The organism is Acinetobacter johnsonii, from assembly GCF_048551975.1.
In the GTDB taxonomy this organism is placed as follows: Bacteria; Pseudomonadota; Gammaproteobacteria; order Pseudomonadales; family Moraxellaceae; genus Acinetobacter; species Acinetobacter johnsonii_A.
On sequence record NZ_JBIMCF010000012.1, the window covers coordinates 1 to 85,592 of the forward strand.

73 protein-coding genes, 7 tRNA genes and 5 pseudogenes are annotated in these 85,592 nt (G+C 40.8%); 34 read left to right on the forward strand and 51 right to left on the reverse strand.

What is annotated here, in order from left to right:
- A pseudogene (locus ACG9ZB_RS10380) lies at positions 1-188 on the forward strand (IS1 family transposase); the annotation flags it as partial.
- Positions 189-425: 237 nt separating this feature from the next.
- On the opposite strand, the gene groL reads toward ACG9ZB_RS10380, so the two are convergent.
- The 4 genes from groL to ACG9ZB_RS10400 form a co-directional block, all read right to left on the reverse strand.
- The gene (groL, locus tag ACG9ZB_RS10385; protein WP_419325676.1) at positions 426-2,060 is read right to left on the reverse strand and encodes a chaperonin GroEL; all 1,635 of its coding nucleotides are present in this window, start codon (positions 2,058-2,060) and stop codon (positions 426-428) included.
- A gap of 67 nt (positions 2,061-2,127) precedes the next feature.
- Positions 2,128-2,418 carry a co-chaperone GroES gene (locus ACG9ZB_RS10390; protein ID WP_010326285.1) on the reverse strand — a complete coding sequence of 97 codons (291 nt, stop codon included), beginning with the start codon at positions 2,416-2,418 and terminating at the stop codon, positions 2,128-2,130.
- A 194-nt stretch (positions 2,419-2,612) separates the two neighbouring features.
- Positions 2,613-3,389: a metallophosphoesterase family protein gene (locus tag ACG9ZB_RS10395; protein WP_419325677.1), complete on the reverse strand. Its 777-nt coding sequence runs from the start codon at positions 3,387-3,389 to the stop codon at positions 2,613-2,615.
- Entirely contained in the window at positions 3,386-4,309 is a 924-nt protein-coding gene (locus ACG9ZB_RS10400) for a diacylglycerol/lipid kinase family protein (protein WP_419325678.1), read from the reverse strand. The genes ACG9ZB_RS10395 and ACG9ZB_RS10400 overlap by 4 nt, the downstream gene beginning before the upstream one ends.
- 415 nt (positions 4,310-4,724) lie before the next feature.
- Here ACG9ZB_RS10400 and ACG9ZB_RS10405 point away from each other — a divergent pair, with 415 nt between their 5' ends.
- Together ACG9ZB_RS10405 and ACG9ZB_RS10410 are read left to right on the forward strand one after the other, a co-directional pair.
- Positions 4,725-6,557, forward strand: a complete 1,833-nt coding sequence (locus ACG9ZB_RS10405) for a phosphoenolpyruvate carboxykinase (GTP) (RefSeq protein WP_419325679.1) — start codon at positions 4,725-4,727, stop codon at positions 6,555-6,557.
- 311 nt (positions 6,558-6,868) lie between these two features.
- Positions 6,869-7,057, forward strand: a complete 189-nt coding sequence (locus tag ACG9ZB_RS10410; RefSeq protein ID WP_419325680.1) for a hypothetical protein — start codon at positions 6,869-6,871, stop codon at positions 7,055-7,057.
- A 68-nt stretch (positions 7,058-7,125) separates the two neighbouring features.
- On the opposite strand, the gene glpD is transcribed toward ACG9ZB_RS10410, so the two are convergent.
- Positions 7,126-8,643, reverse strand: coding sequence for a glycerol-3-phosphate dehydrogenase (glpD, locus tag ACG9ZB_RS10415; protein ID WP_419325681.1), 1,518 nt, complete (start codon positions 8,641-8,643; stop codon positions 7,126-7,128).
- Between the two features lie 541 nt (positions 8,644-9,184).
- On the opposite strand from glpD, the gene ACG9ZB_RS10420 reads away from it, so the two are divergent.
- Both ACG9ZB_RS10420 and ACG9ZB_RS10425 read left to right on the forward strand, forming a co-directional pair.
- A complete protein-coding gene (locus tag ACG9ZB_RS10420) occupies positions 9,185-10,504 on the forward strand; it encodes an MFS transporter (RefSeq protein ID WP_062034098.1) in 1,320 nt (439 codons plus the stop codon).
- A 171-nt stretch (positions 10,505-10,675) separates the two neighbouring features.
- Positions 10,676-11,104 (forward strand): hypothetical protein, encoded by a 429-nt coding sequence (locus ACG9ZB_RS10425; protein ID WP_419325682.1) that lies wholly within the window; start codon positions 10,676-10,678, stop codon positions 11,102-11,104.
- 23 nt (positions 11,105-11,127) lie between these two features.
- Here ACG9ZB_RS10425 and ACG9ZB_RS10430 read toward each other — a convergent pair whose 3' ends face one another.
- A complete protein-coding gene (locus ACG9ZB_RS10430; RefSeq protein WP_419325683.1) occupies positions 11,128-11,814 on the reverse strand; it encodes a class I SAM-dependent methyltransferase in 687 nt (228 codons plus the stop codon).
- A 250-nt stretch (positions 11,815-12,064) separates the two neighbouring features.
- Complete coding sequence (gene folD / locus ACG9ZB_RS10435) at positions 12,065-12,913, reverse strand: bifunctional methylenetetrahydrofolate dehydrogenase/methenyltetrahydrofolate cyclohydrolase FolD (RefSeq protein ID WP_010326278.1); 849 nt, start codon at positions 12,911-12,913, stop codon at positions 12,065-12,067.
- Between the two features lie 152 nt (positions 12,914-13,065).
- Between folD and ACG9ZB_RS10440 the strand changes: the two genes are divergently transcribed.
- Positions 13,066-13,139: transfer RNA gene (locus ACG9ZB_RS10440), tRNA-Cys, on the forward strand.
- A 10-nt stretch (positions 13,140-13,149) separates the two neighbouring features.
- Positions 13,150-13,235 (forward strand) — tRNA-Leu (locus ACG9ZB_RS10445).
- Between the two features lie 137 nt (positions 13,236-13,372).
- Here ACG9ZB_RS10445 and ACG9ZB_RS10450 read toward each other — a convergent pair.
- The 6 genes from ACG9ZB_RS10450 to ACG9ZB_RS10475 all read right to left on the reverse strand — a co-directional run bounded on the left by ACG9ZB_RS10450 (position 13,373) and on the right by ACG9ZB_RS10475 (position 17,065).
- Positions 13,373-14,278: a helix-turn-helix transcriptional regulator gene (locus tag ACG9ZB_RS10450; RefSeq protein ID WP_419325684.1), complete on the reverse strand. Its 906-nt coding sequence runs from the start codon at positions 14,276-14,278 to the stop codon at positions 13,373-13,375.
- An 18-nt stretch (positions 14,279-14,296) separates the two neighbouring features.
- Positions 14,297-14,527: a hypothetical protein gene (locus ACG9ZB_RS10455; protein WP_419325686.1), complete on the reverse strand. Its 231-nt coding sequence runs from the start codon at positions 14,525-14,527 to the stop codon at positions 14,297-14,299.
- Between the two features lie 203 nt (positions 14,528-14,730).
- Positions 14,731-15,723: an NAD(P)H-quinone oxidoreductase gene (locus tag ACG9ZB_RS10460; RefSeq protein WP_419325687.1), complete on the reverse strand. Its 993-nt coding sequence runs from the start codon at positions 15,721-15,723 to the stop codon at positions 14,731-14,733.
- A gap of 219 nt (positions 15,724-15,942) precedes the next feature.
- Positions 15,943-16,203: a DUF2798 domain-containing protein gene (locus ACG9ZB_RS10465; RefSeq protein ID WP_419325688.1), complete on the reverse strand. Its 261-nt coding sequence runs from the start codon at positions 16,201-16,203 to the stop codon at positions 15,943-15,945.
- Between the two features lie 34 nt (positions 16,204-16,237).
- The gene (locus tag ACG9ZB_RS10470) at positions 16,238-16,534 is read right to left on the reverse strand and encodes a DUF3861 domain-containing protein (RefSeq protein ID WP_419325689.1); all 297 of its coding nucleotides are present in this window, start codon (positions 16,532-16,534) and stop codon (positions 16,238-16,240) included.
- A 9-nt stretch (positions 16,535-16,543) separates the two neighbouring features.
- Entirely contained in the window at positions 16,544-17,065 is a 522-nt protein-coding gene (locus tag ACG9ZB_RS10475) for a PadR family transcriptional regulator (protein WP_419325691.1), read from the reverse strand.
- A gap of 241 nt (positions 17,066-17,306) precedes the next feature.
- Between ACG9ZB_RS10475 and ACG9ZB_RS10480 the strand changes: the two genes are divergently transcribed.
- A complete protein-coding gene (locus ACG9ZB_RS10480; RefSeq protein ID WP_419325693.1) occupies positions 17,307-18,470 on the forward strand; it encodes a sterol desaturase family protein in 1,164 nt (387 codons plus the stop codon).
- A gap of 119 nt (positions 18,471-18,589) precedes the next feature.
- Here the strand turns inward: ACG9ZB_RS10480 and ACG9ZB_RS10485 are convergent, their stop codons facing one another.
- The 4 genes from ACG9ZB_RS10485 to lysS all read right to left on the reverse strand — a co-directional run bounded on the left by ACG9ZB_RS10485 (position 18,590) and on the right by lysS (position 23,703).
- Complete coding sequence (locus tag ACG9ZB_RS10485) at positions 18,590-18,862, reverse strand: hypothetical protein (protein ID WP_419325695.1); 273 nt, start codon at positions 18,860-18,862, stop codon at positions 18,590-18,592.
- 143 nt (positions 18,863-19,005) lie between these two features.
- Positions 19,006-20,622, reverse strand: a complete 1,617-nt coding sequence (gene cysN / locus ACG9ZB_RS10490; protein WP_419325696.1) for a sulfate adenylyltransferase subunit CysN — start codon at positions 20,620-20,622, stop codon at positions 19,006-19,008.
- Between the two features lie 151 nt (positions 20,623-20,773).
- The gene (cysD, locus tag ACG9ZB_RS10495; protein WP_004694369.1) at positions 20,774-21,688 is read right to left on the reverse strand and encodes a sulfate adenylyltransferase subunit CysD; all 915 of its coding nucleotides are present in this window, start codon (positions 21,686-21,688) and stop codon (positions 20,774-20,776) included.
- 488 nt (positions 21,689-22,176) lie between these two features.
- Positions 22,177-23,703 carry a lysine--tRNA ligase gene (gene lysS, locus ACG9ZB_RS10500; protein WP_062034107.1) on the reverse strand — a complete coding sequence of 509 codons (1,527 nt, stop codon included), beginning with the start codon at positions 23,701-23,703 and terminating at the stop codon, positions 22,177-22,179.
- A 278-nt stretch (positions 23,704-23,981) separates the two neighbouring features.
- On the opposite strand from lysS, the gene ACG9ZB_RS10505 reads away from it, so the two are divergent.
- A complete protein-coding gene (locus tag ACG9ZB_RS10505; RefSeq protein WP_183173999.1) occupies positions 23,982-24,488 on the forward strand; it encodes a YqiA/YcfP family alpha/beta fold hydrolase in 507 nt (168 codons plus the stop codon).
- Between the two features lie 36 nt (positions 24,489-24,524).
- On the opposite strand, the gene ACG9ZB_RS10510 is transcribed toward ACG9ZB_RS10505, so the two are convergent.
- Entirely contained in the window at positions 24,525-25,067 is a 543-nt protein-coding gene (locus ACG9ZB_RS10510; RefSeq protein ID WP_184118625.1) for an adenine phosphoribosyltransferase, read from the reverse strand.
- 514 nt (positions 25,068-25,581) lie between these two features.
- Between ACG9ZB_RS10510 and rubA the strand changes: the two genes are divergently transcribed.
- The 4 genes from rubA (at position 25,582) to oxyR (ending at position 28,905) form a co-directional block, all read left to right on the forward strand.
- Positions 25,582-25,746 (forward strand): rubredoxin RubA, encoded by a 165-nt coding sequence (gene rubA / locus ACG9ZB_RS10515; protein WP_004694381.1) that lies wholly within the window; start codon positions 25,582-25,584, stop codon positions 25,744-25,746.
- A 68-nt stretch (positions 25,747-25,814) separates the two neighbouring features.
- The gene (locus tag ACG9ZB_RS10520) at positions 25,815-26,993 is read left to right on the forward strand and encodes an NAD(P)/FAD-dependent oxidoreductase (protein WP_419325698.1); all 1,179 of its coding nucleotides are present in this window, start codon (positions 25,815-25,817) and stop codon (positions 26,991-26,993) included.
- Positions 26,994-27,050: 57 nt separating this feature from the next.
- The gene (locus ACG9ZB_RS10525; RefSeq protein ID WP_419325699.1) at positions 27,051-27,989 is read left to right on the forward strand and encodes an alpha/beta fold hydrolase; all 939 of its coding nucleotides are present in this window, start codon (positions 27,051-27,053) and stop codon (positions 27,987-27,989) included.
- 13 nt (positions 27,990-28,002) lie between these two features.
- Positions 28,003-28,905 (forward strand): LysR family transcriptional regulator OxyR, encoded by a 903-nt coding sequence (gene oxyR, locus ACG9ZB_RS10530; RefSeq protein ID WP_419325700.1) that lies wholly within the window; start codon positions 28,003-28,005, stop codon positions 28,903-28,905.
- An 85-nt stretch (positions 28,906-28,990) separates the two neighbouring features.
- Here the strand turns inward: oxyR and ppk1 are convergent, their stop codons facing one another.
- Together ppk1 and mtgA are read right to left on the reverse strand one after the other, a co-directional pair.
- Positions 28,991-31,075 carry a polyphosphate kinase 1 gene (gene ppk1 / locus ACG9ZB_RS10535; RefSeq protein WP_419325701.1) on the reverse strand — a complete coding sequence of 695 codons (2,085 nt, stop codon included), beginning with the start codon at positions 31,073-31,075 and terminating at the stop codon, positions 28,991-28,993.
- 110 nt (positions 31,076-31,185) lie between these two features.
- Entirely contained in the window at positions 31,186-31,860 is a 675-nt protein-coding gene (gene mtgA, locus ACG9ZB_RS10540; RefSeq protein WP_058952094.1) for a monofunctional biosynthetic peptidoglycan transglycosylase, read from the reverse strand.
- 77 nt (positions 31,861-31,937) lie between these two features.
- Between mtgA and ACG9ZB_RS10545 the strand changes: the two genes are divergently transcribed.
- Positions 31,938-32,753, forward strand: coding sequence for a rhomboid family intramembrane serine protease (locus ACG9ZB_RS10545; RefSeq protein ID WP_419325703.1), 816 nt, complete (start codon positions 31,938-31,940; stop codon positions 32,751-32,753).
- Between the two features lie 30 nt (positions 32,754-32,783).
- Here the strand turns inward: ACG9ZB_RS10545 and ACG9ZB_RS10550 are convergent, their stop codons facing one another.
- Together ACG9ZB_RS10550 and ACG9ZB_RS10555 are read right to left on the reverse strand one after the other, a co-directional pair.
- Positions 32,784-35,273 carry an ABC transporter permease gene (locus ACG9ZB_RS10550; RefSeq protein WP_419325705.1) on the reverse strand — a complete coding sequence of 830 codons (2,490 nt, stop codon included), beginning with the start codon at positions 35,271-35,273 and terminating at the stop codon, positions 32,784-32,786.
- A gap of 2 nt (positions 35,274-35,275) precedes the next feature.
- Positions 35,276-36,004, reverse strand: coding sequence for an ABC transporter ATP-binding protein (locus ACG9ZB_RS10555; RefSeq protein WP_419325706.1), 729 nt, complete (start codon positions 36,002-36,004; stop codon positions 35,276-35,278).
- 11 nt (positions 36,005-36,015) lie between these two features.
- Between ACG9ZB_RS10555 and ACG9ZB_RS10560 the strand changes: the two genes are divergently transcribed.
- The gene (locus tag ACG9ZB_RS10560) at positions 36,016-36,657 is read left to right on the forward strand and encodes an arylesterase (RefSeq protein WP_419325707.1); all 642 of its coding nucleotides are present in this window, start codon (positions 36,016-36,018) and stop codon (positions 36,655-36,657) included.
- 30 nt (positions 36,658-36,687) lie between these two features.
- On the opposite strand, the gene ACG9ZB_RS10565 is transcribed toward ACG9ZB_RS10560, so the two are convergent.
- Positions 36,688-37,302 (reverse strand): carbonic anhydrase, encoded by a 615-nt coding sequence (locus tag ACG9ZB_RS10565; RefSeq protein WP_086208466.1) that lies wholly within the window; start codon positions 37,300-37,302, stop codon positions 36,688-36,690.
- Between the two features lie 310 nt (positions 37,303-37,612).
- On the opposite strand from ACG9ZB_RS10565, the gene ACG9ZB_RS10570 reads away from it, so the two are divergent.
- Entirely contained in the window at positions 37,613-38,644 is a 1,032-nt protein-coding gene (locus ACG9ZB_RS10570) for an alpha/beta hydrolase (RefSeq protein ID WP_333655755.1), read from the forward strand.
- Between the two features lie 15 nt (positions 38,645-38,659).
- Positions 38,660-39,661: a hypothetical protein gene (locus ACG9ZB_RS10575; RefSeq protein WP_419325708.1), complete on the forward strand. Its 1,002-nt coding sequence runs from the start codon at positions 38,660-38,662 to the stop codon at positions 39,659-39,661.
- Positions 39,662-39,698: 37 nt separating this feature from the next.
- Here the strand turns inward: ACG9ZB_RS10575 and ACG9ZB_RS10580 are convergent, their stop codons facing one another.
- Both ACG9ZB_RS10580 and nfuA read right to left on the reverse strand, forming a co-directional pair.
- Positions 39,699-41,735, reverse strand: a complete 2,037-nt coding sequence (locus ACG9ZB_RS10580; protein ID WP_419325743.1) for a TonB-dependent receptor domain-containing protein — start codon at positions 41,733-41,735, stop codon at positions 39,699-39,701.
- A gap of 224 nt (positions 41,736-41,959) precedes the next feature.
- On the reverse strand, positions 41,960-42,598 hold the full coding sequence (gene nfuA, locus ACG9ZB_RS10585; RefSeq protein WP_419325710.1) for a Fe-S biogenesis protein NfuA: 639 nt from the start codon (positions 42,596-42,598) through the stop codon (positions 41,960-41,962).
- 160 nt (positions 42,599-42,758) lie between these two features.
- On the opposite strand from nfuA, the gene ACG9ZB_RS10590 reads away from it, so the two are divergent.
- The 3 genes and pseudogenes from ACG9ZB_RS10590 to ACG9ZB_RS10600 all read left to right on the forward strand — a co-directional run bounded on the left by ACG9ZB_RS10590 (position 42,759) and on the right by ACG9ZB_RS10600 (position 45,360).
- Entirely contained in the window at positions 42,759-43,376 is a 618-nt protein-coding gene (locus ACG9ZB_RS10590; protein ID WP_419325745.1) for a rhomboid family intramembrane serine protease, read from the forward strand.
- Positions 43,377-43,505: 129 nt separating this feature from the next.
- Positions 43,506-43,658, forward strand: a pseudogene (locus tag ACG9ZB_RS10595) (hypothetical protein); the annotation flags it as partial.
- Positions 43,659-43,812: 154 nt separating this feature from the next.
- The gene (locus tag ACG9ZB_RS10600) at positions 43,813-45,360 is read left to right on the forward strand and encodes a hypothetical protein (RefSeq protein ID WP_333655748.1); all 1,548 of its coding nucleotides are present in this window, start codon (positions 43,813-43,815) and stop codon (positions 45,358-45,360) included.
- Between the two features lie 89 nt (positions 45,361-45,449).
- Here the strand turns inward: ACG9ZB_RS10600 and ACG9ZB_RS10605 are convergent, their stop codons facing one another.
- Entirely contained in the window at positions 45,450-47,069 is a 1,620-nt protein-coding gene (locus ACG9ZB_RS10605) for an inorganic phosphate transporter (RefSeq protein WP_419325712.1), read from the reverse strand.
- A gap of 427 nt (positions 47,070-47,496) precedes the next feature.
- On the opposite strand from ACG9ZB_RS10605, the gene metH reads away from it, so the two are divergent.
- A complete protein-coding gene (gene metH, locus ACG9ZB_RS10610) occupies positions 47,497-51,183 on the forward strand; it encodes a methionine synthase (protein WP_419325713.1) in 3,687 nt (1,228 codons plus the stop codon).
- A gap of 68 nt (positions 51,184-51,251) precedes the next feature.
- On the opposite strand, the gene ACG9ZB_RS10615 is transcribed toward metH, so the two are convergent.
- Positions 51,252-52,862: a caspase family protein gene (locus ACG9ZB_RS10615; protein WP_419325715.1), complete on the reverse strand. Its 1,611-nt coding sequence runs from the start codon at positions 52,860-52,862 to the stop codon at positions 51,252-51,254.
- A gap of 85 nt (positions 52,863-52,947) precedes the next feature.
- A pseudogene (locus ACG9ZB_RS10620) lies at positions 52,948-53,181 on the reverse strand (endonuclease domain-containing protein); the annotation flags it as partial.
- Between the two features lie 79 nt (positions 53,182-53,260).
- On the opposite strand from ACG9ZB_RS10620, the gene ACG9ZB_RS10625 reads away from it, so the two are divergent.
- Positions 53,261-53,464: an amino acid transport protein gene (locus ACG9ZB_RS10625; RefSeq protein WP_419325717.1), complete on the forward strand. Its 204-nt coding sequence runs from the start codon at positions 53,261-53,263 to the stop codon at positions 53,462-53,464.
- Between the two features lie 2 nt (positions 53,465-53,466).
- Here the strand turns inward: ACG9ZB_RS10625 and ACG9ZB_RS10630 are convergent, their stop codons facing one another.
- Entirely contained in the window at positions 53,467-53,925 is a 459-nt protein-coding gene (locus ACG9ZB_RS10630; protein ID WP_419325718.1) for a hypothetical protein, read from the reverse strand.
- 136 nt (positions 53,926-54,061) lie between these two features.
- Positions 54,062-55,282 carry an MFS transporter gene (locus ACG9ZB_RS10635; RefSeq protein ID WP_419325720.1) on the reverse strand — a complete coding sequence of 407 codons (1,221 nt, stop codon included), beginning with the start codon at positions 55,280-55,282 and terminating at the stop codon, positions 54,062-54,064.
- 104 nt (positions 55,283-55,386) lie between these two features.
- Here ACG9ZB_RS10635 and ACG9ZB_RS10640 point away from each other — a divergent pair, with 104 nt between their 5' ends.
- Positions 55,387-56,169, forward strand: a complete 783-nt coding sequence (locus ACG9ZB_RS10640; protein ID WP_419325721.1) for an AraC family transcriptional regulator — start codon at positions 55,387-55,389, stop codon at positions 56,167-56,169.
- Positions 56,170-56,183: 14 nt separating this feature from the next.
- Here ACG9ZB_RS10640 and def read toward each other — a convergent pair whose 3' ends face one another.
- On the reverse strand, positions 56,184-56,669 hold the full coding sequence (gene def, locus ACG9ZB_RS10645; RefSeq protein WP_419325723.1) for a peptide deformylase: 486 nt from the start codon (positions 56,667-56,669) through the stop codon (positions 56,184-56,186).
- Positions 56,670-56,882: 213 nt separating this feature from the next.
- Between def and ACG9ZB_RS10650 the strand changes: the two genes are divergently transcribed.
- Positions 56,883-58,160, forward strand: a complete 1,278-nt coding sequence (locus tag ACG9ZB_RS10650; RefSeq protein WP_419325724.1) for an MFS transporter — start codon at positions 56,883-56,885, stop codon at positions 58,158-58,160.
- Between the two features lie 71 nt (positions 58,161-58,231).
- Here ACG9ZB_RS10650 and ACG9ZB_RS10655 read toward each other — a convergent pair whose 3' ends face one another.
- The 3 genes from ACG9ZB_RS10655 to pnuC all read right to left on the reverse strand — a co-directional run bounded on the left by ACG9ZB_RS10655 (position 58,232) and on the right by pnuC (position 59,729).
- Positions 58,232-58,741: a DUF2505 family protein gene (locus ACG9ZB_RS10655; RefSeq protein ID WP_058869189.1), complete on the reverse strand. Its 510-nt coding sequence runs from the start codon at positions 58,739-58,741 to the stop codon at positions 58,232-58,234.
- Positions 58,742-58,875: 134 nt separating this feature from the next.
- The gene (locus ACG9ZB_RS10660; protein WP_419325725.1) at positions 58,876-59,145 is read right to left on the reverse strand and encodes a hypothetical protein; all 270 of its coding nucleotides are present in this window, start codon (positions 59,143-59,145) and stop codon (positions 58,876-58,878) included.
- An 8-nt stretch (positions 59,146-59,153) separates the two neighbouring features.
- Positions 59,154-59,729 carry a nicotinamide riboside transporter PnuC gene (gene pnuC / locus ACG9ZB_RS10665; protein ID WP_419325726.1) on the reverse strand — a complete coding sequence of 192 codons (576 nt, stop codon included), beginning with the start codon at positions 59,727-59,729 and terminating at the stop codon, positions 59,154-59,156.
- A gap of 198 nt (positions 59,730-59,927) precedes the next feature.
- Here pnuC and ACG9ZB_RS10670 point away from each other — a divergent pair, with 198 nt between their 5' ends.
- Both ACG9ZB_RS10670 and ACG9ZB_RS10675 read left to right on the forward strand, forming a co-directional pair.
- Positions 59,928-60,725 (forward strand): crotonase/enoyl-CoA hydratase family protein, encoded by a 798-nt coding sequence (locus ACG9ZB_RS10670; protein WP_419325727.1) that lies wholly within the window; start codon positions 59,928-59,930, stop codon positions 60,723-60,725.
- 53 nt (positions 60,726-60,778) lie between these two features.
- Positions 60,779-61,588, forward strand: a pseudogene (locus tag ACG9ZB_RS10675) (alpha/beta fold hydrolase); the annotation flags it as partial.
- 88 nt (positions 61,589-61,676) lie between these two features.
- Here ACG9ZB_RS10675 and ACG9ZB_RS10680 read toward each other — a convergent pair.
- A complete protein-coding gene (locus ACG9ZB_RS10680) occupies positions 61,677-62,153 on the reverse strand; it encodes a hypothetical protein (RefSeq protein WP_419325728.1) in 477 nt (158 codons plus the stop codon).
- Between the two features lie 337 nt (positions 62,154-62,490).
- On the opposite strand from ACG9ZB_RS10680, the gene ACG9ZB_RS10685 reads away from it, so the two are divergent.
- Positions 62,491-62,937 (forward strand): GNAT family N-acetyltransferase, encoded by a 447-nt coding sequence (locus ACG9ZB_RS10685; RefSeq protein ID WP_058869183.1) that lies wholly within the window; start codon positions 62,491-62,493, stop codon positions 62,935-62,937.
- A gap of 32 nt (positions 62,938-62,969) precedes the next feature.
- Here ACG9ZB_RS10685 and ACG9ZB_RS10690 read toward each other — a convergent pair whose 3' ends face one another.
- The 4 genes from ACG9ZB_RS10690 to ACG9ZB_RS10705 all read right to left on the reverse strand — a co-directional run bounded on the left by ACG9ZB_RS10690 (position 62,970) and on the right by ACG9ZB_RS10705 (position 66,975).
- On the reverse strand, positions 62,970-64,853 hold the full coding sequence (locus tag ACG9ZB_RS10690; RefSeq protein WP_419325730.1) for a diguanylate cyclase domain-containing protein: 1,884 nt from the start codon (positions 64,851-64,853) through the stop codon (positions 62,970-62,972).
- A 131-nt stretch (positions 64,854-64,984) separates the two neighbouring features.
- Entirely contained in the window at positions 64,985-65,323 is a 339-nt protein-coding gene (locus ACG9ZB_RS10695) for an FKBP-type peptidyl-prolyl cis-trans isomerase (RefSeq protein ID WP_419325731.1), read from the reverse strand.
- 48 nt (positions 65,324-65,371) lie between these two features.
- A complete protein-coding gene (locus ACG9ZB_RS10700) occupies positions 65,372-65,902 on the reverse strand; it encodes a YaeQ family protein (RefSeq protein ID WP_004694442.1) in 531 nt (176 codons plus the stop codon).
- Between the two features lie 68 nt (positions 65,903-65,970).
- Positions 65,971-66,975, reverse strand: a complete 1,005-nt coding sequence (locus tag ACG9ZB_RS10705) for a CobW family GTP-binding protein (protein ID WP_419325732.1) — start codon at positions 66,973-66,975, stop codon at positions 65,971-65,973.
- Between the two features lie 475 nt (positions 66,976-67,450).
- On the opposite strand from ACG9ZB_RS10705, the gene ACG9ZB_RS10710 reads away from it, so the two are divergent.
- A complete protein-coding gene (locus ACG9ZB_RS10710; RefSeq protein WP_004694446.1) occupies positions 67,451-67,654 on the forward strand; it encodes a hypothetical protein in 204 nt (67 codons plus the stop codon).
- Positions 67,655-67,898: 244 nt separating this feature from the next.
- On the opposite strand, the gene ACG9ZB_RS10715 is transcribed toward ACG9ZB_RS10710, so the two are convergent.
- Together ACG9ZB_RS10715 and ACG9ZB_RS10720 are read right to left on the reverse strand one after the other, a co-directional pair.
- Positions 67,899-68,420 (reverse strand): acyl-CoA thioesterase, encoded by a 522-nt coding sequence (locus ACG9ZB_RS10715; RefSeq protein ID WP_058869179.1) that lies wholly within the window; start codon positions 68,418-68,420, stop codon positions 67,899-67,901.
- A gap of 308 nt (positions 68,421-68,728) precedes the next feature.
- On the reverse strand, positions 68,729-69,727 hold the full coding sequence (locus ACG9ZB_RS10720) for a patatin-like phospholipase family protein (RefSeq protein WP_419325734.1): 999 nt from the start codon (positions 69,725-69,727) through the stop codon (positions 68,729-68,731).
- 138 nt (positions 69,728-69,865) lie between these two features.
- Here ACG9ZB_RS10720 and chrA point away from each other — a divergent pair, with 138 nt between their 5' ends.
- Positions 69,866-71,053 carry a chromate efflux transporter gene (gene chrA / locus ACG9ZB_RS10725; RefSeq protein ID WP_419325736.1) on the forward strand — a complete coding sequence of 396 codons (1,188 nt, stop codon included), beginning with the start codon at positions 69,866-69,868 and terminating at the stop codon, positions 71,051-71,053.
- 53 nt (positions 71,054-71,106) lie between these two features.
- On the opposite strand, the gene ACG9ZB_RS10730 is transcribed toward chrA, so the two are convergent.
- The 3 genes from ACG9ZB_RS10730 to ACG9ZB_RS10740 all read right to left on the reverse strand — a co-directional run bounded on the left by ACG9ZB_RS10730 (position 71,107) and on the right by ACG9ZB_RS10740 (position 75,725).
- Positions 71,107-72,582: an alanine/glycine:cation symporter family protein gene (locus ACG9ZB_RS10730; protein ID WP_419325738.1), complete on the reverse strand. Its 1,476-nt coding sequence runs from the start codon at positions 72,580-72,582 to the stop codon at positions 71,107-71,109.
- A 75-nt stretch (positions 72,583-72,657) separates the two neighbouring features.
- A complete protein-coding gene (gene gltS, locus ACG9ZB_RS10735) occupies positions 72,658-73,899 on the reverse strand; it encodes a sodium/glutamate symporter (RefSeq protein WP_058869175.1) in 1,242 nt (413 codons plus the stop codon).
- A gap of 506 nt (positions 73,900-74,405) precedes the next feature.
- Positions 74,406-75,725, reverse strand: coding sequence for a DcaP family trimeric outer membrane transporter (locus tag ACG9ZB_RS10740; RefSeq protein WP_419325739.1), 1,320 nt, complete (start codon positions 75,723-75,725; stop codon positions 74,406-74,408).
- A 498-nt stretch (positions 75,726-76,223) separates the two neighbouring features.
- On the opposite strand from ACG9ZB_RS10740, the pseudogene ACG9ZB_RS10745 reads away from it, so the two are divergent.
- Positions 76,224-76,569: pseudogene (locus ACG9ZB_RS10745) on the forward strand (nitroreductase); the annotation flags it as partial.
- A gap of 51 nt (positions 76,570-76,620) precedes the next feature.
- Here the strand turns inward: ACG9ZB_RS10745 and ACG9ZB_RS10750 are convergent.
- On the reverse strand, positions 76,621-77,820 hold the full coding sequence (locus tag ACG9ZB_RS10750; RefSeq protein WP_419325746.1) for a multidrug effflux MFS transporter: 1,200 nt from the start codon (positions 77,818-77,820) through the stop codon (positions 76,621-76,623).
- A gap of 141 nt (positions 77,821-77,961) precedes the next feature.
- On the opposite strand from ACG9ZB_RS10750, the gene yccS reads away from it, so the two are divergent.
- The 4 genes from yccS (at position 77,962) to ACG9ZB_RS10770 (ending at position 84,417) form a co-directional block, all read left to right on the forward strand.
- Positions 77,962-80,136 (forward strand): YccS family putative transporter, encoded by a 2,175-nt coding sequence (gene yccS / locus ACG9ZB_RS10755; RefSeq protein WP_419325741.1) that lies wholly within the window; start codon positions 77,962-77,964, stop codon positions 80,134-80,136.
- Between the two features lie 85 nt (positions 80,137-80,221).
- Positions 80,222-80,782, forward strand: coding sequence for a YcxB family protein (locus ACG9ZB_RS10760; protein ID WP_004981126.1), 561 nt, complete (start codon positions 80,222-80,224; stop codon positions 80,780-80,782).
- Between the two features lie 171 nt (positions 80,783-80,953).
- A complete protein-coding gene (locus tag ACG9ZB_RS10765) occupies positions 80,954-83,542 on the forward strand; it encodes a PepSY domain-containing protein (RefSeq protein WP_419325742.1) in 2,589 nt (862 codons plus the stop codon).
- A gap of 95 nt (positions 83,543-83,637) precedes the next feature.
- Positions 83,638-84,417 (forward strand): YdcF family protein, encoded by a 780-nt coding sequence (locus ACG9ZB_RS10770; protein ID WP_419325747.1) that lies wholly within the window; start codon positions 83,638-83,640, stop codon positions 84,415-84,417.
- A 17-nt stretch (positions 84,418-84,434) separates the two neighbouring features.
- Here the strand turns inward: ACG9ZB_RS10770 and ACG9ZB_RS10775 are convergent, their stop codons facing one another.
- The 6 genes from ACG9ZB_RS10775 to ACG9ZB_RS10800 form a co-directional block, all read right to left on the reverse strand.
- Entirely contained in the window at positions 84,435-84,896 is a 462-nt protein-coding gene (locus ACG9ZB_RS10775; protein WP_004694470.1) for a DUF2750 domain-containing protein, read from the reverse strand.
- An 85-nt stretch (positions 84,897-84,981) separates the two neighbouring features.
- Positions 84,982-85,057: transfer RNA gene (locus ACG9ZB_RS10780), tRNA-Val, on the reverse strand.
- Positions 85,058-85,145: 88 nt separating this feature from the next.
- Positions 85,146-85,222: transfer RNA gene (locus ACG9ZB_RS10785), tRNA-Asp, on the reverse strand.
- 50 nt (positions 85,223-85,272) lie between these two features.
- Positions 85,273-85,348 (reverse strand) — tRNA-Val (locus ACG9ZB_RS10790).
- Between the two features lie 63 nt (positions 85,349-85,411).
- Positions 85,412-85,488, reverse strand: a tRNA-Asp gene (locus tag ACG9ZB_RS10795).
- Between the two features lie 11 nt (positions 85,489-85,499).
- Positions 85,500-85,575, reverse strand: a tRNA-Val gene (locus ACG9ZB_RS10800).
- Between the last annotated feature and the right edge of the window lie 17 nt (positions 85,576-85,592).

Here is an 85,592-nt window from a genome sequence, read left to right on the forward strand (position 1 = left end):
GGACAGTTTCATCACTGCTTTTAAAAACTGCAAGCAAAGTATTGGTAAGTTGTTTACTGTAGGAATTGAAGGTAATAATTGCAAAATAAGGCATCGATAGAAGAAGTTGCAATTTCTCCAAAAAGCTTGAAAACCATTTTAAAGCCTTCGACTTAACCTTCTTTTACATCAATAATGGCTTCATTTAATGTCAGCATACTTTTTAAAACACCACCAAAATTTTTGGCTGAATAGTTATGTACTCGCTTGCATCACAAGCTCAGGAACTTATCTTAAGCCCCTTTGAAAAAGCTAGAATAAAAAAGGTCGCTATAATAGCGACCTTTTTTACAACAAATTATTTTGTGAGTAATACTGTGAGTAACTTATAAAAATTTTATGAATAAATATATAAATTACAAAATATTAATCACAGAATAGGCAGATTACATCATTCCGCCCATACCACCCATGCCGCCCATATCAGGCATTGCAGGCTTGTCTTCTGGAACGTCAGTAATCATACACTCAGTTGTCAACATTAAACCTGCTACAGATGCAGCATGTTCAAGTGCAGAACGCGTTACTTTCGCAGGGTCAAGAATACCCATTTCTAGCATATCGCCATACTCAGAAGTTGCAGCGTTATAACCAAAGTTACCTTCGCCATTTTTCACAGCATTGATCACAACTGAAGGTTCATCACCCGCATTCGCAACGATTTGACGAAGTGGCGCTTCAATTGCACGACGTAAAATGTTAATACCTACATTTTGATCGTCATTCGCACCATTTACGCCATCAAGCGCAGCTGCAGCACGTACCAGTGCAACACCACCACCAGCAACCACACCTTCTTCAACAGCAGCACGTGTTGCATGAAGCGCATCGTCTACACGGTCTTTCTTCTCTTTCATTTCAACTTCAGTCGCTGCACCAATTTTGATGACTGCAACACCGCCAGCTAATTTAGCAACACGTTCTTGAAGTTTTTCTTTGTCGTATTCAGACGATGATTCTTCAATTTGCGCGCGGATTTGAGTCACACGTTCAGCAATTTGAGCTGCATCACCAGCACCGTCAACAATCACCGTGTTTTCTTTAGACACAGTAACTTTATGTGCAGTACCTAAGTCTTGAAGAGAAGCTTGCTCTAAAGTCATGCCTACTTCTTCAGAAATCACAGTCGCGCCCGTCAAGATTGCGATATCTTGAAGCATTGCTTTACGACGGTCACCAAAACCAGGTGCTTTAACCGCACATACTTTGATAATTCCGCGCATGTTGTTAACAACAAGTGTAGCTAACGCTTCACCTTCAACATCTTCAGCAATGATTAAAAGTGGTTTACCTGTTTTAGCTACAGCTTCTAACACAGTAATTAATTCACGGATGTTGCTGATTTTTTTGTCAACAAGCAAGATAAACGGATTTTCAAGTTCAGCCGTTAATGTATCTTGTTTGTTTGCAAAGTATGGGCTGATATAACCACGGTCAAACTGCATGCCTTCAACAACGTCTAAAGCATCTTCAAAGCCTGAACCTTCTTCAACGGTAATCACGCCTTCTTTACCTACGCGTTCCATTGCTTGTGCAATGAGTTTACCTACAGTTTCGTCAGAGTTTGCAGAGATTGAACCGACTTGTTCAATCGCTTTCGTATCAGAAGCAGGTTTTGCTGTTGCTTTAATTTCAGCAACTAAGGCTTTAACAGCAAGGTCAATACCGCGTTTCAAGTCCATTGGGTTCATGCCCGCAGTCACTGACTTGATGCCTTCGTTTAGAATTGCTTGAGCCAATACTGTTGCAGTTGTTGTACCGTCACCCGCGATGTCATTGGTTTTAGAAGATACTTCACGAACCAATTGAGCGCCCATGTTCTCAAATTTGTCTTTTAGAGAAATTTCTTTCGCAACCGTTACACCATCTTTAGTGATGTGCGGCGCACCGAAAGAACGGTCGATCACAACGTTACGGCCTTTAGGACCTAAAGTTACTTTTACAGCATCAGCAAGCACGTTTACGCCTGCAATCATTTTAGAACGAGCTGAATCACCAAATTTTACGTCTTTAGCTGACATACTAAACTCCAAATATTCTTAAATTTTAATCAATTGTATTGCTTAAACAGCAAATGAACGTTCTGAATTAACCTTCAAGAACCGCTAAAATATCAGACTCTTTCATCACAAGAAGTTCTTCGCCTTCAACTTTAACTTTAGTGCCTGCATATGCACCAAACAGTACATTGTCGCCCACTTTTACATCTAAAGCACGAACGCCATTGTCTGTAATTTTGCCATTACCTACTGCAATGATTTCACCTTGAGCTGGCTGTTCAGCAGCAGAAGTACTCAAAATTAAACCACCTGCAGTTTTAGTTTCCTTTTCTACGCGGCGAATCACAACGTTGTCATGTAAAGGACGAATTTTGCTCATTTCTTGCTCCATAGACATTTTCAATATGCCATTGTTTACGATGTGAAGATGACTTCTTATTCCTAGGTCATCAACAAAATTTTGATATGACACTTTTGTGGGGATGGAAAAAAGGGCTTCAAGGGCAAACACAAAATATTTTTATATTTTTGCGCTCTTTTTAAGCAAACCTCATCAAAGTTTAGACACTCAATTCAATCTGACGTATTTTGCTGCATCAGATCGAAGTGATTTGTTTCAGCGTTAAAGCTCAAATGCTGTACATCAGCATTCGGCAAAATAATATTCAGGCTATTGGGCAAACCCGCATGTAAACGATAAGACGTTGCCGTTCCAGCATGAATATCCAACACTGGATGCGATACCCCAAGTTGATAAATCTGATTCAAATCATAAACGGCAGCGTGATGTAAATGCCCATGTAAAAGTCCATTTAAACCATGTTGGCTCCATTGCTCCAATGCAATACGACCAAGCATCGGACAGTCTTTCACACCATGACTATGGTTTGGTGGAGTATAAAAAGGCTGATGCACAGCGATCAGTTTAATTTTGTGCGCTGGTGCTTGCTGCAACTTCAGGTCAATCTCTTGAATTTGGCTCAGTGAAATATGTCCTCGCGTATGGTAACGCCGACGAATACTATTCACCCCAATAACATAAAAGTGTTCAGTTTCTAAGGTATTTTCCATTCCCCCAAAAAAAAGTTGATAACGTGCAAAGGGGCTGAAAAAACGATTCCACAGATGGTACAGCGGAATATCATGATTCCCCGGCACTACCAAATAAGGCAGCTTTAAACTGTCTAAAAACTGCCGACAAGCATAAAACTGAATAAACCGGGCTCGCTGGGTCAAGTCCCCACTGACCACTACGGCTTCAAAAGAATGTTCCTCACATAACTGACGAATGGCCTGCAAACAGGCTTCGCGTTCGGTCCCAAAGTGTAAATCTGACAAATGTAATATCATAAGGGAACCATGATATTCAGCGCATGCTTACGTACTGTAATTTTCAGCGGTGGTGTCATCGTGACAATTTCTCCATCTACCGCAACCGTGAGCTTATTACGCTTTGAATGAACAATCACTTCATCTGCTGCAAAGCTATAAACATCGGAAGCCTGATCCAAATTACCTTTAATCAGCTGCCATAAGGTCTTGAACAAAGTCCGCTTATCACTTTTTGCTACTACCACGCCCGCCACTTTGCCTGCTTCCGCCGCCTCGGCAATACGTAGTTTCATTTCAGCCAGTTGAAGTTGATTATTGCCAAAGAAAATTAATGGCGTTTTCACTGGATAGCGCTGTCCATCGACTTCCACTTCAAGTTTTAATTCTTTACGGTCGCGGATGAGAACATCCAATGCCGAGGTATACGCATGCAATGGAAAACGTCCAAAATGCTTATTAAACTGTTCTCTTTTTTGAATAAATAAAGGATAAAGCCCTAAACTGGCATTGTTCAGATAGATATGTTGATTCAACTGTGCCACATGCACAGAACGTGGTTGCCCTTCACTAATGGCTTTGGCTGCATCTAATAGGTCCAACGGAATATTCAACACTCGTGCAACATAATTAAAGGTACCTAGAGGCAAGATCCCCATGGGAATATCCGTTCCCATCAATTTAGATGCAACTGCATTTAAAGTACCATCCCCACCTGCAGCAACCACGACCCCTACATTTTCCGCTTGACGATGGCGTAGTAAAATCTCTTGCATCATCTGATCAAAGTTCATGCACTCACTTAACTCAAATGACTGTATTTCAAAACCCGCAGTACTCAAATCTGCTATCAACTGTTCATACACTTCATCTTTATTTGCAGCATGAAAACCTGATTTTTTATTATAAATAAGTGATAAAGGTTTGAGTTGTTCTGACATTTTGCACCTAAACTTGAAGTAATTGCTCTATTTTTGTCCAAATATTCAACACTTAACAGTTTTGTTATGTAAAATTCAAATGAGTACCATTTATTTAATCAATAATAAATCCCAATAAAAAATTAAATTTAAGCATATGATTTTAATAATAATATCTTAAGTGAATAACTCCCATAAATATAATAAATACACAAAATAAAAGCAAAAAAACCAAATAAACTATTGTTTTTTAATAATTAAAACAAAGAAACTCCATCAAACTGTTCATAATTTAGATACGCCTTTGGTCTTATTTTTTTTATCAAATTATGCTTTAATACAGCCACTTTTTTTTCATCTTTTCATCTCTGCAGTAAATTTTATTGCTGAGATTGTACTTTGTACAAACGTGTACATATTTGAGATAGGCCTCACCATGACCCAAGTGAACGCACCAGAATTCGTTCGTCACCCTAAGCTTATTGCCTGGGTAGAAGAAATTGCAAAATTAACAAAACCAGCAAAAATTGAATGGTGTGACGGCAGCGAAGAAGAATATCAACGTTATATCAACTTGATGATCGCTAACGGCACAATGCAAGCGCTTAACCAAGAAACGCATCCTGGTTCTTATCTTGCTAATTCTGATCCTTCTGACGTTGCTCGTGTTGAAGGTCGTACTTACATCTGCTCTGAAAAACAAGAAGATGCTGGCGCAACAAACAACTGGGAAGAGCCTGCTGAAATGCGTGCTCGTCTAAATGGTTTGTTTGACGGTTCAATGGCAGGTCGTACTTTATATGTAGTACCGTTCTCTATGGGCCCATTAGGTTCTCATATTGCGCACATTGGCATCGAATTAACTGACTCTCCATATGTAGCAGTTAGCATGTCTAAAATGGCTCGCATGGGTAAAGCTGTTTATGACGTTCTTGGTACAGACGGTGAATTTATTCCTTGCGTACATACTGTTGGTGCGCCGCTTGCTGATGGCGAAAAAGATGTTGCATGGCCTTGCAACCCTGAAAAATACATCGTGCATTACCCAGAAACACGTGAAATCTGGTCTTACGGTTCTGGTTACGGCGGTAACGCATTGTTAGGTAAAAAATGCTTAGCTTTACGTATTGCGTCTTCTATGGGTCGTCAACAAGGTTGGTTAGCAGAACACATGTTGATCCTTGGTGTGACTAATCCACAAGGTGAAAAACACTACATCGCAGCGGCATTCCCTTCTGCTTGTGGTAAAACAAACTTCGCAATGTTGATTCCACCAGCAGGCTACGAAGGTTGGAAAATTGAAACTGTAGGTGACGATATTGCTTGGATCAAACCAGGTGAAGACGGTCGCTTATACGCAATCAACCCAGAAGCAGGCTTCTTCGGTGTAGCGCCTGGTACAAATACCAAGACCAACCCGAACTGTATGGCTACACTTCACAAAGACGTGATCTATACCAACGTTGCGGTAACTGATAACGGTGAAGTATGGTGGGAAGGTCTTACTAAAGAAGCACCTGCCAACCTGACTAACTGGAAAGGTCAACCTCACACTGGCGCAGAAAAAGCGGCTCATCCAAATGCGCGCTTCACTGTTTCAGCAGGTCAATGTCCTTCTATTGATGCTGACTGGGAAAATCCAGCAGGTGTTCCAATTTCAGCGTTCATCTTTGGTGGTCGCCGTGCGGACACAGTGCCTCTAATTTCAGAAGCATTTGACTGGGTAGATGGTGTTTACAAAGCTGCAACTATGGGCTCTGAAACAACTGCTGCTGCTGTTGGCCAACAAGGTATTGTTCGTCGTGACCCATTTGCAATGCTTCCATTTGCGGGTTACAACATGGCTGACTACTTCACTCACTGGTTAGAAATGGGTGAGAAAGTTGGCGAGAAAGCTGCTGCTGCAGGTAACAAGCTTCCTGGTATCTATAACGTGAACTGGTTCCGTCGTGACGCTGAAGGCAACTTCGTATGGCCTGGTTTCGGTCAAAACATGCGTGTTCTTGAGTGGATCATTGACCGTTGTGAAGGCCGTGCTGATGCAGTTGAAACACCAATTGGTTTAGTTCCAACGTATGAACAGTTGAACTGGACAGGTTCTGACTTCACTAAAGCCCAGTTTGACCTTGTGACTTCTCAAGACAAAGATCAATGGATCAAAGAGCTTGAAAGCCACACTGAACTATTCGACAAACTTGGTGAACGCCTACCAGCTGCACTTAAAGCTCGCCAAAACGAACTTTTAGATGCTGTTAAGCAATCTGCTTAATCTTTAAATTAAGCAAAAAAAAGACCGCGTAAGTGGTCTTTTTTTTTAATCTCTTTATAATTTTAAAACTTTATAACTCAACAAAAATTTATCACGCAATATTCAAACTACTTTATTACCCATACACTATTTTAAAAAAACTAAAAATAATTCATTGATTTAGTTGTATTGTTTTTATAACAATTTGACTATAAACATGGCTTACACAGAAGTAACCACAACTTCATATTTGCGCAATCAAAGACACCCCTGATTCAACTCAATTTTGAAATCAAAAGCTCCGCAAAGTCGCTGAGGGCACTTATGGCAGCGTGGTTGAACTTTATCCGCGTTTTGCTGAAAGTGCACATCAAGTCGGTGGTAACGTCGTCATTAACTACAATGCTAGCCAACGATTTGACTTTTGGCCTTGGCGTATTGTTCGCCCAGTCGTTTGGGGAACGGCTGTAAAATGGAAGACACCTGTAGACTGTAAACAGCTCGGTGGTATCGAAATTTAAATCTAAAAAAGCCGCGATAGCAGCTTTTGTAATAGAACGAGATCAACTGTAACCTGACACAATCAATACTATGCAGCATCCTCTTGCAGACGACGTAGGTGTAAATCCTGCAAGTAGAGGTCTAAAGCTTGAGTTTCTAGTGCATCAAATTTTAAATACAGTTTAGTCCGTCGTTTTAAAATATCTTCACTACTGATGGCCCACTCACGTTTCACCAAATAATCCACTTCTTGCTGATACAAACCATGGCCAAAAGACTGCCCTAAAGTTTGTACATCTTTGTTCTCACCGAGCATATGCCACACTCGACTACCATAACTATTTGCCCAACGATGCGCTGTTTGAGACTCTAGCCCTTTGATTTCATGCATCAACTCTGCACATAAAACCTCGACTGAACTAAAACCTTCCGCACCTGGGAGTTTTTCCTCAGCCGTCCATTCCGCTTTCATGTGTGGAAAATAACGTTTCAGCTGTAGCAAAGCCGCTTCCGCCAACTTGCGATAAGTCGTTAACTTTCCACCATAAACAGATAACAATGGCGCTTCATCCGCAACAGGTTTAGACATCGCCAGTACATAATCACGTGTCACTTTAGAGGCTTGTGCACTTGCATCATCATACAGCGCCCTTACGCCTGCAAAGCTTGAAATTACATCTTCTGGCTGTAATTGAAGCTTGAAGTGGTCATTAATTACATCAATCAAATAAGCCGTTTCCTGTTCGGTAATGTGGACATAATTTGCATCACCCTCAAACTCTACGTCAGTGGTACCAATCAGGCTGTATTCATCTAAATAAGGAATCACAAACACAATGCGTTGATCGTCATTTTGCAAAATAAACGCATGCTGTTCAGGGTATAAACGCTTCACAATGATATGACTGCCCTGAACCAATCGAATACCCGCCTTTGGGGTTTTGGACATTTGCTGTTGAATAAAATCTGTGACCCATGCACCCGTTGCATTGACTAAGCTTCGAGCTTTAATTTGATAGTGTTGTTTTTGATGCTCTAAGGTTAGACACCACACACCCTCCTGCTGAACCGCAGAAACGCATCGCGTTTGTGTTCGAATTTGAGCCCCCAACTCATGTGCTTGAATTGCATTAACCACCACCAAACGCGTATCATCCACAGTACAGTCTGAATATTCGAAACCACGTTTAATCGTGTCTTTTAACGGGCTATCGACATTAAAATGAACAAGCTCTGAACCCTCTAATGTTTCTCGTTTTGCCAAATAGTCATAGATAAATAAGCCTGAACGAATCAGCCATGCAGGGCGCAAATAAGGCAAATGCGGCATAATAAAACGCATAGGATGGATCAAGTGTGGGGCTTTTTTTAACAGTACTTCACGCTCTAATAGCGCTTCACGCACCAAACGAAATTGTTTTTGTTCGAGATAACGCAATCCACCATGGATGAGCTTGCTACTGGCTGAAGACGTATGACTGGCTAAATCATCTTTTTCGCAGACGAAAACACTTAAACCGCGCCCTACAGCATCATTTGCAATGCCTACCCCATTGATGCCCGCGCCCACAACGGCAATATCATAAATGGCATCTGTGCCTTGCATATTCACCTCTCTCGTTGAGTTATTGTGTTATTTTTGTTCTTCACGCTAAACTAAACTTAACATCAAAATCCAAGCTTGTCATATTCCGAAGCCAGTCAAATCAGAAAAAATTCGTTACTCTAAATAAATTAATAACCGCATCTATTTTTACAATTTAATTTTAATTTTGACTATTCAATGAAAAATCGCCTAATTTCCAAGCTAAAGAAAACGTTCCTTTCTAAAAACCAACATTCACCATAAAATAAAAAAGTACTATAACCTCTTGTATTTTAATTGACTAATCACACACTGAAAAATCACAAGGGTTTGTTTTAGATAAGTAAAATGATAATTTCCCATTAAAATAAAGATATTCATTAGAAAAACTTAACCGCATATAAATCATACCAATATTTAGACTAAAGTCGAATGAAGTCCAAGAATAAGGGGCGTATAAAGAAACAGAATTTTTTGTTTAATCTTAAAATATATTGTTTTAACTTTTTCTACTTAAAAAGTTAAAAGATGTATTTTCCGAATGTCTCTTTGGGAAATTTTTGTGACTGATCTATCTCCCCAAGCTGCTCCAGTAAGCATCGATAAAAAGACCCGTTTAAAATCGATTCTCGGTGGTTCAGCTGGCAACTTAGTTGAATGGTATGACTGGTATGTCTATGCAGCATTTACCTTATATTTCGCTCCACAGTTTTTCCCTGAAGGGGATGACACAGTAAAACTTTTACAAGCTGCTGCCGTCTTTGCACTGGGCTTCCTGATGCGACCTATTGGCGCGTGGATCATGGGCATTTATGCAGACCGTAAAGGACGTAAATCAGGTCTTACCCTGTCTGTCTCTTTAATGTGTGTGGGATCTTTGATTATTGCTTGTGCACCCACCTATGCCAGTGTGGGTATGCTCGCACCTGCCTTATTGCTCTTTGCCCGTTTATTGCAAGGTTTAAGTGTAGGTGGAGAGTACGGTTCAAGTGCAACCTATTTAACGGAAATGGCTGGCAAAAACCATCGTGGTTTCTTCTCTAGTTTTCAATATGTGACTCTTATTTCAGGTCAGCTCTTGGCACTTTGTGTATTGATCATTTTACAACGCACCATGAGCGAAGCACAGTTATCTGAATGGGGCTGGCGTATTCCCTTCTTCATTGGGGCTGTACTTGCCATTGTGGTGTTCTGGATTCGTCGTGGCTTGGTTGAAACACAATCCTCAAAAGATGCACAGGAACAAGCTAAAAATGGTGGCCCAAAATCTAGCGCACTTGCTTTATTTACCAAATATCCAAAGCAAGCATTCACTGTGATTATGCTGACTGCGGGTGGAACACTGGCATTCAACACCTTTACCACGTATTTACAAAAATACTTAGTCAACACCTCAGGTTTTGAGAAAACCACAGCAACAGAGATCACTACAGCAGCAATCTTTGTCTTCATGCTATTACAACCTGTGGTGGGTGCACTGTCTGATAAAATTGGTCGTAAACCAATTATGATCACTTTTGGTGTATTGGGTGTGCTGTTCACAATTCCTATTTTCAACGGTTTAGGCTCAACCAGCAGCCCAACAACCGCATTCATGTTATGTATGAGCGGTATGGTGATTGTGACAGGTTATACTGCGATTAATGCCGTAGTCAAAGCAGAGCTCTTTCCAGCACATATTCGTGCACTAGGGGTTGCCCTGCCTTATGCGATTGCCAATACTATCTTTGGTGGTACAGCAGAACTTGTGGCGTTGAGCTTTAAAAATGCAGGACATGAAAACTACTTCTTTTACTACATCACCTTCATGATTGGCTTATCTCTACTGACTTACATCTTTATGAAAGACACCAAAAAGCACAGCATGATTACAGATCATTGATACTTAGAATAAGTGCGTAAGTTAAGAAGCTAAACATAAAAAATGCCTTCTCGAATGAAGGCATTTTTTATGTTTGATCAATTTTTTGCCGAAACTTGATTGATTGAAATATCGTGAATTACGCCCGCGTATGGCATACTAAGAACAAGAATAATCTTAGGAACTTTTGATATGAAAAATACGTATAAACTTTTAGGCTTAAGCTGTATCGTTTTAGTAGTATCTGCATGTCAAAGCACGCCTCGCCAATACAATGGCAATGTTGGCTATCAAATTGAACATCAATCAGCGTCAAGCGCTACCCTTGCTTATACGCTTGCTGCTCGTAAGAACCAGCAACTCGATGAAAATAAATTACAACGTGCTTGCCAAAAAGTTTTAGGTTCACAAAAGAATTATAAATTGGCGATTTTAAGTATTAATGACATTCCTAATACTGCAGCAGATGTTCCCCAATATGGACGCCAAATTGGTCAAACTCGTGCCACTTTTGGCTTAAGCAATACACCTGACTTACACCAAGGTGAAAACTTTGCAACACGCGAATCACTTGAAGCACGCCCAAGCACACTGCATGTTGTGCGCTATACCTGCTCTTAATACCTTCTGATATAAAAAAGTGCTTAGTATCCTTTTTGAGTCTCTAAAGTTCGATAAAAACTCACATTACGAAACTCTGGTGACTCATCTAGATCTGGCCAAGTTGTGGCACTACGCTCATCGAGCTTCATGTACTTCGGATGGCTAAAATTTTTAACACGACTATCCGCCACCCAAACTTCAGATGCAAACTTTAAAAATTCATCTAAAAAGAAACGATTGCATTGATCATATAAAACATCAGCAGCCAATAGAACATCGACCTGTTCAGATTGAGACAAGTCATCCAAATACTCTAGCTCTACATTATTAAGTTCTGCATTGGCACGGCAAGCATCTAAACTAACTGCATCAATATCGCAACAAATCACACGTTTTGCGCCCGCCATTTTGGCTGCAATCGCCACCACACCTGAACCTGCGCCAAAATCCAACACCACCTTATCTTTGACATGATGAGGCTCTGCCAGTAACCACTGCGCCATGGCTAGACCTGAAGCCCAACAAAAGATCCAATATGGTGTTTCATTCCAAATACGGCGAATAATTTCATCATCCAGTTTATCGGTTGGAAATACGGGAGGAATGAGCCACAAAGAAATAGATGTTTCAGGAAGCTGTTGCGCAAGCAATTCACAGTGTGGAATCACTTCATGCAAGGCGTTTAGCAAATGTTTAGGTGCTGGAGGAAATTGAAAAGTACAGCTCATAGATAAGCCTTGAAAACTTATTAGAATTTACAACAATAATTTGATACATGATATGCCATCTACAGCTGTTTGATGCAGACCATCATTAAATAATTAATGTTTCTGCGACATATTAAATCAACGATTAAATATGTCGAGTTATGTAGATGGCAATGGTTTTGGTTACTTTTGCCGAAACAAAAGTAACATACGAGCTACTTACATCAATAGTGACAACGAAAAGACTCCGTCATGACTCATATCAATCAAATTAACCTAAAGCTTTCTCAGCTGCTTCAACCGTTTGACGAATTAGTGTCGTAATCGTCATTGGGCCCACGCCACCTGGAACTGGCGTATACGCAGAAGCCACCTCTTCAATACCAACCAATTGAATGTCGCCTACACCACCACCATCACGTGGATGGAAACCAGCATCAACAACTACTGCACCTTGTTTAATCCAATCTTTTTGAATCAATTCAGCCTTACCAACCGCACCCACGATAATATCGGCTTGTTTCACAAAGTCAGCTAAGTTCTGAGTACGTGAGTGGCAGATCGTTACGGTCGCATTGGCTTGAAGTAGCATCGCAGCCATTGGCTTACCCAAAATTGCAGAACGTCCTACAACAACAGCATGCTTTCCAGCAATTTCAATATTGTTTTCTTGCAAAATAGTCATAATACCTGCAGGTGTCGCAGAACCATATGCTGCCTCACCCATAGCCATACGACCAAAACCAAGACACGTTACGCCATCCACATCTTTTGCAAGAGAAATTGCATCAAAACATGCACGCTCATCAATTTGTTCAGGCACTGGATGTTGAAGCAAAATACCGTGAACATCAGGATTTGCATTCAGTTTTTCAATTTCAGCCAACAATTGTTCAGTGGTGGTCTCTTTTGGCAGTTCAACTTTAAGTGAGTCCATACCAACACGACGGCAGGCATTTCCTTTCATACGTACATAAGTTGCAGATGCACCATCGTCACCCACCAAAATAGTCGCAAGAATTGGGGTACGACCTGATTTTGCTTTGAGCGCTTCAACGCGAGTTAACAAGTCAGCTTCAATTTGTTTTGCCAATGCACGACCATCTAAAACTAATGCCACGGCACATCTCCAAGTGTTGATATGAATCAATTTTGCACATAATACATGATAATTTTAAATATTTTTCGCTATATGCTGTTTTTATGCGCATACGAATGAAAGCACTATTGTTTTTTTTTCAGAGCTTGCTAATATACGCATCAACAAGACGCGGCGGGGTGGCAGAGTGGTCATGCAGCGGACTGCAACTCCGTGGACGCCGGTTCGATTCCGACCTCCGCCTCCATCTTGTTAAAGCCCGAGTGGTGAAATCGGTAGACACAGGGGATTTAAAATCCCCCGCCCACAAAGCGTGCCAGTTCGAGTCTGGCCTCGGGCACCATTCTTATACTTCTAAGTATGGTGCATATAAAGAATCCAGCGTTAAGCTGGTTTTTTTATGCCTACAGAAAAAGCATAATCCAATGCACAAAAAAGAGAGCTCACTGACTCTCTTAAAAGTAATATTTCATTTGTTTATCACGATAAGGATGGTAATAAATAATGTTGCAGATCTTGTTCTAATTTTTCTTGAAAATGAGCTGGCTCAATAATTTTAATGTATGGAATCCAATAACGCACCAAAGGTAAAAGTTGCATTTCATGGCAAATTTGGCAGTTAATTAACAAGCCACCCGATACATCTTCTAATACGATTTCTTGCTCTGGCAATAACAGACGTTGCTTAAAATATAAGGCAACTTCAGGCCGAACCGATATTTTCACGGTTTGCTTATGCTTTGCAAACCAAATCCCATCACTCAGTTCTAATTGGGTTAACACCTCTAAATGGTGCTCGAAAAGCTCCGTCTCATGTAGAACGACTTGATCTATTTTACTTAAACGATAAGCACGTAATTCATCAGCTACAGCTGCAGCCAAATACCAACTTCCCTGATGATGAATTAAACGATATGGGTCTACATGGCGCAAACGATCATTATAAATAAAACTGATTTTTTGACGCTTATGAATCGCACCCGCAAAAACCTTAAAATGTTCAGCAAATTGCTGTGCATTTTCATAATAATAACCTTTGGCAGAGAACACTTGATTCGCTCGCTCATCAAGCAGGCCACGTAGAAAAGACATATCTAAAGATGGGTAGAGCTCACTGATCCCAGAAAGCTGAGCAAAGTTTTGAATGTCTTGTAGCTTAAAGCGTCCAAGATAAACCGAATCTAAGAAGTACTTCTTGGTATATTCGTCTTGAAGTAAAGGCAAATACGTATTGAGACGATCAAAATCTCGCTCTATCGTTCGTGTACTCACCTGAAATTCATGTGCTAGTTCTGCAACCCCTAATTGATACCCAGTATTTAATTTAGTCAAAATATTTGCTAAACGCTCCGCAAGGCGTTCATGTGTTGAAGCTTTACGCTTCATATTACCCTCGCTGTACAATCAATGTTTGTTAGATTTCTTCTTCTTTACTACAGTTTGCTGATGCGCTAAACGCTCTATATAACGCTCAAAATGAATTAAGGCTTTATACAGCTTATGTATCTCATCAGGTAAAACACTATTATAGATAACCGCCTTATGCAAGCGCTTGAGCGCACGGAAACCATGTGCATGTGTATATGATGTCGATAAAATTTTCATGATAACCCTCTTTTCTGTTTTATTTTTCATTTAAAACCACGTAAATTTGTCAGGTTTAAATTTAGTTGCAAATTTACACCACAGTTTTGACAGGTTGTGTCGAATAGTTATCTTTTTTTTAATATTTGTTAAATTATTTTCTATTTTCAGTACATTATTTTTATTTTTTGGAAAAATTTTAGGCAAAAAAAAGCTGACACAAGGTCAGCTCTACTTTTTATACTATAGAAATATTACAAAATTTTTACCACAATTTTACCCACGTGCTCACCCTTATCCATGCACGCATGTGCTGCTTGAATCTGATCGAAATCAAAAGTTTGATAAATCATTGGCAAGCACTCACCTTTGGCCCATAGCGGTGCTACATGATTTTGTAAACCTTGTGTAATCTCAGCCTTCTCAGCCGTATTTCGTGCACGCATGGTCGAACCTGTGATGGTTAAGCGCTTCATCATAATTTGTCCCAACTTAACCTCTTTGGCTTTTGCCCCACCCAAAAAGGCAATATAAACCAAACGTCCATCGCGGCGAAGCAAGTTCAAATTCTTTTCCAAATACGGTGCACCCACCATATCTAAAATCAAATCAACACCAGCATTTTCCGTTCTCTCATTGATCTCGTGTTCAAAGTCTTGGGTTTTATAATTGATGGCATCTGTCAAATTCGCTATGGCTTGTACTTTTTCATCGCTGCCGACAGTTGCAAAGGTTTTAATGCTCAATGCTTTACATAGCATGAGTGCCGTGGTGCCAATACCACTGGTTCCGCCATGCACCAACACCACTTCCCCTGCTTTGGCTTTACCCATTTGGAACACATTTGCCCAAACCGTGAAAAAAGTTTCAGGAATAGCCGCCGCTTCCACAAAGCTTACATTTTCTGGAATATGTAAAGTTTGACTTTGTGGAACCACGCAATACTCTGCATAACCACCACCATTGGTCAAACCACAAACTTTATCGCCTAATTTAAACTGTGTAACTTCAGCTCCAATTGCAACGACCTCACCTGCAACCTCAAGTCCTGGCACTTGCGTTACCCCAGCCGGCATTGGATATAAACCCTGACGCTGTAAAATATCTGGACGGTTAATACCAAACGCATGAACCTTAACCAAGACCTCGTCTGCTTTTGCTTCAGGGATAGTCACTGTTTCATATGCCAGCTTATCCACACCACCCGGCTCTGTAATAATGACCTGTTGCATCGTTGTTTGTGACATGATTTATTCCTAACTCTTACGATATTTTTCAAGTTTCATAGACCTATTTGATCATAGAAATAAATTGAAATGAATAACACCGTACTTATGTATAGCCTGAAGACTATTTTGCTGCACGATAGCACTAATCATTGATAAAAAAAGCAAGCTGTGACTGCTCTCGACATCCCTCTCAAACATTACTTAGAACGATTAGGGTTAGATGAAAAAAACAGATATTCAATTGTGTGGCTGATCAGGCAAAGACACAAACTGCATTAGAAATTTACGAAACAAAGGCAAAAACACCATAATCAGAGGAAATGCAATCAACCAAGATAAGCTCCAGCTTTTGAGCCAAAGATGGAAGAAATTATGCACTAGGCCTTTATTTAACAGTAAGTTAAAACCAGAAATAGAACCACTCATCAGACCTGAAAGCAACAAAGGCATTAACCAATTTAAGTGTTTGATATGAATTTTTGGCAGCGTGTTGAACATAATCAACCTAAGTAAATAAAAATTAGCTTTGGCTTTACGTTTTAACGGTTTGTTTTAAAGCTTTCATAAACTGCCCAAAATGTGGCATAAAATCTTTAAAGAGTGGAAGGTTTTTATGCTCTAGCATCACCTCACTAAAGAGCTTTAAACCAACAACAAATGATTTCGCTGCCTCATCATCCAGCATTTGACTGTTTTGAATCACCTGTAACACGTTAAAAATATCGTCGTGGTTATAAGTGTTGAAACTCAAAGTATCGGCATAGGTCGACGGGTTGCCTTGAGCATCTGCAATGTGTTTGAGTGTGACTTCATAAGTATGTTGTTTCATTCTGTTTTCCTAGAGACGTGCAATATTCACTGCTGCTTGATCGATTTGTTCTGCAATAATACAAATTTGTTCAGCACTTAGCTCACTGTGTTGTATCTTAAGCTTTAGGGAAGATTTGAGATTTTCCATCGCGCGTTTAATATCAAGATATTGTTCATTATTTTGAATTTGTTTACGCGTATCGAAACGAGATAAAATCTTTTCCACATTTGCATGCTGAACCTCAAGATGCTTCAAACCCAAGGCCTTTATACAGTATTGCTTGCGTTCAGCATCATCTAACGCGACCTGAACAAACTGCCGCTCTTCCAAATAATTCAAGGTTGGATAGATCGTTCCTGCACTTGGGCAATAGCCCCCTCCCACAATTTCCCCCACCTCTTTAATGAGGTCATAGCCATATTTAGGTGCAAATGAAATGAGATGTAAGGCTAAAAGTTTCATCTGACCCGCTTCAAATAGGCGCTGTTTACGTAACACTGGCGCTATTTCCAAACCAGTAAAAGATTCAACTTTTTGTGTTTTAGACATACATAAGATACAACTTAACCAATTAAGATATATCTTAAATATTTTTTTAATGATTGCAACCTCAAATCCTGAAATAGAACATCAGAATTTAAGATCAAATGGGTAAACGTGAAGGCTTACTTGATATTTTTAGATAAGATTGCTGAACAGTTGCAATACCGCTAAAATTTAACCTCTGTTTGCATGCTCACCCTCTCAAGTGAACTCTGACAAAACTCCTAAAATTCAGAATTAAATTAAAATGACAGATCAACTTAGAAAAAAATTTGAAAACATACAACTCAATGCTGGGCAAGGCAAGATCAGTGCATTTCTTTCTGTTTCCTTAGGCCTTTTGGGCATTTTTGCTGCTTTATGTTTTTTATTTCCCACTGTGCTCACCACGCCAGAACTACGTCCGTTGTATAGCAAACACTATGATGTTTTCTACTATAGCTTACTGTTCAGTATCGTCCTCAGTGCTGGTTTTGGCACCTATAGTGCGATCATTAAACAGAATAAATATGGTTTTTATGGTTTGTGTATCACCATTTTAGCAGCTGTCTTAGGCTGCGGGCTGATCAAAGCACCGACATTGCCTGCTCTACCCTTTTATGCAGGTTTTGATTATTTCGTTATTACTTTAATCATCCTTGCTTTAGTCTTTATTCCGCTTGAAGGATTCTTTGCAAAGAACACTGAACAGAAAATTCTGCGCGTCGGCTGGGTCACAGACATGAAATATTTCATGTTTAGCCATATTGGAATTCAGCTTTTTACGTTTTTAACGGTCATGCCTATTCAGTATTGGATCACGCACATTCCCAATAACCCGATTGTGCCGTATGTGCAGGCACAACCGATTTGGTTACAGTTTATTGAGTTATTGATTGTGGTGGACTTCACCACCTATTGGTTACACCGTGCGATGCATGAAGTGAACTTTTTATGGCGCTTTCATGCCATTCACCATTCAACCGAACAAATGGACTGGCTAGCCTCTTCACGCTTACACATTGTTGAAGTATTAATGACCCGTTTTATCGCAACTTTGCCAATTTTCTTGTTAGGTTTTCATACGTCTGCGGTCTTTGCTTATTTAGTCTTTATTTCTTTCCATGCCATTTTTATTCACTCAAACGTGCGTTTCCGCTTTCCCTATCTACGATGGCTGATCGCAACACCTGAATTTCATCACTGGCATCATTCTTCCGAAAAGCCTGCGATTGATAAAAATTATGCAGCCTTTATTCCACTTTATGACGTGATTTTTAAATCGATTTATATGCCTAATCATTTGGCCAGTGTATATGGCACTGTGGGTTATAAAATTCCAAACAGTTTTGTGAAGCAGTTTACGTGGCCATTTAAACGCTACGTGAATAAACTGAAAAAGCGCTTAAACAAAGATAATGAGACTTCCTAACAAAACCAATCGATTAACAATCTCAATAATTGAAGCTTATCTAATCCCTCACCGAAATAGAAAACCTGTATCCCCACAGGTTTTCTTTCATTTTCCAAACCTTGTAAATCGAACTTAAATTACGCTCGCCCTTTAAATTCTTTGACCATACGATCACTCACGTCTTCTGGATAACAAAGTGGCGCAGCACCACCGACTCGATTGTAAGCACTACGTTTACCACACCGACTTCCATTTCTTGCAGTATTGTAAGGACAAGGACAATTTCCCGAATACGTTTGTATCGATTGTTGAATAATTTTTTGCTTAATCGCTTCATCACTTTGCGTAGCCTGTTTAGCATCAGCAGCAAAAGTTAAAGTTAAACCAATAAATAATAATATTTTTTTCATAATACCCCCTCCACAAAAGAGGCATTCTATAGCACTGAATTTTTATTGAAATATCACATTATTTATTTGAATAATATTTATCCATCTAAAATAGAAATAAAAAACCCACCTTACGGTGGGTTCCTTCAAATCAGCTCAATCTCTTATAGACGAACCAATTCAACAATTTTATCAGCTAGCTCTTCAATCGCATCTTGAGTGAATGCGACATCTGTACCGTCGACAAGGTCAGTCACCACAACCACACCTGTTTCACGTACTAGTGCAACCTGATCAGCAGTTAGACCTGCTTTCGCAATCGCAACCACACCTTGTTGAATTAACAAGTTTTCAAGTACTTGTGCATTTTCAAGTGCTTTCACAGATACAGTTACCGCAGCAGGTTTTTGACCTAAACGTGCAGCACGGTCTTCCGCTGTGACAGGGTTGCTATGAGCAGACAATTCCACAGACTCTTCCACCATACCCGCACCAATCGTCACGTTATTTAAACGGTCGATGAAGATAAACGAACCTGTATAACGACTGTCTTGGTAGCGATCAAATACGACAGGCGCATCAAACTCAACGGTAACATTGGCAATCGCGTTAAGCTCAAGGTTGTCCACTTGTACTTTTTCTAATGTATTCACATTGGTACGGTAGTTAATTGCAGTGACTTTAGCAGGAACAGTTTGCGTACCCACTTTTAAGTTATACAACTTACCAATTACCAGCGGTTGATCTGCCATCCAAACCACAGTGGCGTTGACCGAACGCGAAATTTCTGGCGCCGCTTGATCCGCACGCACAATTACGTTACCACGCGAAATATCAATTTCGTCATTCAGCGTCAATGTTATGGCTTGACCTGCAATTGCACGCTCTAAGTTCCCATCATAAGTAACGATTTCTTTAACCGTCGACGACTTACCCGATGGTAAAGCCAAGATTTTATCACCTACTGATACATCACCTAGCGCAACCGTACCGCAGAAACCACGGAAGTCGAGGTTTGGACGATTGACATATTGCACAGGGAAACGGAAATCGTTGGTCACTGAACTGCGGTTAATTTCCACAGACTCAAGCGTACCCATCAAAGTTTCGCCTGTATACCATGGCGTATTTGGTGATTTATTAACAACGTTATCACCATTCAATGCTGAAATAGGCGTAAAGATAATGTTGTTTGGCTTACGGTCACCGAGTTGTGCAACAAAACCTGCATACTCTGTCTGAATTTCATTGAAGCGCGCTTCAGAAAATTCAACCAAGTCCATTTTGTTAATCGCAACAATAATGTTCTTAATGCCAAGTAAGCTTGCAATATAAGTATGACGACGCGTCTGAGTTTGTACACCATAACGCGCATCAATCAAGATAATCGCAAGATCACAGGTTGACGCACCCGTTGCCATGTTACGCGTGTATTGCTCATGTCCCGGTGTGTCAGCAATGATGAACTTACGTTTTTCAGTTGAGAAATAACGATAAGCAACATCAATGGTAATACCCTGTTCACGCTCAGCTTGTAGACCATCGACAAGGAGTGCTAAGTCAGGTGCATCGCCTGTCGTACCGACTTTTTTAGAGTCACGAGTTACTGCTTGCAATTGATCTTCATAAATCAATTTTGAATCGTAAAGCAAACGGCCAATTAAAGTTGACTTACCATCATCGACGTTACCGCAAGTCAGAAAACGCAATAAGTCTTTATTTTCATGTTGTTTTAGATAGCCCAAGATATCTTGGCTAATCAGTTCTGATTGATGAGACATTGCTCAAAACTCCACATATTCTTTAGAAATCGGTTTTTAATCTCTTTAATCCCTCTAAATCTCCCTTTGTTAAGGGAGACTTTCCCCTTCACAAAAGAAGGGCTTTTCTCCTCTCTTAGAAAAAGAGAGGTTGGGAGAGATTTATCAACAGTTAGAAATAACCTTCTTGCTTTTTCTTCTCCATCGAGCCCGCTTCATCATGGTCAATCATACGACCTTGACGTTCAGAGCTGGTTGCAAGCAACATTTCTTGGATGATTTCAGGTAAGGTATTCGCCGTTGACTCCACTGCACCCGTAAGTGGGTAACAACCAAGTGTACGGAAGCGTACCGATTTCATTTGTGGAACTTCGCCTTCTTTTAAAGGCATACGTTCATCATCAACCATAATCAAAGTACCACTACGCTCAACCACAGGACGTTCTGCAGCTAAATAAAGTGGAACCAATGGAATGCTTTCCAAGTAGATGTATTGCCAAATATCAAGCTCAGTCCAGTTTGATAGTGGGAACACACGAATACTTTCACCTTTGTTCACTTTACCGTTGTAAAGATTCCAAAGTTCAGGACGTTGGTTTTTTGGGTCCCAACGGTGTTTCGAGTCACGGAATGAGTAGACACGTTCTTTCGCTCGTGATTTTTCTTCATCACGACGCGCACCACCAAATGCCGCATCAAAACCGTATTTATCAAGCGCTTGTTTTAAGCCTTGAGTTTTCATGATATCGGTATATTTTGAGCTACCATGATCAAATGGGTTAATGCCCGCATCTTTCCCTTCTTTGTTTTGATGTACGATCAAATCAAAACCATGGGTTTTTGCCATGTTGTCGCGGAAAGCAATCATGTCTTTAAATTTCCAGCCCGTATCTACATGCAGAAGCGGAAATGGAAGCTTGGCAGGATAGAACGCTTTAAGCGCCAGATGCAGCATCACTGCTGAATCTTTACCAATAGAATAAAGCATCACTGGGTTTTCAAACTCAGCAGCTACTTCGCGGATAATATGAATACTCTCAGCTTCAAGCTGTTTAAGATGAGTAAGTCTTTCCTCATTTAATGACATTGACAGCACCAACTCACAAAAATCGTGTACTTATTACACATGTAAAAATATATATATGCATTATAAAGATTTAGTTATATACACTATTGCTTGTTTTATTATATTTATATGCAAAAACCTCATATAAAACAAAATTGATAAGTCCTATAAGTTTTATTCAATGATCATATATCACTAAATAAACTCAAATATTACATCAACTTCACTCAAAGTATTCAGCCTGTTCACCCTTCCATGCTTCGAGTTTTCATCTATGTTTCTGCTTGGCAATACATTTACAAATACCTAAAGTCGGTTTTATTTAGGTTCTATGTATATGACTTACCAAACTCGCAACCTAGAATACTAAAAATAACACTCAATACAGAACAGCTTGTTGATTGTATATATCAACATGATAACCCAAAGTTTGGATTCCAATTATTTCTAAATTAATCTGTAAAACATAAAAAACCCGCAATAATGCGGGCTTTTATGTTCATATCAACTTAGTTTTTATGACGCATGTGTGGGAACAAAATCACATCACGAATACTTGCTGCATTAGCGAATAACATAACTAAACGGTCAATACCAATACCCTCACCCGCTGTCGGCGGCAAGCCGTACTCAAGTGCTTCAACAAAGTCTGCATCGTAGTGCATTGCTTCATCATCACCTGCATCTTTTTCTGAAACCTGAGCTTGGAAACGTTCAGCTTGGTCAATAGGGTCATTCAACTCGGAGAAACCATTCGCAAGTTCACGACCACCAATAAAGAACTCAAAACGGTCCGTAATATGTGGGTTATGATCATTACGACGTGCCAATGGCGACGTTTCAGCTGGATATTCTGTAATGAAAGTCGGTTGACGTAGCTGAGTTTCAACAGTTTCTTCAAATACGATGGTTTGAAGTTTGCCCAAACCAAAACCTGGTTTCACCTGTTCTTTCAGCTCTTCTTGCACAAATTTTGCCAAGAATTCACGGTCATTGACATTTTCAGGCGTGAACTGTGGATTGTGCGCAAGAATAGCATCAAACATCGAAATTTTCTTGAATGGACCTTTGAAGCTATAAACTTCTTCACCATAAGGCACATCAGTTGAACCTAAGATATCGAGCGCTAAGCGTTCAAGCATATTTTCGGTAAGTTCCATCAAGTCTTTATAGTCTGCATAAGCTTGATAGAATTCAATCATAGTGAATTCTGGGTTGTGACGCGTCGAAACACCTTCGTTACGGAAGTTACGGTTAATTTCAAATACACGCTCAAAACCACCAACAACCAAACGCTTTAAGTAAAGCTCAGGCGCGATACGTAAGAAAAGTGGCATATCCAAAGCATTATGATGCGTTTCAAATGGACGCGCTGATGCTCCACCTGGAATCACATGCATCATCGGTGTTTCTACTTCCATGAAGCGCTGTTCAGTTAAGAACGCACGAATGCCTGAAACCACTTTGGCACGAATTTCAAAAGTCTTCCGAGTTTCTTCGTTCACAATCAGGTCAAGATAACGCTTGCGATATTTAACTTCAGTATCGTTTAGACCATGAAATTTATCTGGAAGTGGACGAAGTGACTTGGTTAAAAGCTCAAAATGTTCTATATGCACATAAAGGTCACCTTTACCTGAACGACCGATATAACCTTTCACCGCGATAATATCACCAAGATCTAAGCTCTTAATGGTTTCTAAAGTTTCTGGTGCTAATTCTTTACGCGCCACATATAACTGGATACGACCCGTCATATCTTGGATCACGATGAATGAACCGCGGTTCAACATCACACGACCCGCTACAGACACATAAACATGCTCTGCTGCTTCAATTTCTTCTTTGCTTTTGTCTGCAAATTGATCTTGTAAGTCTTGCGCATAATGTTCACGTTTAAAGGTGTTTGGCCATGGGCTAGTGCCCGTTTGTTTGGCTTGATCTTCAATCTGCTTTAACTTGGCATGACGCTGTGCAATTAAATCGTTTTCGGAAATGGCTTGTTCAGAAGTCGATTGAGCGTTTTGTTGCGTCATCTCTGCCTCGTATATGTATTAAAAAACGGAAGTTGCATAGCATAGCAGAATTCCAGACGAATGAGCATCATCAAAAACCACGCGGTTTATAAAAAAGTAAACATCCTGTTTTTTTCAGAGCTAAAACGCCCACCGTATAAAAGGTCTGCCTATTTCTTAGACCAAAAGCTAACTTCATTTCAATGTTAATCCCTCTACAATGGACACTATAAATCGTGGAAAAGTAAACTTTTCTCCACTCATAAAATAATTTAGTTTTTTTAATTGAATGATAAATCATGAGCAGATGCGAATCTAAAATTTTGTTTTTGCATGGATTAGACTCCTCACGCGAGTCCACTAAGTTCCATGCCATTGATGCAAAGCAGAAATTTTGTATTGATGTCGATTATCGCTATCTCAATTTTTCTACCGTAGCCAGTTTCTACGACGATATTATTGAAAAAATAAAACCTGAGATTATTGTTGGGCATTGTATTGGCGCGTATTGGGCATTGAAAATGTCGCTGCTACATCAAATTCCGTGTGTGATTGCCAACCCCCGCTTAGCACCTGATTTTCGCGATGATTACCCAAGCATTAATGATACTGACTTAGACCACAATGTACCACAAGTGGCATATTTAGAGCTGGGAGATGAATTAATCGATATGTACGCAGCACAGGAAATTTTAGAAAATTATATGTTGATTCAAGCGGTTGAAGGTGGGCATCACCGACTACTTAAACCTGAAAATATTAATCAACTGATTGAACATCTAGAACAACAATATTTATATAAATAAAAAAGCCTTGGGATGTCCCAAGGCTTTTTAATCTGCTTATGCAGCAACAGATTCTGGTTTTGATTTGTCATCTAACACTGACCAAATCTTTAAACCTAAGTCAGTATGCAAATCAGGCAAATCAAGAAAAATACTGGCACCGAGTACTTCATGGTTACATTTTGCCACCAGCTGTTTAACCGCTTTTAATGTCCCACCTGTCGCTAAAACGTCATCTACAATAATCACTTTTTGCGATGGCGTATTGGCTGCCATTTCTAAACGGTCTAAACCGTATTCCAAACTATACCCCACACCCACCACCGGTGGTGGCAGTTTGCCTGCTTTGCGCACCAACAATAAACCTTTACCTAAACGTTGTGCCAATAAGCTCGCAAGTACAAAACCACGCGCTTCTACAGCAACAAAACTGTCTACTTCCGCCAACTGTTCAGCAGGAATACTTGCAATTAACGCGTCGGTTAAAGGCTCAATATTGCTCATAAACAATGGTGTTAAATCGAAGAAACAAATCCCAGGTTTTGGAAAATCTTGGACCGTACGAATGTGCGACCACAACGTTGTAGACAAGTTGTTCATAGGAGATCAATAAAATTTGAAAAGGAATAGATGAATTTTACAGCGTTATCTGTCAAAAAAATAGTCAATCACTTGCCATACAGCCGGCTGAATAACCCAAATATTTGTGTAAGCTATTGTTTTCAATTGAGTCATTTATTTAATAAATATTAGGTATAGATGTACTCAATGTTAAAATAGCAATTTAATTCTGCATTTACATCACGACCTTAGTCTATATTTTAACGATTTTAAAAGACCAGCTGATTGAAGAAACACATCTTTTTGACATGCAATCATCTATATCTTTCACACTTTTGCCAAACACGATCTGGTTTTAAATGATACGTTTTGTCCTGATCATCGCTTTTAGCAGATAGATTCAATCATTAAACTCCGATATTTACTTTACATTCGTATTAGAACTGCGTAAAAATTTAGATCAGCGAAGTATGCTAACAACTCAGATGAATAGCAGCTTGCGTAATGGATTATTTTGCTGAACCCTTTCTTGTTCAGCGTTTTGGAGAGTCAAATGAAGAAGTATCAATGCATCGTTTGTGGATGGATTTATGACGAAGCAGAAGGTTGGCCACAAGATGGCATTGTGGCGGGAACAAAATGGGACGATATCCCTGACGATTGGACTTGCCCAGATTGCGGCGTGTCAAAAATCGATTTTGAAATGGTTGAAATCTAATTCATAGTGTTAAAGACCATGCAGCATGGTCTTTTTTTACGTCTTTAAAATAATCTCTGGAGAACCTTATGCATCCCATCGTCATCATTGGCTCAGGTATGGCAGGCTATGCTGTAGCACGTGAATTTCGCAAGCTGAACCCTGAACAAGAGCTGCTTATGCTATGTGCAGATGATGCGACTAATTATGCCAAACCAACATTGTCCAATGCCTTTGTTTCCAACAAAGCGCCTGAACAGATTGCTTTGGGTGATGCAGAGAAAATGGCAACACAACTAAAAATGCAAATTGCCACGCGTACTTGGGTCAAAGAAATCCATGCAGAACAACAACAGTTGACCTTAATCAAAGATGGTATTGAATCTACACAGCCCTATACAAAATTAGTTTTAGCAGTCGGTGCAAATCCAATTCGTCTTGCCATTGCTGGTGATGGCAGTGAAGACATTCAAGTGGTCAATAACTTAGATGACTACAAAACTTTCCGTACTGAACTTGAAAAGCGTGCAGATAAGCGTGTCGTGATTTTAGGTGCAGGTCTGATTGGTTGTGAATTTGCCAACGACTTACAACATACAGGTCATCACACCACAGTAATTGACTTAGCCAATCAACCATTGGGACGTCTATTACCCGCACATGTTTCCAATGCGTTTAAGGAGAACCTTGAAGCAACGGGTATACATTTTGTGCTTGGCACCACAGTTGAAAAAGTTTCAAAAATTGAGAATGGTGACTATGTTGTAACTTTAGCCAACGGTCAGTCTTTAGTGGCTGATGTCGTGCTATCTGCCATTGGCTTACAACCGAGCATTTCCCTTGCAAAGGATGCCGATATCCAAACTAGTCGCGGAATCTTAACCAACGCACAACTTGAAACGAATCAGCCTCATATTTATGCCGTAGGTGACTGTGCAGAAGTGAACGGGTTGCTACTGCCTTATGTTATGCCGATCATGCAACAAGCTCGCGCACTTGCAAAAACCTTAAATGGTGAAAAAACCGCCGTACATTACCCTGCTATGCCTGTTGCAGTAAAAACCCCTGCTGCACCATTGACTGTTTTACCTGCACCAATTGATATTGACGTAAACTGGGAAACAGAAGAGTTAGACGATGGCATGATTGCCAAAGCCCTAGACAGTCAGGGTACACTTCGTGGATTCGTACTACTGGGTGCGACGGCTGGAAAACAACGTTTAGCATTGACAAAACAGGTTCCAGACTTGATTCCTGCACAGGTTTAAGGTTTAAATAAAAGGACATTTATAACAATAGATGTCCTTTATGTGAGGATGACAACAATGAATAGCGCACTCCAATATAATCTTTCCCCCTATACCTCCTTCATGCGCGAAACCAAAGTCGACTTAGGTAATGGCATTGAACTCCATGTTGAAATCGGTGGCGAAGATCATCATCCCACCATTGTTTTAATTATGGGATTGGGAGCGCAACTGCTATTTTGGCCTGACTTTTTTTGTAAATCACTGATTGATCAAGGCTTTCGTATTATTCGCTTTGACAACCGTGATATTGGTTTATCTTCAAAAATTAAACATCAGGGACCACGTTTAAACACACTTAAACTGATGGGGCGCTTTGCTCTAGGCTTAGATAACCGTGGGGCACCGTATGACTTATATGACATGGCTGACGATGTAGCACTACTCTTAGACCGTTTAGGTTTAGATGAAAGCTATGTGCTTGGCGCATCCATGGGCGGTATGATTGGGCAAATTCTAGCAGCGCGTCATCCACAAAAAGTCAAAAAGCTCGGCTTAATGTTCACCAGTAACAACCAACCTTTACTGCCACCGCCTTTTCCAAAGCAACTCTTTAGTCTAATTGGTCGACCTGAATCGACCGATGAAGAAGCGATTGTAAGCCATTCTTTGAAAGTGTTTAAGCTTATTGGCTCACCTGATTATTACAATCCAATCGAGTCAATTCAGACTTCTCGCAAATTATATCGCCGAAGTTATTACCCTGCGGGTGTACTTCAACAGTTTTTAGCAATATTATGTACAGGTTCTTTATTGCAACTGGACAAACAGATTCAACAACCGACCCTTGTGGTGCACGGTTCGCGAGACCGTTTACTCCCGCCTAGTCACGGAAAGGCCGTTGCAAAGGCAATTATGGGTGCTAAATTTGAATTAATTGATGGAATGGGGCATGATATCCCACCGCACTTCATTCCAAATCTTAGCGAATTATTTGCACAACACTTTAAATTATAATCATTAGGACACTATGGCTGCATTACCATCCTTAAGACAGCTGTCATATCTCGTTACACTGTCAGAAACGCTGCATTTTACTGAAGCTGCACGCCGTTCATTTGTAACCCAATCGACTTTGTCGGGCGGGATTATGGAGCTTGAACGCCTACTCGGTGGCGTACTTGTAGAGCGTGATCGCCAAAATGTGCGCTTAACTCCTCTAGGCGAGCAAGTCGTTGCTCGTGCTCGTGTTCTACTGGCAGATGCTCAAGACCTGATGCGGTTAAGCCGAGAAATGAGCGAGCCTTTAACTGGTGATTTACATCTAGGTGTTATTCCAACCATTGCGCCATTTATTCTGGCGCAATTGTTAGATGAAGTGCATAAGCAACTCCCTAAAATTCAACTACATTTACACGAAGCGCAAAGTGAGAAAATTGTAGAAAAACTCGAACATGGCAATTTAGACATGGTCGTTTTAGCTCTACCTTTTGATACACGTGGCTTAAAAGTTGTTGAAGTCGCAAAAGAAAGTTTGTTTTTGGTCTGCAATAAATCAGATATCGCAAGCCAAGCCAAATCGCTAGATGACTTAGACCTTTCGCGTTTAATGTTGCTTGAAGAAGGCCATTGCTTACGTGACCACACTTTAAGTGTCTGCCCAATTGGTGAGCGTAAGAATGACCATCGTTTAAAAGCGAGTTCTTTACCGACCCTTGTGGAAATGGTATCGGCTGATCTTGGTTTTACTTTATTACCTGAAATCGCAATTCATACCAATATGATTAAAGCGAATCCAGATTTAATGGTCAAACAAATTGAAGCTGCTCCAAGTCGTATCTTGGCTTTGGTGACACGTAAAAGCACTCCGCTACAAAGCGAATTTGATGTGCTATTACAAATCCTGCAAAAAATTACTCAAGATCTACACTAAGCTTATTTTAGTGCATAAAAAAGGAGTCAAACATGACTCCTTTTTTTGTGCCTGAAACTTTTTTAGATCCAAGCCTCCCCCAAAATTATTTAATCACATCTAGCAAATAACGCTGTGCATTATGCTCGGTTTCGCCTTCAGCTGGCGTCGCACGAAGCCAAGTTCCATCACCTTGTAGTAACCAAGCTTGTTGATTATCCTGCAAATAGGTCAACAACCCTTGCTGATAAATACGTTTTTTCAAAGCTGGATCTTCAATTGGGAAACATGCCTCAACACGATTAAATAGATTTCGATCCATCCAGTCGGCGCTCGAACCATAAATACGCGAATCGCCATTATTACTAAAATAGAAAACACGCGTATGTTCTAAGAAACGCCCCACGATCGAACGTACACGAATGTTTTCCGAAAGCCCTGGCAAGCCCGGGCGTAGACAACAAATTGAACGAATAATGAGATCAATTTGTACACCTGCTTGTGATGCCTCATACAGCTTATTGATCAGTTGCACTTCGGTTAGTGCATTCACTTTCACAATAATTTGTGCTTTCTTGCCCGCTTTGGCATTGGCAATTTCATCATCAATAAAGTGGATCAATTGTGCATGGAGCGTAAACGGCGCATGAAGTAGCTTTTTCAGCTTCGCCATTTTCCCCATACCTGTCAATTCTTGGAAAATACGGTGTACATCTTCACACAACTCTTTATCAGTCGTGAGCAAGCCATAATCGGTATAAATACGTGCATTACCCGCATGATAGTTACCCGTTCCCAAGTGCACATAACGAACGAGTTTATTATTTTCACGGCGTACTACAAGGATCATTTTGGCATGAGTTTTATAGCCCACAATGCCGTAAACAACCACTGCACCCGCTTCTTGTAGCACATTTGCCACTTCGATATTTGACTCTTCATCAAAACGCGCACGTAGCTCAATCACTGCGGTAACTTCTTTTCCATTACGCGCCGCTTCTGCTAGGACTTGTACAATTTCAGAGTCTGCACCACTGCGGTATAGGGTTTGCTTAATTGCCAACACTTGTGGGTCACGTGCCGCTTCACGCAACAAGTTAATCACAGGTGCGAAAGACTCAAACGGATGATGTAGTAAAATGTCCTGTTTCTGCATGGCAGAAAACATACTTTCCGACTTTTTCAACACTTTAGGAATAACTGGAATATGCGCGTCATAACGTAGATGTGGACGTTTAAAATTGGACAATAAACGCGCCAAGTTCACAGGTCCTTCGACTTTATACAACTGCTCCTGATGCAGATCAAATTCATCTAGCAAGTAGTTATAAATATGTTCTGGACAGTTTTGTGTAACTTCCAAACGTACTGCTCGTCCAAAACGACGTGAACTTAACTCACCTTTCAGTGCTTTGGCTAAGTCTTCCACATCTTCATTGAGTGCTAAATCAGCATTCCGTGTGACACGGAACTGATAACAGCCTGTTGCTGTCATCCCTGGGAACAAGTCAGAAACATGCTCATGGATAATCGCTGAAAGCATCACATGATGTTCTTTTCCACCTGTGAGCTCATCAGGTAGACGAACCACACGTGGCAATGAACGCGGTGCAGGAACAACGGCCAAATCAATCTGACGACCAAATGCGTCTTTCCCTTCCAAAGTCACGATAAAGTTGAGACTTTTATTCACTAAACGCGGAAATGGATGCGCAGGGTCAAGGCTAATCGGTGTTAAGACAGGTGCAACCTGTTCTTGGAAATATTTCTTCACCCATGAAGACTGTGCAGGTGTCAGTTCCCCACGGCGTAAGAAGCAAATGTCTTCCTCACGCAGTTTTGGCAAAATTTCTTCATTCAGAATGCGGTACTGACGTTCTATCGCTGCATGTGCAGTCTGCGAAATTTGGTCGAGTACTTGGCGCGGGGTTAAGCCATCGGGGCTACGGCTTTCATTGCCTAAACTCAGTTGCTCTAAAACCCCTGCAACACGAATTTCAAAGAACTCATCTAAGTTACGTGAAAAAATCAGTAAGAAATTCATCCGTTCTAACAACGGATGTAAAGGATCTACGGCTTGTTCCAATACACGTAAATGGAAATCTAATATCGATAACTCACGGTTAATATAGCGATCGTTATACGCGTATGCAGGTTGTGGTATCGGAGATGTGCTTGCTGCCGTATTCATAGCTAACCTTTAATTATTTGAATGCGTTTTATCATGATAAGTATGCTTCAATTTTGTGACAATTTCATAAAAAAAAGCCCATAAATTTGGGCTTTTTCAGATCAATCAAATTAAGGGATATCGCTATAGCGCATATACTTTCGAATCATGCGCTCGCGGTTTTGTAACTTACGGTCATTTTGATGGTCTTGGTAGTATTTCGGATTAGGCAAAATGGCCGCTAAAAAGACCGCCTGCTCTCGGCTTAAGCTACGTGAACTTTTACCAAAATAGTGTTGGGTTGCAGCTTCCACGCCATAGATATTATCGCCAAATTCCACCGAGTTCAGATATACCTCTAAGATGCGTTCTTTGCTCCACATCCGTTCCATCATCCAAGTTGCAACAGCTTCTTGACCTTTACGAATGAATGAACGCTTGTTATATAAAAATAAGTTTTTGGCCAATTGCTGAGAAATTGTTGAACCACCCGCAACCACTTTACCCGTGTCATTATTACGCTCAAGCGCTGCTTGAATGCCATCCCAGTCAAAACCATGATGTTGCATAAATTTGCCATCTTCAGCCGCAACAATGGCTTTTTTCATGTACTCACTGATCTCATCATAATCACGCCATTCGTGTTGAATGGGTTTAGATGGCTCAGACCAATAATCAATCCGCATAAACATGGTGGTTTCCACTGGCTTGTAACGCCACCACGCTAGACTTGCAAAAATCCACAACTGTACCAAAAGCACGAAGCTGACAGCGACTAACAAACTACGAAAAATAAAAGCTTTCATGCCAGTGGCTTACTCCAAAAATCATTTTTATTCATGCTAAGCTTGGGCAAATATAGCAAAATTTTAGCAAGAATGGCATGACCGAGCTTACACCTCCGCAAATCAAAACAAAATTTGACGTACATTTATGGTGGATTACCGCCCTCATTATTACCATCAATGCTGGGTTGTTTTTTTGGCAAGTCCTGCATGGCATGGATGTCAGCAATCCAAGTACGGCGGATGCCATACGCTGGGGAGCAGACTATGCACCGCTCACCTTCTTGGCTGAACCAATGCGTTTATTGAGCAGTATGTTCTTTCATTTTGGCTTGGTTCACCTCATGTTGAACATGTGGGCGCTGTATATTTTTGGCAGTGTGCTGGAGCAAATGTTTGGACGTGTCTATTTTCTTGCACTATATGTTCTTGCTGGTCTCATGGGTAGCTTGCTCAGTGGTTATATTGCCATTCAAGACAGTTATGAACTAATTCGTGTGGGTTTAGCAAACCCTGAACTCTTGCCTCGTGTCGGTGCAGGGGCTTCAGGTGCCGTCATGGGGCTGGGTGCAGCGCTGACGGTTCTATCCCTTCTGCCGATGCTCCCACGGCAACGTTTTATTTTAGATAAAAAGACTTTGCTCATCGTGATGGGTATCAACTTAGCCATGGGTTTTATGATTTCAGGTATTAATAATGCCGCACATATTGGCGGCATGTTGATGGGTGCTGTTTTGGCGGCACTTTGGTATCTCTCCCAAAAGGCACAGCAGCGTTGGATTATGCCGCTGAGCCTTGTTTTGGCGGCGTGCGGTTCGTATTGGTTTTACTTACACTGCCAAAACCTTGTGGTCTATATTCAACCCTTATGGTCAGAAGTGTTAATGATGATGCGTCAACAGCTCAATTTCTAAGATTCAACACTTAATGTACTAAGAGATCAATCACAATTGATTGATCTCTCTCAAACTTTGTAAAGGTGGAATATCACTGAGATAACTTAAGCGATAACGCCCAATCAGCGCGCAGAGTAAGGTCATGAACAGTGGTAAAATGAGCCAAATTTCCCAGTGTGGCTGAATGGCTAAGCCTATGCGATAACATGCTACCGCACTTATTGCTTCAGCAAATAAACAAGAAACCACACCTGCCATAAAACCAATAAAGCCAATTTCTAGACTGAGCATCCTTCTGAGTTTTTGCTTGGAACCACCAAACGAACGTAATAGCGCCACTTCACGTTTGCGCTCATCCATGAGTAAGTTCAGGCAAGCAATTAAAACCAGAATACCTGAAATACTCACCAAAACCGCAAGGATCGTGACAATCTGCACCAGCACCGTCACAATGCGCTTAATTTCATCTAAAATTAAACTGACATCAATAAAGACAGTGTTAGAAAATTGCTGAATAATGGTGACCAATTTCGCTTTGTCAGACTCGGGTACATAAAAACTGCCCAAATAACTGCCCGCATTTTCATCCATGGTCTGTGGCGCAAAAATAAAAAAGAAATTTGGGCTAAAACTTTCCCATTCTACAGTTCGTAGGTTTGCCACTTGGGCATGAATGACACCCTCTGGTAAGCTAAAGGTCAGTTGATCCCCCACTTTTATCCCAAGCTCTGTTGCGGTATTGGCTTCTACCGAAACTTGTCCTTTTGCTGTGAGTTTTGCTGCGCCAGAGACAATTACATTATCTTTAGGATAACGGTCTGCTTGTGTCAGATTTAATTCGCGGCGTAAGGAATTATTTTGCTTGACCAAATCCGCAGCAAAAGGCTGTCCATTTTTGGCAATCAACCTGCCCCGAATATTCGGATAGAGCGGCGTACTGTTCCAATGGTTTTGTTCAATTTTCGCTTTTAACTCAGGCATGTCAAAAGGCGGTAAACCATATACAAACTGATTCGGGGTTCCCGCAGGAATTTGCTGCTGCCAACGCTCTAACAAATCAGTTCGTAATACGGCTAAGACCGTAATTAAACTAAGTCCCAAAGCCAAAGCGGTAATCTGAAATGCAGTCAGGTAAGGCGTACGAACATAGGCAGAAACCGCATTTTTCAAGCCGCGCACGAACTTCAAACTCAGCCAGACCATAACGTATAGCACTGCACATAGAATGATAATTGCACCAATTACCATGGCTGTCAGTACCATGTTTTCAGTCAGAACAATACTAAATAATACCAGACTTGCCGTGCCTGCAAGTAACATCCAAAACATAGACGAAACTGATTTTTCTTGACTGCGAATGACTCGGATCGGCGGCGTATTTAACAGTTCCCAAAAACTCGGTAAGACAAAACCCAGAAGTACTACGGCACTGGTCAACATGGCAATCGGAATCGGCCCGAACAGTATATCCCACGCTGAAAAAGCAATACTTAAGTGTGGTATCAGTTGTAACATCAACTGTAACAAGCCATACCCCAGCCCAACACCCACGGCACTCCCGACCAGCATGGCAAGCAAAAACACCACACCCAACAAGCTGAGATAAGCCCAGAGAATTTGTGACTTCCCAGCCCCCATACAACGTAATAGCGCAATGTGATCTTGGTTTTGTTGTACAAAGCGCTGACTGGTCAAAGCAATCGCAATTCCACACAGCAAAATCGTTAAAATATTCGCTAACTGCAAAAAAGTGTCCAAATTTGCAATTGGTTTCATTAAGCGGGTATTACCCTCACTGGCATTGCGTAAGCGTAAGCTGTTTTGTGGTTCTTCCGCATTAGGACTTTGAGCTGCCGCACCGGCATCTTCAGAAGATACATTTTGCTTCTTAAAATTTGCTTCAAACTGCTGGGTATTTTGTGCGGTACCTGCCATCAGTAGACGATAGTCAATACGACTACCGACTTGTATGGCATTAGTCTTGGTAATATCCGCTTCAGAAATAATCACCGTTGGCGAGAAACCTGAAAAGCCCAACTCTTGATTGGAGTCATGTTCAATCAAGCCTGTCACCTTGAAAGTACCATCTGCAATATTCAGCTGATCGCCCAGTTTAACCCGTAGCAAATCCATAGCACGTTGACTCAACCACACTTCACCTGAAGCAATATGCTTCGCCGCAGGCTGAATACGTAACTCTCCGCGCAGAGGGAAGGCTTGATCGATGGCTTTGACATTGACCATAACAAACTGATCATCGGTATATGCCATCGAACTAAAGACAGTGACTTCTGATTGTTTTAAATCGAGAGCTGTCGCTTGCGCTTTCCATTTCGGATCGAGCTTTTGACTGTCCGTTAAAACCAAATCCCCTGCTAGCATCTCGGCGGCTTGCAGCGCTACGGCATTTTGAACTTGCTCATTACTAAACTTCAGCGCAGTCGTCGCACTGATCGCGAGAATCAATGCAATAATCAATAAATACACACCGCTACTTTTAAAACTTTGCCTCAGTAAGGGCTGAAATAGAGAATTCATTTTCATCCTCCCGTTCGAGGATGTTCGATCAACTGACCATCGAGTAATTCAAAATGGCGCTGGCACTGTTCTGCAAGCGTATGGTCATGCGTCACTAAAATGAGGGTCGTACCCAACTCACGGTTCAACTGAAACAATAGTTGCTCAATTTCTCGCGCAGTTTGACTGTCTAAGTTTCCTGTCGGTTCATCGGCAAAGATAATTTTTGGCTCAGCAATCAGCGCACGGGCAATTGCAACGCGCTGCTGCTCCCCACCCGAAAGCACCTTCGGTGTTTGGGTGGCCTGTCGCTCTAATCCAACTTTTTGCAATAAACTCAAAGCGCGACGTTCAGCTTCTAAAAAGTTAAATGATGTATGAAGCCGTAGCGGGAGCATCACATTTTCAACCGCAGTCAGGTGTGGCAGCAGTTGAAAGGACTGAAACACAAATCCAATATGCTTTAAACGCACCTGTGCACGCTGTTCTTCGTTGAGCTTGGAAATACTTTCACCACAAACGATGAGCTCACCACCGCTAGCCTGATCTAAGGTTGCCAAAATACCCAATAAGGTAGACTTTCCTGAACCTGAACGTCCTGTAATTGCGACTTGTTCACCTGCTAATATGCTCAGACTCAAATCTGAGAAAATGGTGAGTTCTTTTTGCGGAAGTTTAATCTTTTGTGTCAGTTGCTGGGCAGAAATAATCACTTGTGGCATGATGCTTACATCACTATGAACTTGGGTCATAACATCCCTATATGCAAATATTCGTGAAAAATCGCAAAATCAAAAAACGTATCAGTTCATACTTGGTTTTGCTTGCACTGTGCCTAAGCCCCACTTGGGTTTTTGCAAAAACCGTGATGGTTTTAGGAGATAGCATTAGTGCAGGTTATGGCATAGAACCACAGCAAGCATGGGTAAATTTACTGCAAAAACGGTTAGACCAACAGTATCCGAAACAACACAAAGTGGTCAATGCCAGTGTGAGTGGTGAAACTACCAGTGGAGCTTTGGCTCGTTTACCCAAACTGTTGCAAACGCATAAGCCAAATGTGGTGGTGATTGAGCTTGGCGGGAATGATGGACTACGTGGTCAACCACCTCTGATGATTCAAAAAAATTTAGCGCAACTGATTCAACAGAGTCAAAAAGCCAATGCCACTGTGGTTGTCTTGGGAATGAAAATGCCACCAAACTATGGCACAGCCTATAGCAAGGCATTTGAAAATAATTACAAAGTGGTCAGTCAACAATACAAAGTGAAATTGCTGCCCTTTTTCTTAGAAGGTGTAGCGGGAAATAAAAGCTTGATGCAAAAAGATTTGGTCCACCCAAACGCCAAAGCACAGTCTATTTTATTAAATTTAGCTTATCCCTATATAAAAGGCGCTTTATAAAGCGCCTTTTAATTTGATCTTCTTCACTGATCAGAAGTCAAAAAAAACCACTTCACCACTTTCAAGTGAATACTCAGCACCAACCACTTGTAACTTGCCTTTGGCAATCAAACTCTCAAGCACAGCTGAGCCATGACGTAACTGATTTACAGAAGCAAATACATTTGAACGCACCGCGTGCTTAGACAGTTTGCATAAGTCATGTTTCAGTTCAGTTTGCATCAAGGTTTCAACCGAAGGACGGACACGGTTTACGATCGACATCAAGTTTGCAGACGGTGGGCTATCTGGGTTCATCAAAGTATCAATCGTAGCTTGAATCGCACCGCAGTGACTATGGCCAAGTACCACAACTACCGCACAGTCATAACGCTCAGCCGCAAACTCCACGCTGCCAACTTGTGATGGTGCAACCACGTTGCCTGCAACACGAATGACAAACAAATCACCCAAACCTTGGTCAAACACCATTTCAGCAGGTACGCGTGAATCAGAGCAACCCAGTACAATGGCAAATGGATTTTGATCTTCAGCCATTTCTGCCCGCTCATGGTGAGACAATTGCTTATGGTGGGTTGTCTCGCCCGCTACAAAACGTTGGTTACCCTGTTTAAGACGGCTTAAAGCTTCTTGAGCTGTTAGCATTCCTTTTCCCACCCGATTGTTGTTAAGTCGCAATAGTTTAATCTTAGAGAAATTGATTGTCACTTGCAAAAAACATAGCTGCATATTTTTTTCATTTTTCTTGAACTTGCATTTTAGCTCAGCAGAATAGATATCCAGTTCACACTTTATCTAAATGCGGTATATCCTTTCAAATAAATAATTAATGACATTTGCATAAAAGCGATTAGAATCAAACAGACCTGTAAATAAACATAAAAACTATTCAAAATCAGAGCATTTTTATCTTATTCGGTCAGTTTTTTCATTCATCTCCGTTTAAGGATGAACCATGATGATGCGCTCAAAACCCCTCTTAAAATACTGTTTAAAAGTCAGCATCCTGACGTGGGCATTGTCTTTTTCTTTCGCCAGTCATGCGGTGGAAAATACCATCATCAAAGACAAACTTAATTTACAAAGCTACCTGCTACAAGAGCGAGTCACCGCCGGCTTAAAAACCAAAACACTTAAAGTGGATGATATTGTTTGGAGCTATAACGAAGGCGGTGCAGTTGATAAGCCAACGATTTTGCTGATTCATGGTTTTGCTGGAAATCGAGACAATTGGAACCGTGTGGCACAGTTTCTAACCCCCTATTACCACGTAGTCATCCCTGACCTTCCGACTAATGGCGACACCAAAGTCCCTGATGATTTTGATCTCTCTATGCCAAATGTCACAGAGCGACTCCGTCGTTTTGTTGAAGCCATTCATATACAAGATAAGCTGAATGTTGCAGGACATTCTATCGGTGGTTCTATTGCAACCCTATATGCCGCGCAATACCCTTTTGACACGCAAAGTTTGTTTTTATTAAACAGTGCAGGGATTTATAAAAACGCCAACACCAACTATGCTAAAGACCCGCAATATTTAAAGCACTTGATCGTGAGCAAGCCAGGCGATTTAGATGATGTAATGCAACGTGTCATGCAAACCCCAATCAAAATGCCCTATTATTTAAAACGCGCCCAAGAAAAACAGTTAATTACTCAGGCTGAAAAAAACAGCAAAGTCATTGATCAATTGGTGACCTTGAACCGCATTTATACGACCGACTCTTTTGCCCGAGTGACCCGTAACATTGAAGCACCTACCCTCATTTTATGGGGTAAGCAGGACAAAATTATCAATGTCGAAGTGGCGAATGAACTCAAATCCTTATTGAAACATGCTGAAGCTCCTGTCATCCTTAACAATGTTGGTCATATGCCACTTTTGGAGGCAGAACAGGCCGTTGCACAGCACTACCTGCCTTTTCTTGCAAAAACACAAAAGTTAAAAAATCCATTGGCTGATAAACTGATTCCACTAAATTAATTTTGTTGAGTACGTATGCAGAAACACCCGATGATTGAGCAGCTCATTGAAGCTCATCTTAATTTTTTAGATCATGAGTTTTCGCAAGCAAGTATCGTACAAAATGAATTCACCCTCTTTTATCAATGGTTTAGAAAACAAACTTTACAGCAACTGTGGAGCTTTGAAGACATCAATGCGTTGTTGCAAAAACAAATCCTAGCCACACCTGCAACCGATCATCTAATCTCACAAATTGCTGAGCACATCAAGTTTGTTTTAATACATCCCATCAATGAATCAACAAAAATTTCCGATGTGATTCCTGTACTCACCATCGATAAAATTGCGCAGTATGTCACGAGTAAAAGTGGGCATCGTCAGCGTCTAATTAAAACTGTAGTAAATAACCCAGCTTTTTCAGCCATGATTACTCAGCTCATTCAGCACTCAATTCAAGACTATTTAAACAACTCCGTCATAACCAAACGTGTGCCGGGTGTTTCTAGTTTTATGAAAATGGGCAAGTCGGTACTGGAAACCGTCACAGACTCAAACCTAAATGACACTATTGGGCATTATTTACAAAAGAACATCTTAAAACTCAGTCAAATGAGCGAACAGGTGTTAAATCAAAACTTTAATGATGAAAAGCTATATCACTTTCAAGCTAACCTCTGGCACAAAATCAAAGATATGCCTTTATCAGTTTTGAAAAATTATATTGAAGTGCAGGACTTGCCTCAAACTGTCGCTATGGGACACGAAATTTGGGAGCATATGCGTCAAACAGACTATCTGCAGCAACAGGTACATGATGGTGTTTATGCTTGGTACATTCGCAACCAAGAACGTTCTTTTGATTTACTCCTACGTGACTTAAATATCGACGAAGCCTTAGTCCAAAATCAACTTCAAGATTTGTTGAACCCTATTATTCAAGAGCTCATTCGTTCTGATTACTTACGTGATCGAGCACGCTATTATTTAGAACAGTTTTATTATTCTGACCAAGCACAGAGTATTTTAATCCCCTAAATAAAAAGACCCGTTGAATAAACGGGTCTTTTTATAATTAAAAGTTATAAGTTAGTCCTAAAAATACTTCTTGCCGATCTAGGTAATAGTCGTTTGATGCATTTACTAACTTTTTATCAAATAAATTGTTTATTCCACCACGAATTGTAACGTCATCACTTACTTGATAATTTGCAGATAAATTAAATACTGTATGCGGTTTTTGCATAACTACAGTATCTGCTGTGCTCGCTGTATACTGTTCACCAGTATATTGCGCTGCAAGTTCAACTGACAATGGATGAAGTGGCAACCAATTTAGGGCGCTATAAATAGATAATTCAGGAATTGTCGATAAATTTTTCCCAGTGACTAAATTTTTTGATTCAAAGTAATACGTAGCATTGGTTGTCCAATTTAACTGAGGTAAAAGCGGTAGCACAACACTAGCTTCTAAACCACGCACACGAGCCTTCTCAGCATTTTGATATTGCGTCCACCACACACCATTAATTTCACCTAAAGCACGATATTCAATTTTATTTTTAAAATCGGTATGGAAATATGTTAACCCCATATCTAATGCATTTTGAGCAAAATTCACACCAATTTCATAGTTTATACTTTCCTCTGGCTTGAGATCTGCATTACCTGCCATATAACATCCACCAGAAACATAACCTAATGGTTTCAATGAGGTACAACCGTAACCACCTGAGCGAGTAGCCGCACCAGCTGTATTTTCTTTTAAAGAAGGAGCTCTAAAGCCTTGAGCTACACCACCTTTAACCGTCCAAGCATCATTGGGTTGAACCACTAAATATGCTCGGGGACTATTATGTGTTCCAAATTTATCGTGATTATCAAAACGGTTGCCAAGCGTTAAATTCACTTTATCATTAAATATAATTTTATCTTCAACGAATAGCGCCCAAGTATCCCCTTCCAGTTCTGAGCCATATACCTTACCATCATAACTAGGAATTGAAAGTCCAATATTTTGTGTATTGACCAACTCTTCAGATTTCCATTGCCCACCAACAGTTGCAACATGTTCAACGCCTAATGTAAATGGAATATTCATATTCCCTTCTACAATTGTTTCTTTTGATTTTTGTGTTGTAGGACCACTATCTGTCTGTTGACTTTGATCATAGTCATTATAGTAAGCAGTTAATTTTGAATTACCAAAACTCCATTTACCATCATGTGAAAGTGAAACTGAACGATGTTCTAGCTCTGTTGGGCCCCACGACAACACTGATTGCTCTTGACCATTCACCGTCTGCTTTTTTGTAGATGGATTATCTTCTTGTAATCCATACCCTAGTTCCAAAGATAAGGTATGTATATCACTTGGCGTATAATCGAACTTTAAATTAGCATTTTGATCTCGACTACCTGACTGTCCAGTTGCTCGACTACCAGCTATACCCGGCTTACTTCTATCTGACGTTTGATAGCCTTGATCTGCTTCTTGCTCTGTAATACCAACTGTAGCTCGCATGCCTAATTGGCTAGTCAAAGGTCCGTAACCGACTAAACCAGATTGAATAGTTTTTCCTCGATCAGAAGACGTGGTTGGCATTGTGTGATTTAAAGTAAATGATCCTCCCCACTCTTCTGGAATCTTTTTAGTAATAATATTAATTACCCCCCCCATGGCATCAGAACCATATAAAGTAGACATTGGTCCGCGTACAACTTCAATACGCTCAATCATCTCTGGTCTAACCCAATTCAGATCCTGATGTCCTAAATTGGCACGATAGTTTGTATCTCGAGATGAACCGACACGTTTACCATCAATCAAAATAAGAGTGTAGTTTTCTGGCATACCACGTATTTGTATTTTTGATCCAGCTCCATTAGAACTTAACCCACCACTTACACCCGGAACTCGCTTCAAAACATCAGCAAGACTAGAAACGGGCTGTTTCTGAATCTCTTCAGCTGTAATTATACTAATTGATGCTGGAGCGGACTTTTCATCCACCGCTTGACCACTTGCCGTCACAACAATCGTTTGTAATTGTGTTGCTTCTTTTTCTTTTGCAATTTCCACGGTCTCACTTGCCATAGCAAATGAACTCATTGCTCCTACAACAGCCAAAGCCAAAGTTGATCTCGTTAGATTTTTACCCATAACGCATACACCCAAATACAAAAAAAGGAGAAATTGTGTAAATTTCATAGGGTATATTAACAAATGATAAACATATTGCAATAAATATTGATAATTATTCTCAATTACATTTTAACTTTAGATAAAATATAACCCCCTAATTTAAGGAGGTTATTTATTAAAATGGTTTAAAATTATTTGAAGTACGCGCCTTCTGCCTGTGTATGATCCGTCTGGTCAATCACACGACGTAACTCAGGAATGTGCTGTTGCAGAGTCGTTTCAACACCTTGTTTCAAGGTGACATCAATTGCTGAACAACCTTGGCAACCACCACCAAATTTTAATACAGCCGTTAAACCATGCTCTTCATCTTCAACAACTTCAACCAATGCACAGTTACCACCATGCCCTGCTAGGCCTGGGTTAATTTCAGACTGAAGAATATACGTAATACGCTCTTCAATCGATGCATCAGGACCTACGCGTGGTACTTTCGAATTTGGTGCACGGAAAGTTAACTGCCCACCAAAACGGTCTTTGTTGTAATCAATCACTGCATCTAATAAATATGGAATAGACGGTGTGTCGATATACGCAGGAAAGTCTGGATAATCTTGACGGTAATCGGTTGGGATCACTTCTTCAGGCGCACTATATGCCATACAACATTCAGCACGTGGTGTACCCGGATTTTCAACAAATACACGTACAGCAATGCCCGGTGTATTTTGTTTTTCTAATAAATCACGTAAATACTCTTGTGCAGTCGGAGTAATCAATAAGTTTGGAATTTCCTCTGTAACTGCAGTGCTGCTGTTCTCAGTCGACATAACAATCATTTCCTCAAGCTGAAGTTGCTATTTTAACTGAAGATGCGGGGTAATTAAAAAAAATCAACCAAAATTGTCGGATTTATTGTGAAAGTTCATCTTTTCGCTCAATTTAATGGCATTATGACCACAAGATAGTTATATGCAGAACATCTCAGAAATGTTGGATTTACCTTTTAATCATACAGTTACGATCATTATTATTACGGTGATTATTTCTATGGTGGCATTTTCAAATCAGAACGTGATGAACCGACTGATTTTCTGGCCTCCTGCGATGCAACGTGGACAATACGATCGTTTTATTACCCATGGCTTTATTCATGCCGATGGTATGCATCTCCTGTTCAATATGTTCACCCTGTTTTTCTTTGGCAGCATTATTGAAAGTTTTTACCGCCAATATTTCTATGGCTTAGGCTTCGTTTTATTTTATTTGGGTGGTTTAATTTTCGCCATTTTACCAAGTTATTTAAAACATAAGAATGATGTGCGCTGGGCAAGCCTTGGCGCCTCTGGTGCAGTCTCAGCGGTACTATTCGCTTATGTATTGTTTGAGCCTTGGAAGCTGATTTTTGTGTTTTTTATTCCCGTACCTGCGATTATTTTTGCAGTGTTGTACGTGGCATATAGCATCTGGTCAGGTAAAAAAGGCAACTCCAACATCAATCATAGCGCCCATCTTTGGGGAGCTGCTTATGGGGTCATCATGACCTTAATTTTAGAGCCGCGTCTTATTCCGCATTTTCTGAACAAATTAACACAGTTACCTATTTAAAGCCGAATGCCTAGATTGCACATGGATTGCATCCATACGCATATAGGCTCAGTAACATTTTTCTACAGCAATGGGTTGTCCTGATTTTTACAATAAACATCAGAACAACTATAAACCAAGGAAATTGCGATAAAAATAATGTCTATATTGGCAACCTTGATGATCAGTCTCAGTTTTACAGCCTGTGCGGTACACACTCCTGAAGGGAGTATCATCGTCGATGATCGTTCTTATTATCCTCATGGCCAAAGCGATTTCTGCCCACTAGGACAGGCCAAAAAGGTCGCTGCTAAACTCAAAAGCCTTCTATTCAGAAGGCTTTTTTTTACATATATTTTTACATAAATTTGGCATGAAATGCCAAGCAGTAATTTGATTTGGCATAGATAATGTTTACAACTGTATATAAATAGCAAATGCCAGTGAGATTTCTTGCATGTCCAATCCCTTAGATGGTCTTCAATTTCCAACTTACCCGAAAACACAAAAAGTTAGTACCTCACGTACAGGGAAAGAGATTATTGCAGAGGCCTTAGCCAATGTTGATCACCAAAGCTCTGTTACTGCACTTACAGAAAAGAACTGGCGTAAACAATATCCACGCTATTTTAAATCCTTAGTTGAATTTGGGATTCGTAATCAAATTGCACCGATTCAAATGGCACAAGATGGACTTAACAAAGCACATAATGTGTTTGAGTTTTATCGGGATGGGCAAAAACATCTACTCAAAGATGTAATGTCACTTAAAACCACACCGCTACACACCATCAAACTCAAAGGTGAAAGTGATGTTGCACCTGAGTGGTCAGTGCCTTATAAAGGCCAACAACTCAGGGGTGATGCCTTACTCGCACAAATCCAAACATGGTTAGATGCAGGTGTGATTGAACCCAGTCACGCTGAAGCATTGATTGCCTGTGTGGAACATCCTGAATGGTTTGATTTATCTGACCGCACTATGGTTTTGTTCGGTGCGGCATCTGAAGCGGGTCCACTCACATGGTTAGCCCAATGGAAAGCCAATATTGTGGCAGTTGATTTACCGAATAGCCATGTATGGGGCAAAATTTTAGACACCATTCAACACGGCAATGCCACGTTATATGCCCCATCGGTTGAAGCTTTGAGCGCGGAAACACCTGTGTCTGTGCTTAAAGAAAAACTTGGTGCGAACTTACTGACACAAGTGCCTGAAATTGCACAATGGTTGGTACAAAACCCACATCAGTTAGATTTGGCCGCGATTGCGTATTTGGATGGTGAAAAGCATGTCCGTGTTTCTGTTGCAATGGATGCGATTATGCAATATGTCAGTGCGCAAAAAGCAGATACCAGTTTGATGTATATGTGTACACCTACCGATGTCTATGCCGTACCTGAAGAAGTCATTAAAGCATCTGAGCAAAAGTTCAGTGGTCGTTCTAAAACTCAGCAGATGATCAGTAAAAGTATTTCAACCCTCAGTGGGCAACTGTTCTTTAAGAAAAACCTACATGACCTCGTCGAGTCGGATAATACGAAGTCTTATGGCATCACCGACTGTTTAGTGATTGAGCAAGGACCGAACTACGCATTGGCTAAGCGTATTCAACAGTGGCGTGCAACGCTTGCTCGATCAGAAGGTCAACGTGTCAGCATAAACATTGCGCCATCAACTACAACCCACTCTGTCACCAAAAACCCATTGCTCAAAGCCGCATTTAATGGGGCAAGCTTGTTTGATGTTGAAGCCTTTAAGCCTGAAACCACCAATGCAATCATGGCGGCTTTATGGATCCATGATCTGCGTAATCCTGCTTCTGTAGCCAATCCAGAGAACAAACTTGAACATCCTCTAGAACTAATGATGCACGGTGCCAATCACGGCGGCTTATGGCGTGTAGCTTATTTAGCACGCACTGCACTGCCCTTTGCAGCACTTTATGGCTTTGCCGCAGATAAACTACCTTTAGACAAAGTCTGGGCGAAGTTCAAAAAGTAAGGCCTTGAATACTGGCTTCAATAAAATACAGAGCTAAAAAAACGCTACCTTAGGTAGCGTTTTTTTATCATTAGTTTTTACACATCAGATTAAACGAACTGTAGGAATAACCAGAACAAACCACCTGATAAACAGATCGTGGCTGGCAAGGTAAAGATCCAAGCCGAAAGAATGGTTCTTACTGTTGCAAAGTTTAGACCTGACTTGTTTGCCACCATGGTCCCTGCTACCGCAGAATTCAATACGTGTGTAGTCGATACGGGCATACCAAAGCCATCAGCAGCTGCAATCGTAGTCATCGCCACCAATTCTGCTGACATACCTTGACCATAAGTCATATGGTTTTTACCAATACGCTCACCTACAGTCACGACAATACGCTTCCAGCCCACCATCGTACCTAGACCTAAAGCCAATGCCACAGCCACTTTCACCCATGTTGGGATGTACTGTAAGAATGAATCAAGGTTACTACGATATTCTTTTACTGTCTTTTTTCCCGCTTCCGACATCGCTGGCAATTGATCCGCTTTATCCAAACGTTTGAATGCTGTCGTGCTTAAGTACATGTCATTACGTAGTGCAGAAACTTCAGCTTCAGGAATAGCTTTGAGATCACCATAATGGCCAACACGCTCACCCAAATGATCTGTCAAACTGGCTAAAGCAGGTACGACTTCTGGGGTCATTTCTTTGGTTTGAATATATTGCGTGATTACCGTACGGGCTTTTTCATCTGCAATATCGTTATGATTCGGATAAATCACAGCCGCAGTTTGATCTGAAAGTTGAGCAAATGACTGAATGTGCTGTGAATCTAAATTCTTATTTAAAGAATAAGCCAAAGGTACAATACCAATCAAAATCAGCATGATTAGCCCCATACCTTTTTGACCGTCATTTGAACCGTGCGCAAAACTCACACCTGTACAGGTAAAAATCAAAATGGCACGAATCAGTGGCGGTGGTGGTTTGTTGCCTTCAGGTGGTTGGAACAGTTCCATTTGTTTCTTAAAGATTTTTTTTACCAATAAGAATAACACTGCTGCAAAAGCAAAACCGATCATAGGTGAAAACAGTAAAGCTTTACCGACTTTAATCACCTGATCCATATCGACACCCGAAGCGCCGCTACCCGAATGCATCAGGTAGTTCATGATGCCCACACCTAAGATTGAACCAATCAAAGTATGTGAACTTGATGCTGGAATACCCAAGAACCATGTGCCCAAGTTCCACAAAATCGCAGCAATCAGCATGGCAAACACCATGGCAAAACCTGCGCCTGAGCTGACATTCATAATCAACTCAACGGGCAGCAGCGCAATAATACCGTAAGCAACTGCACCACTTGCGACCATAACTCCAAGAAAGTTACAGAAACCTGCCCACATCACCGCAACAGGTGCAGACAGTGCATTGGTATAAATGACCGTTGCAACCGCATTGGCAGTGTCGTGAAAGCCATTTACAAACTCAAAACCCAAAGCAATGAACAAGGCCGTCGCTAAAAGGATTAAAGAGTAAAGATTCAGTGCAGGAACATGCGATAAGTCAGCAGAAAGCTGAAAGCCAATATAAATTAGCGTTGAAATAATGACCGTTAAAAACACCGGCATAAAAAATTTCGGTGTAGGTACGTGCACATTCGTCGACTTGACCTGTGTCACGTGCACCTGATCTTGGACGGGAGGAATATTAGAATTCATGCAGACGGCTAAAGAGGATATCAATATCCCCTATTGTTCAATTTAATTGTGACAATTATATGACAAATGCGTGTCACATGAAGCCAATTTTTTCATAACTGACTTATTTTAGATCAGCAGTAAATCAGCTATAAGCCTTGAACGCACTGTGCTGGCTCAAAATTTAATTTTTCGGTGCGGATTACGCTGAATTATTTTCTTACATTTGGCTGTGTTGTCTGTAACAATCTGCTCCAATCAATATTCTTTCATCTCTACTTATTCTGATCTATTAACATAACGGGTCTATATTTCACTTTCGTGAAAACTAAAGCTAAATCAGCCTTTTTTATTTGCCATATAGCCAATACCACTTGAATTAGGCATTAATCAACCTGCTTTTCTGCTAAAATATTGCACGTTTTGAAAACCTGTTTGTGAGTTTTGAATGTCTACACTTGCCACCTTAAAAGCACTTCTTGCCGAGCGCATCCTTATTATCGATGGTGCAATGGGCACCATGATTCAGCGTCACAAGCTCGAAGAAGAAGATTATCGTGGTGAACGCTTTGCAGATTGGGCATCAGACCTTAAAGGCAACAACGACTTACTGGTTTTAACGCAGCCACAAATTATCCAAGGCATTCATGAAGCTTACCTCGATGCAGGTGCAGACATCATTGAAACCAACAGCTTTAACGGCACACGTGTTTCAATGTCGGACTATCACATGGAAGACCTCGTTCCCGAGATTAACCGTGAAGCAGCGCGCCTAGCCCGTGCGGCATGTGACAAATATTCAACACCAGATAAACCACGTTTTGTTGCAGGTGTACTTGGTCCTACTTCCCGTACCTGTTCCATTTCACCAAACGTCAATGACCCTGCTTTCCGTAACATTACTTTTGATGAACTCAAAGAAAACTATATCGAGGCGACACATGCCCTCATCGAAGGTGGTGCCGATATTCTTCTGATTGAAACGGTATTTGATACGCTGAACTGTAAAGCAGCGATTTTTGCAGTAAAAGAAGTGTTCAAACAACTTGGTCGTGAACTTCCACTCATGATCTCGGGCACCATTACCGATGCATCTGGTCGTACATTAACAGGTCAAACGGCTGAAGCATTCTGGAACTCAGTACGTCATGGTGACTTATTGTCGATTGGTTTTAACTGTGCCTTGGGTGCAGACGCTATGCGTCCACACGTTAAAACCATTAGTGATGTCGCGGATACTTTTGTTTCAGCGCATCCAAATGCTGGTTTACCGAATGCCTTTGGTGAATATGATGAAACGCCAGAGCAAACCGCAGCTTTCTTAAAAGAATTTGCTGAAAGTGGTCTCATCAATATTACAGGTGGTTGTTGTGGTACCACACCAGATCATATCCGTGCCATTTACAATGCAGTAAAAGATATAAAACCACGCCAGATTCCTGAAACCAGACCTGCTTGCCGCCTCAGCGGTTTAGAGCCATTTAACATTTATGATGACTCTTTATTTGTCAATGTCGGTGAGCGTACCAACGTCACAGGTTCAAAAAAATTCCTGCGTTTAATCCGTGAAGAAAACTTTGCCGAAGCTTTAGAAGTCGCTCAGCAACAGGTTGAAGCTGGCGCACAGATTATTGACATTAACATGGATGAAGGGATGCTCGATTCGCAAAATGCGATGGTGCATTTCCTTAACCTTGTCGCTTCTGAACCAGATATCTCACGTGTGCCGATCATGATTGACTCATCAAAATGGGAAATCATTGAAGCGGGTTTGAAATGCGTTCAGGGTAAACCTGTGGTGAACTCAATTTCCCTTAAAGAGGGTTATGATGAGTTTGTCGAAAAAGCCCGTTTATGCCGACAATATGGTGCAGCGGTTATTGTCATGGCATTTGATGAAACAGGTCAGGCCGATACCGCAGAACGCAAGCGCGAAATCTGTAAACGTTCTTATGATATTCTAGTCAATGAAGTGGGCTTCCCTGCTGAAGATATTATTTTTGACCCGAACGTGTTTGCAGTTGCTACGGGGATTGAAGAACACAATAACTACGGCGTCGATTTTATTGAAGCGACAGGTTGGATCAAACAGAACTTACCGCATGCCATGATTTCAGGCGGTGTCTCTAACGTTTCATTCTCTTTCCGTGGCAATGAGCCTGTGCGTGAAGCGATTCACTCTGTGTTCCTTTATTATGCTATCAAACAAGGCATGACCATGGGTATTGTCAATGCTGGTCAAATGGCAATCTATGACGATATTCCAAAAGAACTGAAAGATGCGGTTGAAGACGTTATCCTCAATCAAAATCAGGGGGAAAGTGGACAGGAAGCCACTGAAAAATTACTTGAAATTGCAGAAAAATATCGTAGTCATGGTGGCGCAGCCAAAGAAGCTGAAAACCTTGAATGGCGTAATCAGTCTGTTGAGAAACGTCTTGAATATGCACTGGTTAAAGGGATTACCACTTATATTGATGAAGATACCGAAGAAGCCCGTTTAAAAGCCAAACGCCCTCTTGATGTGATTGAAGGCGCATTGATGGACGGCATGAACGTGGTCGGTGACCTATTCGGCTCAGGAAAAATGTTCCTGCCACAAGTGGTAAAATCTGCCCGTGTGATGAAGCAAGCTGTAGCATGGCTGAATCCGTACATCGAAGCAGAAAAAACAGGCAGCCAGTCTAAAGGTAAAGTCTTGATGGCAACCGTAAAAGGCGATGTACACGATATTGGTAAAAATATTGTGGGCGTGGTGTTGGGCTGTAATGGCTATGATATTGTCGATTTAGGTGTGATGGTTCCTGCGGAAAAAATCTTACAAACTGCGATTGATGAGAAATGTGACATCATCGGTTTGTCTGGTTTGATCACACCATCGCTGGATGAAATGGTGTTTGTGGCCAAAGAAATGCAGCGTAAAGGTTTTACCATTCCTTTACTGATTGGTGGTGCAACCACATCGAAAGCCCATACCGCGGTTAAAATTGACCCGCAATATTCAAATGATGCGGTGATTTATGTGGCTGATGCTTCACGTGCCGTGGGTGTAGCGACTACCCTACTGTCTAAAGAAATGCGTGGCAACTTTATTGCCGAGCATCGTGCTGAATATGCCAAAATTCGTGAGCGTTTAGCCAACAAGCAACCGAAAGCAGCCAAGTTAAGCTATGCAGATTCAGTTGAAAATGGCTTTAAGATTGATGACAACTATGTACCACCAAAACCAAATGCTTTAGGTACTCAAGTCATCACCAACTACCCATTGGCAACGCTGGTTGAATATTTCGACTGGACGCCATTCTTCATTTCTTGGAGCTTGGCAGGTAAATTCCCGAAAATCTTAGAAGATGAAGTGGTCGGTGAAGCTGCGACTGATTTGTACAATCAAGCGCAAGCGATGTTGAAAGACATTATCGAGAATAATCGTTTCGATGCGCGTGCGGTGTTTGGTTTATACCCTGCGCAACGTACGGGTGCAGATACGGTCAGCGTCTTTGATGAAGCGGGTCAAACCGTTACGCATACTTTTGAGCATCTACGTCAGCAGTCTGACAAAGTGACAGGCAAACCAAACTTGTCATTGGCGGACTACATTAAGCCGACAACGACTCAGCAAGACTATTTAGGCGGCTTTACCGTATCGATTTTTGGTGCGGAAGAGTTGGCAAATGAATATAAAGCCAAAGGTGATGACTACTCTGCAATTTTAGTGCAGTCATTGGCAGATCGTTTTGCTGAAGCTTTTGCCGAGCATTTACACGAGCGTATTCGTAAAGAGTTCTGGGGCTATAAAGCCGATGAAACACTGAATAATGAAGAGCTGATTAAAGAGAAGTATGTCGGTATTCGTCCTGCGCCAGGCTACCCTGCTTGCCCTGAACATTCTGAAAAAGCAGTATTGTTTAACTGGTTAGGTTCTGAGGAAAAAATTGGAACCAAGCTGACTGAACACTTTGCCATGATGCCACCATCTTCGGTCAGTGGGTTCTATTATTCACACCCTGAAAGTGAATACTTTAACGTAGGCAAGATTTCTCAAGATCAGCTTGAGGATTATGCAAAACGTAAAGGTTGGTCTCTGGATGTTGCGAAGCGTTGGTTAGCACCGAATTTGGATGATTCGATTGCTTGATTTATAATCCTCCCTAACCCTCCTTTAAAAAGGAGGGAATAAAAAATCCCCTCAATTGAGGGGATTTTTTAAGTCATTTCATTCGTTTCTTTCGAGTTTGCAATATGATCTTTAATTGACTCTTCTAATTTCTTTCTAATTGAAGCTACTATCTGTAGAGCATAATCTTCAGGAGATAATGTTGTAAAATAATTCTCTTTGACAAACCATTTTGTAGATTTCACTTTTTGATATTTATCCCAATCATAACTTTTTAATGTAATAATTTGAGTAAAAGTAGCAATTTCTTGCGCAGAAAATAACATTACCAAATATACATTATATGCACGTAAACAAAGATAGTTATTTTTAGGCTTTAATGATAATAAAATTTTTGTATTAATTTGTTCATTATTTTCCATAACTAATGAACATGTAGTTCTAAAACCTTTCAATACAGATCTATGATTAGTAACTGATTTTAGTACTTGCTCAACCTCCTCATATTCTTGGGATTCAGAAGCAAGTAGACTTAAGAATGATCTACTTGGAAATAAATTATTATTTAAATGTGATGGTTTTTTAACTTTTTTTACCTTCTGAGGTGCTGGAACATATTCCTGTGTTACAAATGACTCTTGTTCATAATATGGTTGAGCAAAATAATCTTTATTTGCATTCTCTTTTAACCACGTACCTATAGAATCCTCATCATATAAATTTATATCTTTTTCCACTGAAACATCAAATAGCTCCGTAATATCTTTATAATTTTCTGTATTTATTAACTCCGTTTGGACATTATTTACATAATTAAGAATCTCATCTTTCGGTAAATAATGACTACTTTTTTCTAAAATTATTTTTTTTAATGACAATAAGCCAAATATATCTTCTTCAGGATTCTCATCCAAAATATCATCTTGATTTTCGAATACATGAAAAGGGGTTATTTTTTCTTGTTCAGTCAGAAAATTCAGAATTTCAGCATTATATTTAATAAATGGATGAAGAAATCCACCTTGCAATATTAGTCTCGGCTCTGGATAAAATGTACTATTTGAAAAATCATTAATAGATGAAATTAAATCTTTATAATATATTTCTGTATTTATCTCATTTTCTAAAATTGATAATGCGATTGCTTTTGTGAAAAAGCTGAAATCTTCTAGGGCATGTGAGGCTTCATTTTCTCTTGAAGAAGAAAGAAAAATTAAATCTTTGAATTTAGACTTTGTACTTTCAACATGCTTTAATAAAACACTAGAAGATTCCTTTAAATAATGTGTTCCTGAATTACAGCAGTCTAAAATTTTGACTGCTAAGTTAGGGTTACACTCTCTCAAGTAGCCATCAACCTCACTGTTTGAAAGTGCACTCGATAAAATTTTGTCATCCGTCGTATTATATAATTTTAGAAACAGCTCATCCGTATCTCTATTCATTTTCCTAATACCATGTCCAGAAAAATAGAATAAAATCTCATTAACTTCTATGTCTTTATATTTAGTAATAAAAGTAGAAATTAGGGATTTAACTTCAGAAGAATTCTTATTATCTAAAATATCAAGAATTTCTGTATATTTTCCACTTAGACGAAGAATATTAGAAATTAGCCTAAAGTCATTTTTTACAGTTGATAAATTATCACTTACATCCAAATATTCACTTGACCCAATAACTATAGCTAAATTAACCATTTATCCCTCAAAATTATTAAATTATTTTGCATATATATCAAAAAAACATTTTTTTCTAAAGTTTTATTACTATAATTTTTCATCAATCTACTTCTAAACTCTCATCTGTATAGTGTTGTCCCCCATCACATTCAATGACGAGGTTCGCAGCGGAACAATAAAAATCTACAATAAAATTAAGAATTGGCTTTTGCCGATAAAACTGTAATCCTAAAATTTGTTTATGGCGTAATCTTTGCCATAGCAATTGTTCTACATCAGTCATGTTACTTCGTAAATCACGAGATGGTTGTTTTAAGTTCTTATTGTAAGGTTGCATTACGATGCTCTTTTTTAAATATTCTTTTAAGAATCTTGGCATAATACTGCCAGAGAATAACAATGTACGAAACATCACCATGAACACAACCCAACTTTTCCTCGGTGTGATCTTTAGCTCAATTGGCTTAGGCTATTTTCTATATGGCAAAAAGCAAAAAATGACCATATTTTTAACTATAGGTCTAGTTTTAATGATCTTCCCTTACTTTATTGAAAGTAACGCATTGCTAGGTGGTATCGGCTTACTTTTATCTACTGTTCCTTACTTTTTACGCTTTTAATATCATTCAAAATCAAGCTGTTTTAATTGAATCTCCACCACATTCCAGTGATGCATCATCTCCCGCAGAACAATAAAATAAACCAAACTAAAAAGACAGTTATCGGCTACCTTCGACACATAGTATTCCCTACGCTCAACAAAGGTATTAAAAACACTTTCAAGCTGCACACGATCAATTTGCTGCTGATCTGGAAAAGATAATGTTAAAACCTTTTGGAATAACGCATCTGAAGTCGCAGCAGTCTTAGGTTGGGCATACTTCATTTGAACGGATTCTAAAAGCTCTTCAATCACATAAATCATCGACTCAATCGCAAGTTCATCCAGCAACCCATGACGCATACTCTTTGACTGTATAAAGCTTAAACCTTGGTCCAGCTGTATATGCTGTCCATCCATTTCAAATGAAAGTTGATCTACGCCGAATGAAAATTTGAGTACATCATTCAGATCAGTCATCACTTCAATACTCCAAAGTCAAAGCACACACATTCAATGCCGTTGTTACCTATCATAATCGTCAGGCCGAAATGCAATCGCGCCATCTTCGTTTGATAAGATAGCGCGATTAAGACTGAAGGTCAGCCGTATTTCGTTAGTTTACTTGCGTCTTCGGTAAAAAGAAGGTCGCTAAACCGAGTAAAGGCAATAACGCACACACGCCAAACACCCATTCAATGCCTTTGACATCAGCCAAATATCCTAAACCTGCTGCGGCAATACCACTTACACCAAACATTAAACCAAACATCAAACCTGCAATCATGCCAACCCGTCCAGGAACGGCTTCTTGTGCATAGACCACCATGGCTGCAAAGGCAGATGACATGACTAAGCCAATGATCACTGACAAGATGGTCGTCCAAAATAGATTGGCATGTGGCATCATCAAAGCAAACGGCGCCATGCCGACAAAAGACACCCAAATCACCGCTTTACGCCCAATTCGGTCTCCAATCGGCCCACCAGCAAATGTACCTAAAGCCACCGCTGCCAAAAAGGCAAATAGGTGTAACTGTGCACTTTGTAAACTGAGGTGAAACTTGTGCATTAAATAAAAAGTGAAATAGTTACTAATACTGGCAATATAGGTAAATTTGGCAAACATCAACACACAAATGGTCGACAGCGCAATAACCAATTGACGTCCATGTAATTTGCTTTGAATTTGCTGTGCCTTGGCTGCCAACTGTTTTTTACTGTGGCTGATGCTCCAACGACTGACACCGAACAGCACCCAAATCGCCAGTAAGGCAAATACAATCAACCATGCCACGGCGTGCTGTCCAAAAGGCACAATAATCAGCGCGGCCAATAAAGGCCCAATGGCTGTACCTGTATTACCACCAACCTGAAAGGTTGATTGTGCTGTACCAAAACGCCCACCCGAAGCCATACGCGCCACACGTGAAGCTTCAGGGTGAAAGGTCGAGGAACCCACACCAATCAATGCCGATGCCATGAGCAATACGATAAAATTCGGTGAAAAGGCCAACAGTAAAATGCCACTAAAAGTCACCACCATGCCGAGTGGCAGCAGATAAGGTTTCGGATGTTTATCGGTATACAGTCCGATCCAAGGTTGCAGTAGCGATGCCGTAATTTGATACACCAATGAAATCAGTCCGACTTGCGCAAAGCTTAAGGAAAAATTGGTTTTCAGCATCGGATAAATGGCTGGCAAAACAGCTTGAATCAAGTCATTGAGCAAATGCGCTACCGCTACCGCTCCCACTACTTTTATAATCATGCCTTGCGGTTGTTCATTGATCGTAGCTTCGCCCATACCCTCTTTCATTTGAATTGAAGACGACATACCTCGCAAACTCCATGTATTTTTCATCAGGCATTGATTGTAAAATGTCATTCATAAGACTATCTTCCAATAATCATTGTATAACTGACAATTTTAAACCACACATGCCAAATTCTCTGATTCAAACCGAATTGTCCGAATTGGTGATTGGGCTTTCTTCTGAGCATACCTATCGAGAGATTACCCCTGCGCATACCCATTCGCGGGCGCAGTTTCTATATGTTTCGACAGGGATGATTCAAGTGTTCACCCCAAACCACGTTTGGATCGTGCCACCAATGTGTGCGCTATGGATTCCGACCCATGTTGAACACAGTGTGATTTCATTAAGCCGAGTTAAACTCAATACTGCATTGGTTCAGGCCGGTGCAGCTGCACTGCTGGGGCAACATTGTTTTATTATTCGGGTCAGCAAGTTATTGCATGAGTTATTGATTCGGCTCAATGCGATAGAACACATTCCACCTTCCGAGCTGATCAGCTCTGATGAACTGTCTCGATCTTTACAGATTTTAATTTTTGATGAAATTCATAAAGCCAATCTGTTGCCCATTCAAATTCCGTGGCCACAAGACAAACGCTTAATGAATATTTGCCAAGCACTATTAAGTACGCCCGATCAGTTAAAAGATTTAAGCACATGGGCCGATGAAATTGGCACCAGCTCCAGAACCTTGATGCGCATGTTTCAAAAGGAAACGGGGCTGTCTTATCGCGCATGGGTTCAGCAAATGCATATTGCCCATGCCTTAAGTAAAATTGCCAGTGGTGAATCTGTCGCGCAGATTGCAAGATCTCTTGGTTATAGCAATCCGAGTGCGTTTAGTACCATGTTTAAACGTCATTTGGGACAGCCCCCGCAACAGTTTAAATATAAAGATGAATAAAATGACACTCGCGACTAAGCACTTAGGCGATCGACAAATAAAATACCATTTAGATGGTCGATTTCATGCTGCACTATGCGCGCAGGAAAACCTTCAAAAGTGCTTTCCATTACTTCACCAGTCAAAGTGTGATACAGCACCTTAATACTTTGCGCACGCTGTGCCTGACCGCGTTCATTCGGCACACTTAAACAGCCTTCTTCACCTGAGGTCGTTGCTTGCGAAAATGCTAAAATTTCAGGATTGACCATCACCACGGCGTCCATTTCTGGTGCATCGGGATAACGTAAATTTGGCCGTGAAGCCACAATAATCACCCGCCTTGAAATATAGACTTGTGGTGCAGCAATGCCTACACCGCTCCGCTCCAACATGGTCGCAATCATCACAGAAGCCAACTGCATGAGCCAGTCGCTATTAAATTCTGCATCTGCGACGCGAGCAGCTTTGAGTCTTAAAATATCTTCACCACGTTGTGCAACAGGTAAAATGACACTCATACACAAATCCTAATTTTTATACCTGTTTATTCTTTTTATATCATAAGCTTTTTATCTTGCCTGCGTTATATATTTACGTTGAGCGTCAAATCAACGATGTTGATTCATGTATAATTTTTAGTTCAAACACCGTAAAGAAAGATTGATTATTCATTCAAAAAAGACTTCTTTAAAATCAAATATAAACCTTTATTCATCTTTGGAAATATACGCATGGACGCAACACCACGTTTGACCAGAGAAGACAAACGTACCCTTGGGCTGTCATCACTCGGTGGTGCACTTGAGTTCTATGACTTTGTTATTTATGTTTTTTACGCCAAAATTATTTCAGAGTTGTTCTTTCCCGCAGGGCTCAGCCCATTTTGGGCTATGCTGAATACTTACGGTATTTTTGCCGCAGGTTACTTCTTCCGTCCACTTGGCGGTGTAGTCATGGCGCACTTTGGCGACCTCATCGGACGCAAGCGTCTATTTAGCTTATCTATTTTGCTGATGGCTTTGCCTACCCTCATGATCGGGGTTATGCCGACCTTTGAAACGATTGGTTATGCCGCACCCTTACTCTTACTCCTTATGCGGGTGGTACAAGGCATTGCAATTGGTGGAGAAATTCCAGCGGCATGGACCTTTGTTTCTGAACATGTTCCATCTGAAAAAATTGGTTTTGCCAATGGCTTACTTACGGCTGGTTTGTCACTCGGCATCTTGCTCGGTGCTTTAATGTCACTGTTCATTTCTCTTCAGTTTAGTGAAGCCGCTATACATGATTGGGCATGGCGCATTCCATTTATTGTGGGCGGTATTTTTGGCTTAGTGGCCTTGTATTTACGCAGTTATTTGAAAGAAACACCCGTATTCAAAGCCATGCAAGCACGTAAAGAGCTTTCTAAAGAAATGCCGGTGAAACAAGTCTTCGCCAGCCATAAAACCGCCGTAGTGATTGGCATGCTCTTGACTTGGTTCTTAACTGCTTGTGTAGTGGTCCTGATTTTAGCCATGCCAAACTTACTGACGGGTGCCTTTGGCTTTGAACGTAGCGATGCTTTTCAAATGCAAAGTGCTGCGATCATCATGCAAATGCTGGGATGCATACTCGCTGGGACATTGGCCGATCGTTTTGGTGCAGCCAAGGTCTTGATTTTTGGCTCGTTCGGTGTCGCCGCTATCGCAACCATTTTCTATCACAGTTTGGGTGCGGTCAGTCCAACTACGGTGTTTGCACTGTATATGCTTTTGGGATTCTTTTCAGGCACTGTTGGACTTGTGTCCTATAGTATGGTCAAGATGTTCCCTGCACCGATCCGCTTTTCGGGCATTTCGTTTTCCTACAATGTCGCCTATGCCATTGCAGGAGGCATCACACTGCCTTTGGTTCAATGGCTCAGTCTCTATAGCAACATTGGAGCGATGTATTATATTTGGCTGGTCTGTTTGGTTTGCTTCTTCACAGCTTTGGTTTATCGAACTCGGTTCGAGGCTAAGCACTAAAATGATAAACCCCTTCAATCGAAGGGTTTTCTTTTTATATAACCTAATTTGAAAACATGAGGTCAAAACCTTTAGCTTAAGGTTTCTGCATGCAAATTTTGACGCAGTTCATCTTCTACGATATCCAGCTCGATTTGGCTAAACTTACGAATTTCGCCTTCAGCATGTTTTTCTAACATACCACCAATCAATGGCACTTTCACTTTTACAGTCCATTCCAGTTGAAAGTGAATCTGCTCATCATTACCCGATACACTACGTTGGCACACAGCTTCTAAAGGTAGGTTGGGGTCTAAACGAACTTCCGAACTCAATACAACTAAATTGCTGACGTCGGTACGTTGTAAACGAAATGCATCTTTAAGAAATTTCTTCGCAATATCAGGAATATTGACATCCAAATTATACGCACGCTTGAGGGTATAAATATCGCCGACTTTATTCGACTCCAAAATTTCCAACTTCTCACCGGGAATACGACGACAAACATTTTCATGTAAGCTGATATCGGCTGCGAGTCGACGGAAGTCATCCAATGAAACACCTTTGATGGTGGCATTGACTACAAACTGATGTGCCATAGCATTAAATCCTTTATTTTTTATTTTTGTAAACATCCATGCTCTGATCAGGACTGAAAAACTGGATCTCGTCATCCTGTAGAAGGGCCAAATATAGACGATGTTCCAGCACCGACTATACCGCGATCTGGATATCAATGTGTGCCATTCTGTATGACAATATCATCTGCAATATGAATAAAAATCACGCGCTCAAAACAGGCCAAGCGAATATCAAAATGCTCGGCCCCATCATCCAGTCCTGTGACCGCCCAACTTGCACTACTGGGTAAATCACCCAGCCAAGTGGCCTGATAAAAATCCGCAACCGCATCAAAGCCCAAATATTGCTGTGGACTTTCCTTTAACCGTTCTATGACCGACTCAAATTGAGCCAATTGTGCATGTTTAAAGTCAATCAACACTACCTAGCCTATACACTTTTGAGCTGTTGTTTATGACGTACCTGAGTCCATTGCCACCATCCAAAAGCCGCCAAGCCAACAAAGCCTGCATATAAAGCCGCGGTTAGGAACAAATCTTTATAGATAAACATACCGACATAAACAATATCGACAAATACCCACAGCACCCATGTCGCAATATGTTTACGACTGGTCCAATAGGTCGCCAACAGACTAAATGCTGCGAGCTGCGCATCCAATAGCGGTACAGCTGCATCGGTAAAATACTTTAAGCTAAGGCCAAATGCTGCACCAGCCACAGCGGCAAGTAGCATTTGCAAAATCACTTGCCGAGCTGTAATCGGTTCAATCCGAATATCATGATCTTGTTGTTTACCTTTGAACCAGTGATAAAAACCGTAAAAGTTCACCACCACAAAGAAAAACTGCAAAATGGTTTCGCCATATAGCTTATACGTATAAAACAAATAGGCATATAACAAGAAAGCAGCAAAGTTAAACCACCAACACCACATATTGCGCTTAATGGTCAACGTCACCCCAATTAAGCTAATAATGACTGCAAATATTTCAAGGCTAGACATGGTTCAACTGGCATTCAAAGAAGTGCTGCTATTATGAAAAAAAACTCAATAAAGGCAAGACAATTCCGCTCAATCTAAACGTCGTTTTTTTTCGGGGAATCGGTTCAAACTATCGAGTCACAGAATGGATACTTATAAGTTTTGACAGTTTTCTAACCATCGTTTAAGAACTTATAAAACGATGCAGGAATAATCAAAATGTCAGAACAACAAGGTCGTGTCAGTCGCGAAGTTCGCGGTTCGTTATTTTTAATTGGTTTAGACCGCGCAGCCAAGCGCAATGCTTTCGATAGCCATATGATTCATGACTTATCACTAGCCCTTACCGAATATGAGGATGATCCTTCACTGCGCTGTGCTGTAATTTTTGCGCACGGAGAACACTTTACTGCTGGGCTTGATTTGGTTGAGTTACAACCCAAACTCACTGCAGGCGTTTTCGACTTTCCCGCGTCACAAATTAACCCTTGGGGCACCAGTTCCAGACCTCGCACAAAACCCGTGGTTGTGGCAGTCCAAGGCTTTTGCTTTACCGCGGGAATTGAACTGATGCTCAATGCCGATGTGGTGATTGCCGATGCCAATACACAATTTGCCCAAATGGAAGTACAGCGCGGCATTTTACCCTTTGGCGGTGCAACGGTTCGCTTTGTACAAGCGGCGGGTTGGAACAAGGCTATGCGCTATCTACTCACAGGTGACAGTTTCAATGCGCAAGTAGCTCTCGATCTCAATTTAATTACCGAGGTCGCAGAAGCATCTATGCCAAATGCTGCATTAGAGCGAGCATTGAGCCTTGCGGAATCGATTGCACAAGCTGCTCCTCTCGCCGTTCAAGCTACGCTGGCTTCTGCGCAACAAGCCGTACAACACGGCGCAGACTATGCCTTTGCACATTTACAAGAGCACCTTAGTCCTTTACTCAAAACCCAAGATGTCCAAGAAGGTGTAATGGCAATGCTACAACGTCGCCCTGCTCAGTTTAAGGGACAGTAAAGCTCAAAAGTCTGGAACCGACTTTAGTATTTAACAAAAAAGAAGAAATGATGATGCAAGCCACCGCCCATTTAGATTCGACTCAAATTGAGAAACAAACTGTACAATTCTCAGCAATCGATGGTTATGTACTCGTTGGCACACGTTATTCCTCATCTGAGCCGATCAAAGCCAACATCATTGTTGTGCCAGTGCAACAGGTGTACCACAACAGTTTTATCGCCGCTTTGCCGAGTATGCAGTAGCGCTAGGTTATCAAGTCCTAACTTTTGATTATCGTGGTGTGGGGCTTTCTGCACCGAAGCAAATCAAAGGTTTTAGCATGTCCTATTTGGACTGGGGACAGCTAGACTTGTCGGCTGCTATTGACTCTATCCGCAAAGATGACAAACCTATTTTTGTGGTTGGACACTCTTATGGAGGCCAAGCACTCGGTTTAAAACGCAACCATGACAAAGTCACTGCGATGTATTGTTTGGCACAGGGACGGGTTGGCATGGCTATATGCCGTTTCGGGAGAAAATGAAAGTGCATGTCATGTGAAATCTTATTTTCCCGCCGATGGTTGCACTAAAGGGCTATCTGCCTTGGAGCCTGCTAAAAATGGGTACCGATTTACCTGTGGATGTCACACACAGTGGCGAAAATGGTGTAAAAATCCAACCTACTTTTTTGCAGATCCCGAACAACAACACTTGCTGGAACAATATGCACAGATCAAAACCCCTATCTATGCTGTTTCAACACTGGATGATGACTGGGCTTTACCCGACTCAAGGCATGCATTTATGCAGCATTACCGGCATGCGAACATGCATTATCTCAATATTGAAGCCAATAACTATGGCTTAAAAGAAACAGGATGACTTCTATCTAACTCATGTTGCGTAACGAATTCTTAAACAGTTATCCATGGCTGTAATGGACGCTGAAGAGGCTTAAGCAAGGAGCTCAATCACGAGTACGATGGCTTTTTTTATGCTCGCGTCCACTGCGGTCAATATGCGTATAAAACACGCCATAGCGACTTACATAGTATTCAAGCGACTGATCATAGAAACTCCAAAAAATAGACCATTCATTTAAATCCATTTTGCGGATTTGCGTCTGGGTTTTCGCAGGCATTTTGACCAATAAGGTGCTTTGCATCAGCGTTGCATCTTCTTCAGCCGTGAGCAATATCGCTTGATCTAGAAATAGAGTCGCCACGTCATCGAACAGCTCTTGTTCATAAGCATCAACTTCAATAACACGCTCAATCTGAGGTGCTCTATTGGTATGCGTTGCCATTTGCACAGATGCTACTTCCGATTCAACCGCTTTTTTTTGTCGCTTCAGAAAGCCGTGCTTTTTTTGAATTTTGACTACAATAATAGATGCTGCAACCAAAGCAATGAGTATGCAAATCATCAGTAAAAATGTCGCCATGCTCTGCTCTCGTAACAAATATTCCCTTTTAAAATACAGCATTATCGCTCAAATAAACACCAAATTAATTAAAACAGACTACGTATGAAATCAAATGCTCAATTCGATGACTTGTACTTGAGTATTGATTCTCAGCCCCATTCAAGTGATTCAACACATATTCGTACAAACGTGAAAGGCATCACGATATGTGATTTTTCACTCACAAAATCACTATAAAAAATAATTAACTTAGTGCGATTGAACAACAAAGTTACATCGGTACTAACAGTAATTCAATTTAATAAATATAGTCGCTAGCATGAAATAGCTGTTTCTATAGCTCTAAGAAGAAAAGATGATACGGGCAGCCCAAATTCAGGATATTTCTGAAATTTTAGATGTCGTGCACGACAGTATTCGATCATGTATCAAAGACCACCATCGCCATGAAAGTACGATTCAAATTTGGCTAGAAAATAAAACCCAATCCAACCTGATTATGTGGATGCACTATAACGACAGCTGGGTTTATGTACTCAATCAGCACGTAGTAGGTTTTATTATGGTCAGTGATCAAGGTCGTATTTTACTCAATTATATTTCATCCGCTGAACAACAGCGCGGTATTGGGAAAGCCTTATTAGAGACCGTTATTGAACATCTTAAACGTAAAAAAATTCACCAAATTAGTTTAGAAAGCACCCAAACAGCATGCTCTTTTTATCAAAAACATGGCTTTCAAATCCATGTCCAAGACATTCCAAATCCCAAAATGGTGACCATGGTTAAACTCTTATCCTAAGGTTTATTAACAGAAGTATGACTCAACTAAATTCACTCATTTTCATAGGATTCATTGGGCATTTTCATCTGATCACGGCCCGCTTCTTTGGCTTGATACAGTTTTAAATCGGCCGCTTTCATAAGGTCATGAATATTGGCATAAATCGTTTCATGATCCATCCACGACACCCCCATACTCAAAGTCACATAATCTTTGCCATCTAGGCGGTTATGATGCTCAAAGCGCGCACTACGCACTGCATCTAAAACGGTTTGCATAATCTGACTAATAATCGCAATTGGGACATTATATAAAACAATGGCAAACTCCTCCCCACCATAGCGTGCTAAGTAGGCATTATGTGGCAGTACTGCACCAATCACTTTGACCAGATTTTGCAGAACTTCATCGCCCTTTAGGTGCCCATAGAAATCATTATAATTTTTGAAATAATCGACATCCATCATGGCAAAAACCAAAGTTGCATGACTATTTTGTTGTGTTTCAATAAAGCGCTGCTGAATTTCCTGATTCAATGCACGCCGATTATAGGCACCTGTTAGGGCATCAATTTGAATTTGATATTCGAGTTTTTCATTTAAGTCATGTAATTGAGAGGTGCGCTGTTGCACTTTTTGCTCTAAAGAATCATTCAATTCAATTAAATTATTATTTAAACGTTCGGTATGGTAAGTCTGATAAGCATAGTTCCGTGATTGTTGGAACATCACCAAAAGTGCATACAGACTGGTAGAGATAAAAGAGAGATGAATAGAATCAATCACATGTAGCGTTAGTAAAAAGTCATGAATGACCGATATACACAGCAATACCACGGCGTATAAATTGATTTTCGAATATTTTTGTTTGGTCTTTAAAGTAAGGTAAAAACCATAAGCAAAATTAAGCAAAATAACAATACTGAAAAATGCGCTATAAAAAGCAAGCTGCTCAAAAACAACTTGCTCCGATAACAAGGTAATGACGATATTCAAGGTCAAAACCAACATGGAAACGGTATAAATCCAACGCTGTAAATAGTACTGATTGAGCAAATACATATAGCTCAAAAAAAACATGACCGCTAAATAGATAAATAAATATTCTAAGCGTATGCCCCACAACCAGTTGATATCTAGGAAGGTCGTATAAGCATATGGCGCAGTAAAAAGATTATGTAAGGCAAGAAATAAAATAAAAATACCAAAAACAAAAAAAATTTTACTATTCCGTTTATCTGAACCATGGAACATCGAGAACATCGAGAACATCGTGGTGAACATTCCTACACCAAACACCACGCCACAGATCATGGCGATACTCATCATCAATTGCTGATAATTTCGATTAATCGTTTTAGCAATGCCAATATGCATGGGGCTTTCAAGGCCGCCGCGTAAATTGTTAAAGTTTGAGGCTTGTATACTTAAAGTAAAATAGGAGCCGTCAGGGACAAAATAAGCAATCCGCGGTGCATTTTCTGTTTGCTGTGCTCCCGCATTATCCGCGACATTCCCTAAACGAACTAAAAAATCGCCATTGAGATAAATCCGATAAGCACAATTTTGATTGGGGATATGAATAGCTAATCTTCGGCCAATAAATTCATCCGGAATTTTGAAATGAGCGATAAAAGTCCCATACCCAGTATTACTGCCTGTAAGTTTTTGAAATGAAATTGGCAATTCTGTAGTTTTAGAAGGAAGTTGATGATTAGGCTGAGAAATCAGCTCTTGGTCATAATAAGACCATGTACCTTTTAAATAACTGGTGGTTTGTTCGGTGAATTGAATGTGATTGACATTTTTTTGATGCAAATAATACTGCGTGGGCTCAGCTTCATATTGTGCCCACGTCGAAGGTATCAAACTTAAAACCAGCAAACAGCCTAAAATAAGCCCAAACAAAGACTGTTTGCTCAATGAGCTATACAAAAGCGACTCTTCCCTTAAATACGCTCTGCCTAAGAATTAATCTACAAATGTTTTTCTTAAAAACCAAGTGTTTTTACAAATTAATCAAATACATCCTTGTAATTGACTCTTTTATTTATCACTATTTCTGATTAATCACGTGTTTTTACATCATACAATTCAATTTCAAAAATCAAATTTGAATTGGCAGGAATAATATTGCCCATTTTACGCTCACCATAAGCCAAGTGTGATGGCACGATGAGTTTACGTTTTCCCCCCACTTTCATGCCCATAATCCCTTGGTCCCAGCCTTTAATGACACGGCCTGTCCCAATCACGGTTTCAAAGTAGTTTCCACGGTCTAAAGATGAGTCAAACTTCGTTCCATCTTCTAACCAGCCCGTATAATGTGTGGTGATTAAAGCACCTTTAACTGCTTCTTTACCTTCACCGATAACCAAATCAATAATTTCTAATTCTGCGCTCATATTCTCGCTCCAACCTATTCAATCAATAAATCTAGTTAAACTGCATACTTATTGCAATTTCGTCCACTCAATAATGGCTTGAGCATGGTCCCCAATTAAAGTCCACTCACCATCCATCACATTCAACTGAAGTTGCATAGTACGCTCACACAGGGCTTGAACTGCTTCAGTACTTGCAGTCGACAACTGCCAAATTTCAACATTGTTCAATGTCTTCAACTTACTGTTGCGCTTATACCATTCATCGACCGCTGTGCCATAAGTGACAATCGCCACTTGCTTACAACGTGCACTGGCTTTTTTCACTTTATCTTCGTCTGGGCTGCCCACTTCAATCCATTTCACCAGCTGACCCGTGAGGTCTTTTTCCCATAGCGCAGGCTCATTGGTTTCAAATAAATCTTTGGTAAACTCTAAAGCTTCATCCGCAAAACGTGCAAATGCCAACAAACGCACCATCAAACGCTCAATGGTTTCTGAAGGATGCAATGCCAAAGTCAGTTGATAGTCCCCATATTGGTGGACATCCATATTGGCAATATTCAAATCTGCCTTATAAATTGTAGCTTTAAGCGCCATACATACCATCCTCAAATTTGCCGACTAGCATATAAGATTTCGGCTTTTTTTGCTTAAAACAATTTAAGTCATTGCTCTATGTGACATGCAAAAAGTGCGCTTTCAAAATCCATCCAATCTCTTTCATTTTGAACAATCAATTCAACTCGATTATCAATCCCTTCCTCGACATCTTGATAGTTAAATTGTTCAGGATTGAAATTAAATGCCTTCCACCCCTGATTGGTATGGAAAATTCCTTTAATCCGTCGCCAATCTTGCTGTTCACAAAGTAAATCGAGTAAATCGTAAAAGTTGAAAACCCAACGCTTCGGCATTTTCCAACCTGCAACACTATAACCTTGTGCCGTTTCTACATAGTGATAAGGCAACTGTTTAATCTTAGGAAAATCTTGTTGAGTCGCTTTCAACTGTTGCTGAATGTTCAGTAAAGGCTGCTTGAATCTTTTTGTTCCGATGTACTCAAAATCGATTTGCGCAAGCTCAATCTTGCCCTGCTCTGCCATCAGCCACTGCTGAGCGTAAGGCTGATATTCGGTTTGCAGTTTTTCAAGAGCATCTTGATCTGCTTTTTGCATATGAGCTTGATGCGAAACCACCACAATCTGCGCCGCTTTTAATTGATCTTGATACAGATTTTGTGCTGTCCAAGCATGATCATGTAAACGCGAACCATCCAGCACCGTGATCGGTGCACGCATCTGTAGGGTCGAGTGCCAATGTGGCTCGGTCAGTTGCTCTAGTAACTGTGCGGGATGCCCCAAGCCTGTGGGTTCAATAAACAACCGATTAGGCTTTTGTTCTGAGAGCAAACGAGACAGTGCAATTTGCATCGGTAGTTGGCTGCTACAACATAAACAACCACCGAGTAATTCTTTCACCGCATAGCCTTCCGTTTGTGGCATGAGCTGTTGATCTACGCCAATTTGCCCAAACTCATTCATCAGTACCGCCCAAACTTCATGTTCAGGTTTCTGACCTAACAAATACTTGAGCAAAGTGGTTTTACCTGCACCAAGAAAACCCGAAATAATATGCGTAGGAACCGCCTGCGGCATCGACATCAGTTTCAAAATTTTATACCTAGCATGGAATATGATAAAATCAGCACAATAAAATAAGCCATCATCTTAATTTAAATCACCAATTTTCTCATTTCAAATCCATGGCGTCGAACACTCAGCATTCAATTGGCTGATATTTCATTCATCGATACCCGTATTGGACAAACTTCCTTACATTTTACTCAGGACCAAAATTAGGGTTTCGCACTTAATTCGCATGCTTTGTAGAGTTTATGTGAATTTTCAAACATCGATATTGATCATTAATTCTTCATTTCATCTCAATCTATTCACAAAAAACTTCTACTCGTTACTTAAAGCTTACTATTTTTTCATCATCTGTAGTTTTAAGTAATGTGTACTTTTCACATTGTTGCTTCGATTGAATCGCAGATATTCAGGCGATAGCATGAAGCTCAGTTCAAATTGATGTGATGATCAGTCTGAACTATTTTTATCTAAAAAATATAAGGATGCCAAAACCATGAAACTTTCTCACTTAATTATTGCAACATCTTTAACAGCTGCGAGCTTTGCAACTTTTGCTGCACCTCAACAAGCGCCAGCTCAAGAAGACAAAGTTGTGGTATCAACCCAAGAAACAGCTGAAACTACAGACTTAAGTGCAAATGCACCAGCTTCGGAAGCATCAGCAGAGCAACCGAATCAAGAAAAAGCCGCTAAATAATTCAAATGTTGAGAGATCCAGTGGCTTTACTCTCCTGCTGGATCGCAACAACTTTTTAGCGTCACTTGAAACCAAGATATATCCTATCTTGGTTTCTTTTTATTTATGCACATGGACTATAGCAGTTCGGGATCAACAGGTGCACAACGCCAAATTTGCGTAGTTTGCCCATATGAGCTTCTATTCAAAACATCGACGTCAGACATAAAAAAAGATCCCCTATGTAGGAGATCTTTTTTTAAACTTAACTATGTGAGGTTTTTTTATAAATACTGCATGAAGGATGATGGTTCTCTTGTAAGCGCGCGACCTTACGTTGTTCTGCTGCTTCAAAACGGCAACGCTTCCAGTCATTGTCCAAATTCAATGCAGGAATTTGTTTTGGCTTACCATTTTCATCTACCGCAACCATAGTGAAGTAACAGCTATTGGTATGGCGCACGGTACGCTTTTGAATATTTTGTGCTTCAACACGAATACCAATTTCCATCGAAGTACGACCGACATGGTTCACACTTGCCAAGAAAGTCACTAACTCGCCCACATGAATAGGCTCTTTAAAATTAACTTTATCAACTGACAAGGTCACCACATAACTTCCTGAAAAACGACTTGCACACGCATATGCCACTTGGTCTAACAGTTTCAAAATGGTGCCACCATGCACATTTCCTGAAAAATTCGCCATATCAGGTGTCATTAAGACCGACATAGTGAGTTCAGACTGGTCATCTGCAGCCGCAGCAATTTGATCTAATGGGGACATCGCGTTCTCTAATTGGTAAGATAATAGGATATGTGACATTTATTATATCGGTTTTGAACGCTAAATTTGGTAACAAAACCATCATTATTATTTATAGTGATTTAAGTATCATTCAAAAAAATATATATAAAGAATACTAAGCTTTTGAATCTATAGGCTTTCTTTAAATTTTTATTTATTTAAAACATTGTCGATGCGATATTTTCACAGCATATAAATGGCTTTGAGCCTGATTGACTGTATTTTGAGTCATAGAAATATATGCTAGTCCAGTCCCATTCAGACTTTTATTTTGAAATTACGCATGATCAATACGTTCGTGCTTGGATACTTTGAATATTCAATTTTTGCTTATAATTTTTCTGCGCAAAAACTTTTTGAATCTGCCCTAACTGCGCAACGGTTGCATCGACCCCAGCTTGCATGGTCGACTCACGTCCACTCACATCAAAAATATGTACTTTCTCGCGCAAGTCTGGCTGAATCACAATATCAGCATTTTTCAGCTCAATTTGTGCAAGGTTCTTTTGCATGATATTGATATTTTGGTTGAACAGTCCCCAGACATTTGAGGTTTCTGTATACATCGGCTGCGCCAGAATATCGACCGCGATAATAATATCTGCCCCTAACTTACGTGCGACATCAACAGGTACCGGGCTGACTAAACCACCATCTACATATTCATCAGTACCAATCTTGGTTGGAATGAACATACTCGGGATTGATACCGATGCCCGAACCGCTTGCCCAGTATTGCCATAGTTAAAGACAACTTTTTTACCTTCTTTTAATTGCGTCGCCACTACATACATCGGGATAGGTAAGCTTTGAAGTGGCATATCGCTCACTTGTTCATTGACATAGTCTTCAACTTTTTGACCATCAAAGAAACCTTTCATGTCCAAACGAATATCGCGCACATCACTGGCTTTCATATTCAGCGCAATATCACGAATTTGATTGGCATTTTTACCGCTTGCATACAGCGATCCGACGATACTGCCGGCACTGGTTCCCACGATAAAGTCGGGACGAATCCCCGACTGCTCTAAAACTTGAATCGCACCAATATGCGCATAACCACGTGCACCACCACTCCCCAACACCAAGGCAATAATTGGACGATTCTGTTCTTTTTTAAGCTGTTTAAAATTGATCTGGTTGAGTCGCTCTTGGGCTTCCCCTGACTCAGTTTCGGCTAAAAACGCCTGATTTGGCGTTTCTTGAGCAACTTTGGGCATGCTTTGACAACCAGCTAAAGCGAGCAATGTAAACAACATAAGGCTAAGTTTAATGTTTAACATGATTCACCGAAGTTGAGATAGAGCGAAATTTTCCAACAGCATAGTGTATGAAAATCAGCGGTCCAAGTACTGTTGTTTTTCGTAAAAGCGTCATATTCCAGCATTATAATCTGATTCAATTTGTCAGCATAATTCAACATGTGCACTCAGCATATCACTCAAATTTTTCTGCACTTTTTAAAATTGGGCTGCTTGTCTTTTGGTGGGCCTGCTGCTCATTTGGTGTTTTTTCACCGTCATTTTGTAGAGCAACTTCGATGGTCGAGTGATGCTGAATATGCCCAATTGGTTGCTCTCGCTCAATTACTTCCAGGGCCAACCAGCAGCCAAGTGGGTATTGCCATTGGATATCAACTGCAAGGCTACCGCGGTGCGTGTGCGGCTTGGCTCGGCTTTACTTTGCCGTCTATGCTCCTCATGGCATGTTTCGCAGTAGTAGGTCAGCAGTACTTCAATCAACTCAGTGCGATGGCACTACATAGCATTCAGTTGATCGTTTTTGCTGTAGTGGTCTGGGCCTTTTGGCAAATGTTGACAAGTTTCTGCAAAACTATTTGGCAATATGTGCTGATGTTACTTAGCACCTTGTTTCTTTACTTTGTACCATGGTCGTTCAGCCAAGTTATCATCATCTTAGTTGCTGCTCTCGTCGGTATTTATTTCGCAGCAGATTCGACATCAAAGCTCCAAGACAGCGGCTTAAAAGCAAAAGTCCATGCAAAGCAGGCTTATCTTTGGCTGATTGCCTTTGTTTTGCCTTTTGTAGTTTTTATGGTGTGGCATTCATCTTCTTCACTCTTCTCACAGAGCCTATTTAGTTTTTATCAAGCTGCATCTTTGGTTTTTGGCGGCGGGCATATTATCTTGCCACTTTTACATCAGGACTTCGTCGTCAGCCATATTTTATCTGCCGAACAATTTGACTTGGGTTATGCGCTGGCTCAAATCATGCCCGGCCCCTTATTTAGTTTCGCCAGTTACTTAGGTGCTTTACTGCCTTTAACGCCCTTTGTTTGGCTGAATGTGGCTCTAGCCACTTTAGCAATCTTTCTGCCCTCATTCTTTTTAATCTTTGCAACCTTACCCTATTGGTCTTGGCTTATGCAGCAAGCTGCAATACGCAAAGCCGTGATTGGGATCAATGCGGCAGTGGTAAGTTTATTGCTGTGTTTAGTGATACAAATGGGACAAAGTTATTTCAAGCATTGGACTGACTTAGTTTTTGTAATCGCTGTTATTTTACTGCTTCGAACCAAACTCCCGATTTGGCTAAGCCTGATTTTAAGTTTTGCACTCTATCAGCTGTTCTTTTACGTTAGCGGCTAAATAGCCATAAAAAAGCCCCTATCAATGTAGAGGCTTTTTTATGTACTAAATAATTACCAAATATCTGATTTCACTTTGTCTTTAAATTTAGGATGGTTATCCAATTTAAACACTGGCTCTTTCACACCTTGTTTCAGCTGTGCCAAATAATCTTTTAACAGCATCAACAAGAATGGTGTTAACAGCAAAATAGCAAATAAATTAATGGTGGCCATAATGCCCATGAACAAATCGGCAGTGTTCCAAATGAGAGGCACACTCATCACTGAACCGAGATACACCATAATCAAAACAAAGATACGGAAGACAAACATCACCTTGGCATTGTTATTAATAAATTGCACATTCCCTTCTGCATAAGCATAGTTACCAATGACCGATGAAAAGGCAAACATGAACAAAATCGTTGCAAGGAAGTCATCGCCCCAAGAACCAATTTGGCTCTCTAAAGCCATTTGGGTGAGCGCTACGCCTTCAAAGCCCGCATCATGATAAAGTCCTGAGGCCAAAATAATAATCGCTGTACATGAACACACCACGAAGGTATCCACAAATACACCGAGCATTTGTACCAAACCTTGGTTTACAGGGTGCTTTACATCCGATGCAGCTGCCGCATTCGGTGCTGAACCCATACCTGCTTCATTAGAGAATAAACCACGTTTAATCCCCATCATCATTGCCATAGAAACCATCGCACCGAAGAAACCACCCGCAGCAGCTTCAAACTCAAAAGCTTTAGAGAAAATGAGCTGGAAGATATCAGGTAAAATAGCGTAATTAATTACGGCGATATATAAAGCAACAGCCAAATACAACAAGGCCATCAATGGCACAAAACTTTCTGCCACTTTGGCAATACGTTTGATCCCACCAAAGATAATCATTGCGGTCAGCAAGACTAGACCTAGTCCAACCCAAGACACCACAATATGAATGCCACCGAGTTCAAATGCTAGATTGGCTTTATCCCATCCCCATGCATGTGCTGTTGCACCTGTAATTGCATTGGCTTGTACTGCGTTAAACACAAAACCATAGGTTGAAATAAGTGCAACAGCAAAGACTATACCCAACCATTTTTGTTTTAGGCCTTGGGTAATATAGTATGCAGGTCCACCACGAAACTGTTTATTTTCTTGGTCACGCACCTTAAATAACTGCGCGAGAGATGACTCAACAAAAGCCGAACTCATGCCTAAAAATGCAGTGACCCACATCCAAAATACTGCTCCCGGTCCACCAATCGCAATTGCGATCGCAACACCCGCGACATTACCTACACCTACACGACTTGCAAGCCCAGTGACAAAAGCCTGAAAAGGTGTAATGCCATGATCATCATCACATTCCTTACGGCTTGATTTCATGACCTTGATGCTGTGCAAAAATAAGCGAACCTGTACTGCACCCGTAATTAGGGTGTAAAACACACCCACCGCAACAAGGAAAATCACCAAAAAGTCCCACAGAGGTCCATTCAGTGTATTCACCCACCCGAGTAATGTTTCATTTAATTGATCATTCATCTCGATATCCTAATTATTGTGAAAGACCTGAAAGCTAAAAAAGCCCTAGTTTCCTAGGGCAAATTGCATTTCCAATTAGTTAAAATATTGCAAAATAGACTGAATGACAGCCACGTTAATCAAGTCTACAAAGAAGGCGCCACATAAAGGCACAATTAAGAATGCCTTGTGTGAAGGACCATACATGTTGGTAATCGCCTGCATGTTTGCAACCGCAGTCGGGGTTGCACCCATACCAAATCCACAGTGACCCGCAGATAACACAGCAGCATCGTAGTTTTTACCCATCACACGGAATGTCACAAATGCAGCATACAAGCCCATCGTAATTGTTTGCGCACCTAAAATTACCACAAGCGGACCAGCAAGGTCAGCCAATTGCCATAATTTCAATGAAAGCAAAGCCATCGCAAGGTACAACGACAGTGATGCATTGCCAAATACATCAATCGCACGGTCAAAGATTTGAACTTTGAAAATACCTTCCAACACATTACGTAAAATGACACCACCTGCAAGCGCCCAAACAAAAGTCGGTAACTCAAGCATTGTGCCTTTCATATGGCCGGTCATAAAGTCAGCAAAAGCCAAACAGCCTGCAAACAAACCTAATGTCGTAATCGCATTATCCGCAGTGATTAAACGCACACGATGTGGATATTCAAACGGTACATATTCTGTTGAATTAATATCAGTCAGTGGCGTGTTATCACTCTTTTCAATTTGTTCATTGGTACGAGGCGTTGCCAATTGATAGCGGTTAATAAGCAACTTCGCTAAAGGACCACCAATCAAACCACCAATAATCAAACCAAATGTCGCACTCGCCATACCCAAAGCTAATGCACCTTGGATACCATGTTTAACTTCTAAAATTTCACCCCAAGCACCCGCAGTACCATGACCACCAGTTAAGGTAATTGAACCTGCAATCAAACCAATAAGTGGGTCAATACCCAATAGAGTTGCAAGGCTAATGCCGACAAAGTTTTGCACCACAATAAATGAAGCGACAGCCATCAAGAAAATAACCAGACCAATTCCCCCTTCGCGCAATTTGGCAAAGTTTGCACTTAAACCAATTGAGGCGAAGAAAATCAGCATAAAACTTGTTTGCAATTCGCTACTGGTCGTGATGCTATAGCCCCAAAGACTATGCACAACCAAGGAGATAATCGCTGCAACTAGACCACCAGCGACAGGCTCAGGAATGTTGTAGCGTTTCAAGAAACCAATTTTATTTACCAAGAAGCGGCCAAGTAATAAAACGATGACGGCTGCAATCAAGGTATAAAAAGCGTTAAAAGTAAATTCCATGACAATTGTCCATAAAGCGGATGCTTAGATTTTGTTATCTGGCTAATAAGCCACCGAATCCATTGATACTTCAAGAGATATTTCGTAAATCTGAGACAAACTCAGTCTTGCGTATGGAAGTTCAGGCAACGGGTAAATTGGTAACAAACTAAGCGATCTGATGCATAACATGTTCAGTTCTACACGATGAGTAAACTGAAATAACGTAATGCCCAATAATGTTTGGACACAGATACGGTTTTTTGAAAAAAATCACAAAACCGCCCCATATTGCTTTAAAAACAAGCAATAAATGCACAATATGGGCGAAAGACGGACATTATGCAGATTTTTTATAGATAATCTTTATTTTTTTACAATAATTTCCAACTATTTCACTTATTCTTTTCTGACCCAATACTTAAGTCTATATTCAAAATGTATTTAGTCTGTATAAATTTCTCGACTCAAACAAAACAGGAGCCTAAAGCTCCTGTTTTTTAAAGTACAACTATTTCATCACATGATTAGAAGCTGTATTTCGCCATTAAGCCAACACGGTTGTCTTTGTAGCTATAACCAGCAAAGGTATCACGTTTACCATTGATATATTCAACACCTAAGTCCAATGGCTTAACTGGTGAATAGATGAAGTTAATCCATGCTTGGTAAACTTCTTCGTTTACTGTTGGGTTTAAAGTTGCATAATCTGTGCTGCCATCTGCAAATAGAGCACCATACGCTAAAGTCGAACGTAATTTTTCATTGAATTTATACGTACCACCGACTTGTACGCCGAATGCTTCATTTTGCTCGATATTGCCATTTACTGGATCTACATAAAATGCTGTGTTGCTTCCGTATAAATAGTTGCTATTGCCCTGTACATAGGACACATCAGCACTTAATTTTAACGGATCAATCACTTGATAGTTTACACCAGCAGCTAAGCCCCAACCTGTTTTATCATCACCAGATGATTCAGACTTATAGTGCTCTACTAAACCACGAACAGATGCATTCGCTTTGCCATCTGCAAAACCTTGCGTTAATTTCGCAGTTAATACTGGTAAGCTATATTTCACATCTGAACTAACAGTCTCACTCTTAGTTACACCATCAGTCGTGGTAACTTTAAGCTGGTTTGCTGAACTATTCCCTTCTTCCGCAGCAATAAATAATTTCGTTGCAGGCGCCAAGTTAAAGCCATAACGTACTTGTGGAATACGTGCTGTCCCCCCCCCCACGTTAGTGCCGAAGTCAATCATTTCTGGTGCATGGCTAGACAAGAAGTTAGATGTAGTTTGACCAAACAACCAGTTGTTATAAGTCAAATATGCATGACGAATACGCAGTGCTTCATTTGTTCCAGCGAAGTCAACTTCTACTTTACCGCCAAGTTTGTTATCGCCACCAACATTGGTATTGAAATCTAAACCTAAGCGTGTAGTTTTCGCTGTTGCACGAAGTTTGTCTTTAGTTTGGCCATTTGAGCTTGAAACTTTGTTGAAGTCGTCATCCGCACCTTCAATAATGTAGTTTGCATCGCCACGAACAAAACCATATAGGTTAATGTCTGCGCCAGACTTAGATTTAAACGAAGACAGTGGAGATTCAGCTTTTACAGGAGCTGGCTGTGCTTTGACTTGTTGAATCTGAACGGCTTGTTGTTGTTGAACTTGTTGTTGCTGTTGCATTAAAGCTTTTAACTCAGCAACTTCGGCACGTAACTGAGCGAGTTCTTGTTGTTCTTTAGTTGCAGCATGAGTTGTTGTCATCATCAGAGCAGCCACACTAAGTGCTAGGCTTTGAGCGATAAATGGCTTTTTATTGAGGGCTAAACGCATACACAAACTTCCTATATTACATTGTTAATGGTGAATCAAAAATTCCATTTCAGTAAAATTTTTTGCACAAAAGACCATTCCGTTTTGGTCTTTTCATATGCAAAATAATCTTATAAAGATGAAAAATCGCACATTTCGATGTTTTAAGATATGACCTTTTATTACTCTTGCCACTAAAGTCTAATGCACGTAATTTTTAACGATAATTGATGTTATTTACGATTGGCTTTGAAGCATCAAATTACAATTTAGACAGACTTTTGCAATAATTAAGTAACAATTCTTCATATTTTCTTAAATATAGACTGAGTTTTATTTGATATCTATACTTTTTTCTTATAACTAAAGTCTTAGCCTAATAGATAGCCACCTATGCCGAATGATGGGTAAAAATCACACCTTTGCACCAAAAAATCCTAGCTATTCAGACTATTATTGAGCATGATGAATAAAATATCCCCAAACATGAATACACGGTTAGGGCAAAAAGATGTGCTCATAGGAAAAAAGCGTGACGAAATGCTTGAGTAGGTCTGTTATGTTCAATTTGAATGATTTCAACATCCAAAAAATCCGCACTATACCAAGAAGCTTTTGCATATTATCCAGAAAAATGAATTTCGCCTTTTATTGAGCGCCACCGTGAAAATGGTTGGGGCTTATATGGCTTGCTTAATATTCAAAAAGGTGAAAAGCGAAAATCGCAGAGCAGCAACCACGTAATGACCAATTTTTTGATGCACCTGTCGGACTATTCTTCATAGTCAATCAAGTTATGGTCATCAACGAGAAAATCGATATTGCCATGATAATGCAAAATGCGATTATTGCAGCCAAAGCACGAGACTAAACACCTAAAATGAGTCTCTTTTTTATATAGTCACGACTTCAATTTTTAGGCTTTTTCGTGCTCAAGCTTAAACACATAATACAAAGCCAAAGCTACAAAAATAGCCATGACAATGGCCATATTCAAGAGTGCCGACCAGAGTAGAAAATTAAGAATCACACCACAAAGTAGACCACAACCAAATTGCATACTGCCCATAATCGCACTGGCCGTTCCTGCCCGTGCACCCTGCTCAGACATTGCAATCGCCATGGCATTTGGCCCTGTAAACCCGATTGCTGCGACAGCGAGAAACATCCCTGCACATACGATATATAAGGGCGCATGCGTCATGCTACCAGCTACCAACAACATCCCCACACCAGCCAACTGCAAAAAACTGCCTAATTTTAAACGCTGAAAAACACTTAACTTTTGTGCCAGACGTTTATTGAAGGTCGAGAACAGCATAATCCCAACTGCATTAGCACCAAAGGCATAGGCAAAAACTTGCTGACTTAAGCCGTAACCATCCATCAGAATGGCAGCAGAAGCACTGATATAGCAAAAGAGTACAGCCCCAGCAAAACATCCAACAAACATCGGACGTCTAAAGCTCGAATCTTGCAGAATCGCCCCGTAGAGGTTTAAAACTTGATTAAAGTTAAGCTTTAAACGACGCTTCGAATCTAAAGTTTCTTCAAAGAAAAAGTGTACGCAGCACAGGCTTCCCAAACCAACGACCATCAAAAAGGCGAAAATGCTATGCCAACTACTGAAACTAAGTACCAGCGCGCCTAAACTCGGCGCAATAATTGGCGCGATGGTGGTCACGATCATCATACTGGCAAATGCTTGGGCTGAGGCTTGCATATCTAAACGATCACGAATCGCAGCTCGAGCAATCACCACACCCACACAACCGCCTAAGGCTTGCAAAACCCGGGCGGCAATGAGGCTCCACTCACTGTTTGCAAACACACACAGTAAACTGGCAATAATGTAGAGACTTAGGCCAAAATACAGCGGTTTTTTCCGCCCAATTCGGTCACTTACAGGTCCATAAATCAGTTGTCCAATCGCCAAGCCCAAAAAGTACGCAGGTAAGCTGTTGGCCACCATTTGTGTGCTTACCCCAAAGTCATTCGCCATTTGTGGCAAAGCGGGTAAATACATATCAATAGACAGTGGACCGAGTGCAGTCAGTGAAGCAAGTAAGAGAATCCAAGCGTTGGAATAGACCGCTTTTTCCTGTGTAGTCGACATAGGATTAATTTGTGTTTTGGAAGGAGAGTTTGCAGACAAGTTTACACGCTCCATAGTATGATTTATACCAGAGCAGGTGAAATTTCACATATTCTCATATTTGAAAATTGTCCAACCCTAAGCGACAAACAAAGGTGCCCTTTGAAAGCATGGCTGACCAGTCTAAAACAGGCTACTTATAATACAACCTTCATGTATAACCTCCGCATGGTCATTACCTTTGCAGGAACTGCTTTTGTTCCATATTTTATGGGTTTTCAACTGGCAACTATTCCGCTGACACTCGGCGCTGTTGCTGCGGGTTTAAGTGATATTGATGACCGCTTTTCCGTGCGAATCATGAATTTAATTTTTACCTATATTGGCTTTTTCATTACCGCAACGTCGATTTACTTTTTATTTCCGCACCCAATTTTATTCGCACTGGGTCTAATCGTTTCGTGTATTGGTCTGATTTTACTGGGCTCACTGGGACGTCGTTATGCCATCATTTCCTATGGTTGTTTAGTGGTTTCCGTTTACTCCATGCTTGGGGTCGGGCTTTTTGACAACTGGTATACACAACCATCTCTACTGGTGATTGGAGCAATTTGGTATAGTGTTATTTCAACCATCAGTTTTCTGCTCTTTCCTGTGCGTCAGGTGCAGGACAATCTATCGAAGTGCTATTCCTCACTCGCCGATTTTCTGTTTGCCAAATCCAACCTGTTTGATGTCGATATGACAGCTAATAGCTATCAACAGAGTATGATTGAACTGTCGTTGGAAAATGGTAAATTAATTGCAATTTTCAACGACATGAAAACCGCCCTACTCACCCGTTTAAAAGGTGACCGTGGACAACGAGATACACGTCGAAGCCTGCAATATTATTTTGTGGCGCAAGATATTCACGAGCGTGCAGATTCAGCACATATTGACTATCAAAAACTGGCGAAAATTTTTCAACACAGCGATATCTTATTCCGCTTTCAACGAATCTTATCTATACAAGCCAAAGCCTGTAAGGACTTAAGCAGCAGCATTTTAAACCGTCAAACCTATACCCATAATAAACGCTTTAAACATGCATTTGAAAACCTCCGTTTATCATTAGAAAAGCTCAGAGACGAACAACAATACGACCAAATTTGGGTCAATGCTCTGTTTTCACTGTATCAAAACTTAAAGTCTATTGATGCACAGCTACGCAACTTAGAAACTGAACGCAATATTAAACTCGATAAAACTAAGCATATCGAAAGTCAGCTCAAAGATGATGATCTGAAAGGCTGGGATGATATTAAGGTTCGGATTAAACAACATCTCACCCCAGAGTCGGTGTTATTTCGACACGCGATTCGTCTGTCTATCGTGCTATTGGTTGGATATATCTTTGTTCAAGTCACTAACATTGAATATGGGTACTGGATTCTACTTACAGCACTATTTGTCAGTCAGCCCAATTTCAACGCAACCAAACGTCGTTTACGTTTACGTATCGTAGGAACGTTGGTCGGAATCATTTTAGGGTATGCCGTATTGTACTTTGTACCTTCGATTGAAGGACAACTTCTCGTCTTGGTCATCAGCGGGGTACTTTTCTTTGAGCTGCGCAGTAAACAATATGCACAAGCCACCGCTTTCATCACTATTTTGGCGCTGATTAATTTCAACTTAGATGGTATGGGATACGAAGCTGCCCTTCCGCGCATGATGGATACCTTAATTGGCTGTGGTCTGGCATGGTTAGGCGTGAGTTTCATTTTCCCTGACTGGAAGTTTCGTCGCCTACCCCGCACAATTTATCGTTCGCTTTCCGCTCAATGTGATTATTTGGGAGAGGTAATTGAACAGTATAAGTCTGGACGCAACAATGGCCTGAATTATCGCGTGGTCCGTCGTGCGGCACACAATACCGATGCCGAAGTTGCTTCACTAATTTCCACTTTAGCCACCGAGCCCGATTTTGACCCAACGCAAAAAAGCTTGGCATTTGAGTTCTTGTGCCTCAATCATACCTTTATTAGCTATATTGCAGCTTTGGGGGCTCATCGCGAAAAAATTGAGGACCCACAAATTTTAGAATTGATGGATCGCGCTTTTGACAATATCCAAGGTGCGCTACTGCGGGATGAAATGCCTGATTTAACTGCGCAAAATATGCTACAGACCATTCGTCAGCGTTTAAGCCAAAATAATAAGGAAGATCAGAAGGCATTGATTATTTTACAACAGCTTTCCTTGATGTTTAGCATCTTGAATCAGTTCAGTCGTTTGAAGCAAAGTTTAAGCCACGAACGGGATCATGAGGCCACAGAATTGGCTTCATTATAATTTGGGTGATTTTGGAACAATATACTCACTGAAATGCTCTAAATAATGCTAAACTTTTTGCAGTTTTAAATCTGTTACTTTCACTATGACCGCGAAAAATTTATACGCTTATACTTTACAGCCTGTGACCTATGAAATCACTGAAGCTGAACAACGCGATGCTCAATTAAAAATTTGGCGTAGCACAAACAAAATTAGCATGAAAGCTTGGATCATCATGGCTGTCGTTACAGCCCTTTCGATTCTTGGCCTAATTTTACTCAAGAATTATTCAACCATCTTTTGTTGGGTCGCAATCGCCTGCGTCGTGGTTTACCTTTTAGTCCGTAAATTCGGTTTAGAATGGTATGTGAAGCGAAAAATGAATGAGTTTCCAGTTCAGGAAATTAAAGGTATTCGTTTAGGTGTACAACCTCACGGTCTGATTATGCGCCAACAAATGGGCATGCAAGAAGGTGTCGGTGCAATCGGTTGGAAAGATATCTACGAATGGTACAACACACCTGAGTTTTTGTTGATTAAATTCAAAGTGAAAGGCCAAGAAGGTGCATACATTCTGCCAAAACGCATGGATAGCAAAAACTTCTCGTTTAATACGATTCGTAAACATTTAAAAGAAACAGTTGGTGAAGCGCAGCCACTTTAAGTCCTGCTTTCTCTTCTGTAAAAAACCTCCAACTTTTGGAGGTTTTTTTATATCCCAAACTCTCGAATACAAATGATAATGAGAATAAATATTAATTTCTAAATCCATATTATCTTCTCAATCTTCAGGTATAATTTCCGCACAACAAATCGCTCACCATTAAGTATCGCCATGTTTAAAAAAACATTTTTCCAAGTGCATTGGTTTTTGGGAATCACTGCGGGTCTTATCCTGTCGCTTATGGGCGTCACAGGGGCCATCTATTCTTATGAACAACAAATCTTAAAATGGATGAACCCAGATAGCTATACCGTTCAAGCAACACAAAACCATAAATTAACCCCTGCTGAGCTGTATCTACATTTCCAAAAACAAGATCCTGCCATCAAAATCAATAGTATTACGATTGCTCAAGAGTCAACCACTTCAAGCACGGTCAATATCGAGAAAGAAGGCGCACGTCGTGGTTATAACATGATGGTGAACCCGTATACTGCTGAAGTCCTACCCGAAGTTAAAGGCCGTGAATTTTTTAACTTTATTCAACAGTTGCACCGTAATTTAACTATCGGTCCTGTCGGTAAACAAATTACTGGCGCTTGTACCCTCATGCTTATTTTCTTTGTATTGAGTGGTCTGTACTTACGTTGGCCCAAACGTCATTCCATCAAACAATGGTTTTTTATTAAACCTAAATTGAAAGGGCGTAACTTCATTTGGGATTTGCATGCTGTTGTTGGTACTTGGGTGGTGATCTTTTATCTGATATTGGCCTGTACAGGACTGTACTGGTCTTATGATTGGTGGCGTGATGGCATGTTTAAAGTCCTCGGTGTTGAACGCCCACAAGCACAAATGCAAGAAGGACCCCGTCCAAATGTTGGTGCAACTCAAGGCCCACGTGGCGAACGTGGCCAAGGTGAACAACATGGTGAGCGTAAAGGCTTATCTCCAGAACAAGTACAAATTGCTTTAACGCAAACGTGGACAGGATTTAATGCACAAGTTGGTCGAGACTATTCAACCCTGACCCTAAATATTCCGAAAAAGCCCGATGGTACACTTGAGCTTTCATTTGTAGATGTAATTCCACAGCATGAGCGGGCGCGAAATTCAGCGGTCTTCAATTATCAAACTTCACAAATTGAAAAAATGGAGTTATATGAGCAGAAGAAGCTGAATGAAAAAATCATGAGCAGTATGCTTCCTGTACACCGTGGTAGCTTCTTTGGCCCAATTTATCAATTCTTTGCCATGTTTGCATCACTGATGATGCCACTGTTCTTTGTAACGGGTTGGATGCTGTATCTCAAACGTCGTAAACAGAAGAAACTCACTCAGCAAGCCCGTGGTGGAGCGTTGAATGTTTTGGTTGACCCAAATGCGAAACCATGGCTCATTGCCTATGCAACTCAAACGGGTGTTTCTGAACAAATTGCTTGGCGTACTGCAACCAGCTTACAAGAAGCAAGACAACCTGTAAGTGTTAAAGCTGTACAACACTTAACGCAAGATGACTTAAAAGCTGCCGAACAAGTGCTTTTTGTTGCAAGTACTTATGGCACAGGTGAAGCACCTGACTTAGCCAGTAGTTTTGAAAAGAAATTTTTAAATACAACTTTGGATTTGTCACACCTTCACTATGCCGTTTTGGCTTTAGGCTCTCAAGAATATCCTGATTCCTATTGTAGTTTTGGCCATCGCATTGATAGTTGGTTAAAAGCCAATGGCGCACATGCTTTGTTTGCAACCATTGAAGTCAACAACGCAGATAACAATGATATTCAACGTTGGAACAGCGCTCTTGCCTCTGCAACCAAACTTGAGCTTCAAGCCATGAACATTGACAAAACCTTTGATCAATGGACTTTGGCACAACGTGACGTGCTCAATCCAAACAGCGTTGGCGCACATGCTTATAATATCGAGCTAAAAACCAACTTCGATGCAACATGGCAAGCAGGTGATATTGCTGAAGTTCAACCAGGTAACAGTACAGCACGTATCCAAGCGTTTGTGCAAAAGCATCACATTGCAGCACAGAGCATCGTTGAGTCTTTAGCCATTTCAATTGAGCAAGCGCTTTGGGATAAGAACCTCAACACAGAGATTGAGCCTTTTGCCAATTTGGAACATTTACTGGAACAGTTGAGCCCTTTACCTACACGTGAATACTCGATTGCAAGTGTACCAACTCAACAAGTGTTACGTTTGGTCGTGCGCCAACAGCAAGATTCAGCAGGTGAACTGGGCTTAGGTTCTGGTTGGTTAACCCAACATGCCGAGCTTCAGCAACCTATCGCACTACGCATTCGTACCAATGAATCATTCCACTTGATCAATGACAACCGTCCTATCATTTGTATTGGTAACGGCACAGGTATCGCAGGCTTAATGAGTCTACTTCATGCACGCACACGCCTAGACTACACTCAAAACTGGTTGATCTTTGGTGAGCGTCAACGTGAACATGATTTCTTCTATCAAAGTACGATTGAAGCGTGGCAAACCACAGGCATGCTACAACGCTTAGATTTAGCGTTCTCACGAGATCAAGCAGAGAAAGTTTATGTACACCATAAACTGCGTGAACAAGCTACAGAGCTTAAAACATGGGTTGAAAATGGTGCCGTAATTTATGTCTGCGGAAGCATTAATGGTATGGCGAGCGATGTCGATGCTGCCCTAATTGAAATCTTAGGCGAAGAAAAATTAGATCAATTACGTCAAGAAGGTCGTTACCGTCGCGATGTTTACTAAACACTAAGCCTAAATGAAAAAACCGAGCCACAGCGCTCGGTTTTTTCATGCGTAAATTTGCTAGAATCCATGCAAACGATAACCCACAAGCCCATATGAAAAAATCAAAAAGAGTCATTAGTTTTATTATCGGGTCAATACTGTTCACAGACGGCTTATATTTTGGTTTACAACTCCACTTTAATTTTGGCACCTTCTTGCCCTTATTGATTGGACTAGGTCTAATCATTTATGCACTCGCTTATCCTAAACTTATTGCCTATATTCAAACCAATACAATCAGACAATCAATATGGCGTTGGGCTTGGACGATTTTCTTTGTTTGGGTTTTTAGCTTATTCATTTTCTTCGTCTTTTTAGGGTTTTCAAATCAACAAAATACCCCTCATGTCGCTGCACCCGCTATTGTAGTTCTTGGCAGTGGTCTGAAGCATGGCAAACCGAGTCCAACATTGGCCAGCCGTTTAGATCAAGCGGCAAGCTATGCCAAGTTGCATCCCAACAGCATTATGGTCGTCAGTGGCGGCCTATCCTTTCAGCAAAAAAATAGTGAAGCTGAAGCAATGCGACAATATCTGATTGATGTACACCATATCCCAGCACAGCGTATTTACACCGAAGATCAAAGCACCAGTACCGAGTTAAATCTGATCAATAGTAAAAAGATTTTAGCCAAGCAGCATATTTCCCTACAGCAACCGATTGCTATTGTGACCAGCGATTTTCATATCCCCCGTAGCCGTGCTATAGCCATACGTCAGGGTTATCAAACGCCTATCATGATCAGCGCTCAGACACCTCTTGCCACTCGCTATAATGCATGGTTACGTGAGTATTTTGCATATTGGAGTGGTTGGCTACTCAATGAATACTAAAATAAAATCCTCATGAATTAATGAAGACGGATTGTCCGTGGCGACGGTAATTGTAATTGTTTAAATAATTCAGGCTTCTGCATCGAAAATTGATATAAATAGTTTTTGATATCTAATAACAATTTTTCTGGTGCAACCAAGACATTTTGCCCTTCGGGGCTTAAGTTCATAGAGACCGTAGTTTTTTCTGAACGTAAGAATGGAATCACTTTTTCGACTAAATCGCTGAGACCAATACTCTGGATTTCGTAGCCCGCCCAATTATCTTTTACCAAAAGCTGCGCTAAACCTTTACTCTGCCACATCGCAAAAGAACGTTGTCCAGTCGGCGTAGCACATAAAGCCCAGCCATCTTGATATAAGGCTATAACATGACCTTGATGCACGATAGTTTCGATAAAAAGACGATAGATTTCAAGAGGATCGTAAGCAGTATTTTGATTTTTAGACGCAGCTTTGCGTTGATATGGGTTTCTCATAAATCTGTCATATTTTAAAATTATTATTGCACAGAAGTGTATGAAAACAGCTTGAGATAAGCAAGGCTTTTACGACAAGGGAATATGGTGGGCGCTGACGGGATCGAACCGCCGACATTCTGCTTGTAAGGCAGACGCTCTACCAACTGAGCTAAGCGCCCTTGAGAAATAAAAATAGCATTGCTGTTTTTATTAAGCAAGAAGGAAATCTTGCTTGATTCCATTTACTAGCACAAGGGATCTAGAAAATGGCGCAGCGGACGGGGCTCGAACCCGCGACCCCCGGCGTGACAGGCCGGTATTCTAACCAACTGAACTACCGCTGCAACGGTAATTGCGAATGCAATTAGGGTCATTAAGCTTTACAGCTTGAATATGGTGGGCGCTGACGGGATCGAACCGCCGACATTCTGCTTGTAAGGCAGACGCTCTACCAACTGAGCTAAGCGCCCTGATTAAGATTGTCAGTCTTAGTTTTCAAATTTAAGCTCAGGGACTTAAATTTATATTTTAAATGGCGCAGCGGACGGGGCTCGAACCCGCGACCCCCGGCGTGACAGGCCGGTATTCTAACCAACTGAACTACCGCTGCGTCGTAAAATATGGTGGGCGCTGACGGGATCGAACCGCCGACATTCTGCTTGTAAGGCAGACGCTCTACCAACTGAGCTAAGCGCCCTGATTAAGATTGTCAGT

Bases quoted from the DNA above. Each gene is read 5' to 3' on its own strand.
- ACG9ZB_RS10570 (WP_333655755.1), top strand. From the start codon at position 37,613: ATGATGATGCGCTCAAAACCCCTCTTAAAATACTGTTTAAAAGTCAGC.
- ACG9ZB_RS10405 (WP_419325679.1), top strand. From the start codon at position 4,725: ATGACCCAAGTGAACGCACCAGAATTCGTTCGTCACCCTAAGCTTATT.
- ACG9ZB_RS10770 (WP_419325747.1), top strand. From the start codon at position 83,638: ATGAAAAAATCAAAAAGAGTCATTAGTTTTATTATCGGGTCAATACTG.
- ACG9ZB_RS10565 (WP_086208466.1), bottom strand. From the start codon at position 37,302: ATGCTAACAGCTCAAGAAGCTTTAAGCCGTCTTAAACAGGGTAACCAA.
- ACG9ZB_RS10475 (WP_419325691.1), bottom strand. From the start codon at position 17,065: ATGTCTAAAACACAAAAAGTTGAATCTTTTACTGGTTTGGAAATAGCG.
- ACG9ZB_RS10480 (WP_419325693.1), top strand. From the start codon at position 17,307: ATGACAGATCAACTTAGAAAAAAATTTGAAAACATACAACTCAATGCT.
- cysN (WP_419325696.1), bottom strand. From the start codon at position 20,622: ATGTCTCATCAATCAGAACTGATTAGCCAAGATATCTTGGGCTATCTA.
- ACG9ZB_RS10425 (WP_419325682.1), top strand. From the start codon at position 10,676: ATGAAAAATACGTATAAACTTTTAGGCTTAAGCTGTATCGTTTTAGTA.
- ACG9ZB_RS10390 (WP_010326285.1), bottom strand. From the start codon at position 2,418: ATGAGCAAAATTCGTCCTTTACATGACAACGTTGTGATTCGCCGCGTA.
- nfuA (WP_419325710.1), bottom strand. From the start codon at position 42,598: ATGTCGACTGAGAACAGCAGCACTGCAGTTACAGAGGAAATTCCAAAC.
- ACG9ZB_RS10635 (WP_419325720.1), bottom strand. From the start codon at position 55,282: ATGTCGTCTTCAATTCAAATGAAAGAGGGTATGGGCGAAGCTACGATC.
- ACG9ZB_RS10650 (WP_419325724.1), top strand. From the start codon at position 56,883: ATGGACGCAACACCACGTTTGACCAGAGAAGACAAACGTACCCTTGGG.
- groL (WP_419325676.1), bottom strand. From the start codon at position 2,060: ATGTCAGCTAAAGACGTAAAATTTGGTGATTCAGCTCGTTCTAAAATG.
- ACG9ZB_RS10680 (WP_419325728.1), bottom strand. From the start codon at position 62,153: ATGGCGACATTTTTACTGATGATTTGCATACTCATTGCTTTGGTTGCA.
- ACG9ZB_RS10730 (WP_419325738.1), bottom strand. From the start codon at position 72,582: ATGAATGATCAATTAAATGAAACATTACTCGGGTGGGTGAATACACTG.
- rubA (WP_004694381.1), top strand. From the start codon at position 25,582: ATGAAGAAGTATCAATGCATCGTTTGTGGATGGATTTATGACGAAGCA.
- ACG9ZB_RS10545 (WP_419325703.1), top strand. From the start codon at position 31,938: ATGACCGAGCTTACACCTCCGCAAATCAAAACAAAATTTGACGTACAT.
- ACG9ZB_RS10625 (WP_419325717.1), top strand. From the start codon at position 53,261: ATGAACACAACCCAACTTTTCCTCGGTGTGATCTTTAGCTCAATTGGC.
- ACG9ZB_RS10555 (WP_419325706.1), bottom strand. From the start codon at position 36,004: ATGACCCAAGTTCATAGTGATGTAAGCATCATGCCACAAGTGATTATT.
- ACG9ZB_RS10710 (WP_004694446.1), top strand. From the start codon at position 67,451: ATGAAACTTTCTCACTTAATTATTGCAACATCTTTAACAGCTGCGAGC.
- ACG9ZB_RS10760 (WP_004981126.1), top strand. From the start codon at position 80,222: ATGACCGCGAAAAATTTATACGCTTATACTTTACAGCCTGTGACCTAT.
- ACG9ZB_RS10580 (WP_419325743.1), bottom strand. From the start codon at position 41,735: ATGAGTTCATTTGCTATGGCAAGTGAGACCGTGGAAATTGCAAAAGAA.
- mtgA (WP_058952094.1), bottom strand. From the start codon at position 31,860: ATGAAAGCTTTTATTTTTCGTAGTTTGTTAGTCGCTGTCAGCTTCGTG.
- ACG9ZB_RS10590 (WP_419325745.1), top strand. From the start codon at position 42,759: ATGTTGGATTTACCTTTTAATCATACAGTTACGATCATTATTATTACG.
- ACG9ZB_RS10510 (WP_184118625.1), bottom strand. From the start codon at position 25,067: ATGAACAACTTGTCTACAACGTTGTGGTCGCACATTCGTACGGTCCAA.
- ACG9ZB_RS10460 (WP_419325687.1), bottom strand. From the start codon at position 15,723: ATGTCACAAACAACGATGCAACAGGTCATTATTACAGAGCCGGGTGGT.
- ACG9ZB_RS10750 (WP_419325746.1), bottom strand. From the start codon at position 77,820: ATGTCGACTACACAGGAAAAAGCGGTCTATTCCAACGCTTGGATTCTC.
- ACG9ZB_RS10670 (WP_419325727.1), top strand. From the start codon at position 59,928: ATGTCAGAACAACAAGGTCGTGTCAGTCGCGAAGTTCGCGGTTCGTTA.
- metH (WP_419325713.1), top strand. From the start codon at position 47,497: ATGTCTACACTTGCCACCTTAAAAGCACTTCTTGCCGAGCGCATCCTT.
- ACG9ZB_RS10715 (WP_058869179.1), bottom strand. From the start codon at position 68,420: ATGTCCCCATTAGATCAAATTGCTGCGGCTGCAGATGACCAGTCTGAA.
- ACG9ZB_RS10455 (WP_419325686.1), bottom strand. From the start codon at position 14,527: ATGAAAAATAAAACAGAAAAGAGGGTTATCATGAAAATTTTATCGACA.
- ppk1 (WP_419325701.1), bottom strand. From the start codon at position 31,075: ATGAATACGGCAGCAAGCACATCTCCGATACCACAACCTGCATACGCG.
- ACG9ZB_RS10640 (WP_419325721.1), top strand. From the start codon at position 55,387: ATGCCAAATTCTCTGATTCAAACCGAATTGTCCGAATTGGTGATTGGG.
- glpD (WP_419325681.1), bottom strand. From the start codon at position 8,643: ATGCAAGGCACAGATGCCATTTATGATATTGCCGTTGTGGGCGCGGGC.
- ACG9ZB_RS10430 (WP_419325683.1), bottom strand. From the start codon at position 11,814: ATGAGCTGTACTTTTCAATTTCCTCCAGCACCTAAACATTTGCTAAAC.
- cysD (WP_004694369.1), bottom strand. From the start codon at position 21,688: ATGTCATTAAATGAGGAAAGACTTACTCATCTTAAACAGCTTGAAGCT.
- ACG9ZB_RS10525 (WP_419325699.1), top strand. From the start codon at position 27,051: ATGAATAGCGCACTCCAATATAATCTTTCCCCCTATACCTCCTTCATG.
- ACG9ZB_RS10400 (WP_419325678.1), bottom strand. From the start codon at position 4,309: ATGTCAGAACAACTCAAACCTTTATCACTTATTTATAATAAAAAATCA.
- ACG9ZB_RS10630 (WP_419325718.1), bottom strand. From the start codon at position 53,925: ATGACTGATCTGAATGATGTACTCAAATTTTCATTCGGCGTAGATCAA.
- lysS (WP_062034107.1), bottom strand. From the start codon at position 23,703: ATGACGCAACAAAACGCTCAATCGACTTCTGAACAAGCCATTTCCGAA.
- ACG9ZB_RS10605 (WP_419325712.1), bottom strand. From the start codon at position 47,069: ATGAATTCTAATATTCCTCCCGTCCAAGATCAGGTGCACGTGACACAG.
- ACG9ZB_RS10615 (WP_419325715.1), bottom strand. From the start codon at position 52,862: ATGGTTAATTTAGCTATAGTTATTGGGTCAAGTGAATATTTGGATGTA.
- ACG9ZB_RS10575 (WP_419325708.1), top strand. From the start codon at position 38,660: ATGCAGAAACACCCGATGATTGAGCAGCTCATTGAAGCTCATCTTAAT.
- ACG9ZB_RS10600 (WP_333655748.1), top strand. From the start codon at position 43,813: ATGTCCAATCCCTTAGATGGTCTTCAATTTCCAACTTACCCGAAAACA.
- ACG9ZB_RS10485 (WP_419325695.1), bottom strand. From the start codon at position 18,862: ATGAAAAAAATATTATTATTTATTGGTTTAACTTTAACTTTTGCTGCT.
- def (WP_419325723.1), bottom strand. From the start codon at position 56,669: ATGAGTGTCATTTTACCTGTTGCACAACGTGGTGAAGATATTTTAAGA.
- ACG9ZB_RS10720 (WP_419325734.1), bottom strand. From the start codon at position 69,727: ATGTTAAACATTAAACTTAGCCTTATGTTGTTTACATTGCTCGCTTTA.
- ACG9ZB_RS10450 (WP_419325684.1), bottom strand. From the start codon at position 14,278: ATGAAGCGTAAAGCTTCAACACATGAACGCCTTGCGGAGCGTTTAGCA.
- ACG9ZB_RS10740 (WP_419325739.1), bottom strand. From the start codon at position 75,725: ATGCGTTTAGCCCTCAATAAAAAGCCATTTATCGCTCAAAGCCTAGCA.
- pnuC (WP_419325726.1), bottom strand. From the start codon at position 59,729: ATGTCTAGCCTTGAAATATTTGCAGTCATTATTAGCTTAATTGGGGTG.
- ACG9ZB_RS10465 (WP_419325688.1), bottom strand. From the start codon at position 16,203: ATGTTCAACACGCTGCCAAAAATTCATATCAAACACTTAAATTGGTTA.
- ACG9ZB_RS10395 (WP_419325677.1), bottom strand. From the start codon at position 3,389: ATGATATTACATTTGTCAGATTTACACTTTGGGACCGAACGCGAAGCC.
- ACG9ZB_RS10505 (WP_183173999.1), top strand. From the start codon at position 23,982: ATGAGCAGATGCGAATCTAAAATTTTGTTTTTGCATGGATTAGACTCC.
- ACG9ZB_RS10520 (WP_419325698.1), top strand. From the start codon at position 25,815: ATGCATCCCATCGTCATCATTGGCTCAGGTATGGCAGGCTATGCTGTA.
- ACG9ZB_RS10550 (WP_419325705.1), bottom strand. From the start codon at position 35,273: ATGAATTCTCTATTTCAGCCCTTACTGAGGCAAAGTTTTAAAAGTAGC.
- gltS (WP_058869175.1), bottom strand. From the start codon at position 73,899: ATGGAATTTACTTTTAACGCTTTTTATACCTTGATTGCAGCCGTCATC.
- ACG9ZB_RS10685 (WP_058869183.1), top strand. From the start codon at position 62,491: ATGATACGGGCAGCCCAAATTCAGGATATTTCTGAAATTTTAGATGTC.
- ACG9ZB_RS10655 (WP_058869189.1), bottom strand. From the start codon at position 58,741: ATGGCACATCAGTTTGTAGTCAATGCCACCATCAAAGGTGTTTCATTG.
- ACG9ZB_RS10560 (WP_419325707.1), top strand. From the start codon at position 36,016: ATGCAAATATTCGTGAAAAATCGCAAAATCAAAAAACGTATCAGTTCA.
- ACG9ZB_RS10695 (WP_419325731.1), bottom strand. From the start codon at position 65,323: ATGAGCGCAGAATTAGAAATTATTGATTTGGTTATCGGTGAAGGTAAA.
- ACG9ZB_RS10775 (WP_004694470.1), bottom strand. From the start codon at position 84,896: ATGAGAAACCCATATCAACGCAAAGCTGCGTCTAAAAATCAAAATACT.
- oxyR (WP_419325700.1), top strand. From the start codon at position 28,003: ATGGCTGCATTACCATCCTTAAGACAGCTGTCATATCTCGTTACACTG.
- ACG9ZB_RS10700 (WP_004694442.1), bottom strand. From the start codon at position 65,902: ATGGCGCTTAAAGCTACAATTTATAAGGCAGATTTGAATATTGCCAAT.
- chrA (WP_419325736.1), top strand. From the start codon at position 69,866: ATGTGCACTCAGCATATCACTCAAATTTTTCTGCACTTTTTAAAATTG.
- ACG9ZB_RS10765 (WP_419325742.1), top strand. From the start codon at position 80,954: ATGTTTAAAAAAACATTTTTCCAAGTGCATTGGTTTTTGGGAATCACT.
- ACG9ZB_RS10470 (WP_419325689.1), bottom strand. From the start codon at position 16,534: ATGAAACAACATACTTATGAAGTCACACTCAAACACATTGCAGATGCT.